Below are 115,343 nucleotides of genomic sequence, written 5' to 3'. Positions count from 1 at the left end.
ATGCCCAAAGGATTGATTCGCGCCGCTGGCGCCTTGCTGACCGCCCTTGCCCTGTACAGCTTGCTGGGCTTCCTGATTCTCCCCGGTATTGCCCTTCGCGTGGCCAACCAACAGTTGGCCAACTACGCCACGGTGCCGGCGCGTGTCGAGCGTATCGAGCTCAACCCGTTCAGCCTCGAACTGACCGTGTGGGGCCTGAATATCGGTGAGCCGGGCAAGGAGCAAGTGGCCTTTGAACGCCTCTATGCCAACCTGCAGATCGACAGCCTGTGGACCCGCGCCCTGCACCTGGCCGACGTACAACTCGACAAGCCCAAGACCGAGCTGCTGTTCGACAAATCCGGCCAGCTCAACCTGGCGCAGCTGTTCAAATTGCCAGCCAGCGAGCCAACGCCCACCGATCCCAACGCCAAGCCGTTTCCGCTGCGCATCGATAACATCAAGCTGGCAGCCGGCTATGTGCACTTCCAGGATTTGCGCCCGAGCGAACCGATCGAGTTTCTCTACGACAAGCTGGATTTCGAGCTGAAAAACCTCAGCACGCTGCCCGAAGACAACGCTGATATGACGCTGGTTGCCGCAGGCCCCGAAGGTGGGCAGATCGACTGGACCGGTAACTTCAGCCTCATCCCGATTGCCTCCGAGGGCAAACTCAAGGTTACCGACGGCAAGATGAAAGTCTGGTGGCCGTATGTGCGTGATGCGGTGCCGCTGGTTCTGGAAGACGGCATCCTCAACTTCAGCACCGACTACAAGATGAGCCTGGCCAAGGAAACCGAGCTGAACCTGACCAACGTCGCCCTGAGTGTCGCGCCGTTTGCGATCAAGGCACCGGATGGCCGGCCGCTCGCGCGCCTGCAGAAGCTGGACGTCAGCGAAACCACCGTGGACCTGGCCAAGCAGCAAGTGATCGTCGGCAAGATCCGCAGTAATAAACTCGAAACCTGGGCCGCCCTTGAAGCCGACGGCCAGTTGGACTGGCAGAAGCTGTTTGCCAGCCAACCGAGCAAACCTGCAACTGCACCCGCAGCAGAGCCAGCCACCGCACCCGCTACCGCCGACTCGCCAAAACCTGCGCCGGCAGCACCGAGCAAGCCTTGGCAAGTGCTGCTCAAGGACGTGCAACTGCGCGACTATCAAGTGCATCTGGCTGACCGCTCGGCCAAACCGGCAGTCGCCCTGGAAGTCGGGCCGCTGAACCTTGACCTGCAGGGTTTCGACAGCCTTAACCAGAGCCCTTTTACCCTCAAGCTCGATACCGGCGTAGGCAAACAAGGCAAGCTCGAGGCGACCGGCCAGGTCAACCTGAGCCCGGTCAGCGCCAAGCTGAAAGTGGATACCAAGGACATCGACCTGCGCGTCGCCCAGTCGTATATCAGCCCGTTTATCCGCCTGGAACTGCGTAGCGGCATGCTCGGCAGCAACCTCGACGTGAACCTGAAAAGCACCGAGCCTTTGGCGTTCCAGGTGACTGGCCGGGCACAGGTCGATCAATTGCACACCCTGGACACCATGAAGACCCGCGACTTCCTGAAGTGGCAGCGCCTGGTGCTGGAAGGCGTGAATTATCAACATGGCGACAGCCTGTCGATCGACAAGGTCAACCTGTTGCAGCCCTATGCGCGCTTCATGATCAACGATGACCGCACCACCAACATCGATGACCTGCTGATCCCGCAGCCGGCCAACAGCCCCGGCAAGTCCGCGGCGAAACCTGCGGCCAGCAAAGAGAAGCCCCTGGGCATTCATATTGGTCAAATTGCGATCAACGACGGCTCGGCCAACTTCGCCGACTTCAGCCTGACCCCGAACTTCGCCACGGCCATCCAGCAGCTCAACGGCCAGATCGGCACCATTGACAGTCGCCAGGCCAAACCGGCGAGCGTCGACGTCAAGGGCAAGGTTGACCGTTATGCACCGGTCACCATCAAGGGCAGTGTGAATCCGTTTGACCCGATGGCCGCACTGGATATCGCCACCAGCTTCAAACGCGTCGAACTGACCACCCTGACGCCATACTCGGGCAAGTTTGCCGGGTTCCGCATCCGCAAGGGTCGGCTCAACCTGGACCTGCATTACGTCATCACCAAGGGCCAGTTGAAGGCCGAAAACAAGGTGGTGGTCGAGCAACTGCAACTGGGTGAGAAGGTCGACAGCGCCGACGCCGTGGACCTGCCGATTCGCCTGGCGATAGCCCTGCTCAAGGACTCCGACGGCAAGATCTCGATCGAACTGCCGGTGACCGGCGACTTGAACAACCCGCAGTTCAGCGTCATGCCGATTGTCTGGCAGACCCTGCGCAACCTGGTAGTACGTGCGGCCACGGCGCCATTCAAGTTCATTGGCGGCCTGATCAGCGGTGGTGGTGCCCAAGACCTTGGCAACGTGTCGTTTGCGGCAGGCTCCAGCGAGCTGAGCAAGGACTCCCAGTCGGCCCTCGACAGCCTGGCCAAAGCCCTCAAGGAGCGCCCTGCGCTGCGCCTGGAGATCGAAGGCACCGCCGCTGCCAGCAGTGACGGCCCGCTTTTGGCCGCACAACGGCTGGAACGCGAATACCAGTACAACTACTACAAGATTCTCCAGCGCCGTGGCGACAAGGTGCCGGCCCAGGCGTCGCTGCTTGAAGTACCGGAAAAGGAAAAGGCGCCGCTGCTGGAAGGCATCTACCGCACCCGCCTGAAACAACAGCCTCCGGCCGAATGGAAAGACCTGAGCAATGACGAGCGCACCGCCAAGCTGCGGGACGGTGTGATCAAGTTCTGGAGTGGCAGTGACGTGTTGCTGCGCCAACTGGGCCAGGACCGCGCCAGCGCGATCAAGGACTACCTGGTAGACAAGGCGCAGCTGGAAGATGAGCGGGTTTACTTTATCGATGCAAACCTTGGGGAAGCAGAGAAAGATGGTCGGGTGGTAACACCGATGCATCTGGATGCCGAATAAACCGGCACCCGCTGAGCACCTGTGGCGAGGGGGCAAGCCCCCTCGCCACAAGAGCCTCGCTGACCTCCCCACTTTTCTACCCACAATAGAACAGGCCCCGACACAAGTGCCGGGGCCTGTAATGACCACATCCGTGTGGTCGGTCGCATGAACCTGTGAGGTGCATTGAGCGGATAACTAGACTCGCTCGTGGCCGCCTCCGCCTAGCTCAGGCGATTCGTTAAGCGTTACTCTGCTTTCAGGCCGTCGGCCGATACAGCTTTAACGCCTTTGATTTTCTTGGTGATGTTCACCGCGGTGGTTTTCTGCGCTTCAGTCACTGCGACGGTCGACGACAGGGAAACTACACCTTTGTTGGTTTCGACTTTGATGTCGGTGCCAGGAATACCTTTCTCGGTTACCAGGTCAGCTTTCACTTTGGTGGTGATCCAAGTGTCCGAGGTGGACTCTTTGGCACCAGCAGCTGCGCTTTTGGTTTTGTCGACGTTATCAGCCTTGGTAGCGCCGCCAGCCATCAGGCCGTCAGCCGAAACTGCGGTTACGCCTTTGATTTTCTTGGTGATCGCTACAGCAGTAGCTTTCTGAGCGTCAGAGATAGCAACTGTCGAGGACAGGGAAACCACACCTTTGTTGGTCTCAACCTTAATGTCCGAACCAGGAATACCTTTCTCGGTCAGCAGGTCAGCTTTGACTTTGGTGGTGATCCAGGTATCCGAAGTGGACTCTTTAGCCTTGGTGACTTCACCGGCCGCCAGCGTCATAGGGGCTTGGGAAGTCTGAGCAAAGGCTACGTTAGCACCCATGGCCAGGGTCAGAGCGGTAGCAGTAGCGAGAGCGAACTTCTTCATACGAGTAACTCCTGTTTTATTAAAAGTCTGCAGTACGTAAACCTTGATGCTGCAGCGTTAACAGGGATATTGCAGACAGTGTGCCAACTCGATGCGAACAATTAAATCCTTATAAAACAATACGTTATGAAAACAGGTGATTTTCGGAATCGTGCAACTTGCATGAAGACGAACGTGCCTGCATGCAAGTTGCGGCTTTTGGGGTATGGCTAAACGCCTGATTTCGCGACACTTTCCCGCAGGCATAAAAAAAGGACTCCGAAGAGTCCTTTTTCAGCTTGCAGCGACGGGGTGATTAAACGCCCGAAGCCTTGGCTGCTGCTACGTCCTTGATGGACAGCTTGATACGGCCGCGGTTGTCCACGTCCAGTACCAGCACTTCCACTTCCTGGCCTTCTTTCAGGATGTCGGTCACTTTCTCAACGCGAGCATCGCTCAGCATGGAGATGTGAACCAGACCGTCCTTGCCCGGCAGGATGTTGACGAATGCGCCGAAGTCGACGATGCGCTCAACCTTACCGACGTAGATCTTGCCGATCTCGGCTTCAGCAGTGATACCCAGGACGCGCTGACGTGCCGCTTCAGCCGCTTCCTTGGTTTCGCCGAAGATCTTGATCGAGCCGTCGTCTTCGATGTCGATCGAAGCCTTGGTCTCTTCACAGATCGCACGAATGGTCGCGCCGCCTTTACCGATAACATCACGGATTTTGTCGGTGTCGATTTTCATCGCGATCATGGTCGGAGCATTTTCCGACAGTTCGGTACGGGACTGGCCAATGATCTGGTTCATCTGACCGAGGATGTTCAGGCGCGCTTCCAGGGCTTGGCCCAGAGCGATTTCCATGATTTCTTCGGTGATGCCCTTGATCTTGATGTCCATCTGCAGCGCGGTAACACCTTTGGCGGTACCGGCTACTTTGAAGTCCATGTCGCCCAGGTGGTCTTCGTCGCCCAGGATGTCGGTCAGGATGGCGAACTTCTCGCCTTCTTTAACCAGGCCCATGGCGATACCGGCAACCGGTGCCTTCATCGGAACGCCGGCATCCATCAGAGCCAGGGAAGCGCCGCAGACCGAAGCCATGGAGCTGGAACCGTTGGACTCGGTGATTTCCGACACAACACGAATGGTGTACGGGAACACGTCGGCGGCAGGCAACATGGCTGCAATAGAACGACGGGCCAGACGGCCGTGACCGATTTCGCGACGACCAGCACCACCCATGCGACCACACTCACCTACCGAGAATGGAGGGAAGTTGTAGTGCAGCATGAACGGGTCTTTTTTCTCGCCTTCCAGGGTGTCCAGCAGCTGTGCGTCACGGGCAGTACCCAGTGTTGCAACAACCAGGGCCTGGGTTTCACCACGGGTGAACAGGGCCGAACCGTGGGTTTTTGGCAGAACGCCGACTTCGATGTTCAGCGGACGTACGGTGCGGGTGTCGCGGCCGTCGATACGTGGCTTGCCGTTAACGATGTTTTCGCGAACGGTGCGGTATTCGATTTCGCCGAAGGCTGCTTTGACTTCGCTGGAAGAAGGCTGGCCTTCTTCACCGGACAGCTTGGCAACAACCTGGTCCTTCAACTCACCCAGGCGAGCGTAACGGTCGGCCTTGATGGTGATGGTGTAGGCGTCGGAGATAGCGGTGCCGAACTCGGAGCGGATAGCGCCCAGCAGTGCGGTAGCTTCTGGCTGAGGAGCCCAGGTCCAGGTTGGCTTGGCAGCTTCAGCGGCCAGTTCCTTGACAGCGTTGATCACAACCTGGAACTCGTCGTGAGCAAACAGTACAGCGCCCAGCATCTGGTCTTCGGTCAGCTCTTTGGCTTCCGATTCAACCATCAACACGGCTTCCGAAGTACCGGCAACGACCATGTCCAGGCTCGAAGCTTTCTGTTGTTCGTAAGTCGGGTTCAGCAGGTAGCCGGTGCTTTCGTGGAATGCAACACGGGCAGCGCCGATCGGGCCATCGAAAGGAATACCGGAGATGGCCAGGGCCGCCGAGGTACCGATCATCGCAGCGATGTCCGGATCGGTCTTCTTGCTGGTGGAAACGACGGTGCAGACAACCTGCACTTCGTTCATGAAGCCTTCTGGGAACAGCGGACGGATCGGACGGTCGATCAGTCGGGAAGTCAGGGTTTCTTTCTCGGAAGGACGGCCTTCACGCTTGAAGAAACCACCAGGGATCTTACCTGCAGCGTAAGTCTTTTCCTGGTAGTGAACGGAAAGAGGGAAGAAGCCTTTGCTTGGGTCAGCGGTCTTGGCGCCTACAACGGTCACCAATACGGTGACGTCGTCGTCAACGGTAACCAGCACTGCGCCGGAGGCTTGACGGGCGATACGGCCTGTCTCGAGGGTAACGGTCGACTGACCGAACTGGAATTTTTTGATAACCGGGTTCACGGTGTCCTACCTTCTTTGTGGCTCTTGGGGAACTTGTCTTCTTGCGAAATTCTTGGGCAATGTCGGGAATCGGCCCAACGCCTGTCCAGGGTAAAACGTGTATCCAGATAAAACTTGAGGCTGGAAGCCTGCCATGGGCCAGCGGGAAACCCACTGACACACGACAGCCAACCAACCTCTAGCGCAATCGCTTATTAGCGACGCAGACCCAGGCGACCGATCAGAGTCTGATAACGACCCAGATCCTTGCCTTTCAGGTAGTCCAGCAGCTTACGGCGCTGGTTTACCATGCGGATCAGACCACGACGGGAGTGGTGATCTTTACCGTTGGCCTTGAAGTGACCTTGCAGCTTGTTGATGTTGTGGGTCAGCAGTGCAACTTGCACTTCTGGCGAACCAGTGTCACCAACAGCTTGCTGATAGTCAGCAACGATTTGTGCTTTTTCTTGAACGTCGAGAGCCATGAGGCAATCCTTTTTTCAGGAAACCACCCAAAGGGCAGTTTCAACAGGCCAGGGACAAATCCCTGTATCTAAAAATGAGTAGTGACCATGCCTGCTAACAGCCACCCTCGTTCCAGTTTGAGTAAAAGCTACTGCGCTTTTACCACAAACTGGTTTCGGTCATTCTGACCGAATCAGTCGACGCGGCGCGATGCGCCCGTCTTCGCTCACTTCACCGATACCGATAAAGCGACCGTTGTGATCTTGTACCCGCACCATGCCGAACTTCGGGGCATCCGGTGCACGTACCGGCTGGCCGTTAAGCCAGTAGAACGCGCTGTGCTCCGAGAAGTGCAGCAATGGCCAATCCAGTAAACCGCTGTCCGATGGCATCAGGAAGCGATCAACCGCTTCGTTGCCGCCTTCGGCATGCACTGCTTCCAGCTCTTCCAGCGTGACCGTCTGGGCCAGGGTGAAAGGGCCTGCCTGGGTGCGTCGCAGTTCTGCAACGTATGCGCCACAGCCTAGTTGCTCACCGATATCTTCCACGAGGGTACGGATATAGGTGCCTTTGCTGCAGTCCACCGCCAACCGGGCAGTGTCGCCTTCAGCGGCGAGCAATTCCAAGCGCGCAATAGTAACAGAACGCGGTTCGCGCTCCACCACTTCCCCTGCACGTGCCAGCTTGTATAGAGGCTGGCCATCACGCTTGAGAGCCGAGTACATCGGCGGTATCTGACTGATTTGCCCACGAAAAGCAGGTAAGGCAGCTTCGATATCAGCACGACCAACGGTCACCTCGCGAACCTGCAAAACATCACCTTCGGCGTCTGCCGTGGTGGTGGTCTTGCCCAGTTGCATCAGGGTCTCGTAGCCCTTGTCGGAATCGAGCAGGTATTGCGAAAACTTGGTGGCCTCGCCGAAGCACAACGGCAACACGCCGGTGGCCAAGGGGTCGAGGCTGCCGGTGTGCCCTGCCTTCTCGGCATTGAGCAGCCAGCGAACCTTCTGCAACGCCGCATTGGAGGTAAAACCAATGGGTTTGTCGAGCAGAATGATGCCGCTGACATTACGACGGATGCGTTTGACCTGAGCCACCGATTACTCCTTGGCGTCTTCAGGCGTGGCGGATTCCGGGTGCTGATTGTCTTCAGCCACGGCCCGCTCGATCAGTGCCGACAGGTGCGCGCCACGCACGACACTTTCGTCGTAGTGGAAGTGCAACTGAGGAACGCTGCGCAGCTTCATTTCACGGGCCAACTGCATACGCAGGAAACCTGCGGCGGAGTTGAGCACCTTGATGCTTTGCGCGATTTCTTCGCTGTTGTCCTGGCCCATCACGGTGATGAAGATCTTGGCGTGACCAACGTCACGGCTGACTTCAACGGCGGTGATGGTGACCAGGCCAACACGTGGGTCTTTTACTTCACGACGGATCAGCTGTGCCAACTCACGCTGCATCTGATCGCCGATACGTTGGGTGCGGCTGTATTCTTTTGCCATGTCTTGTTACCTGTTGCTGCCACACGGTGAAACCCGTGGGGTCTGAAAGCGGCAAACGCCCGGCCTGACAAAAGCCAGACCGGGCGTTGCGTTTAGAGTCCGGACACAGCGCCAGGCATTTGCATGCCCGGGCGCTGCGTGGCCCTTGAAGTACGCGAGTTAGAGGCTGCGAGCAACCTGGACCTTCTCGTAGACTTCGATCTTGTCACCCGCCTTGACGTCGTTGTAGCTCTTGACGCCAATACCGCATTCCATGCCGGCACGTACTTCGGAAGCGTCATCCTTGAAGCGGCGCAGGGATTCCAGCTCGCCTTCGAAGATAACGATGTCTTCACGCAGTACACGGATTGGACGGTTACGGTGCACAACACCTTCGATAACCATGCAACCGGCGATCGCGCCGAATTTCGGCGAGCGGAACACGTCACGCACCTCGGCCACACCCAGGATGTTCTCCCGGACGTCGCTGCCAAGCATGCCGGTGAGAGCTTTCTTGACGTCTTCGATGATGTCGTAGATGACGTTGTAGTAACGCATGTCCAGGCCTTCCTGCTCGACGATCTTCCGTGCGCCAGCATCGGCACGCACGTTGAAGCCGAACAGTACAGCGTTGGAAGCCAGTGCCAGGTTGGCGTCGGATTCGGTGATACCTCCGACACCGCCACCGACAACACGCACTTGCACTTCGTCGTTACCCAGGCCGTTCAAGGCGCCGTTCAACGCCTCGAGGGAACCACGAACGTCAGATTTGAGGACGATGTTAAGCGTCTTCTTCTCTGCCTGGCCCATGTTCTCGAAGATGTTTTCCAGCTTGCCGGCGTGAGCACGGGCCAGCTTGACTTCGCGGAACTTGCCTTGACGGAACAGAGCCACTTCACGGGCTTTCTTCTCGTCCGACAGCACGCTCATCTCGTCGCCAGCGTCCGGGGTACCGTCCAGGCCGAGGATCTCGACAGGGATGGAAGGACCGGCTTCCTTGATTGGCTTGCCGTTCTCGTCGAGCATGGCCCGTACACGGCCATAGTTCGAACCGACCAGGACCATGTCGCCTTGGCGCAGGGTACCGTCTTGAACCAGAACGGTTGCAACCGGACCACGACCCTTGTCGAGACGCGATTCAACCACAACACCACGACCCGGGGCCGATGGAGTTGCTTTCAGTTCGAGAACTTCGGCTTGCAGCAGGACAGCTTCGAGCAGTTCGTCTACACCGGTACCGACTTTCGCCGAAACCGAGACGAATGGCGTATCACCGCCCCACTCTTCGGAAGTCACGCCGTGAACCGACAGTTCGCTACGGATGCGATCGAGATCGGCGCCCGGCTTGTCGATTTTGTTCACTGCAACAACCAGAGGAACACCAGCGGCTTTAGCGTGCTGGACAGCTTCAATGGTCTGCGGCATTACGCCGTCGTCCGCTGCAACTACCAGGATCACGATGTCAGTCGCCTTGGCACCACGGGCACGCATGGCGGTAAACGCTGCGTGACCAGGGGTGTCGAGGAAGGTGACCATGCCGCGTTCGGTTTCAACGTGGTATGCACCGATGTGCTGGGTGATGCCGCCGGCTTCGCCTGCTGCTACCTTGGCACGACGGATATAGTCGAGCAGCGAGGTCTTACCATGGTCAACGTGGCCCATTACGGTCACGACTGGCGCACGGGAGAACGTCTCGCCTTCAAACTTCAGGGACTCGGCCAGGGAATCTTCCAGGGCGGTGTCGCTGACCAGGGTCACTTTGTGGCCCAGCTCTTCAGCAACCAGTTGGGCAGTTTCCTGGTCCAGTACCTGGTTGATGGTCGCTGGGGTACCCAGTTTGAACATGAACTTGATGATTTCAGCAGCCTTGACCGACATCTGATTGGCGAGGTCGCCAACAGTGATGGTCTCGCCGATCTGCACGTCACGCACGACAGGGCCGGTTGGGCTCTGGAAACCGTGGGCGTTGCGCTTCTTCAGCTTAGCCTTGCCGCGACCACCGCGACGGAAGCTGTCGCTTTCTTCGTCGGTAGTACGTGGGGCAACGCGTGGCGCTGGCGCCTTCTCTTTGACCGAAGCACGATGTGGAGCGTTTTTGCGCTCACCATCGCCACTGCCACGACGATTGTTATCGTCGGCACGTGGTTTGTCCGGGCGGCGAGGTTCTTCGCGTTTGCGAGCGTCGGCTGCAGGAGCTGGCGCGGCGGCAACCGGAGCGGCCTCACGAACAGCTTCAACAGGCGCGCTAGGCGCAGCAACGGCCTCAGTGTTAGCAGGTTGCGCAGCAGCAGGCTGGCGACGCGCTTCTTCTTCGGCGCGACGCTTGGCTTCTTCTTCAGCCTTCTGACGAGCAGCATTTTCTACTGCGCGACGTTCTTCCAGTTCGCGTTTGCGCTCGGCTTCGATTTCTTCCGGGCTGCGCTGTACGAAGACTTTCTTCTTGCGTACTTCAACGCTGATGCTCTTGCTGCCAGCAACACGCAGGGTGCTGGTGGTTTTGCGCTGCAATGTAATCTTGCGCGGTTCTTCCACTTTCGCCTTGTGGCTGCTCTTCAAGTGAGTCAGCAAAGACTGCTTCTCACTATCGCTCACACCTTCATCGGCGGCGGTGTGCGGCAGACCTGCCTCACGCATCTGCTGCAACAGGCGCTCTACCGGTGTTTTGACCTCATCGGCCAGTTGTTTCACCGTGACTTGCGTCATGCACTTCTCTCCTCAGGCCGCGCCTAATTACTCGAACCAATGGGCTCGGGCGGCCATGATCAACTTGCCGGCACGATCATCGTCAATGCCGTCGATGTCGAGCAGGTCGTCAATAGACTGCTCGGCCAGGTCTTCGCGGGTAATTACGCCGCGCACCGCCAGTTCCATCGCCAAATCCTTGTCCATACCCTCAAGCGAGAGCAGGTCTTCGGCCGGATGGGCGTCTGCCAGCTTTTCCTCAGTAGCGATGGCTTTAGTCAACAAACGATCCTTGGCCCGAGCGCGAAGCTCGTTGACGGTGTCTTCGTCAAAGCCGTCGATGTTGAGCATTTCTTCCAACGGTACGTAGGCAATCTCTTCCAGGCTGGTGAAGCCTTCATCTACCAGCACCTGTGCCAGGTCTTCGTCGACTTCCAGCTCGTCGATGAAGTTGCGCAGGATGTCACCGGTTTCTGCTTGCTGCTTAGCCTGGATGTCCGATTCGGTCATCACGTTCAGGGTCCAGCCGGTCAACTGGCTGGCCAAACGTACGTTCTGACCACCGCGACCGATGGCCTGAGCCAGATTGTCTGCGCCAACGGCGATGTCCATTGCATGGGCATCCTCGTCAACGATAATTGCCGCCACTTCAGCAGGCGACATTGCGTTGATCACGAACTGCGCCGGGTTATCGTCCCACAGGACGATGTCCACACGCTCACCGCCCAATTCGCCCGACACTGCCTGGACGCGCGAACCGCGCATACCAATGCAAGCGCCTTGCGGGTCGATGCGTTTGTCCTTGGAGCGGACCGCGATCTTGGCGCGTGAACCCGGATCGCGGGACGCAGCCATGACTTCGATCAGGCCTTCGGCAATTTCCGGCACTTCGATGCGGAACAGCTCGATCAGCATTTCCGGCGCGGTACGCGACAGGATCAACTGAGGGCCGCGGTTCTCGGTGCGGATTTCCTTGAGCAGCGCACGCAAGCGCACGCCAACCCGGAAAGTTTCGCGGGAAATGATGTCTTCGCGGGCCAGCAACGCTTCAGCGTTGTTACCCAGGTCGACGATCACGTTGTCGCGGGTGACTTTTTTCACGGTGCCGGAGATGATTTCCCCCAGGCGCTCGCGATAAGCGTCAACGACTTGAGCGCGCTCGGCTTCGCGGACCTTCTGCACGATGACTTGCTTGGCAGTCTGTGCAGCGATGCGGCCGAACTCGATGGATTCGATCTTTTCTTCGACGACATCACCGACCTGGGCGCCCGGATGCGTTTCAGCAACCTTGCTCGGCCAGGTTTCGATGGCCGGATCATCAAGATCGGCTTCTTCGACGACCGTCCAGCGACGGAAAGTCTCGTAGGCACCGGTGTGGCGGTTGATTTCCACACGCAGATCAACTTCGTCTTCAAAACGCTTTTTGGTAGCAGTGGCCAGGGCCAGCTCCAGCGCTTCAAAAATCACGTTTGCCGGTACGCCCTTTTCATTGGATACCGACTCAACAACCAGCAGTACTTCTTTGCTCATCGTACGCCTCGCCTTTCGCAAGCCATTGGATCCGCGGGATCCGCGTCTCAGTCAAAACTGGGAATAATGTTGGCCTTGTCGATCATATCGATCGGCAACAGGAACTCATGGTCTTCTACCTGCACCACGACGTCCTGCTCTTCTACACCGCGCAGAAGGCCCTGAAAGTTGCGTCGCCCTTCAAAGGGAGAGCGCAGCTTGATCTTCACTTGTTCACCGGCAAATTTTGCAAACTGATCAATAGTGAACAGTGGGCGTTCCATGCCAGGCGAGGAAACTTCGAGGGTGTATTCAACGGAGATCGGATCTTCAACATCCAGGACACCGCTGATCTGACGGCTGACAATGGCACAATCGTCCACCAGCACGCCGCCCTCTTTATCGATATAAACGCGCAACATTGAGTGGCGACCTTGAGCCGAAAACTCAATACCCCAGCATTCATAGCCTAGGGCCACGACCACCGGGGCCAACAAGGCCTGCAACTCTTCTAGCTTGCTCGACACCTGAACCCCCTCGTGCATGTATGTGCATGCTGTGCAAAATAAAAAAATGGGCGAAACGCCCATCCTTGAAACGCCGTCGAACAGCGGCGTTGAAAGTGTCCAGCTAACAAAAAGCCCCTTAAAAGGGGCTCCGCTAAAACTGGTTGCGGGGGCCGGATTTGAACCGACGACCTTCGGGTTATGAGCCCGACGAGCTACCAGACTGCTCCACCCCGCGACAAAGCTGGGGCGGAAGTATACGACCGATCCCTTACAGGGTCAATGTAACCTTCCACCTACAAGAAAGCCCGCAACAGCGGGCTCTCCTGATAATTGGTACCGAGAAGGGGACTCGAACCCCTACACCCTATGGGCACAACCACCTCAAGGTTGCGTGTCTACCAATTCCACCACCTCGGCAATACAGCGTTTACAACCTTCTTACTTCTGCTCTTGAGCTGGAGGTACGTCAGTCGCTGGAGTAGCCGACTTTTGCTCTTGAAGCACCGGGACATCATCAGAAGCCGGTTTTGCTTTTGGTACTTCCAACACTGCTGGGTTTGGGAGACCTACTTGAGTCAGCACATGAGCTTTCTCTTTAGCAAAGTAACCTAACCCCAAGCTGGTTATGAAGAAACCGGCGGCAAGTATAGCAGTAAACTTACTAAGAAAGGTAGAGGAACCTTGGCTTCCGAACACAGTATTTGAAGCACCTGCCCCGAAAGACGCACCAGCGTCCGCACCTTTACCCTGCTGCAGCAAAACCAGAGCAACTACGCCCAGTGCACCCAGCAGATGAAAAACAACGATGACTGTTTCCAGCATTTTTTCAGTTTCCCGCGGCGCGACAAATCGCACCGAACTCATCTGCATTCAGGGAAGCTCCACCAATGAGCCCCCCATCGATATCCGGCATGCCGAACAGTTCGACCGCATTGGCCGCCTTCACGCTGCCGCCGTATAGAAGCCGCACACCTCGTGCGACCTCAGAATTCTCTGCCGCCAACTGCGCGCGGATGGCTGCGTGCACATCCTGCGCCTGTTGCGGCGAAGCAGTCAGCCCGGTGCCAATGGCCCAGACCGGCTCGTAAGCAATTACTGCATTTGCAAAGGCACCGACTCCCAGCTCCTCGATGATGCTGCCCAGCTGACGCCCGACAACCTCAAGAGTTTTACCGGACTCACGCTGCTCAAGGGTCTCCCCTATGCACAACACCGGAACCAAGCCGCAAGCCTGTGCCGCCGCGAATTTGCGATTGAGTGTCCCATCACGCTCGCCCATGATCTGGCGGCGCTCGGAGTGCCCAACAAGCACCAGGGAACAACCCGCATCAACCAGCTGACTCGGTGCAATCTCACCGGTCAACGCACCTTGCATGGATTCCACCGCAGAGTTCTGCGCGCCGACCTGGATCGACTTGCCTTTCAAGCCATCAATCACTTGATTGATATACAAGCAAGGCGGGAATACCGCGACATCAACACCGCTAGGCAAGGCCAAATGACGAAGGCCATTGATCAGCTCAGCGACACTGGCGCGGGTACCGTGCATCTTCCAGTTACCAGCTACCATAGTGCGACGCATGCTGTACCTCGTCGGTCAAAGTGGGCGCAGATGTTACCCAACCACATCATCACTGGCAAGCCGAATTCAGGCGCAAACTTCAGTTACCAGTTTTGCCAGCTCTTCGGCATAGCCGCGAACCTGTGTTTCGTCCTCGCCCTCGACCATTACACGCACCAAAGGCTCGGTACCCGACTTGCGCAGCAAGACCCGGCCACGTCCCGCCATGGCGGCAGTCACGCGCTCACTGGCCTCTTTGACAGCCGGATGCTCGATAGGGTTGTCACCGCCTGCAAAGCGCACGTTGAGCAGCACTTGCGGGCACTTGCGCAACGCCTGCCGCGCCTGGGCCAGGCTTTCTTCACGGCGACGCAGCGCCAGCAGCACCTGCAGCGCCGCAATGATCGCATCCCCGGTAGTCGTGTGCTGGAAGCAGACGATATGACCGGAATTTTCGCCACCCACCTGCCAATTACGCTCCAGCAGGTCGGCAATCACGTAGCGGTCACCGACATTGGCGCGCACAAACGGGATCCCCAGATCTGCCAGGGCCAGCTCCAGGCCAAGATTGCTCATCAAGGTACCGACGACGCCGCCTTGCAGCTTGTTACGCTCATGCAGGTCACGGGCGATGATGAACAACAGGTCGTCGCCATCGACGATCGCGCCAGTGTGGTCGACCATCAATACGCGGTCGCCATCACCATCGAACGCGATGCCCAAGTCGGCATGCTCAGCCAGGACAGCCGCCTGCAACTGCCCCATGTGGGTTGAGCCGCAGTTGTCGTTGATGTTCAGGCCGTTCGGCTGCGCCGACAGTACAGTAACGTCTGCGCCAAGCTCCTTGAACACACTCGGTGCGACTTTGTACGTCGCGCCGTGGGCGCAGTCGATGACGACCTTCAACCCGGCAAAATTGGTGCTGCTAGGCACGCTGCTTTTGCAGAATTCGATGTAACGGCCGGAAGCGTCGTTAATCCGCGATACCTTGCCCAGCTTGCTCGATTCGACGACGGTCATCGGCGCATCCAGCAACTCTTCGATCATGTGCTCGATCTCATCCGGCAGCTTGGTGCCCTGGCCCGAGAAGAACTTGATGCCATTGTCATCGTGGGGATTGTGCGAAGCGCTGATCACGATACCGGCTTCAGCATGAAAGGTACGCGTCAGGTAAGCGATCGCCGGCGTAGGCATCGGCCCCAACAGCATCACATCAGCGCCGGCAGCAGACAGACCTGCCTCCAGCGCAGACTCAAACATATAACCCGAGATACGCGTGTCCTTACCCACCAGGATACGGCAGGCCCCCATGCTGCGGAACGCCATGCCGGCGGCCCAGCCCAGCTTGAGCATGAAATCGGGAGTAATCGGGAATTCGCCGACCCGACCGCGAATGCCATCGGTGCCAAAATACTTTTTAGTCATAAGTGCTCCATCATTCTTATTCGGCTGATTCAACCGCTGCGATCATCCGCACTACATCTATCGTCTCGGCCACGTCATGCACGCGCAAGATGCGCGCACCCTTGACCACGGCAAGTGCCGCAAGTGCCAGGCCGCCATGCAGCCGCTCACCCACGGGACGATTCAACGCCAGACCTATCATGCTCTTGCGCGAAACCCCGACCAACAAGGGGCGACCAAGGGCATGCAGGGATTCCATATGCTTGAACAGGCTTAAATTGTGCTGCAAGGTCTTGGCAAAGCCAAATCCCGGGTCGAGGATTATCCGCTCGGGAGCAATCCCCACCGCCGCGCATTGAGCCATGCGCTCGGCAAGAAAACCTTTCACTTCACCGACCAGATTGTCGTAATGCGGGTCGTCCTGCATCGTGCCCGGCTCGCCAAGCATATGCATCAGGCAAACCGGCAGCCCCGTCGCGGCGGCCGCATCCAGAGCGCCATCGCGCTGCAAAGAGCGCACATCGTTGATCAACCCTGCACCCAGCCGCGCAGTTTCGCGCATAACGGCAGGAGTCGAGGTGTCGACAGAGATGATGACGTCCAGCTCTTGATGGATGCGCTCGACAATCGGAGCAACCCGCTCCAGCTCCTCCAGGGGAGAAACTGCGCGCGCACCGGGCCGGGTTGATTCGCCACCGACGTCAATCAGAGTCGCACCGGCAGCCACCATCGCTTCCGCATGGCGCAACGCAGCATCAAGCTGACTGAAGCGACCACCATCGGAAAAGGAATCAGGGGTTACATTAAGAATGCCCATAACGTGTGTATGGGCCAAATCAAGAACCCGGCTGCCGCAAGGCAACCGGGTCGAGGACAACGCAGAAGTCATTTCAAACCTTAATGGTCAGCAGCCGGGCCGCCGATCGGGGCTTCAGGGCGTTCGTTCTGTACCACTGGCGGCGTGCCCGAAGTACCCGAACCACCTTCCCAATCGCGAGGCTCGCGAGGCGTACGACCAGCCATGATGTCGTCAATCTGCTCGGCATCAATGGTCTCGTACTTCATCAGGGCATCAGCCATGGCGTCGAGCTTGTCGCGGTTGTCGGTGAGGATCTGCTTGGCCGTGCCGTAGCACTGGTCAATGATGCTGCGCACCTCGGAGTCGATCAGCTTGGCTGTCTCGCCGGAGAAGCTGGCAGCTTGACCACCACCACCGCGACCCAGGAATACTTCGCCTTCTTCCTCGGCATACATCAAAGGACCGAGTTTCTCCGACAGACCCCACTTGGTCACCATGTTCCGTGCAATCTGGCTGGCACGCATGATGTCGTTGGAGGCACCGGTGGTAACACCATCGAAGCCCAGGGTCATCTCTTCGGCGATCCGGCCGCCATACAGCGAGCAGATCTGGCTGATCAAGGCACGCTTGGAGAGGCTGTAGCGATCCTCTTCCGGCAGGAACATGGTGACGCCCAGCGCCCGGCCACGAGGAATGATCGATACCTTGTAGACCGGGTCATGCTCAGGCACAACGCGACCAACAATGGCGTGACCGGCTTCATGATAAGCGGTGTTCTGCTTCTCTTTCTCGGACATGACCATGGATTTGCGCTCGGCGCCCATCATGATCTTGTCTTTCGCCAGCTCGAACTCCTTCATTTCAACGATGCGCTTGCCGGTACGGGCGGCAAACAGCGACGCCTCGTTCACCAGGTTGGCAAGGTCGGCACCGGAGAAGCCTGGAGTACCACGGGCAATCACGGCCGGAGCCACGTCGTCGCCCATTGGCACTTTGCGCATGTGCACTTTCAGGATCTGCTCACGACCACGGATGTCTGGCAACCCGACAACGACCTGACGGTCAAAACGGCCCGGACGCAGCAAAGCGGGGTCGAGTACGTCTGGACGGTTGGTTGCAGCGATCACGATGATGCCGTCGTTCATTTCAAAGCCGTCCATCTCAACCAGCAACTGGTTAAGCGTCTGCTCACGCTCATCATGACCGCCGCCCATGCCGGCGCCACGATGGCGACCAACGGCGTCGATTTCATCGATGAAGATGATGCACGGAGCGTGCTTCTTGGCCTGTTCGAACATATCGCGAACACGGCTGGCACCTACACCGACGAACATTTCGACGAAGTCGGAACCGGAAATGGTGAAGAAAGGTACTTTGGCTTCGCCGGCAATGGCCTTGGCCAACAGGGTTTTACCGGTACCTGGCGGGCCAACCATCAGCACACCGCGAGGAATACGGCCACCCAGGCGCTGGAACTTGCCCGGATCGCGCAGGAACTCAACCAGTTCGCCCACTTCTTCCTTGGCTTCGTCGCAGCCTGCAACGTCAGCCAGGGTGGTTTTCACCTGATCTTCGGAAAGCAGGCGTGCCTTGCTCTTGCCGAAGCTCATCGGCCCGCCCTTGCCTCCCGCACCACCTTGCATCTGGCGCATGAAGAACATGAACACGGCGATAATCACCAGTATCGGGAAGCTGGCCACCAGGAGCTGGGTCCAGATGCTCTGCTGCTCAGGCTGCTTGCCTTCGACAACCACGTGGTTATCCACCAGGTCGCCGATCAGGCCATTGTCCTGGATTGCCGGACGGATGGTCTTGAAGCTGTCGCCATCGTTGCGCTTGCCGGTAATCACGTAGCCATCAACTGCTACGCGCTCGACCTTGCCATCCTTAACTTGCTGGATGAAGTCGGAATAGTTGAGGGTCTGCGGCTCGTTAGGGCTGGAGAAGTTGTTCATCACCGTCACGAGGACAGCCGCGATGATCAACCACAGGATCAGATTCTTTGCCATATCGTTCAATTAACTACCCTCTGAAGCAAGCTCCGCTACTGGCGCGTGCTTCGCATGATATTCACCGGCCTAACTTACTACATTACCTACAACTCTGGCAGGCGCCGTCTGTAACCCTTTGTGAAACTTTGACTACACAATATTCGTAAAGCTTCGTGACGAAAGCGATATAAAAAAACCTATCGCCTCCGTCAAATTTCTCAAAAACGCTCTTCACTGGCAGCGCCTTCAATGCCACGGAAGCCGCGACCCAGCAAATACTGCTCGCGAGACCTGTCCCGGGAAGAGTCAGGCTTGCGTGTCTGTACCTTGTCGAACAGTTTGCGGATGTTCTTGTGATACTCGTCGAAGCCTTCACCCTGGAAGACCTTGACCAGGAAGTCACCACCCGGACGCAGTACCCGTCCTGCCAGGTCCAGTGCCAATTCGCACAAGAACATGGCTCGCGGCATATCAACAGCCGGTAATCCACTCATATTGGGGGCCATATCGGAAATCACAAGGTCTACCTGCGAATTTCCGACGGCCTCAAGGATCTGTGCCAGCACTTCGTCCTGGGTAAAATCGCCGTGAACAAAGGTCACGTCAGGGATGCTGTCCATTTCCAGGATGTCGGAAGCGATCAAACGACCTTGTCCACCAATCAGACGACTGGTCACCTGGGACCAGCCACCCGGGGCGGCACCCAGGTCGATAACGCTCATGCCAGGACGGATCAACTTGTCCTTTTCCTGGATCTCCAGCAGTTTGTAGCTGGCCCGGGAACGGTAGCCATCCTTTTGCGCCATTTTGACGTAAGGGTCGTTGAAATGCTCTTGCAGCCACTTAAGGCTAGTTTTGGAACGGGCCACGGGCCACCTCGAAAATAAAACGGGTCGTGATTAACTGGGCGGTCCCGGACTCGCTCGGGTAAACTGGCCGCCGCTTTTTACAAGATCAGACGCAGGGGTCAGATTATGCCGCTCACTCAAGAGCAGAAGAAACAGTACAAATCCATTGGCCACCATCTGAAACCAGTTTTGATTGTGGCTGACAACGGTTTGACTGAAGGTGTGTTAGCCGAACTTGAACGCGCATTGGGCGATCACGAGCTAATCAAGATCAAGGTCAGCATCCTTGATCGCGAGGCGCGCCTGGCAGCTATTGCAGAACTGTGCAAGGCTGGCAAAGCGGACCTGGTTCAGGTCATCGGCAAGATGGCGCTGCTGTATCGCAAGAACTTCAGCGCCAACAAGCAACTGTCGAACGTACACCGCTTCAAGTGAAACAAGGGTCACGGGCGTGCTTCGCACGCCCTGCCACTCCATCCTGGCGCCGGCTGTACAACCAGCACCAACCCGGAAAACCCTAGCACAAGATAGCTGAACAGCTGCCAGCGCAACGCCTCCGGCAGAAAGATGCGCACCACGCAAAACATTGCGCACGCATACAGCGCCATCAACAGCAGTTGCCCGCGAATATCCCGCCACAGACTCCCCAAGCCCTCGGCCTTGATCAGCACCAGCGCCTGAAGCGTCACGCACGCCGCTGCAAAACTTACCAGCAACGCGCTTAATAATCCGCTGACCTCATCGATCAGCAACGGTGCCAGGCCAATCAGGCCCAGCGCCGGCAGCACACCAATATGTAACAGCCATAGGCCGCCAACCCAAAGCATCTGGGCAAACTGCCAAAGCATGGCGCCCGCACGAAGCGGGCGCCGTCTTTCAGATGTGACGAACTTCGACAATCTCGTACTCGATCACGCCACCAGGCGTCTTGACGGCCACCACGTCACCCTCTTCCTTGGCAATCAAGGCGCGGGCCAGCGGCGAACCGACGGAGATCTTGCCGAGTTTGAAGTCGGCCTCGTCTTCACCCACGATGTGGTACACCACGCTTTCGTCAGTCTCGACGTTGGCGATTTCCACGGTGGTGCCGAAAATCACCTTGCCGGTATGCGGGATGGTCGTGACGTCGATAACCACCGAATTCTGCAAGCGGCCTTCGATGTCACGGATCCGCGCCTCGACCATACCTTGCTGCTCGCGGGCAGCATGGTATTCAGCGTTTTCCTTCAGGTCACCCAATTCCCGGGCCGTACCGATGTCCTGGCTCAGCTTCGGACGGACGACCTTGGTCAGGTGGGCGTGCTCTTCTTCCAGGGCTTTTGCGCCCTGGACGGTCATTGGGTATTTGATCATGCCTTCAATCCTGCGTGTAGATCCTGCAAGCGACGCACGGTTTTTTCAGGACCGAACTTCAGCGCTTCGCAGATAGCTTCGCCAGCAGCAATGGTGGTGGTGCAGTAGATCTTGTGCTGCAAGGCGTTACGACGAATGGAGTAGGAGTCCGCGATCGACTGGCGACCTTCGGTGGTGTTGATGATCAAGGTGACTTCGTCATTCTTGATCATGTCGACCACGTGTGGACGGCCTTCCGTCACCTTGTTCACGCGACGCACTTTCAGGCCGGCAGCCTCGATCAGCTTGGCGGTCCCGGCAGTGGCCACGACTTCGAAGCCCAAGTTGATCAGATCACGGGCCACACCTGCAACCAGCGGCTTGTCATCATCGCGCACGCTGATGAACGCAGTACCGCCGGTAGGCAGCACTTCGCTGGCGCCCATCTGGGCTTTGGCGAATGCTTCACCGAAGGTATCGCCCACGCCCATCACTTCACCGGTGGACTTCATCTCCGGGCCCAGGATCGGGTCCACACCAGGGAATTTGGCGAATGGGAACACCGCCTCTTTCACACTGTAGAAGTTCGGAATGATTTCCTTGGTGAAGCCGATTTCCTTCAAGGTCTTACCGGCCATCACACGGGCAGCAATCATTGCCAGGGAAACACCGATGCACTTGGAAACAAACGGCACGGTACGCGAGGCGCGCGGGTTGACTTCGATGACGTAGATGTCTTCGCCTTGCAGCGCCAACTGTACGTTCATCAGGCCGACCACGCCCAGCTCCAGGGCCATTTTCTTGACCTGTTCGCGCATCTCGTCCTGGATGTGTGCAGGCAGCGAGTATGGCGGCAGCGAGCAAGCGGAGTCACCGGAGTGAACGCCAGCCTGTTCGATGTGCTGCATGATCGCGCCGATCACCACGTCGGTGCCGTCGCAGACCGCATCCACGTCCATCTCGATGGCGCAGTTGAGGAAGTGGTCCAGCAGCACCGGGCTGTCGTTGGACACTTTCACCGCATCACGCAGGTAACGCTTGAGTTCGTCTTCTTCGTAGACGATTTCCATCGCCCGGCCACCCAGTACGTAGGACGGACGCACCACCAGCGGGTAACCAATCTTGCTGGCCGCGCGGATCGCTTCGTCTTCGCTGCGCACAGTGGCGTTTGGAGGCTGACGCAGGTTCAGGCGCTCAACCATCTGCTGGAAGCGCTCACGGTCTTCGGCACGGTCGATAGCGTCAGGGCTGGTACCGATGATCGGCACGCCAGCAGCTTCAAGTGCGCGAGCCAGTTTCAACGGGGTTTGGCCGCCGTACTGGACGATCACACCTTTTGGCTTCTCGACACGGCAGATTTCCAGTACGTCTTCCAGGGTTACCGGCTCGAAGTACAGACGGTCGGAAGTGTCGTAGTCAGTAGAAACAGTTTCCGGGTTGCAGTTGACCATGATGGTCTCGTACCCGTCTTCGCGCAGGGCGAGAGCGGCGTGTACGCAGCAATAATCGAACTCGATGCCTTGGCCGATACGGTTTGGACCGCCGCCCAGGATCATGATCTTGTCGCGGCCCGACGGCGCGGCTTCGCACTCTTCCTCGTAGGTGGAGTACATGTATGCGGTGTCGGTGGCGAACTCGGCCGCACAAGTATCAACGCGCTTGTAGACCGGGAAGATGTCCAGCTTGTGGCGATGGGTGCGCAGGTTCTTCTCGGTCACGCCCAGCAGCTTGGCCAGACGCATGTCGGAGAAACCTTTGCGCTTGAGGCGGAACATCAGGTCGCGGTCGATGGAGGACAGACCGAGGGTCTTGACCTTCTCTTCTTCCTTGATCAGATCTTCGATCTGCACCAGGAACCACGGGTCGATCATGTTCATGCCGAAGATGTCTTCGACGGTCATGCCGGCGCGGAAAGCATCGGCCACGTACCAGATACGCTCGGCACCCGGCACGGTCAGCTCGCGCTTGAGCACGCTCATGCTTTCCGGGTTGCTCAGGTCGAGCTTCTCGTCCAGGCCGCAAACGCCCACTTCCAGGCCGCGCAGGGCTTTCTGCAGGGACTCCTGGAAGGTCCGGCCGATGGCCATGACTTCACCGACCGACTTCATCTGAGTGGTCAGGCGGGCGTCGGCTTTCGGGAATTTCTCGAAAGCGAAGCGTGGCAGCTTGGTGACGACGTAATCGATCGACGGCTCGAAGGAAGCCGGTGTTGCGCCGCCGGTGATTTCGTTCTGCAGCTCGTCCAGGGTGTAACCGATCGCCAGCTTGGCGGCGATGCGCGCAATCGGGAAGCCGGTAGCTTTCGATGCCAGCGCCGAAGAACGCGATACACGCGGGTTCATCTCGATCACAACCATGCGGCCAGTGTCCGGGCAGATGCCGAACTGGACGTTGGAGCCACCGGTTTCCACACCGATCTCACGCAGCACCGCCAAAGAGGCGTTACGCATGATCTGGTATTCCTTGTCCGTCAGGGTCTGTGCCGGCGCAACGGTGATCGAGTCACCGGTGTGCACGCCCATCGGGTCGAAGTTTTCGATCGAGCAGACGATGATGCAGTTGTCCTTCTTATCGCGGACAACCTCCATCTCATATTCTTTCCAGCCGATCAGGGATTCGTCGATCAGCAGCTCTTTGGTCGGAGACAGGTCCAGGCCGCGGGCGCAGATTTCTTCGAACTCTTCACGGTTGTAAGCGATACCGCCGCCGGTGCCGCCCATGGTGAAGGACGGACGGATGATGCACGGGAAGCCCAGGCGCTCAAGGACCGCGTTGGCCTCTTCCATGCTGTGGGCGATACCGGAACGCGGGCAATCAAGGCCGATGGACTTCATGGCCTTGTCGAAACGCGAACGGTCTTCAGCCTTGTCGATGGTGTCGGCATTGGCGCCGATCATCTCTACGCCGAACTTCTCCAGGACGCCTTCGCGCTCCAGGTCCAGTGCGCAGTTCAGGGCGGTCTGGCCACCCATGGTTGGCAGCAGGGCGTCCGGACGCTCTTTCTCGATGATCTTGGCAACGGTCTGCCACTTGATCGGCTCGATGTAGGTGGCGTCGGCCATGTCCGGGTCGGTCATGATGGTGGCCGGGTTGGAGTTCACCAGGATGACGCGGTAGCCCTCTTCGCGCAGGGCCTTACAGGCCTGGGCGCCGGAGTAGTCGAATTCGCAGGCCTGGCCGATCACGATCGGGCCAGCGCCGAGAATCAGGATGCTTTTTATGTCTGTACGTTTTGGCATGGGTTTGTCACTCAAATCCGCAGGTCAGTCGGCAAGCCGTCTTGAACAATCTTTGAAGAGCCCGAGGGGGCCGCCGGTTTCCCGGGCCGCCCTCAGGCCGCTCAGTTAGCGTCGCTTGGCCATCTCATTGATGAAACGGTCGAACAGCGGCGCTACGTCGTTCGGGCCCGGGCTTGCTTCAGGGTGGCCCTGGAAGCTGAACGCGCTCTTGTCGGTGCGCTCGATACCTTGCAGGGAACCGTCGAACAGCGACTTGTGAATCGCCCGGACGTTGCCCGGCAGCGTCGCTTCATCCACCGCAAAACCGTGGTTCTGGCTGGTGATCATCACGACGCCGGTGTCCAGATCTTGCACCGGGTGGTTGGCACCGTGGTGGCCGTGACCCATTTTCAGGGTCTTGGCGCCGGAAGCCAGGGCCAGCAGTTGGTGGCCGAGGCAGATGCCGAACACCGGGATCTCGGTTTCCAGCACTTCCTTGATCGCCTTGATGGCGTAGTCGCAAGGCTCCGGGTCACCCGGGCCGTTGGACAGGAACACGCCGTCCGGCTGCAGGGCCAGTACGTCGTTGGCCGGGGTCTGCGCAGGCACCACGGTCACGCGGCAACCGCGCTCGACCAGCATGCGCAGGATGTTGTGCTTGATACCGTAGTCGTAGGCCACGACGTGGTACGGCAGTTCGGAAGCTTCGATGGTCGCGTGGCTGTCGGTCTTCAAGTCCCAGACGGTGGAGCGCCACTCGTACGTTTCCTTGGTGCTGACGACTTTCGCCAGATCCATGCCTTTCAGGCCAGGGAAACCTTGGGCCGCTGCAATCGCTGCTTCTTCGGAGATGTTGTCACCGGCCATGATGCAGCCGTTCTGCGAGCCTTTTTCACGCAGGATGCGTGTCAGGCGACGCGTATCGATACCGGCGATCGCCACAACGTTGTTGGCTTTCAGGTAATCGGACAGGGACATCGTGTTACGCCAGTTGCTCGCTACCAGTGGCAGGTCACGAATGACCAGGCCAGCCGACCAGACACGATCAGACTCGGCGTCTTCCGGTGTAGTACCGGTGTTGCCGATGTGCGGATAGGTCAGGGTAACGATCTGTTGGGCGTAGGAAGGATCAGTAAGGATTTCCTGATAGCCGGTCATGGCGGTGTTGAACACCACCTCTCCAACGGTCTGACCGTCGGCTCCAATGGCTTCGCCGCGAAAAATGCTGCCATCAGCAAGGGCGAGTATGGCTGGCTTAGTCAAGAAGACCTCCCGTAAATAAAGCCTGAAAGGGCGATCGCAGGTTGTAAAAAAGCGGAGTGACGTATGGACACGTCACCCCGCTTCTTCACTGAATTATTCTGCGCGCTTTTAGTGGACACACTAAAGCTGTAGCTTACAGAAAAAGGCTTTTTTGGTCCACCGCTAATGAGCCTTAAAGGCAGGGGAATGCGACAGGACGTCGCCTAGCGGGTAAAAACGGGGCCTCAGCATATTCCTGAGACCCCGTTTTAGCTACTTCTTAATGCAGGTCCAGCACGTCGCGCATGTCGTACAGGGCCGGCGCACGACCCTCAAGCCACAGCGCCGCACGTACAGCACCCTTGGCGAACGTCATGCGGCTAGACGCCTTGTGGGTGATCTCAAGACGCTCACCCTCGGTTGCGAACAGCACGGTGTGATCGCCCACCACATCACCGCCGCGAACGGTGGCAAAACCGATGGTGTCGTGGGCGCGGGCACCGGTATGGCCTTCACGACCATACACCGCCACCTTTGACAGGTCCCGCCCAAGGGCATCGGCAATCGCCTCGCCCATACGCAATGCCGTACCGGACGGCGCATCTATCTTGTGCCGGTGATGAGTCTCGATGATCTCGATGTCAGCCTCATCACCCATCACCCGCGCCGCCATGTCGAGCAGCTTCAGCGACAGATTGACGCCGACGCTGAAATTGGCCGCGAACACGATTGGAATATCCTTGCCCGCCTCCACCAGCAGCTGCTTTTGCTCGGCGCTCAGGCCCGTTGTGCCGATCACCATGGCCTTGCCCGCCTTGCGGCAGAACGCCAGGTTTTTCAGCATCACGTCCGGCAGGGTGAAATCGATCAGCACGTCGAACTCGTCGGCAACCTGCTCCAGATTGCCGGACAACGAAACGCCGATCCGCCCCAGGGACGCCAACTCACCGGCGTCCGCACCAATCAAGGTGCTGCCGGGACGAACAATCGCCGCCGTCAGCCCGGAGGCCGGCGAGCGCGCCTGCACGGCCTCGACCAGGGTCTTGCCCATGCGCCCGGCAGCGCCCATCACCGCGATACGTCGCATACTCACTTCCTTACAGGTCGCCGAAGAAGCGCTTCACGCCTTCGAACCAGCCGGTGGTTTTTGGCGAATGAGTGTCATCGCCGGCCAGGGAGCTGCGGAACTCTTCCAGCAGTTCGCGCTGACGACGCCCCAGGTTCACCGGCGTCTCTACCGCCACACGGCACATCAGGTCGCCAGCACCGCCACCGCGCACCGGCGCAACGCCTTTGCCACGGATACGGAACTGCTTGCCGGTCTGCGTACCCTCAGGGATCTTCAGCTTGACCCGACCGTCCAGCGTCGGAATCTCAAGCTCGCCACCCAAGGCCGCATCGACAAAGCTGATCGGCACTTCACAGAACAGATGCTTGCCGTCGCGCTGGAAGATCGAGTGCTCGCGCACATTGATCACCACATACAGGTCGCCCGTCGGACCGCCCTGAGTGCCCGCCTCGCCTTCGCCCGACAGACGAATGCGGTCGCCGGTATCAACACCCGCCGGCACTTTCACCGAGAGAGTCTTGTACTCTTCGACACGCCCTTCGCCGTGGCACGAGTCGCACGGATCGGAAATGATCTTGCCCTGGCCGTGGCAGCGCGGGCAGGTTTGCTGCACCGAGAAGAAGCCTTGCTGCATGCGTACCTGGCCGATACCGCCGCAAGTCGGGCAAGTGATCGGCGAAGAGCCTTTCTTGGCGCCCGAACCGTCGCACGGCTTGCAATTGACCAGCGTCGGAACACGGATATTGACGCTGGTGCCGCGCACCGCTTCTTCCAGGTTCAGCTCCAGGGTGTAGCGCAGGTCGCTGCCACGCTGGGCACCGCCACGCTGGCCACCGCGGCCGCCGCCAAAGAAGTCGCTGAACACGTCGCCGAAAATATCGGAGAAGTTCTGCCCGCCGAAACCGGCACCGCCGCCACCCATGCTTGGGTCGACACCGGCATGGCCATACTGGTCGTAAGCGGCGCGCTTGTTCGGATCACACAGGCATTCGTAGGCCTCATTGGCCTCTTTGAACAGCTCTTCGGATTCTTTGCTATCCGGATTACGGTCCGGGTGGTGCTTCATCGCCAGGCGACGGTAAGCCTTTTTCAGGTCCGCCTCGCTGGAGCCACGCTCCACACCCAACACTTCGTAATAGTCACGCTTTGCCATAAGTCTTTGCACTCTTAAGGACGTCCGGCAAAACCCTCCTGAGCCTTGCCAAACTCGTTGAGCCCCAATACAGGCCCGGACCCAACTCACGTCAATTCAACGATCCTGGTCGTTACTGCTTTCAGCCGGAAACCGGCCAAAAACGCGGTGACTGTCGTCCGGAAAGCAGGAGCATTCCCGATCACACCGCCAGCATCCGAGCGTTGTCGCATGCTGTAAAAATTCGCGTACCCCAGACACGCCAACGCGGGAGCAAGCTCCCGCGCGGCGACATCCTACCAGTCACCGCTTGTGAGCGGTCAACCGGGCGACCAAGTTACTTCTGGTCTTTGACTTCTTCGAACTCGGCATCGACAACGTCGTCGTGCTTGGCTTCAGGTTCTGCCTGGTGTGCAGCACCGTCAGCCGGCTGGCCTTGTTCGGCGTACATTTTCTGAGCGACTGGCGCAGAGACTTTCGACAGCTCTTCAACCTTGGCTTCGATAGCAGCCTTGTCGTCGCCTTTAACGGCGGCTTCCAGGGCAACTACTGCGGCTTCGATTGCAGTTTTCTCTTCGGCAGTCACTTTGTCGCCAGCGTCAGCGATCATTTTGCGAGTCGAGTGAACCAGTGCATCACCCTGGTTACGGGCAGCGGCCAGCTCTTCGAACTTGCGGTCTTCGTCAGCGTTGGCTTCAGCGTCACGGATCATCTGCTGGATTTCTTCCTCGGACAGACCCGAGTTAGCCTTGATCACGATCGACTGAGTCTTGCCGGTGGCCTTGTCTTTGGCGCCTACGTGCAGAATGCCGTTGGCGTCGATATCGAAGGTCACTTCAATTTGTGGCACGCCACGTGGTGCTGGTGGAATCTCGGCCAGGTCGAACTTGCCCAGGGACTTGTTCTGACCGGCTTGCTTACGCTCACCTTGCAGCACGTGAATGGTCACGGCACCCTGGTTGTCATCGGCAGTCGAGAACACTTGCGATTTCTTGGTAGGAATCGTGGTGTTTTTCTCGATCAGCGCAGTCATCACGCCGCCCATGGTTTCGATACCCAGGGTCAGCGGGCTTACGTCCAGCAGCAGAACGTCTTTCACGTCGCCGGCCAATACCGCGCCCTGGATGGCAGCACCCATGGCAACTGCTTCGTCCGGGTTCACGTCTTTACGCGCTTCTTTACCGAAGAACTCGGTAACCAGCTTCTGAACCAGTGGCATACGGGTCTGACCGCCCACCAGGATCACGTCGTTGATCGCGCCAACGTCGATACCCGAGTCTTTCAGCGCAATGCGGCAAGGCTCGATGGTGCGTTGAACCAGGTCTTCTACCAGCGCTTCCAGCTTGGCGCGGGAGATTTTCACGTTCAAGTGCTTAGGACCGGTAGCGTCTGCAGTGATGTACGGCAGGTTCACGTCGGTCGAATTGCTCGAAGACAGTTCGATCTTGGCTTTCTCAGCGGCTTCTTTCAGGCGCTGCATGGCCAGCGGGTCACCCTTGAGGTTCATGCCGCTTTCTTTCTTGAATTCGTCAACGAGGTAGTCGATCAGACGAATGTCAAAGTCTTCACCGCCCAGGAACGTGTCACCGTTGGTGGCCAACACTTCGAACTGGTGCTCGCCATCGACTTCAGCGATTTCGATCACGGAAACGTCGAAGGTACCGCCACCCAGGTCGTAAACGATCACAGTGTGGTCGCCCTTGGCCTTGTCCATACCGTAGGCCAGAGCGGCTGCGGTTGGTTCGTTGATGATACGTTTCACGTCCAGGCCAGCAATACGGCCGGCGTCTTTGGTCGCCTGGCGCTGGCTGTCGTTGAAGTAGGCCGGAACGGTGATCACCGCTTCAGTCACGGCTTCACCGAGGTAGTCTTCGGCGGTTTTCTTCATCTTTTTCAAGATTTCAGCCGAGATTTGTGGCGGCGACATTTTCTGGCCGTTCACTTCAACCCAGGCGTCACCGTTGTCAGCCTTGGCGATTTTGTACGGGACCATCTTGATGTCTTTCTGTACGACTTCTTCGTCGAACTTACGACCGATCAGACGCTTCACCGCGTACAGGGTGTTATGCGGATTGGTCACAGCTTGACGCTTGGCGGACTGGCCCACCAGGATTTCGCCGTCGTTGGCATAAGCCACGATGGACGGAGTGGTGCGTGCGCCTTCGGCGTTTTCAATAACTTTGGATACGCCGTTTTCCAGCACGGAGACGCAGGAGTTGGTAGTCCCCAGGTCGATACCGATAATTTTGCCCATGATTTACTCTCCCGAAACTTAGATTTTTTTGCCGCAGCAGTGGTGGCTAACTGCGGCAGTACTTAAACGCTTGACTTATAGATGGGGCCGTTACGACTTATTTCAAGCCTGCTCATCAATAGAAGGTGCAACCGGTGCAGGAGCCTTGCTCACCACAACCATTGCCGGGCGCAGCAAGCGACCGTTGAGCTGGTAACCCTTCTGGAACACCTTCAATACGCTGTTCGGCTCAAGATCAGCGTTTTCCTGCATCGCCATTGCCTGGTGATGCTCGGCATTGAACGGCTCGCCGCCTTGCGGATCGATAGCTTCCAGCTGATAACGCTTCAGGGTGTCCTGGAACATTTTCAGGGTCAGTTCGATCCCTTCGCGCATTGGGCGGATGTTTTCGTCGTCCGGGTTGGACAGCTCAAGGCCACGCTCCAGGCTGTCGATGATCGGCAACAGATCACCGGCAAATTTTTCCAGGGCGAATTTGTGAGCTTTTTCTACATCCTGCTCGGCGCGGCGGCGGACGTTCTGCAGATCGGCGGCAACACGCAACGATTGATCCTGTGCGCCTGCCAATTGCTCTTCGAGCACTTGCACACGAGCGGCCAGGTCTTCACCTGCGGCCTGGTTGGCGTCTGGATTTTGCGTATCCTGCGTCTGTTCGTCAGCCATAGATTTCTCCTTTCAAAATCATGCGCGAACTCGACTCGCGCTTCTGTTCCGGTATATGGGGCCACAATTTTCAGGTTCAAGGGTCGAGGCGTTACCAAAAGTCTTTCACTTGTCCTGGATCAATTCTTATCAATCATTCCCTGTTGCGCTTAAAAAGCCAGTTATTCAAGCAAATCGGACTAAGCATCAGGATTGTCACCTTCAAACAAAACACTGTATAAATAACCAGACCTAAAGCCTGGGAGCGGCCGTCATGCTGGTGCACCTGTCCGTACATAACTACGCCATCGTTGAACACCTGGATCTTGAACTGGATCGCGGGATGAGCGTAATCACAGGCGAAACCGGCGCCGGCAAGTCGATCATGCTCGACGCTCTGGGCCTGACCCTGGGTGATCGCGCCGACAGCGGGGTGGTACGCCCGGGCGCCGACAAGGCCGACATCCTCGCCACCTTTGACCTGGCCGATATCCCGGAAGCCGAGGCCTGGCTTGCCGAGCGCGACCTTAACAATGAAGGCCCGTGCATCCTGCGCCGGGTGATCACGGCCGAAGGGCGCTCCCGCGGCTATATAAATGGCACGCCCTGCCCGCTCGGCGATTTGAAAGCCCTGGGCGAACTGCTGATCGATATCCACAGCCAGCATGAACACCAGTCCCTGCTGAAAACCGACACCCATCGCCGACTCCTCGACGAATACGCCGGTGCCACCGATCTTGCGCGCCAGGTGCAATTGGCTGCGCAGCGCTGGCGCCAGACCCGCCAGGAGCTGGAGCGCCTTTCCAACTCCGGCGATGAGCAGCGTGCCCGCCACCAATTGCTCAGCTACCAACTGGAAGAGCTGGAAAGCCTGGGGCTCGGCGAAACGGAACTGGAGCAACTGGAACAGGAACACAAGAACCTCACCAACGCCGAAACCCTGCTGGGCATCTGCCGGCAAGTGGTGGAGCAGTGCAGCGAAAGTGATTCCGGCAATGTGCTCAACGCCCTGACTGCAAGCCTGAACCGACTATCCAGCGTGAATAACGCATCAGGCTCGCTGAACGAAGCCACCACTCTGCTGACCAGTGCGCAAATCCAGGTGGAAGAAGCCGTGGGCGAACTGAACCGCTTCCTCGATCACTTCGATGCCGACCCAGCCCGCCTGCAGGATATAGAAGAGCGCCTGGACACCATCTACACCCTGGCGCGCAAACACCGGATCCAGCCGACTGAAGTCGCAACCATGCAGCAAAAGCTGCTAGATGAAATTGAAACCCTGAACGCCAACGACGAATCCATCGAGCGACTGGGTGAAGAGCTGGCGTCCTTCGCTCGCCATTATCACGAGAAAGCCCGAGAACTCAGCGACCTGCGCCATCAGGCAGCGACCGGCCTGGCCAGTGCGGTAGAGCAGGAAATCCAGCGCCTGGGCATGCCCGGCGGGCGCTTCACCATCGAGTTGCACACCAACACCAGCAATGAACTGCTGCCCAACGGCCTTGAACAGGTAGAACTGCTGGTCAGCGCGAACCCGGGCCAGCCACTCAAGGCACTGGCAAAGGTAGCTTCCGGCGGCGAGCTGTCGCGGATCAGCCTGGCGATTCAGGTGATCACCGCCCAGACCTCTCGCGTGCCAACACTGGTATTCGATGAAGTGGACGTAGGGATCGGCGGCCCGACTGCCGAGATCGTGGGCCAGTTGCTGCGCCGGCTGGGCGATCGCGGCCAGGTACTGACCGTCACCCACTTGCCACAAGTAGCCGCCCAAGGGCATCAGCACTTGTTCGTGCACAAGGTGCGAGGCAGCGATGCGACCCATACCGCCGTGTCCAAGCTGAACAAGACCGAACGGGTAGAAGAAGTGGCGCGGATGCTCGGCGGCATCGACCTGACCAAGGAGTCCTTGGCTCACGCGAAGAAAATGGTGGTAACCGCGAAGGTCTGAAGCCTGGCTTACTGAGTATTTTCTTTCTATAGAAAGCACGAAGGCGACCCTAGGGTCGCCTTCGATCGTTTCGCAGAGCGAATCTGCGTAGCTTTCTTACTTTTTCTTACGTATGTAGAGAACCAGATTGTGGTCCACCAAATCGAATCCATGCTGCTCAGCGATCATGTGCTGGAGCTTCTCGATTTCCGGACTGGTGAACTCGATAACCTCATTGGTATCCAGGTCAACCATGTGGTCGTGATGACCGCCGTCGGCCAGTTCGAACACTGCATGACCGCCGTCGAAATTATGACGAACCACCAGTCCTGCTGCTTCAAACTGGGTCAGAACACGGTAAACCGTGGCCAGGCCGACGTCCTCGTTAGACTCCATCAGCGCCTTGTATACATCCTCGGCACTCATGTGGCGCTGCTCAGCAGAATCGAGCATTTGTAGAATCTTGACTCGTGGCAGAGTCACTTTAAGACCGGCTTTGCGTAGTTCGCTATTTTCAACCATGGTTAGCTTTCTCGCGGATGCTGCTTCGCAGCTTCTCTTAATACGGGTATGATCGGCGTTTACGTTGTCCCAGCCAAGATAGTGGAAGTCGCCCACCGATGCAAAACACCAAGCTCTTGCTAACCAGTTTCACCTTTGTGGGACTGCTCGCACTCGCCGGTTGTTCATTCCCCGGGGTTTACAAAATCGACATCCAGCAGGGCAATGTCGTCACGCAGGACATGATAGACCAGTTACGCCCGGGAATGACCCGACGGCAAGTACGGTTTATCATGGGCAATCCCCTGCTGACCGACACATTCCATGCCGATCGCTGGGATTATCTCTATAGCATCCAACCTGGTGGCGGTGAACGCCAGCAGGAGCGGGTCAGTGTCATCTTCAATGGCAATGACCAGCTCGTCAGCCTGTCGGGGGACTTCAAACCGGGCGTAAGCCGCGATGAAGCCTTGCTGGGCAAGGACAACGGCACCACCGCTCCTGCGCCCGCGCAGAACGAGGAGAAGCCCAAGTCCGAGGTACCGGCCAAGCCTGGCTCGTTGCTGGACGAGATCCAGAAAGGCGTCGACGGCGTGCAAACCGTTCCGGTGCCAACTCCAGAACCTCTGGATGCCAGCCCGCAGTAAGTTTGTAACGCTCGATAAAAAGCCCGGCATGCCGGGCTTTTTGTTGTCTACCGTTTCTCAAGCTATGAATTCTGCTGTTTTGCCTTGGCAGCCTTCGCCGCACGCAAGCGACGTATCTCCATCGGATCTGCCAGCAATGGCCGATAGATCTCGATTCGGTCTCCAGCCTGCACCACACGCACGTCAGCGTCCGCAACCACCTTGCCGAAAATCCCCAAGGGGCAATCCTGCAGATTCAGCTCCGGAAATTGCGCAGCCATTCCCGAGCCCAACACTGCGGCCCTGAGGGTTGAGCCCGGCGCTACTGCCAGGCTCATCAACACCTGGCGATCCACCGCGGCGTACACCACCTCGATTTCAACCAATGGCTCAGCCATGCATTTGCTTGGCGCGCTGGCAAAACGCGTCCACCAGAGTATTGGCCGCCTGATTGAACAGTGGCCCCAGGGTGGCACGCACGATAGGGCCGGCATAGTCGAACGACAGGTCCAGGCTGATCTTGCAGGCTTTCTCGTTCAACGCCTTGAACACCCACACACCGTGCAACTGAGTGAACGGACCTTCTTCGAGATTCATCTCGATGGACTGCCCGGGCACCAGCGTGTTGCGCGTGACAAAGTGCTGGCTCAAGCCGCCCTTTGCCACCCCCACGCTGGCAACCATGTGCTCATCACTGCTCTCCAACACCTCGGCAGTCGAACACCAAGGCAGGAACTCCGGGTAACGCGCCACGTCGTTGACCAGGTCATAGAGCGCCTGTGCCGGATAAGGCAGCAGGGCCGAACGTTGAATATGCGTCGTCATGTGAGCGTTATTTCCACAGCTGAGCGGCAAACATCGCGAAAGGACAACAGGATTCGCGAAAGAAAAAAATCAAAAACCAGCCTGCATTGTCCGGGATTCATTCAACACGCTCAAGCACGCAGGTTGACCGTAGCCGACGCGCTCGCAACTCCCTATAATGCCGCCCCTATGGCTAAACAAAAGAAACACCCAACAGGGACCATCGCGCAAAATAAAAAGGCGCGACACGATTACTTCATCGAACATCGTTTCGAGGCTGGTCTGGTCCTGGCCGGCTGGGAAGTAAAAAGTCTGCGTGCCAGCAAGCTGCAGCTGGTCGACAGTTATGTGCTGCTCAAAGACGGCGAGGCATGGCTGCTCGGCAGTCATATCACGCCGCTGATGACCGCGAGCACCCACGTGATCGCCGACCCGGTGCGCACGCGCAAGCTGTTGCTCAATGCCCGCGAGCTGGAAAAGCTCCACGCCGCCGTGCAGCAAAAGGGCTACGCCTGTGTCTGCCTGTCGTGGTACTGGAGCAAGCACCTGGTCAAGTGCGAGATCGCACTGGGCAAGGGCAAGAAGGAATACGACAAGCGTGATACCGAGCGCGAGCGCGATTCCAACCGGGAATTGCAGCGTGCCGTGCGCAACAAGGGCAAGGAAGACTGACTTTCTTGTGACTTGATGTGGATGACGGAGCCCGCTCCCTCATCCACAGCATTTGCTACATCCCTTTGCGCCGTTCCGCCCGGGCCATGCGCTGAACCTCCTGCCGCACTTCCTCCAGCACTTCCTGCACATACAGCAGGTGACGTGTTGAGACTTCCCGTGCCTGCTCGGCACGCCCCTCGATAATCGCCAGGTACAGGTCCCGATGCTGATTGATCAGCATGTCACGGGTCTCCGTACGCTGCTGGTACATGCCGCCAATATTGGTCACCACATTACGCTTGAGCAGGTCGAACAGGCCGCGAATGGTGTGCAGCAATACCGCGTTATGGCTGGCCTCGGCGATGGCCAGGTGAAACCTCGCATCCGCCGCGCCCTCTTCCGCCCGACTCACTTCATCCGACCGCGTGTAGCAATCCTGCAACTCCTCGAACGCCGCGGTCAGCCGCTCGCGGTCCACCTCAGTGGCACGCAACGCTGCGTAATACGCGCAAGAGGCCTCCAGGGTCTGACGAAACTCCAGAAGATCACGCTGAGCCTCCGGATTATTTTCCAGCAGATGCAGCAGCGGATCACTGAAGGTTGAACCCAGCGACTCCACCACATAATTGCCACCACCTTGGCGACTGATCAGCAAACCTTTTGCCACCAGCTTTTGGATCGCCTCACGCAACGACGGCCGCGACACCCCGAACTGCTCGGCCAGTGCGCGCTCGGCCGGCAAGCGCTCGCCCGACTTCAGCGTGCCCTCAAGGATCATGCCCTCAAGCTGCTCGACGATGTCGTCAGACAAACGGCGCTGACGCACCTGATCAAACCCCATAACTCACTCTCCACCATCCCGACCACTCGCCGGGGCCCCTATTCTGGCCTATCGCCGAGTATCCGGCACCTATCAGAACGCCCTCGTTTAAGCCAATCAGCCCCCACCAACCCCGACCTACGACCAAAGATTCACAAGCGGCAAATTGACACATCCCCCAGAAGGCTTTTAACCTAGCCAACGGTGATTGTAAATTGGTAATACCAATTACCCAAATCATCCAAGCAGTGCCTGACCAACAACAATTAGGGGCCACCCCATATGCAAACCTGGCAACAGCTCTACAGCCCGCTCGGCAGCCTCGGCCTGTCCGCACTGGCCGCCGTCATTCCCATCGTATTTTTCTTCCTGGCCCTGGCGGTGTTTCGCCTCAAAGGCCACGTTGCGGGCAGCATCACCCTGGCACTGTCGATCCTGGTGGCGATCTTTGCCTTCCAGATGCCGGTCGACATGGCGCTCGCCGCCGCCGGTTATGGCTTCGCCTACGGCCTATGGCCAATCGCCTGGATCATCGTCGCCGCCGTATTCCTGTACAAACTGACGGTCAAGAGCGGCCAGTTCGAAATCATCCGCAGCTCCGTGCTGTCGATTACCGACGACCAGCGCCTGCAAGTGCTGCTGATCGGCTTCTGCTTCGGCGCGTTCCTGGAAGGCGCCGCCGGTTTCGGCGCACCGGTGGCGATTACTGCCGCACTGCTGGTAGGCCTGGGTTTCAACCCGCTGTATGCCGCCGGCCTGTGCCTGATTGCCAATACCGCCCCCGTTGCGTTCGGCGCACTGGGGATTCCGATCATCGTGGCCGGGCAAGTGACCGGGATCGACGCGTTCAAGATCGGCGCCATGGCCGGTCGCCAGCTGCCGCTGCTGTCGCTGTTCGTGCCGTTCTGGCTGGTGTTCATGATGGACGGCCTGCGCGGCGTCAAGGAAACCTGGCCTGCCGCGCTGGTTGCGGGCCTGAGCTTCGCCGTAACCCAGTTCTTCACCTCGAACTTCATCGGCCCGGAACTGCCGGACATCACCTCGGCCCTGGCCAGCCTGATTTCTCTGACCCTGTTCCTGAAAGTCTGGCAGCCCAAGCGTAGTGCCGGCGCGCAAATCGTTGGCGCAACGTCCGGCACTGCCGTCACTGCCAGCGCCGGTGGCTTTGGCCTGCCTCGCAACACCCTGGCTTCGCCTTACAGCCTGGGGGAAATTTTCAAGGCCTGGTCGCCGTTCCTGATCCTGACCGTGCTGGTCACCATCTGGACCCTCAAGCCGTTCAAGGCGATGTTCGCCGCCGGCGGCGCGATGTACAGCTCGGTATTCAACTTTGCGATCCCGCACCTGGATCAACTGGTGATCAAGGTCGCGCCCATCGTTGCCACCCCGACAGCCATCCCGGCGGTATTCAAGCTTGATCCGATTTCCGCCACCGGCACGGCGATTTTCTTCTCCGCCCTGGTATCGATGCTGGTGCTGAAGATTGATTTCAAAACTGGTCTGACCACCTTGAAAGAAACTTTTTATGAGCTGCGCTGGCCGATCCTTTCCATCGGCATGGTGCTGGCCTTTGCCTTCGTCACCAACTATTCGGGCATGTCATCAACCATGGCCCTGGTGCTGGCGGCTACCGGCGCGGCATTCCCGTTCTTCTCGCCATTCCTTGGCTGGCTCGGGGTATTCCTGACGGGTTCTGATACTTCATCCAACGCACTGTTCAGCTCGCTGCAAGCCACCACCGCGCACCAGATCGGCGTCAACGACACCTTGCTGGTAGCGGCAAACACCAGCGGCGGCGTGACCGGCAAGATGATCTCGCCGCAGTCGATTGCCGTGGCATGCGCCGCCACTGGCCTGGTGGGCAAGGAATCCGACCTGTTCCGCTTTACCCTCAAGCACAGCCTGTTTTTCGCGACGATCGTCGGGCTGATCACCTTGGCCCAGGCTTACTGGTTCACCGGTATGCTGGTGCACTAAGACCTGCACGCGATAGGGTAAGAACCGACGCCGGGCAGCGATTCCGGCGTCTGCTATTTCTGGAGGACCGATGAGCCTGCCTGCTGCTTTTCTGAGCGACGCCGCACAACTGATCCCGAAAGATCGTCGTTTCGACGATCCACTCTCCACCCTCGCCTTCGGCACCGACGCCAGCTTTTACCGACTGATCCCACAACTGGTGATCCGTGTCGAGTCGGAAGATGAGGTGGTGGCGCTGCTGCAACTGGCCCAACGCGATCGCGTGCCGGTGACCTTTCGTGCGGCGGGCACCAGCCTTTCGGGACAGGCCATCAGCGACTCGGTACTGATCGTGCTGGGGGACAATTGGAACGGGCGCGAGATTCGCGGCCAGGGCACACAAATCCGCTTGCAGCCCGGCGTGATCGGGGCGCAAGCCAACGCCTGGCTGGCGCCATTCGGGCGCAAAATCGGTCCGGATCCGGCGTCGATCAATGCCTGCAAAATTGGCGGCATCGTCGCCAACAATGCCAGCGGCATGTGCTGCGGCACGGCCCAGAATACCTACCACACCCTGGCAGGAATTCGCTTGGTGCTGGCCGACGGCAGCCGCCTGGACACGGAAGATCCGGCCAGTGTTGCGGCCTTTCGCCAACGCCATGGCGAGCTGCTTGAACGCCTGGCGGCACTCGGTCGAGAAACCCGGGCAAACGCTGAACTGGCTGCAAAAATCCGCCACAAATACCGTCTGAAAAATACCACCGGGTTGTCACTCAACGCCCTGGTGGATTTCGACGAGCCACTGGATATCCTCAGCCATTTGCTGGTCGGCTCCGAAGGCACCCTGGGCTTTATCAGCGCAGTGACCTACGACACGGTGATCGACCACCCGAACAAAGCCTCGGCCCTGATCGTGTTCCCGGATGTGGAAACCTGCTGCAACGCGGTGACCGTACTCAAAACCCAACCTGTTTCAGCGGTTGAACTACTGGACCGGCGCAGCATGCGTTCGGTGCAGGACAAACCCGGCATGCCGGCTTTCGTACAGCAGCTATCGGAAAATGCCTGCGCCCTGCTGATCGAATCCCGCGCCGCCTCGCCCTCGCTGCTGCATGAGCAACTGGCGCTGATCATGGCTTCCCTGGCCAGCTTCCCGGTGGAGAAACAAGTCGACTTCACTGAAGACCCGGTGGAAAACGCCCGGCTGTGGGCGATCCGCAAAGACACCTTCCCCGCCGTAGGCGCCGTGCGTAAAACCGGCACCACCGTGATTATCGAAGACGTGACCTTCCCGGTGGAACAACTGGCCATTGGCGTTAATCGCCTGATCGAGCTGTTCGACAAACATCACTACGACGAAGCGATCCTTTTCGGACACGCCCTGGAAGGCAATCTGCACTTTGTGTTCACCCAAGGCTTCAACAGCGCGCAAGAAGTCGCACGCTACCAGGCGTTCATGGACGACGTCGCCCAGTTGGTGGCCGTGGAGTTTGGCGGCTCGCTGAAGGCCGAGCACGGTACCGGTCGCAACATGGCGCCCTTTGTCGAACTGGAATGGGGCAGCGATGCCTACCAATTGATGTGGCAGCTCAAGCGCCTGCTTGACCCCAACGGCATTCTCAACCCGGACGTGGTACTCAGTGAAGACCCGCAAATCCACCTCAAGCACCTCAAGCCGCTGCCGGCCGCGGACGAGCTTGTGGATAAGTGCATCGAGTGCGGCTTCTGCGAGCCGGTTTGCCCATCAAAGGGACTGACCCTGAGCCCGCGCCAGCGCATTGTGATCTGGCGTGATATCCAGGCCAGGAAACGCGCCGGTATCGACACCACTGAACTGGAAGCGGCCTATCAATACCAAGGCATCGACACCTGCGCGGCCACCGGGCTTTGCGCCCAACGCTGCCCGGTAGGCATCAATACCGGCGACCTGGTGAAAAAGCTGCGCAGCCGCGACGCCGACCGTACGAAAACCGCCGAATGGCTGTCGACGCACTTCGCCACGGCACTGCAAGGTGCGCGCTTCACCCTGCACGTGGCCAACGGTGCGCGCATGCTGCTGGGCGCGCCGCGACTGGCGAAGCTCTCGGCCACGGTAACCCGGCTGTCCAAGGGGCAAATCCCCCAATGGACCAACGCCATGCCGCAACCGGAAAAGGCCATTCGCTTCAGCCCCGCCGTGAGCGATGAGCGACCCCGCGTGGTGTACCTCGCCGCCTGCGTATCACGCGCGATGGGCCCGGCAGCCGGCGACCACGAACAGATGTCGCTGTACGACAAAACCCGTGGCCTGCTGGAAAAAGCCGGTTACCAGGTAGTCTTTCCCGACAATCAGGACAACCTCTGCTGCGGCCAACCATTCGCATCCAAGGGCTACGCCGAACAAGCCGAACACAAACGCCAGGAACTGATCGGCGCCCTGCTCCACGCCAGCCGTGGCGGCCTCGACCCGATTTACTGCGACACCAGCCCGTGCACCCTGCGCCTGGTCCAGGACCTGGCCGAAACCCGCCTCGACTTCTACGACCCCGTGCGTTTTATTCGCACCCACCTGATGGACCGCCTCGACTTCACCCCCCAGGAAGCCCCGATCGCCGTGCATGTCACCTGCAGCACCCAGCATTTAGGAGAAAGCCAGGCGCTGATCGACTTGGCCAGGCGTTGCAGCAAAAACGTGGTGATCCCTGAAGGCATTCATTGTTGTGGTTTTGCCGGCGACAAAGGCTTTACCACGCCCGAACTGAATGCCCACTCGCTACGCAGCCTGAAGGACGCGGTGCAGTATTGCAGCGAGGGCATCTCCACCAGCCGTACGTGTGAGATTGGCCTGACGCAACACGGTGGAATTGATTACCACGGCCTGGTGTACCTGGTGGATCGAGTAACCCAGGCGCGCGCCCACTAGGGCCGCCCTCTTTGGGTGCAAAACCTAATGATTTCGGGGTTTTTCGACTAATCCAGCGACAAAACAGAACCCCTGCGCGCCGGCGTAGTCATCTGCATAGGCCTCGACAAACGAGGCTCATCAGTGACCTCGCTGGCTGCACGGAAAACCGGCAGCATCGAGCCCTATTTGCACAAGGAGATACCCATGAAGCGTTCCGCTCTTGCTGGTTTGTTCATTACCGCTGCGATGCTGGCGTCCCCCGCGTTTGCGGCCGGAACAAAAGACGATCTGTGCCAAATCAACCTGGACAAAATCAACAACGGTAAAGCGTTGCTCGCCACCGACACCAGCGGCAAATCTGGCGAAATCGACACCGCCGTTTCCCAAGCCAAGGCAGCCCATGCGGCAGGCGATGACAAGAAATGCATCGAGATCACCTCCAAGGCCCTGCAAAGCCTGCAAGACACGGACAAAGGCGGCAATCAGTAACTCGCTGATTGCCCGAGGCCAACCTTCGGGTTGGCCTTCTGTGACCGATTGACGTACACTGCACAGGCTTGTCACTCACTAAGAAACAACGAGTTACAAGCACGGGGCCGTTTAGGATTCGACGCCGGTTGCGAAACTTTAGGTGCATGCCGAGTTGGTAACAGAACTCGTAAATCCACTGTTGCAACTTCTTATAGTTGCCAATGACGAAACCTACGGGGAATACGCTCTCGCTGCGTAAGCAGCCTTAGCCCTTCCCTCCTGGTACCTTCGGGTCCAGCAATCATCAGGGGATGTCTGTAAACCCAAAGTGATTGTCATATAGAACAGAATCGCCGTGCAGTACGTTGTGGACGAAGCGGCTAAAACTTACACAACTCGCCCAAAGCACCCTGCCCTTCGGGTCGCTGAGGGTTAACTTAATAGAAACGGCTACGCATGTAGTACCGACAGCGGAGTACTGGCGGACGGGGGTTCAAATCCCCCCGGCTCCACCAAATGATCAAAAAAAGACGTCCACGGACGTCTTTTTTTGTGCCTGCGACCCAGTAAATACGCGGCTTCCAGCGCTTTTGCGGTCTTTTGAGATTTTTTGAGTTCCAGCCGTTCGGGTATTCCAGACGGTATTCCAGCTCATCCGGTGCTAATCTTTGGAATACCGAATCAGTGCTTGAGGACAATCTCATGCCTGCTCAAAACCTTCGCCTCTCCGATCGACAGCTCAAGGGAGTCAAACCGGCGTCCAAGGATTACGTCCTTACTGACGGTGACGGTTTGCAGCTCCGCGTACGCAGCAACGGCTCGTTGCTGTGGAATTTCAACTACCGCGAACCGGTGACCAAAAAGCGCATCAACATCGGCTTTGGGACCTACCCCGAACTGTCACTGGCGAATGCACGAAAGATGGCAGTCGATGCGCGGGAGCTGCTCGCCCAGGGCATCGATCCGAAGGTGCAGCGCAACACGCTGAATGAAGCCAAGCGCGCAGAAACGGAACACACCTTCGAGAACGTGGCCACCGCCTGGTTCGAGCTCAAGAAAGACTCGGTCACCCCGGCCTACGCTGAGGACATTTGGCGGTCGCTCACGCTGCATGTGTTCCCCGACTTGAGGACGACACCACTCGTGAAAATCACCGCACCGATGGTGATCGGGTTACTTCGTCCAATCGAAGCGAAAGGCAGCCTGGAGACGGTCAAGCGTCTTAGCCAGCGGCTTAACGAGATCATGACCTATGGGGTGAACTCCGGTCTGATCTTCGCCAACCCACTCAGCGGTATCCGAGCGGTATTCAAGAAGCCCAAGAAAGAGAACATGGCTGCGCTTCCGCCCGAAGAGCTCCCCGAGCTCATGTTGGAAATCGCGAATGCCAGCATCAAACGCACTACCCGTTGCCTGATCGAATGGCAGTTGCACACCATGACTCGCCCCGCCGAGGCGGCAACTACTCGCTGGGCAGACATCGACTTTGAAAGGCGTGTCTGGACTATCCCTCCGGAGCGGATGAAGAAGCGCCGCCCACATAGCATCCCATTGAGTGATCACGCCGTCGCACTGTTGGAGTCACTGAAGACTCACAGCGGCCATCGCGAATACGTCTTTCCAGCAGACAGAAATCCACGCACCCACGCCAATAGCCAGACCGCCAACATGGCGTTGAAACGCATGGGGTTCCAGGATCGCTTGGTCAGCCACGGCATGCGCTCCATGGCCAGCACCATCTTGAATGAGCATGGGTGGGACCCAGAACTCATTGAGGTCGCACTGGCGCATATCGACAAGGATGAGGTGCGCAGCGCCTACAACCGAGCCGACTACATTGAACGCCGGCGCCCGATGATGGCCTGGTGGAGTGAGTACATCCAGAAAGCCGCCACCGGTAGTCTGCTCGCCTCAGCATACGGCCAAGTCAGAGACAAGAACGTGGTGCCGATCCGCTAGCGCTGTACAGGCGCAATAACGGCAGCAACAGCAACTGAGCGCTCAAGGTTCAGGGCAAGCAGTCTCGTTTATCCGCTTGTAAGCGCGGGTCCTTCCAAACAGGGCTGCAAAGCCGCCCTGTTTGGAAGGACCTCACTTTGAAAAGCTAAAAGCCACGACGTTGTCCGGGGCTTACCACGGAATTCCACAGGTGGATAACCGCCCTTAAAGTCCAAAGAAGTGGTGGGTTTCGACCCTTGACCGGGTTTATCCACAGGCGTAGAACTGGCCGTGCAAGCGCTGTCGATGACAGCACCCCAGGTGGCCCGAACCTTCAAGGTCACGCCGCTCCCGCGGTGGTTCTCCCTAAAGGCGATTCGCATCCGGCAGCTCGCCCGGTCACCTCCCCCGGTGATGGATGCTCTCTAATCTCATGGCCCTAGTGCGCCAGCTACACCGTACCTCGCTGTCCTGCAGCAACCTATCCGCTTGGCCGAATTTTGCGCCAACCTGCGCCCGTCTCTTTCTCCTGGAAAGAGACGGGCGCTCGTACCACTGCTGCAGCCCACCTCGTACAAGGCTTTGCGGCATTCCCCCTTGTGACAATTGGCGTGACAAACACCGAAGTCACCAGCAACAGCGATGCAGATGATGGTGCCGCAGCCCACGGAATGGACTGCACCTGACTGACAGTCAGGCATGCCCCGGTCATCGCTTCACTGCCTTCACCCGACTCAGGATCTCGCGGCATTGGTCTCGTCAGCCAGTGCAGCCTCCACCCGCCCACTTCTTCAGAGGTGTTCAGGAGGCCAGGTCATGAGATGCCCAAGCTCCCGGTCGTAAAGAGCCGCCAGTCTCGCGTTAGTGGACGACCCTCACAGGTCGCAGGGGCCTTGATCCCTGATAACACTCAACATTCGTGGCGGGATGACGTGGGGAAAGTTTCAAAGATTTGGCTTCGACAGGAGTTTGATCATGGCATTGGTAGGTAGAAGGGATGGGCGGAATTTTGGATATGGACGGCAACTGAGTTATGCCGGGCCACAGGCGTTGCGGGATCTGTTTGGCGGCGGGCATTACGGCACAGTCAAGGCGCACAGTGATCGCTGGCAGGCGTTTGTTCGTTGGTGTCGGTCGGAGGATGGGCCGGGGTTTAACGATGCGCGACAAATTGATCGGCAGACCTTGGTGGACTACGCCGAACATCTGCGACAGCAAGTTGAACATGGTGAGATTGCCATCGCGACTGCGCAAAACCGGTTGTCCAGCATGAACCGGACCCTCGCCGCACTGCGCGGTGATCAGTATGTGAAGGTATCGAGTCCGAGCAAGGCGCTGGGCATGCAGCGCACAACCATCCGCACAACAGCCCCGCAAGGCCTGGACCGCGAACAGGTAATGCGGATAGTCGACGCGCTCTGCGAACACCAAATGCCGCGTGCGGCGGCCATCGCACAGTTGGCGCGAGCCACCGGCATGCGCTTACGCGAGGCCATTTTGGCGGACCTACTGCGTTTAAAACGTGAGGCCGAACACTACGGCAAGATCAACATCCAGGATGGCACCAAAGGTGGCCGATCAGGTACGTCGGCACCTCGCTGGATCACGGTAAACGATCACATCCGCGGTTCACTGGCATCAGCCCTCCATGTCTCACCCGACGGTAGCCGCAACCTACTTGCACCGAACGAAAGCTACCTCGATTTCCAACGAGGAATCGTCCGTCCTGCACGGGACATCCTCCATCGGTACAGCCTCAAAGGCTTCCACGAGTTGCGGGCAGCCTATGCATGCGAACGCTATGAACAAATCACCCATCATCCCGCGCCCATTAAGGGTGGCCATTGTGATCAGCTCGACCGACAGCTAAATCAGGATGCCCGAATGCAAATCAGCTATGAGCTAGGGCACGGCCGTGTTGACGTGGTATCGGCTTACATCGGTGGTCGAGCATGAGCAAGCCATTCGATATCGAGTTGTTCTTATTAGGCGTATTGACCGGTTCAAATACCACGCGCCAGCGTCACCTTCGCCAAGCAAAGGTAATTCAGGGCGCAATCACTAAGCGCTGGCAGCAAGATAACCCATGGTGCTGGCAAAAAAAGCATTTAGTTTGGTTCCTAACTGCTACAAGAGAAGCACGTTCGGAAGCAACTAATTATTACTATTTGCTAACCATACAGTTAGTAGCGAAAAGACTCGGGAAGTCTTGGTTCATTCATAGTGGCAAAATCATAAAATAAAACTAATAAAACTAGACCATCATGCAATCACTGCATGTGGCCGACGCACGAGCACAAAGCCTACGTCCTCTTCCGACCAAACGTTTACAACTTCGAAACCTAATGGCACGAGAAGATCCACAACCGCATCGTTCGTCATGACGCCATAATAAGTGTAACCCAGGCGCCCTTTATAAATATAGCCATACATGTGACGACGCCCGGATTCAAATTTGGAGAAAGACGAACATCTAAATTGATTAACAAAAAGAGCTTCGCCGCCTCCCTCTAAGGCAGAGTAAATAATACATAATGCACTCTCCAAATAGTCAACACAAGGGATTGCGGATAGCACATTTGAACAATTTATAAAATCAAAACAACTATGAACGCCTTGAGCCACTGCACTCTCAAAGGATAAAGTCTGCGCATGGGCGTAGTGCATTGATACGTATTCAGCTACGCTAGTAGATAACCCTCTCACCATTTGATTACGTGAAAGCTGCAAATCAGAATCCAAGAAAACGACTTGTTTACTTATTGATACAATTTCATCTGAATATCGAAGTTTCCCACAACCAAAATCCATTACTCTATTACTGCTAGGTCGCGCTCTAAGGTAGTTGCTAACGAACTTAGATTTCTGCTTATACGATTTAGCAGCGTTTTCTGATCTAATTATCTCACCTTCAATCAAATATCTCATACACTATTTAACCCCACGAAAATACTGAGATAATTTCAATTTATCTATTTGATAAACCTGAGAATATGATTTTTTAAGCGTAATAAAAAACAGATGAAAAAGCAGAAGCAGCAGTAAGCCTAACAGATAGAAAAAAAGCGCCATATCAACTTTGTCATTATTAAAAATCAACAAGTAAACTATAGTCAGCAATACGACAAAGAAATGTTCGAATATCGCCCAAAAAGACAACGTATAGCGCCAAAACAACTGAACATAGTGCTGATTTATTAGAGCCACCTCCTTATAATACATATCGCGCATGAAGCTCTTTATTAAATCACGCGTGGCTTTTCTTTCTACCTGAGAGTAGCGCAATGCCTTTTTTGTAATAGCGCGATCCCAATATAATCTTAGACCCAGAACTTTTGCCAAAATATTATGAGCTTCCAAGGAAAAACTTGCCAGGAAAGCAATTGACGCCAATGTGATTGGGACCAGGCCAAAAGAAACCACCCACTTCAACAAAACACCTTGGTCTTCCGTTGTAGGAAGCAAGTCAGGACTTATTTTTATAACTGGCAAATATCCAAACAAACTCATAAACACGAAAAAAATAAAACTACTGCAGAATGTTATCTTATTCAACTGCTCTAGAAGATCATTATAACTAGCGGGAGACTTTAAGCTTATCATCGATCACCAATAAAAATTATTTAGGCGACTATTACACACCATGGCCCCACGAAAGCTAACGCTCCCGCAGCGCATAAAACCACACTTTTATAATCGACCTCGCTTCAAGAACATATTTTGCTTAGACCCTGGAAATTTAGGCTCCCAATCTTTATCCCTAGCATCCCCAATATAATGATATTCAGTTCCGGATATAATAATCTGAACACCTGTCGCGCGTGAAAATACTTTAAGCGCATCAACATAGCGCCCCAGATCGACCCCATGCATCTCATGTTGTTTTGGAGTATCAAAAACAATAAACGACACTTTCCTTCTTTTAAAAAACTCAAAACACTCAAGAAGCGCTGCATGATAAGCAAGAATCACACGGAGCCTAGTACTCCCACCTAACTGAGCTAATCTCTCGCTACCTAAAATTGGAACAAAATCCCCCTCAAATTTTATATCGCTAGAAACATTATTTGTATCGAGGATATCCATCCACTTAATCATATTCTCTCTGAGCACACTTCTGAATCTAATAATGAGAGGATTACCTTGCCCAGTTTTTTCTAGTTCTTCCCTTCGATTAATAGCTTCATCTTGAGCTGATAAAGCTCTAACATATCGAGCCGAAATATCTTCGATCGAATCTAAAGACTTTTTATCCTGCTCTAGACCAAATATCCTTGATGTAATTTGGGTAATCGCTTCAACCAGAGCTTTAATATCTGAAGTATTGACCAAGGAATTTCGTCGTTCAGTAAGGCTTTGAGTTTGAGCTACCAACTCACCCCGACGAAGACTTAATTGTTCACTCCTCCCACGCCCAATCTCAACATTGCGCTCCAGATCCTTTAACTGGTCCTTTAAATAAAGTAAATTCTTACCATAGGAGTCAGAGCTGAATGAAAACAATTGACAGCCTGGGGAGTTACATATTTCGTCAAAAGAAGAAAAAACTCTTTTCGCTTCTTCATTCAGGCTCAGTGTATTGATTTCGGTTTGAATCTCTGCATGAATTCTTTGAAAGCTACGGTCGCGCTTGGAGATGTCTCCTAGCTCCCGATCTAAAGATCGGATATTTTCGTTATTCGATCCAATGAGTTCATCAATAGCGTCTGTGGAAGCAGTTTTATCTGCCGTACCACTTTTCAGCTCTTCAAGTCTCTGGTACAAAGACTTGAGTTCCACATCTATTCCAACTGGATCTATAGATCCGTAGACATCTTTGGCTGACTCATATTCTTTTTTTAGTGCATATACTTGCTTATCGCGCTGTTCGAGCTCACGCTTAGCGTCAATAAGTTTCTTTTTCGCATCAAATGCGTTCTTCGGCGCCACGCCTAAAACAATCCGAATCGACTCCGAAAGCTGATCCTTTATAAAGGAAGTGCTAGGACTATAATACTTACGATACCCTTCCTCTTGATCTAAATAATAGATAGGGAGCAAAGCAGAAAAGTACGCCTGCGCCGCCTTTTTTTCATCGCTAGAGACCAATGTAGGTATATCAAACCCTAACAACTCAAAAAGATACCTCGAGTAGTCGAGCTCATTTGAAAACTCGTGCTTAACTCCTGACAAGACGGTTAGAACAACATCTAGTCCCGATTTAAAATTACGACGAGCAACATAATTAACATTATTGACTTCAAATTCCAACTCAGCACACAGGCAGTTCTCGAGAATGTCATCTCGAAATTTACTTGGATAGCCAAGACAAAAAACTATAGACTTAATTAGCGGTGATTTGCCACAGCCATTAGGGCCGAAGAGTTGAGTGATATCTTGGCCAAATACCAACGGCTCTGAGCTCCATCCATTATCGCCCTTCGGGAAAATTTGAAGTCTGATAAGCCTCATACAAGCTCCAGGTCCATCTGCTTATTCACACAGATATTTCTATAAGATCGTTGAATCAACGAAAGGTTATAGGACAAATCATCATCATTAGACAAAGCTCTATCAATGACCTTTAGTCCTAGGGTTGTAGCGAGCATTCTATTGTCGTTTTTTCGGATTTCAATCATGCCGGATCGTTCTAGAAAGCTAATGGCTTTTACCGTCCGTATCCTTAAGATTGCAGACCAACCTAAATGATTGGAAGACCCTTTGAACCCGACTAATGAGGCTTCGATGGACTCTCCCACCATCTGCCCAATTTCAGTCACAATTGGCTTACGCCGGTCCTTAGCCAATAGAAGTACGATCATTGAGATGAGAGGTAACTGAAATAATGCCTCATTACTTAGCTGATAGTTTTTTTGAACATCTTTTTCTAAAACAACAATTGAAATTTCGCGCCTGGTTACACTCTCAAAGAATTCGTCATAGTTCATGATTTACACCTAACCAGGGCAGAAATAAATCCACCGAACAAAAGTGGTGGTGTTAAGTCGTATGCCAACCCCAAACTATCCAGATCCACCATCAACTGCTTCAGTTTTGGATGCAGTGCACCTAGCCTAAAAGATTTGGTGCCATCAAGTGTATCGGCAAGTAACGTGTCAATTTTCGAAGCTATAGCAAGGAGATCAAAATCGGAAAGCTTATTTCTATTATCTCGAAGCCAAACATCCCACTCAGTTTTACATCTCGACGAATATTCAATCTCCTCGTTGCTAGCTCCAGAAGCAAACATCGTGCGTTGGATTACTGACGCCGATTTAATTGCTCTAACATCACCTCCTTGAATCAGAGAATGATACGCTTCTCTAGATATACTTAATAAATCAAGCAAGTCATTTATATCAACACTTGCCTTATTATTAATAGAGGCCTCATCAAAAACAGAAATCACCCCTGAAGTTTTTTTCGACATCAACTCCAACAGATTCACTAGTATCTGCCTTGCCTCATTAAACTCTAGATCGATTTCACTAAACTGGTATATCTTGGTCCGAGCATCGGACTCGAAGCTATTGTTTTTATCTTTTATAAACGAAACGTCAGACTCAAATCTAAGTTTAGAAAGTTTCTCAAGTATTTGGGCCTCTGAAAGTTTTGGCTCGGTCAACACGAAGCAATCATTAAAATTATCGACAATAAATCTCAAATATTTATTGGCAACATCATTACGCTCTAGGCTTACAGACATTGCCTCGAGAGTTTCATCCAGATGAGCATTAGTCATAAATACAATTTTTGCACACACGTCCGGAAAGGTTACCGTGTGCTGCAATAATTTTCCGGCGAAACTAGCCTTCACATTTTCTGCGGAGTGGCTCGCATTTTTTTGGGTTTTAAGTCCAAATACCTCGTTAAGCGTCCAGTTCTTACTGGTTTTAGCGCGAGTTTTAACTTGAAAAAACTCGTATTGCTGCCTACCAGAAACCTTCTTTCCAATCACGAAATCGTCATGATAATCGCAAAAAACTCTATCAACTTCGCCACCTTCCAAAATCTCTAAGGCGGCTAGTGCGGCAGCTCGTATCTGAGCCCTATACCTTAAGAAGGTATCTCTACCTACTTGTTCGCGAGGCTTTGTTGAGTAAAAATCTTCAGTACTATTCATGAAGTATCTACGAGTCCCTTCTCAGCTGAAATATCTTTCTCAACTTTAGCTAGCACATTCCATCAGCCAGTTACATATCTTTTGATGACTCCGATATGCGAGCAATAATACTGACCAGTAAGCTGAAATTTTTACTAGATGAGCTGCACCTTCTTCGGCTCCAGCCACAAAGCACCGCCTACTGATTAGCTCACCGGTAGCGCTGAAAAGTTATCATTATGCCATTACACCTGTCTACCGTAAGGGTTCAACCCGGCCCAACAGCATGCGCATACCCTGAGCTTGTCAATCTGCGTTCGAGATAGGATTCAAGGACTCCAATCACAAGAAGGAACTCCCGAGTTCGATTCCCCTTAAGTCCATAACTAGCTGATTCATTTATGGTTACGGATTGGGGTATGCCAAATTTTCCATCGAATTCCCATCCTCGCAGAAAACCTAGCTTCGCCCCTAGCTACCGTTCGTCTGGTGTAGATCCATCACGAGTTTTCCTTGGGGTGGGTAATAGCTCTACCGAAACATTAGCAAGCAGATGTTGTGTTCAAAGCTAGCACCACTGCGCGCAGACACCCCATTTTTAATCAGGAAAATAGATCCGTCGCCTTTCCTCCGGGGCAAGGTCGTATCGACGTGGTATCGGCTTACATTGGTGGTCGCGCATGAGCAAGCCATTCGATATGTAGCTGTTCAAGGCAGCTGTTTTGACCGGGTCGCATTCCATGCACCAGCGTCACCTACCAGGCAAAGACAATTCCAGCGGCAATCTGTGATCCTTGGAACCGAAATAGCCCATGTGGCTGGCAGCGAAAGCATTTCGTATGGATTCTAAATCACTACGTGCGCCACCACGCTGGATCGACGTGCTATGACTATCTGCTGACCGTGCGCTTGCTCACGACTCGCTTAGGAAAATCTCGGCAGTTCAACGACTAGGCGACGGTCAGCAACCGGCCCAAGCTGGGTGAAAACGAACGTCTGCAAGCCGGACTACGAGCTTAGAGGATCAGATATGTATGTAAAACACGTCTCGCTTAGAAACTTTGGTCCCTTTTCCAAGGCAGATTTCGAATTTTCGGGGGCTGCCATCAACATGGTAGTGGGGGTCAACGCAACTGGGAAGACTCAGCTTCGTGGTGCCATTATTGCTGCGATCGTGGGGCGGCCTGCTGTCCAGATTCGCGAAGGTGCCACTGGACCGTCAGAGGTATCAGTCACACTGATTGAAGGTTTTTTTACTGAGAAGGCGACGCTTTTTGTCATAGAGAACTCGCCTGGGAGGGTCTCCGTTTCACAGGAGCCATGTCCATTGGCGATTCAAATCTTAGCTACAATGAGTGACCCTAACGGGGCGCGCCTAGTTCTAGCGGAAGGAGGCGAATCGCACGATCTGATAAATGACGATCTGAAAGTAATCGAAAGCGAGTTACCGGAAAGTATTAAGTATCACGAGCGATGGTTACAGATACGTAACAACTGGTCATCCAATCAATATATCGGGTCACGAGGTGAGCACGACTTAGCTCTCGTTGTGCGAGAACTAGCTATACGAAAAAAGACAAAATCAAGCCTGCCGCTTTTGATAGATGGTCTCGGGATGCATTGGGATCAGCCAACTCGGGTCTTTGCGGTTGAGGTTCTAAATGAAATAGCAAAACTTTCCCAAGTAGTGGTTTTCACAAACCGGGAAGACTTTTTCATAAATGGCAAAACCATCGAAATATTTCAACCTGAGAGGAGGTCAGATGCGTTGGCGGGTTACAACAACCGTCTCTTCGCGCCACAAAGCACTGGGCGCAAACGGGGGCAAACTCCAGCGTGGATAAAAGGGGCTAAATTCCCGAACCAAGAGAGCCGCATTTGCGAACTGAAGGAGATAAAAGGAAATAATCCAATAGGATCAATAAAATCACTTGTCGATCAGTATGCGGTGGCTTTCATGAATGCTGGAGTTTCGCAAAATGGCTCAATATATTGGGGTGTTCGCGACGAAGACTTATCTATTATTGGTGTGTCTTTGTCAGAGCGAGAATGTGATGAGCTTCGGCGAGTCGTCACAGAGAAGCTCCATAAAATTGCGCCAGCGATAGCACCGACTGCTTATCAGATAGAATTGCACCCCGTAAGTGACGGTATGAAAATTATTGACGGTCTATATCTCGTCGAGGTGAGAATCCCAGCAGTTCGCCGGACCCTGCTATTCGCAACGGGGAGTCAAGAAGTTTACGTTAAAACTGACGCAGGAAAACGACGATTGTCCGCAGTAGAAATTCAATGTGAGTTACTGAGGCGAGTGGGTGTCGAGCCATCTTTCTAAAATTTCTCTGAACACTGTAATATTGAACTTGGTGTCAGCGCAGCGCGCTTTAATTTAGCGACACGAATTCAAAAAATCTTACACGCCGGCAATGCGAGGACACTTTTTAAATGCCGGTTTCGATTCCACTGAACGCCATGACGAGTCGATTTGTTTATAGTTACTATTAGGGGTACACCAAATTTTCCACCGAATTCCAGACCCGCAGAAAACCTAGCTCCGCCGGCCACTACCGTTCGTCTGGTGCCGCACCATACATCAAAGCCCCGCAATGCGGGGCTGAACGTGCATAAAGTTCTATATGATCTAGTAGACGTGGTTGAGAAAACTAACACCATGCTTGCTGAGCACAAGCATGGTGTTACCACTCTTCCTGACAACGCGGCGGAGTTCTCATCAAACTCGGCAATTACCGCTAGCCTTTATCAACAGATGCTGCCTATTACTGAGAAAGACCCCTAGATAGGATTTCCAACATTCTACCGTAATCCCCTTTCCGCCTAATAATATGAAGGTTTTCCAATCCGGCGGAAACACACTTCAACAACTTGCACTTGCCTATGGCATCGTCTGAGGCTAGCAAGAGATTTGCTGAAATTTTGCTTTCAGAATGTGCTATATCCTTATCGGTTGGGAATGGGACAATCAGTGGGCGCTGGTCTTTGATTGCTGCCCGGGATGCATGCAAGCTTCCACCTACCAAGTCCGACTGGATCATTATCACTCCGCGAGAAAGGGCGGACTGGGTTTTGTCCCTGATCACAAAGTTGGTTGGAACTGGCTTTATGTCAAAACCAAACTCCGACACCAATGCTCCATCGCTGGATAGTATTGATGTCGCCAGGTCTTTATTCCGCGACGGTGAAATGGTTTGCAAGCCATGAGCCATAACAGCTACTGTTTTGCCTCCCGACTCGATTGCCTGCTTATGTGCAATGCTATCGCAACCCAATGCGAGACCACTTACGATCGCCCACCCCTGTTGAACCATCCAATCCGTTATTCGCTTTGTTATTTCTTCACCATGGGAAGTAGGCTCTCTTGTTCCAATTACAGCGACTGAGGGGATATTCAGCGCGTCTACATTTCCTTTGACATAAAGAACCACAAGACGGACCCCGGAGGCCACCAAGGCTTTTGGAAACTCAGCATCCAATAGGCTGATAACCCTCGTGTCGTTCTTGGATGCCATATCCACCTGAAAGTCGGCATACCTCCGAGCCTCATCGAACTGCTCAACAGTCAAGGAGTTTTTACGCAGTTCGTAGGCGTACTCACAAAGCTCAAGAGTCGTCTTGAGTGGATAGGAAGAAAGCCCCAGCACCTTTTCAATCGTGCTAGGCCCAACTCCCTTTAACCCACTCAGGATCAAAGCATTGTAAGCGTCATCGCTCGTCATTTTATTTCTCTAGCCGCTGAGATTGTGTGCGCCAAGCTAATGCAAAACACCTCTTGCGCGCCATTCTCCCTACTGTATTTGTCCATATAGTAGAGAGTCGCCCCTGTGGTGACAACATCATCGATCAAGAAAACTAATTTATCTTCGAACTCGGCGTCACCTACCGACAAGCAGTCACGGACATTTTCAAACCGCTGAATTTGGGACAAGTGTTCACCATGATGGGATCTCGCCTCTTCAGAGAACTCAAATGCTTCAGGGGCGATTTCAACCGAGCTGTTAGACAGTGGGTTCTCATCGCATGATGACCCGATCAGTTCAAGAAAGTTTTCCATCCGAGGCGGCCTGTCGGCTTTTGTGGGTGCAACTGTGATTAGCACGTTGTACCGTTTAAACATGTGGCTCGGGCCTTTTCTTTTTCTGTATTGCTTAATTTGGTCATCAATTGCATCTCGGACGCACTCCGCCCATTCTGACGGGAAATTATCAGTATCTTTGAACTTCACAATCTCATCAGTAAGAGCATGCCATTGCCGTCTTTCTTTAAGCGCCTTATGCTCTGTGAACAATCTACCTAAGGAAATAACCTGGAGCGGGTGTCTCGTTTCCGCTATCGACTTTGGCGGAAAGTGTCCAATCCGGCACACTCTCCCAAAGTAAGTGCTATTTGAGTCGCCGCCTTCTACTAATCGCTCGAGGACTGGCAATTTCTGCTTTATGTCAACAATCGCTTCGTATACTGTTTTTTCCTTGACAACTGACGCGTCAGGTATTCGCTTTCTCGCTTCATAGTTCTTTTGGTCTTCGAGTTCGGCCAATACCACGCGAATTCCTGCGCTGTAAGCCGCTTCGACATCCCCGAGGTCGTCCCCCACTAGCAAAACTGCTTTACCTTGAGTGATACCACAGTCCTCTGCAGCCAAATAAATCCCTTCCGGATCCGGCTTCGTGTGTTTCACGTCTTCGAATGCTACGACGGAGTCCCAATCGATTTCTGGGTAAACCTCGTCCAATACAATATTGGCGTATTCCTTAGGTGACTTGGTGAAAACTGCCAGCTTGATGTCTGGATTGTTATCTCGCAGATCCTCAAAGAATTGTGTCGATAACAATCGACGTTTCTGCTCTTCGATCTTCGCAACGAGCCGGTCTTTGTAATTTTGATTTTGCTCGCCTAAATGTGCGCGTCCGCGAAATTCTTCCAAATCATTAGTTGAAGCCAAGGTGTTATCTAAATCAAAAATCACCAAATCAAACATCTCAAATTCCCTTTGTTCAGTCAAAAGGAATACATTGATGCTTAATAGCCATTAATGTCAATATGGCACTAGTGGGTTCGGTCGACCTAGCCTTTGACTGTGAACAACTCCGCCATGCAGGTCGTGTACCGCTGACTAAGCAGATCCCGCTTCATCCTCCAATCCGGCGCGACAGCACAGTCGCCACCTTCAACGTCCCGCCCCCCTACGCCCATTGATCTGGTCCAGCACCGGCATAACCTTTCCGAAGCCTCCGGCTGCGCCGCCGAAAACAGGTCATCGGTAATTCACCAGACTGTCGCAGGTCCAGAAATAAATGCTTTGTCACCACCGCATTAGCGGCAATAACCGCGCCGGTGCCCACGTTTACGCCCTCAAAAACCATCGCACCTTAGCCAATGCAAACGTCGGGGCCAACGTGCTGCGCCCTTCGATTTCGTATCGAAGCTGAGTGTCGGTGTATTGAAAAGGATGACTGCTTATCCAGTTCGTTGAGGGCTCATTACGCCAAATTTTCCACCGACTTCCAGACCCGCAGAAAACCTAGCCCCCCCGAAACATACCGTTCGTCTGGTGCCGGAGGCGCGCTCAGGGCTGTTGCCGCTGACCAGTTCGGGGAGAAGTGTCTAGCCCCCGCGGCAATAATCCGTTCGTCTGGTGCCGATTGCCATCACCTGCTAACCAGAATCGGTCCAGTCTGAAAACCAACGAACAGAGCGAGAAAAGGCCGCTAGTCCGTGGGCATGGGGTCGTCGCGACCTACTTGGCCACGCTCAAAGTACCTAGCGAACACTGGCAAGCAATGCGGCCTGCAGAGAGCGTGTGAGAAAAACACAAAAAAGCTGCGCAAGCAGCGAAAACTCTTACAATCTTAGGCCAGATTTTCTACACATTTTTTGCCCCCCCACCCGATACTCAAGAGATAGCCCCGTGAGTGACTCAGACAGCTCATCAGCGCCACTGGTTGACGTAATGAAGCTCGCCGCATCCCTTCAGCGTTTCGCAGATGATCGCGACTGGCGGCAGTTCCACTCCCCAAAAAATCTCATCTTGGCGCTCACTGGCGAGGTAGGAGAGTTGTGCGAGATTTTCCAATGGATGAGCGATGCCGATTCGATCTCCGCCGCAACAGATCCCGAAATCGGCCAAGCCGTCAAGGACGAACTGGCGGACGTACTGATGTACCTGGTTCGCCTGAGCAGCGTACTCGGCATCGACCTCAACGAGGCGGTGACACGGAAACTCGCCTCGAACGGCCAGAAGTACCCCGTGGATAAAGCCAAAAGCAGCAGCAAAAAGTACGACCGACTCTGAACAACTCGAATCTAAGGACAGCCCGTGATCGTCTACGCTGCGACCAAACAGCAATTTCTTAAAGACAACGATAACGATGACATTGAGGAGGTGATCCTCAGGCATTACAAGGAAGCTACCGGCAAGAACGTTGGCACCTCGGAAATCAGGTCGTGGCAAGGATCTCTAACGTATATGGCCAAGGTCCTTAGGGATGAAGGCCTGCCGAGCGACGCGGGCCTGGCCATTGAGCTGCACATTCCGCAGTCGTCGAAGCGCATCGATTTTCTGCTCACCGGTCGCGACGCAAATCAGGCAAAAAAAGCCGTCTTGATCGAATTAAAGCAATGGAGCAAGGCCAGCGCCACTACCAAGGATGCCATCGTCAAAACGGCATTGGGTGGTGGCCTCGTTGAAACCATTCACCCGTCCTATCAAGTATGGTCATACGCCGCGCTGCTGGAGGGCTTCAACGAGGCGGTGTATGACAAAAGCATCGAGATCCGTCCGTGTGCCTACCTTCATAACTACGTCAGCGACGGCATCATCGACTCAGCTCACTACGAGCCCCACATCAGCAAAGCCCCACTGTTCTTGAAAGGGCCGGAGGAACTCACCAAACTCAGAAGCTTCCTGAAAAAGCATATTGCTCACGGCGACAACAAGGAGGTTCTCTACGAACTGTCCGATGGGAAAATCCGTCCGTCCAAAGCGCTAGCCGAGGCCCTCGAAGGGCTGATGACAGGCAAGCCAGAGTTCGTATTGATTGACGATCAAAAAGCAATTTTTGAATCAGCGCTTGCGGCAGCAAGCGAAGCCTCGGACCAGGCACCAAAGGTGCTGATCATTGAGGGGGGGCCGGGCACCGGAAAAACTGTTCTGGCTATCAATTTACTGGTGAGGCTCACAGAATTGAGGTTGTTAAGCAAATATGTCTCGAAGAATGCCGCCCCACGCAAGGTCTACGAAAGCAAACTGGTTGGCACCATCAAACGCAGCCATTTCTCGAATTTCTTTTCAGGCTCTGGAGCGTTCATCGACACTGAGCCCAACACATTCGATGCGCTTATCGTGGACGAAGCCCACCGCCTGAATGAGAAAAGCGGGCTTTATGGGAACCTTGGCGAAAACCAGATCAAGGAGCTGATCGAATCAGCGAAATGCTCAATTTTCTTCATCGATGAAGATCAGCGTGTGACCCTGAGCGACATAGGCAGCAAGAAGGCAATACGCGCCTTTGCCGAAGCCAAGGGTGCTGTTGTCGAGGAATATGTGCTGTCTTCACAGTTTCGTTGCAGTGGTTCTGACGGCTACATGGCATGGCTGGATGACGTGCTTGGCATTCGCTCGACAGCAAATCCGACGCTCAACATCTCGGAGTACGAGTTCAAGGTATTCGACTCACCTCAGGCGCTGCATGACGCCATTGACGAGAAAAACCATGGAAACAAGGCTCGTGTGGTCGCGGGCTATTGCTGGCCTTGGCTCAGCAAGAAAGACTCCAAGGCCACTGACATCGTTATCGGCAATGACTACGCACGCCAATGGAATCTGGATCAGGATGGCAGCTTGTGGATCATCGCTGAGAATTCCATTGAACAGGTCGGTTGTATCCACACCTGCCAAGGGCTGGAAGTTGATTATATTGGAGTGATCATCGGATCAGATCTAGTCGTGCGTGATGGGCAGGTGGTAACGTCGCCGAATGAGCGAGATAAGAACGACAAATCGATTCGTGGCTGGAAGAAGTTGATGAAGGAGCAACCTGCTCTGGCACAGCAAGAAACAGACCTGATAATCAAAAACACGTATCGAACATTGATGACTCGGGGGATGAAAGGCTGCTACCTATACTGTACTGATCAGGAGACCGCGCAATACTTTGAGAGCCGACTTGCCAGGCACAGTAACGGCTGATGGGCCCTCCGGTAGGATGTCACTATCCAGGATTCAGCCTCACAAAAAAGGTAGGTTGAACACAGTAGAAAACTAAGGCTCGATTACCCATCGCCCGCGCAACATTCCTTTCAGCTCATCAACGCTCAGAGTCATATGCCGCTTGCGATGGACCACCGCGTGACAGTTCGCGCACAACGTGACGAGGTCAGTCTCAGGATTCACGGCTTTCTCACCACCAAAGTCCGAAATCGGCACTATATGGTGAACGTGAATGAACCCCTTCGCGTGCTCGCCGTACGCCTGTTCGAAATCAAAGCCACATGCCTTGCAGTCAAGGCCGTGGATAGCAATGGCCTTCACCCTCAGATCTTTCCGGCGCTCGTAGCGGGTTCCAAAGTAACTTAATTTGCTGCCTTCATTGGCCGATTCAAAGGTCAATGGATCGCCTTCGAAATTTGGTGCGACCTGTTCAGCCTGGGAAGACAGGAGCTTCGCATGACTTAGGATTGCATCGTAATCCAGTTGGGAAATGGACCGAACCCCGTCACGCCAATAGTTGTTCACTCGAGTAGCGGGGATCGTCTCTAGGTACACTCCGTTAATTTTCGAGGGGATAGCGCCTTCAAACGGAGTGAAGTTTTCGATCAAAGCAAAAAGGTCACCCTTATCACTCCTCCGGTCTGCGTAGACCTTGCCGATGCGTGCCATACCAAAATAATGCGGATCGGCGCTGAGACGGACAGAAGCAAAGGTTTTGTCCTTGATGCGTCCTTTGTAATAGATCACTTCGGTTCCTTCAGCAAACCAGGCTTGGTACCGCTTGGGGAAGTGATAGACAGCACCGGTTTCGTCTTGCCATTGCGATGTGTCGTTTTCAACGATGACTGCGGGCATTCCATTTCCTCTAGACTGATGGCAAAAGCCTACCAAAAATGAGGAAGTTTCCTACAAGATATTTAAGATTTACATGCTTGCTTAACGTCATCTCCGCTCTGATGAACTCATACCACCGATCGTGGTGAGTATTGCCCGGTAGAGCGGTATTCCAATTGGTATTCCAGCAAAAATTTAATATTATTATTCTTTATATAAATTAATAAGATGAGAAAGCTTTTCAGCTTCCCCCGGCCCAACCCGCCTTGTGCGGGTTTTGTTGTTTCTGTGCTCCTGGAAACACACAGCAGATTAGCCCTTCGGATTTTTCCCGCAAGACATCGAGCCCTTGATGAACTGGTGCTCATCAATCGACACGACTAGCCTTGAAACGTCGCTGCAAAATCAGCGACCGGGTTTAGCAGCTCGGTTAATATCAAGGCATGCAATGCCACCATCCGTTCAAGCGAAGCATCCGCGTTCGCTAGTCCGCGTTATGGCGGCTGTGCGTGGGGCACTTTCGAGTGCGCTGGGTTCCTTGATTCCTGGTCTGCTAACCCGCGTACAGTCGCCACCCTTTTCGTTTAGCAGCGATGTCTGGCGACTCCACCAATCAAGGAGTTGCAGTCATGAAAAAGCACAGCCCCAATCCTCCATGCCCGAGCCAATCCGGCGCGGATATCTTCTGTATTGCCCAAAACATCGACCCCGAAACCCTGCTCGTACAGGCCTGCGAAACCCTCGCCTCACTGAACGCGCTCACTACCGACCTGGCTTTCGAGTTCGATGGCGCCTTTCGCCATAAACTCCTGGCCACCCAGCAATTGAGCGTCCTCGGTGAGTTGCTGGTGAAGCGCGCACTGGACATTCTTGTGCCAACGGCAGATTCAGAAGCTACGGGAAGGTCCGTTTCCTGACAGGAAACATGACGATCCGTTTGAGCGCCCCAAAAGTAAGAAAAGGTGAGGGTCTATTTTCTTTTAAGATAAACCCCACCTTTGTTGAAACATAAGGATGTGTGCCGCAGTGAACAAGAATTCCTACGCCTACCTGATACCTGTCGTGCTGGGCGTACAGCTTCTGTTGGCCGTGCTGTTTATATGGCAGTTCAGCATCTCACCGGCCATCCACTTCAAACCGGTCGCGGAGAAAGCCTGTTTATCCGTATCTCTCGTCCTGACCCTGGCTGCGTCCGTGATTGTCTGGCGGGTAAGAAAACCTCAGCTGCGGCTCGAAAAAAAATGGACCCTGCTTAAGGCGTTTGCCGGGATGTTCATCCTATGCACGCTGTTCTCGGTGACGCTGTTTTCATTGGCCATTTTATGTTCGGGCGGCACCCGCAGCAGCTATACGGCTCACTACGAATATTCGTCAGGCGGCAGTAAAAGCTGCAGCGGAATCACGGTCTTCGATGCTGAGCTGAATAATACGATTAAAATCTGCCGCCCCACGTGGATCGGTTATCGCGATGAGGTGAGGGTGGTGAAAGTCAGTAATGACCTGGGGATCGTTGTAAAAGAGGCCGTTATCCTTTGAGCGAGAAAGCCCTCCAGACCCTGATCAGCAGCGATGCCCAACGCTGGCACCTACTGGACATCGTCCGCTCCCTCGCCCTCCCCGACTGCTGGATCGGCGCCGGCTTCGTACGCAACGCGGTATGGGATCACCTCCACGGTCGCCCCCTATCACCACTGACCGGTGACGTCGACGTACTGTGGTTCGACGCCACCTGCACCAGCCCCGACGAAGACCGCCGCCTCGAAGCCCTCTTACACGCAGCCGAACCCTCCATCGACTGGTCCGTCAAAAACCAGGCCCGCATGCACCTGCGAAACGGCGATGCACCTTACCGCAACGCCAGCGACGCCATGCGCTTCTGGCCCGAAACCGCCACCGCAGTAGCCGTCAGAAGAACCGCAGTGGACGTATGCGAAGTTTCAGCCCCTCTCGGCCTGGCGGACCTGTTCAATCTCCAACTCAAACCCACGCCCCGCTTCACCCAGGAAAAACACGCCATCTACCAACAACGCATCACCTCCAAACGCTGGCTAACCCACTGGCCATTGCTGAAACAATCCTGACCCTACAAAAACCTCACATTCATTCACGAATTATTAAGAATCGCCCTCGTATACTCACCGATCGCCCGGGCCGTTCCCCCGAACGGCCCCCTGCCCCGGTAGCCAGAATCCATGACGCGTTCCGCTCCTCTGCTGCTCCTGCTCGCTGCGCTGTTGTTTTTCTTTGCCCTCGGCAATCACGAGCTGCAAGGCTCGACCGAGGCCCGTGTGGCCGGGATCGCCATGGCGATGCACCTGGATAACGATTGGGTGGTGCCGCGATTGTTTCGTGAACCGTTCCTGGAGAAACCGCCGCTGAGCCTGTGGCTCGACGCCGGTGCGATTCGCCTGTTTGGCGGTACCACTTGGGCAGTGCGTCTGGCGTCGGCGTTTGCCGGGCTGTTCAGTGTGATGCTGCTGTACGGGATGCTGCGCAAGTTTGGCCGGCCCAAGACGCTGGCGTTTGTCGCGGCGCTGATGCTGGCGACCATGGCCAGTTACTGGAGCAATGTGCGCGGTGTGGGTGAAGATTCGCTGCTCACCCTCGGGGTCACCATGGCCCTGCTGGCGTTCTATCAGGCCAACCGCCCCGAGTCGGAGCGCGACCGTTCCAACCTGGGCACCTGGTTGCTGTTCACCTTGGGGATGGTCATCGCCACGCTGAGTAAAGGGGTTCTGGGCCTGGCCATGCCGGGCGTGGTGATCTTCGTCTATCTGGCCAGCACCAGCCTGATGGATAAACGCTTCAAGCTCGGCGATTGGGTCAAGCCCGGGCTGTTCACGCTGCTGGCGCTGGTGCCGCTGATGATCTGGCTGGGTTTCCTGTACCAGCGCGACGGGTTGCAGGGGGTACGTGAAGTGCTGCTGACCAACAGCGTCGGGCGCTTCAGCGGTTCGTTTGTCGAAGCCGGTCACTACGAGCCGTTCTATTACTACATCGTCAAACTGCCCGAAGCCTTTTTGCCCTGGAATATCCTGGTGTACCTGGGGCTGTGGCACTTCCGCAAAAGCCTGGTGCGCAACCGCTACCGGCTGTTTTTCAGCGTATGGCTGGTAGCACAGTTCACCCTGCTGACGTTCGCCTCCAGCAAGCGCACGGTTTATCTGATGGCCTTGACGCCCGCCGCGGCAGTGTTGGCCGCCGAGTACGGCGGCGTCTTGCTGGGCTGGCTGAAAAGTCGCGGACAGGTTTCACACATTGCCGAACACGTTTATGAAAACCGACGGGGTCTGGTAGGTGGCTTCTTCACCGTGGTGGTGGCCTGCTACCTGATTGCGGCTTTCTGGTTCGCGCCCAAGGCCGATGTGCGCCAGTCGTTTGTGCCGGTAATCAGCCAGATCCAGGCAATGCAGGCGCAGGGCAAAGAGGTGGTGTTGTATCAGGCCAACGAGCGGATCGCCGGCGCCGGGGTGTTCTACATGCAGGGTTACTTGACGATCCTGCAGACGCCGGAGGAGCTCAAAAGTTACCTCGCGGCCAAGCCCGGCAACGTGGCCCTGGTGGACAATACTGACCGGCTGAACGTCCCGGTGAGGGTGGTCAAGGAGATGGCGATCAACCGTCAGCCGTACTATTTCGTCGAGCAGTAGGGCCTGTCACCACAGCGCCAGGTCGTACGTGAGGTAGACCCGGTAGTTGTCACGATCGCTCGCATAGGTCGAGCGATACGTGGCCTTGCGCAACTCGATGCCTACGCCTTTGAAGGTGCTGTCCTGGATCACGTAGCGCAGGTTGGTGTCCGACTCCCACTCACGGGCTTCGCGGCCCTTGAAGTCACCGTTCTGGCCCTTGTAGTAACGGGTCATGAAGGTCAGGCCCGGCAGCACAGCGACCAAGTCGTAGTCATAACGCAGCATCCAGGTTTGCTCACCAGCCTGGATGAATTTGCCGACACCTGCGTTGCTGAAGGAATACACCGTCGACACGCTGGCGTAGGGCAACGCGGTATCACCGGTGACTTTCTGATAACCCACGCCCAGCGCCTGCGGCCCTAGCCGGTAGGTGAACAACCCGCTGAACATGTCGCTGTCGACCTTGCCGTTGCGTGCCTCGCCCGCTTCGTTGCTGATGAAGTAACGCAAGTCACTGGTCAGGCTGCCGGCACCCACTGGCTGTTTATGCACCAGGCCAAAGAACTGCTGGCGATAGAATTCACGCATTTCGCCGTAGTACCAGGTACCGCTTAGCTTGGGCGTGAAGGCATAGGTGGCGCCGGCGAAATCAAAGTCGCTGCCCTTTTTGCCGCTGTAACCCTGGGGATAAATGTCCACGCTGTCGGTCGAGTTTCGCAGCTTGAACTTGTCCAGGTGCCCGGCGTGCACGTACAGGTTACGGACGCCGCTGTACTCGACCTGAGTGCCCTGGAATGTTTGCGGCAGCAGCCGGCCATCGTTGTACACCAGCACTGGAATCTTCGGCAGCAGCGTGCCGGTTTTCACCACGGCTTCACCGATGCGCATCTTCGCGGTCACGCCCAGGCTTGAGAATTCGCTGGCCGCGCGGCCATCGTCGTGCACCGGCAACAGCCCGGTGCCAGCATGGGCGCGGCTGGAGTCGAGCCGGATCCCCGACAACCCCAGCGCATCGAGGCCGAAACCCACCGTGCCTTCGGTATAACCCGATTGCAGGTTGAGCAAAAAGCCCTGGGCCCACTCCTTGCGGTCCTCGCCGCCGTCGCGGTAACCGTCGTTGAAATAGTAATTGCGCAAGGTCAATTTGCCGTGGGAATCCTCCCAGAAACCCTGGGCCATCAATGCCGGTGACAGGCTCGCCAGCAAGCCCGTGCACACCACTCCTCCCCTCGTGAAAAGCTCACGCATAACCGTCTCCCGAATGCCGTATTGTGATTTTTTATGGGCAGTTGCTGCCTGCGATACGCTGGACGGCGCCTCGCATTGCGGCGGACACTAACGGCTCCTCGAACGCCCGGCAACGTTATGCGAGAAGCGCATCAGGCTATGCGCAAAGCCCTCAAACCACAGGAAAATCACGGTGAATCTCAAGCAGCTCGAAGCCTTCAAGGCGATCATGTCCACCGGTTCGACCATCGGTGCGGCGACCCGCATGGGCCTGTCGCAATCCGCGGTCAGCCGGTTGTTGAGCCAGCTGGAAGAGGCATTGGGTTTCGCGTTGTTCCTGCGCAAAAAGGGCCGCTTGATGGCGACCCCGGAGGCTGAAGAACTGCTCGCCGAAGTGGCCGGCCTGGTCGACGGCATGCAGCGTATCCAGCGCCTGGCAGATGAGATGCGCGTGGGCCGTTCGCGCAAGAGCCTGATCAAGGTCGGGGTGCCCACCAGCATGACCCAGGAGCTGCTGCCGCGGATCGTCGCCGAGTTTCTCAAGGGCCGGGAAGACATCGTCGTCGAGCTGCTGACCGGTTCCTACGACATGATCGAACGGGCCGTGCTCGACCGTTCCGCCGACCTCGGTTTTGTGCGCTTGCCTACCGAGATTCCCGACTTCGAGATTGAACCGGTGCTGGAAACCGAAGGCGTGTGCGTGATGCCCGCTGACCATCCGCTGACCCGCCACGCCTGCATCGAAGTGCAACACCTGCGGGACGTGCCGCTGGTAATGCTGGGCCGGCAACGGGCCCTGCGGGCGGAGTTGAACCAGGTGTTTCGCGCAGCCAACCTGACGCCACAGGTGCGGGTGGAAGTGCACTCGGTGGGCGCCGCGTGCAGCTTTGTCGCCGAGGGGTTGGGGGTGTCGATCGTCAATGGTTTGCTGGCCAGCCACTTCATGCATTTGCCGATTGTGGTCCGCCCGTTTCGACCGGCATTGCCCTATGCATTCGGCCTGGCGTTTCGCGCGGATGAACCCAGGTCCAAGGTGGTGACGGCGTTTGCCGAGCACCTCAAGCACCGCCTGGCCGCACAAAACGCATAGCCCAACCCAGCCCGCGCATAACGTTGTCGCCGTTAAAACTTTGCCCTAGTGTCCGCTCCACAAGTGTCACCCGACACAACAATAACAGCGCACACCGGGGCAGCCAGCATGACCGAACCGCAGATCGTCCGTACCCACTCGCCCACTGAAACGCCGGTGGAAAAACCCGCGCAGCGCAAGCAGATCAACCCGGCCATCATTCTGTTGAGCATCGTGCTGCTGGCTGTCGCCTTCACCTACGCGGTGAACTCGGGCAAGTTCCAGCGCCAGAACGGCCTGGTGGTTCCGGGCTCCTATCAGGTGCTGGAAAAGCACGACTCCCTGGGCCAACTGTTCTCCCTCGAACCGCGCAAGGCCAGCGATACGGTCGCTCGGCCGGTATCGTTGGTCGAGGGCTTCATGGCCATTCCCCAAGGCATCGAAAAACGCGCTGCGCTGATTTTCATGGTGCTGTTCATCGGTGGGATGTTCGGCGTGTTGAACAAGGCCGGTGTGATTGATGCCGGTCTTGAACGCCTGCTGGGGCTGACCCGGGGCAATATCTACGTGCTGGTGCCCAGCCTGATGCTGGTGTTTTCCGCCGGCAGCACCTTCATGGGCCTGGCCAAGGAATTCATCCTGATCGTGCCGTTGATGGTGGCCATGGCCAACCGCCTGGGGCTGTCGAACCTGATCGGCCTGGCCATCGTGGCCATCTCGGTGAAGATCGGCTACCTGGCCTCCATCTCCAACCCGGTGGCGCTGTCCGTGGCGCAGCCGATGGTGGGGCTGCCGATTTTCAGCGGCCTGAGCATGCGCGTCCTGGCCTACTGCACGTTCCTGCTGGTGGGCATCGCGTTCGTACTGTGGAGTATCCGCAAGCACGGGTTTGATGCCAGCGCGCAGATCACCTTCGAACGCAAGCCGCTGCCCCTGCGCCACCTGCTGAACCTGATCGTGCTGGGGGCCGGCATTGGTTTCCTGGTGTACGCCTCGAACCGCTGGGAGTGGAAATACCACGAGCTGTCGGCGTTCTACCTGCTGCTAACCGTGGCCTTCACGGTGATCGCCGGGCTTGGCGCCAGCACCGCCGCCAGCGCCTTTGTCGACGGCATGAAAAAGGTGCTGATCGCCGGTGTGTTGATCGGCCTGGCGACCGCCGTGGAAATCATCCTCAGCACCGGCCAGGTGCTCGACACCATCGTCAACAGCCTCGCCAATCTGGTGGGCGATCATGGCCCGGTGGTCTCGGCCTACGGCATGTTCTTCGCACAACTGGGGCTGGATGTACTGATCCCGTCCACCTCGGGGCAGGCGGCGGTGACCATGCCGATCTTCGGGCCGCTGGGACAGCTCTCCGGCGTCAGCCCGCAAACCACGGTGTTCGCGTTTTTGATGGGCAACGGCCTGACCAACATGATCACCCCGACCTCCAGCGGCCTGTTGGTATTGCTGGCCACGGCCAACGTCGGCTGGGGCCAGTGGGCACGCTACATACTGCCGCTGTTTCTGATCTATGCGGTGCTGGCGATGGTGTTGTTGGCCATTGCCGTAGGCACCGGGTACTGACCCCATGAGTGTTTTTCCCATGCAGACGCTGCACAACCAGATGATCGCCATGCGCGACGGCATCCACCTGGCCACCGATATCTACTTGCCCCACGGTCCAGGCCCTTTTCCGGTGGTGATCGAACGCACCCCGTACGACAAGAGCAAACCATCGCGCTCGGAAATCCAGCTCGACGGCCAGCATATTTCCCGCGAGCAGATGGCCGCGCGGCTCACGGCCCAGGGCTTTGTCGCGATCTTCCAGGATTGCCGCGGGCGCTATGCCTCCGAAGGCGTGTTCACCAAATACACCGCCGAGGGCGAAGACGGTTGCGACACCCTGGCCTGGATCGTCGAGCAGCCGTGGTGCAACGGCAAGATTGGCAGCATGGGCCTGTCCTACGCCGCCCACACGCAACTGGCGATGGCCTGCCTGCATCCGCCGGGCCTCGCCAGCATGGTGCTGGACAGCGGCGGCTTCGCCAACGCCTACCAATGCGGGATTCGCCAGGGCGGCGCGCTGGAGCTCAAGCAGGCCACCTGGGCGTTTCGCCAGGCCAAGGAAAGCCCGGCGGCCCTGGCGGATCCGAAGATCCTCGAAGCCCTCGAACAGGAAGACATCCACCAGTGGTTCAAGCGCATGCCGTGGCACGCCGGGCAATCGCCCCTGCGGCATGTGCCGGAGTACGAAGCCTATCTGCTGGAGCAGTGGGCCCAGGGCGACTTCGGCCCGTACTGGCAAGCACCGGGCATCTACGCCGAAGGGCATTACCACGATCTGCCGGATATCCCGGTGCTGTTCATGTCCAGTTGGTACGACGCCTATGTCAGTTCGACCCTCGCCAACTACGCGGCGTTTTGCGCCGGCAGTACGGCGCAGCATCAGTTGATCATGGGCCCCTGGCTGCATGGTGATCGCAATATCACTCACAGTGGCGATGCGCAATTTGGTGCACCAGCGGCTTTCGACGGGCAGGTGGCGAAAGACTGGTTGAGCTGCCGCCTGGACTGGTTTGAACGCACCCTCAAGGGTTCGCCGCTGCCTGCACCCGCGGCGGTGAAGGTGTTCTTGATGGGCGGTGGCACCGGTGAGCGCGATCAACAGGGGCGCTTGCAACATGGCGGGCACTGGATCGACAGTCATCAATGGCCGCTACCGGATAGCCGGCAACTCACCCTGCACCTCACCGCACAACGCCAACTGCAACCTGAACCGCCGACCACCGAGGGCCAGCTCAGCTACTGCGCCGACCCGGCCGATCCGGTGCCGACCATCGGTGGCGCCCTGACCTCCGGCGCGCCGATTTTTGTCGGCGGCGCTTTCGACCAACGCGAGCGGGCGGACTTCTTCGGTACCCGTGGCGACCAGCGCCCCCTGGCCGAGCGCAGCGATGTCTTAAGCTTCCAGACCGAGCCACTCAGCCACGACCTGATCGTCGCAGGCCCGCTGCGCGTGGAACTGTGGATCGACAGCGATGCGCCCGACACCGACTTCACCGCCAAACTGGTCGACGTCTACCCGGACGGCTACGCCATGAACATCACCGACGGCATCCTGCGGGCCCGCTACCGAAACACCTGGGAGCACCCCACCCTGCTGACCCCGGGGGAGCGGGTCAAGGTGGTGATCGAACCCTTCGCCACCTGCAATCTGTTCCAGCGCGGCCACCGGTTGCGCCTCGACATCGCCAGCAGCAACTTCCCGCGCTTTGACGTCAACCCCAACAGCGGCGAAGCACCCGGCCAGGCAGAACATCCCAGGGTGGCGCGCAACACGCTACACCTGAGTACCGATTGCCCGTCACGCCTGATACTGACCGTGGTCGAGGCCTTGAGTAACTAACTACCGCCATCCACACGCCGAGACTGCGCACCCTCAGGGACCATTGACTCCCTGAGGACCGGCCATGCCCGCCCAGCCCCCGAACACATCACCACTTACCCCGGAACAACTGAACGGCTACCTGCTGCAAATCGGTCATCGTCTACAGATTTTCCCCAACGGCCACGCACCGGCAGCACAATCCTCTGCCGAGTTGCTGGAGATGCAGGCGCTGCACGCCGCCCTGGCAGAAGAAAGCCGCTGGTGCCTGCAGAACGCACAAGTGCATTACACCGTCCCCGGCGACTGGGTGATCCAGGGCGAACCCGGCCGGTTGAACCGCACGCGCATCAGCCAGGCATTGCACAAGAAGCTGGCGGCCCTGGAAATCGAACGGCGGCCCAACGGCCATCTACGCAAGAACTGGATACTCGACAGCCACCAGCCGATGCTGGAGGCCGAGGCCAGGCTGAAGGTCAAGGATCGCCTGCTCAGCCCCGCCGACCAACTGCTGGTGACGAATATCGTCAGCGGCCCCGAGCTGCGCCCGGGTATCCATCGCCTGACGTTTCGCTACCGCCAGCAGACCATCGAGTTCGCCGGGGTGTTCGTCCTCACGCGCAGCCAGACACCGGCCACCCACCTGGAGATCGAGGACGGTGATGTGTTGCTGTTCACCCCTTCCCGAGGCCTGGAGGCTTTCACCTCGCTCAAACACCTGGACCGCACGCTGCAAGAGCGCCTGAAGCAGTCGGCCTGGCGTCAGGAACTGCTGCAACACTTGCCGCGCCGTTACCAGCACTTGCGCGCGGCAAGTATCTGGCCGCTGGTGCCAGAGCCTATCGACAGCCTCCCGCTGAACGAACACACCTACAATGCCCTGCAGGACAAACAACATCAGGACATCGCGTTTGCCCTTGGCCTGGACGGCCACCCCGCGCCGACAGACGTCGCCAGAATGACCCTCGAACTGGACCAGGCGCTGCGCTGCTCGCCTTGGGACTTGTCCTCGCGCCTGGAACTGCGCGCGCAACAGTTACTGGAAAAGCTGCTCCACGAATCCGCTCCCGACTGGTACCGCAGCGCCAATGAGGCCCAGCGCAAAACCCTCGCCGAGCACCTGCGCACCTATGAACACCTCAGCCTGCAAGTGCTGGCGCTGCTCGGCCCCGCGGCCTCGCCGGAGGCCATGGCGCGCCTGCAATTGCTTGAGCACCTGGACGACGACCTGGATATCCAGGGCCTGATCCCCGAGCAACTGCAGATCAGCACCGAGCGCACCCTGAAGTCAGGCAACTCGTACAACCAGCACAACAACCTGGTGCAACTGGCGGTACGTGGCTTGCACCGTGGCGATGAACACGCCGGTTCCGAGTTTCTCGAGCACACCCAACTGACCTACGCCCAGCAGCCATTGCCGCCCGAGTTCCAGGACGTCACCCCGGCTTACCTCGCCGAGCTGCTGGCCAAGGTTCAACCAAGCCTGACCTTCGCCGAAGAACAAAAGCGCGCCCACAGTTTGCCCGCCGTACAGGAAGCCATGCAGCAGATGCTCGACAGCCGCCTGCTCGCGCTGGCCTACAGTGCATCGTTGCAAAACCATATCAGCGCGGACGACTACGCACTGCTGCAAACCCTGAGTGAAGGCCCCTCGCCCACACTCACTGCCTGCTGCCTGTTCCTGCACAAGGCTCCGCTCAAGGACCTGTGGGTGCTGCGCCAGACCGATGCAACGGGCGCGGTCAAACGCTTGCTGCTGTGCACGCCTCACGCGCCACGCGCCGAACAGTTCCAGGCCTTTGGCAGCGAGCGGGAATTGCAGGCGCATATCCTCGGCTGGAGCCAGGAGATAGCGTCCGCTCCAGGTTCGCGCAGCATGAAAGACTACCTGCTTGAACAGTTGGTCAGCCGGATCCGGCCCAAATACAGCGCGATGCTTTCCGCCCTGGGTTTTACCCCGGCCAGCCTTGAGTATTTGATGATCAGTTTCGGCGCGCCCTCCACCTACGAGGCCTGCCTGGTGGAAATGAGCACCACGACGCTGGCCATGCAGGCCGATGAATACCTGTATCAGATGCCCAAGTGGCTGAGCCAGGCATCGGCAGCCGACCGACAGAAACTCGCCGATCTCAAGGAACAGGCACTGGGCGCGGCACAGGCCTACGCCGCAAGCCCGGGTAGCCCACAACAGTTTCCCGACTTCGACAGTTACTTGCACAAGGCGGCAAAAGCCGCCCTCAACCAACTGCTCGGCAACCCGATCCCGGCGGTAGACCCAAACCTCGTGGGCGTGATCACCCCGCGCGAACGCGTCAGCTACACCACGCTGTACCGCAACGGCTACGACGCCAGCCTGGGCTTTATCAACCCCGACGCCAGTACCACCGCGCAGTTCAAGGGACCGCCCGGCGTCGACCTGAGTCGACTCACCGCGCAAACGGTGAGCAACTCGGTCAGAGGCACCTGGATCGGTGATCGCTATGTCGCCGAGGTAGAGAAAACCCTGCTGGACCCGCAAGGCCCCCACTATGCATGGCGCCGCAACATGGCCCTGGAGGTTGCCCAACTGCACATGCACGTCGCCGCGCTTGAGTGCTGCCTGCAAGGCTGCCTGGCAACAAGCGACCTGGCCTGGCTGGAAAAAAGCATCGACAGCCTGGCCGATAACAGCGATGCCGTGCGCAATCGGTATCGGCTCTATCCCCTGCACATCAGCGGGCAAGTGATCGATGGCTGCTACCTGTTCCACCACGCCAACGACCTGCCCCTGCTCTACACCCCGCACGCACCGGATGGCATCGCCTTCAGGCCGCAACGGGAATTCAACGAACGCCTGAAAAACCTTGAAGGCATGGACACCTACTACATCAGCCGGGTCGCCAGCGTTGAGCGCGCGGCGTTCGAGCCGAGGTTGCATGCGTTGGTGGCCGGCCTGCCGGCACAGCTCAAGGGGCTGTATTCCAAGCCGGTGTTCGACGAAGTGCCTCGCACCGCACTGCCGCTCAAGAACCTGCATTACCACACCTACGACAAAAAGCTGCGTCACCGTATCGACGAAGTCAAAAGCACCACCACCGGGCGCTTGCAGATGATCATGGAACTGGTCAGCGTCATCGGCGAAATCACCATTGCCGTGCTGACCGCGCCCTTCCCGGCACTGAGCATGGCCTTGGGCGGCTTGCTGGTGTTCAAGGATTCGATGCTCGCCCTGCATGCCTACAGCCGCAACGACACCGCCGCCGCGCTGGGACACTATCTGGGTGCGCTGCTCAATGCCGGCGGGACGTTGTTGACCGACCTGCGGCCCCTGCTGTTCGCCCCCGTCAAGCTCGCCCGTCCGCCGTTACGCCATATTGCCCGGGTGACCAAGGACCAACAGGCCATGACCTTGATCAAGCAACTGCAACCGCAGCCCCCATTGCCCCAGGGCATGCAGCCTGTGCTGTTTGCCGGCGACAGCCTGTGGGCCTCGCACACCCCGGACAGCCTGGGGCGATTCCTGTTGTTTCGCTACGACAACACCAGCGGGCAATTGCGCTCCACCGGCAAGCTGGTGAACCAGACGGTGGACGGCCAGTGGCAGCGCTCCGGTGTCATCGGTGGCATGCCTGGCCCTGAAAGACTCGGCCAGCCCTATGAGTTGTCGGAAAAGTTTCGTCGCGACGTATCGGCTGTCATCGCCCCCGAGGACCGGTCGGCGCTGTTCCTGCAAATCGCCTACCTGGATCGAGACCTCAATACCCACAGCATCTGGATCTCGCGTCGGCAACTCGCCCCGGCACTCAAACAGCACCTGGACAACGTCAGGGCCCTGACGGATGACGCCGACGCTTTTTTTGCACGGTTGCCCGCCGTGGTTCCCCGGGCCGAAACCCTGAACCCTGCGCCAGACATTGCCCTGCGTGACTTGCTCAAGCTGCTGATCGATGACGCGCACAACCTGGTGGTAGGCGAGGCACCGTTTTCCACCGCGGCTAAACAGGTGCTGATCGAAAACATGCAGTACCTGCGCGAACTGAACGTGACGGTTCTCTATATCGAGCCGCTGTGGCGCGACATTCATCACCTGAAAACCCACTCACGGTTTTCCAGTGGTTTCTCCAAACGGGCCGAGGGCCAGCTCAAATCCATCGACAAGGAAAATTACCGCGACCCCGACGGGTTGCACGGCCACTGGATGCTGGTAAACACCGCGCAACAGCACGGGATTGAGGTTCGGCCGTTGAACGCCTCAAGCTCCTACGACCTGGAAAACACCCTGTGCCTGTTTGATTCACGCCCGGCCCCGATTCGGTCCAACCGGCTGACCAACTTTTACTCCCACACCCTCATCAACGACGACCAGGCGAAAAAACCGGGCGAACGCTGGATAGCGTTGGTTGATCAAAAACGCATGAGCACCTATCGCGGCACGCCGGGCCTGGCCGACCTGCAAAAGAGCATTGCCCTGCGGGTCGACGACGCCTTCGACCAACCCACCCGAGTCATCGCGGATGTGGCCGGCGGCATTCCCGGCGATGCCCTGGCCAAGGGCGACCTGAAGCTGTCGCTGCACACGGCACGCCAACCGGCGCCGCACCCGGGGCCCTCGGTGGAGCGCTCACACGCGCTACGGCCAACGCGCCCTCTGCCTGTTGAGGCGCCGCGCCACTTCAGCACCTTTGACCTGCCCCATGAACACCTGGGCCTGATCAGCGAGGAAGTCACCTTGCCGATAGGCACGCGTGAAGCGCTCTTCGCCACCGCCTACAGGGAGACCGCCAGCAGCCGTCGCGCGGCGCAAACCACCTTCGACCAGACCCGCAAAAAACTTCAGGATCAGGCCCAGGCGTTTTTTACCGAACACACACCGCCTGCTCGGGGAGCACTGCCTGCGGTCGACCCGGCCCTGGATGAGGCGAAGTTTATCGACCAACTGCTGGACACCGCCGATGGCCTGGTAGTCGGCGAAGCCCACGCCGGTACGTCGAGCAAAGGCTTCCTCAGCCGGCACATGGAATACCTGAAGGGCCCGCGAGAAGTAAAAACCCTGTACATGGAGCAACTCACCACCGAGCTGCATCAGGCCGACCTGGATATCGTCCACAGCCTGGGCTTTATGCCAGATGAACTGTGGAGCTACCTCAACGCATTGGACAAAGGCCACGGCGTACCGGCCGACAGCCCCTACGGTTTTGTCAGCCTGGTGCAGGTGGCGATGAAGCATAACGTGCGGATCCGCGCGCTCGACTGTGTCGCCAGCTTGCGGGTGGACGGCATGCCCGCCTCCAGGACATCAATGTTCAACTACTTTGCGACCCAGGTGATCCGCGCCGATCAGCTTCAACAGGGGCCGCACAAGTGGGTCGCACTGGTGGGCGAAACGCACGCCAATACCCATCGCGGCGTGCCGGGCATTGCCGAGCTCAACAACGGCATCAGTTTGCTGTTGGACGATGTGCCTCCCGGCTCGGCCACCGGCTTTGTGCGTGAGCCCGCCAGCGTCCAGGCGCTGCCGCGCGAGCAGCAATGGCCATTGGTGCGCTACGACTTCAAGAAAAACGTCGAAGTCGCCGGTGCGCCATTGCCGCTACCTGCCACGCCCGCACCACCCCTCAGCCTCGAACAACGCCTGCGGCGCAAAGGCGACTACCTGCTTCAGCGCACCCTGGACGACGGGTTGGAGATGGTCCATAAAAACCGCGACGGCGTACTGGTCCACACCGCGTTGCAGCAGGATGCCAGGGGGCACTTCGTCAATCGCTGGAACCTGGATGACCGCCGTTTCAGCAGCAGGGAAGCGTTGATCGACATCATCACCACCAGCAAAAGAATGCGCCAAGTCCACTGATCCTCGCACCGCCCTCTGCATGAGGGCGGTGCGACCGCTCGTCGCTCACGTTCCATAAATCCTGCCCTCACGAAAAAACCGTTTCAGCTCTCGCCAGGGCTGCCGATACCTCCTGACTACCCATCGGCTGGTCGCTACTTCCAGCAACCGGATGTACCCGCAAATCTGTTCCTGGAGGAATGCGATGAATAGTTGGTTCGGCAACATCAGCGTCAACATGAAACTGGGCCTGGGCTTCGGCCTGGTACTGGTCCTCACCTCGATCCTCGCGCTCACCGGCTGGACCAGCCTGGGCGGCCTGATCGACCGCAGCAACTGGATGAGCGACATCACCCAGCTCAACGCTTCACTGACCAAACTGCGCATCGTGCGCCTGCAATACATGTTGGCCAACGGCGACGAAGCCGTGGCGCAAAACGTGCAGACCAACCTCGACAGTTTTGTGGCCCAGCAACAGAAGCTGCTGGACAGCTTCAAGAGCCCGGACAACCTCAAGCTGCTCAATGAGCAAAAAGCGATCATCACCGCTTACCAGCAGTCCTTGAACAAAATGCGCGAGGCCTACCGCAACGGTAACGCCGCGCGCCAGGTCATGGGCGACAAGGCTGACATCGCCAATGCGCAGATCAGTGCCCTGGACGCCAGCGTGCGGCAGATGCCCGATAGCGCCGAGCGCTTTGCCCAGTTCGAGGCCGTGACCAGCGCCAAGGAACAGTTCCAGTTGGCCCGCTACGAAGTGCGCGGCTACACCGGTAACGTCAACGCCGAGACTGAAGCCCGCGCCGCCGCGCAGATCGAGAAAGCCATCGACGGTCTGAAAGGCCTGCACGCAGCGTTTGGCGCCAGCCAACAGCCTGCACTGACCGCCCTGGAAACCGCCCTCGGCGCCTATCGCAGCGCGGTGCAGAACTACAAGGCGGCCAACGCCAACATCGTCTCGGCCCGGGCAGAAATGACCACCCAGGGCACCGACATTGTCACCATCAGCGACAAGCTGTACGACATCCAGCTGCAACGCCGCGACGCCGAAAGCGCCCAGGCCCGCAGCCTGCAACTGATCAGCACATTGCTGGCCTTGCTGGTGGGCATCGTGGCTGCGGTGATCATCACCCGCCAGATCACTCGCCCACTGCGCGAGACCCTTGCCGTGGTGGAGCGCATCGCTTCCGGTGACCTGAGCCACAACATCCAGGTGACCCGCCGCGACGAACTCGGCGTGTTGCAACAGGGCATCCAGCGCATGGGCACCACCCTGCGTGAACTGATCAGCGGCATCCGTGACGGCGTGACCCAGATCGCCAGCGCCGCCGAAGAGCTGTCGGCCGTGACCGAACAGACCAGTGCCGGGGTCAACAGCCAGAAGATCGAGACCGATCAAGTGGCCACCGCCATGCACGAAATGACTGCCACCGTGCAGGAAGTCGCACGCAACGCCGAACAAGCGTCCCAGGCTGCCTCGGCCGCCGACGGTGAAGCCCGTGCCGGTGACAAGGTGGTGGCCGAAGCCATCGCCCAGATCGAACGTCTGGCTGCCGAAGTGGCACGCTCCACCGACGCCATGACGCACCTGCAACAAGAGAGCAACAAGATCGGCAGCGTGATGGACGTGATCAAGGCCGTGGCCGAGCAGACCAACCTGCTGGCGCTCAACGCCGCCATCGAAGCAGCGCGTGCCGGTGAAGCGGGTCGGGGTTTTGCGGTGGTCGCCGATGAGGTGCGCGGCCTGGCCCAGCGCACCCAGAAATCCACCGAAGAAATCGAAGGCCTGGTGGCCGGTTTGCAGAACGGCACCCAGCAAGTGGCCGCCGTGATGAACAACAGCCGCAGCCTCACCGACAGCAGCGTCGAACTGACGCGCAAGGCCGGTGTGTCGCTGGAAAACATCACCCGTACGGTGTCGAATATCCAGTCGATGAACCAGCAGATCGCCGCAGCCGCCGAGCAGCAGAGTGCCGTGGCGGAAGAGATCAGCCGCAGTATCGTGAATGTGCGGGACGTGTCGGAGCAGACTGCAGCGGCCAGTGACGAGACGGCCAAGTCAAGTGTGGAACTGGCGCGTTTGGGCGGGCAGTTGCAGCAGATGGTCAGCCATTTCCGGGTGTAAATCCCAGGTACAAAAAAGCCGCCCCGGTCGAAACCGGGGCGGCCCACTTCTCAGACCTTAACGGTCATCAAAGCTGTCCCGCAGGAATTTCCACACGTGATAAACACGCAGGGAGTTCACTACGAGGTCCCACGTACGTCGTGCAAACTTGGACATACTCGGCCCTCCATCAGTTGGGCCTACCTCCAGCGCACTTACCGGAACACGTGAGCCTTCGGACGCAGGTCAATGCTTCCAGTGAGGCGGCCGGGCTTTGGGTCCTCCCGCATGAATCCGGCACGGATTACTAGCCCGTGGCGTTCGGTCCATAAATTCGCGCGCGTACCCAGCCCACCTACAAACGACATACACAGAACGGGGGCGATACTAACGAACATCCCGCTCAAAGGTGTGACCTGGGAGAACTAATCCACCGGTAACGCTCCAAGAATTTATTGCCAGTTTTTGCAGTCGTCCTTAAATAGCGTAGATCTCAAAGAACTGAAAACACCGAGTGTCACCAGGCCTTGCGTGATGCCTGAACCGACAGTAGTATCCGGTCAGCAGGTCAATGCTTCCGGTGAGGCGCAACCCCAGCCGCGAACTGGGATTGCAATAAAAAACCGCCCTACTAAGGCGGTTTTTTATTGCCTGCGATTTATGCGCGCAGCCTCAGCTGCTGACTTCTTCAACAAACACCAACCGGTTCCCAGACGGGTCGCTGATGCTCATCTCGCGGCTGCCCCACGGCGTGTCTTCAATACCTGGCTTGGCGTTGCGGTAATTCCTGGCCAGCAATTGTTGCTGGTACGCTTCCAACCCTTGAGCCTGAATCCGCACCGCCGCACCTGGCGTGCAATCGCCATGGTGCTCGGACAAGTGCAGCACGCAGTCCCCCAGCGACACCTGCAGGTACAGCGGAAAGTTGTCTTCAAACCGGTGCTGCCAATCGACCTTGAACCCCAGGAAATCGACGTAGAACTCCAGGGTCTTGGCCTCGTCGAAACTGCGCAAGATGGGGGTGACTTTTCCTAAGTGCATGGCGATTGCTCCGTATTTGAGAGCGGCCACTATACGGCCGCAAATCCCTTTCGCAAATCCCCACTGCGCGCCAGGAATCGTCCGGACCGCTGCCCATTGGCCTGCCCGTCGCTGTAGCTGAGCACGCCATTGACCCACACACCGTCAATCCCTTCCGCCGCGCGCTGCGGCTCTTTGAAGTCCGCCACATCCCGCACCCGCAACGGATCAAACAGCACCAGATCGGCCCAGTGTCCTTCACGGATTTCACCGCGCTCGGCCAAGCCAAAGCGCGCTGCCGACAAGCCAGTCATCTTGTGCACGGCGGTGTGCAGCGGGAACAAGCCAAGGTCCCGGCTGAAGTGCCCCAGTACCCGGGGAAACGCGCCCCACAGACGTGGATGAGGAAACGGATCTTCCGGCAAACCATCCGAGCCAATCATCGACAGCGGATGCGCGAGGATGCGCTGCACGTCGGTCTCGTCCATCCCGTAATACACCGCCCCGGCGGGTTGCAGGCGGCGTGCGGCGTCCATCAGCGGCACCGCCCACTCGGCGGCGATATCCTGCAGATCCCGCCCGCCCATTTCCGGATGCGGCGCAGACCAGGTGATGGTGATGCGAAACGCATCGGTGACTTGCTTGAGGTCCAGGGTCGAAGAGCTGGCCGCATACGGGTAGCAATCGCAGCCCACCGGATGGGTCTTCGCCGCGTGTTCCAGCGAGGCCAACAACTGCGGACTGCGCCCCCAGTTACCGGCGCCCGCGCACTTGAGGTGGGAAATGATCACCGGCGCCTTGGCATGCCGGCCGATCAGAAAAGCCTCGTCCATCGCCTCCAGCACCGGTTCGAATTCGCTGCGCAAATGGGTGGTGTACACCGCGCCATACGCCGTCAGTTCTTCACTCAACTGCAGCACTTCATCGGTCTCGGCGTTGAAGGCGCTCGCGTATGCAAGCCCGGTGGATAAACCCAGGGCACCGTCCGCCAGACTCTCCTGCAACTGCACGCGCATCGCGGTGATTTCACCCGGCGTGGCGGTACGGTGCAGGTCGTCCATATGGTTGCTGCGCAGCGCGGTGTGGCCGATCAGCGCCGCCACATTGACGGCCGGGTGGGCGTTTTCCACCGCCGCGCGGTAATCGCTGAACCGTGGGTAGGCAAAGGCCTCGGCGGTGCCCAGCAGGTTCATCGGGTCCGGCGGATCAGCCTGCAAGCTCACGGGCGAGGCGCTGATGCCGCAGTTGCCGACAATCACCGTGGTCACGCCCTGGCTCAGCTTGGGCAGCATCTGCGGGTGACGGATCACCACCGTGTCGTCGTGGGTGTGCACGTCGATAAACCCCGGCGCCAATACGCGCCCGGCAGCGTCGATTTCATGCTCGGCGCTGTCCCGGGACAGGTCGCCGATCTTCTCGATACGGCCCTCGTGCACTGCCACATCGGCGACATAGCCGGGGGTGTTGCTGCCATCAATGATCAGCGCCTGGCGGATCAGCGTGTGGTACTTCATCTCAATCTCCAAGCGGCAGGCTGTCAGGGCCGCCGCGATAATCGTCCAGGGCCAGCTTGATCCGTCGCAGGCGTTCCTGGTTGTCGTCCGGCATGGCCAAGGCCAGCTCGGTAGCGAGCACATCGATGGCCAACAGCATTCCGTAGCGCGCCGCCGTTGGCTTGTAGATAAAACTGGTTTCGGCCGGTTGCAGCGGCAGCAGCACGTCGGCCAACTGCGCCAGCGGTGAATCCGGCAGGGTGATGGCGATGATTTTTGCGCCGTAGTTGCGTGCCAGCGCCACCACGCCCAATACCTCCGGGGTGATGCCGGTCAGCGAGCAGACGATCAGCGCATGCTCCGGGCCCAGGGTGGCGGCGGTCACGCGCATCATCACCGGGTCGTGGCAGGCGTTGATCGCGTAGCCCAGGCGCACCAGGCGCACTTGCAACTCGTCGCTGCACAGGCTCGACGGCCCGCCCATGCCGAACGCGTGGATCATCCGCGCATTGCCCAGCAGGCTCACGGCGTCGACAAAACTGCGCTGGTTGAAACCGGACAGGTGCCGGCGCAACGTCGCCTCGATATCGCTGAGAATCTGCCGGTGAAACGCCGACTGCTCCGGCAGGCCCGCCGGGTCGAGGAAACGGCTGCCGACACCGCTGGCCTGGGCCAGTTGCAGGCGCAGGTCACGCAGGTCGCGGCAGCCGACGCTGCGGGCAAAACGCGACAAGGTGGCGGTGCTGACCTCGGCCCGTTGGGACAATTCTTCCAGGCTGGCGGACGCTGCAAAGCCGACATCATCGAGCATCAGCTTGGCGATACGCCCTTCGCCGGCGCTGAAGGAATCCTGGCGGGCGCGGATCTGGTAGAGGATGTCCATCGGTTCGGCTCCGGGTTACAAGATGCAGGACAAACCATAAGTCAGACCGAAGGCGACCACCGAAATCAGGGTCTCCAGCACGGTCCAGGTCTTGAAGGTCTGGATCACCGTCATATTGAAGTATTCCTTGATCAGCCAGAAGCCGCCGTCGTTTACGTGGGAAAAGATTACCGAACCCGCGCCGGTGGCAAGCACCAGCAATTCCGGGTGTGGATAACCCAGGCCCATCGCAACCGGTGCGACCACGCCTGAGGCCGTGGTCATGGCCACGGTGGCCGAGCCGGTGGCGATGCGCATCAGCGCGGCGAACAGCCAGCCCATCACCAAAGGCGACAGGTTGAAGGCGTGGGCCAGGCCGAGGATCTCATTGGTGACGCCGGCGTCCACCAGAATCCGGTTCAAACCACCGCCCGCGCCCACCAGCAAGGTGATGCTGGCGGTCGGTGCCAGGCATTCGTTGGTGAACTTGAGGATCGATTCGCGGTTGAAACCCTGGGCTAGGCCGAGGGTCCAGAAGCTCACCAGGGTCGCCACCAGCAGCGCAATCACCGAGTTACCGATAAACAACAGGAACTGGTTAAAGGCGGTGCCCGGTGTGGAAATCAGGTTGGCCCAGCCGCCGATCATCATCAGCACCACCGGTAACAGGATGGTGCCCATGGTCAGGGCGAAACTCGGCAGGCGGGTGCGCGGCGCGCGGTCGATGAACTGGCGTTCCAGCGGGTTTTCCGCTGGCAGGTGAATGTGCGGCACGATAAATTTGGCGTACAGCGGGCCGGCAATGATCGCGGTGGGTATGCCGATCAAAATCGCATACAGCACCGTCTGCCCGACCGAGGCGTTATAGGCCAGCACCGCCATCATCGCCGCCGGATGCGGCGGCACCAGCGCATGCACCACCGACAAGCCGGCCACCATCGGCAGGCCGACCATCAGGATCGACACGCCCACCCGCCGCGCCACGGTAAACGCGATCGGCACCAGCAACACAAAACCGACCTCGAAAAACAGCGGCAGCCCCACCAGGAACGCGATACACACCATTGCCCAGTGCGCGTTACGCTCGCCGAACCGGTTGATCAGCGTGCGCGCCACCTGCTCGGCGCCACCGGACTCGGCCATCATCTTGCCGAGCATGGTGCCCAGCGCGACCACCAGCGCAATATGCCCCAGCGTCTTGCCGACGCCGGCCTCGTAGGAGCCCATGATCGTATCCGCCGGCATTCCGGCCAACAGCGCCAGGCCGATAGACACCAGGGTGATGACGATAAACGGGTTGAGCCGGTAACGCGCGATCAATACGATCAATGCAATGATGGCGATGGCGGCGTAGATCAACAGCCAATACCCCGGTGATGCGGCCATGCGGTACTCCTCGGAAAGGGTCACGTCGAATAGGTTGTGAAAGTCATAAATCATTACCGAGGTGCATTTTCAATTTTTATGAAAGTAATTTTCGCCCACAGACAAGCCCTGTCGCGCAGGGATATGCCCAGGGTCAGTGGATGAAAATTCGGGGGGCGTTCTTACATGAAGATCGCCGGGGCTGGAAACTCAACTGCGCAGGCCGAGTCTTAGACTGCACACCGACTCATGACCAGGAAAACCCAGAATGAATCGTAACCCCCTGCTTGTTCCTTTCGCCGCCGGCGCACTGTTGCTGGCCTTGTGCGGCACGGCCTCGGCCGATGAGAACCCGGCACTGAAAAAATGCATGGACGGCGCCAACACCACCGCCGACATGGTCGATTGCAACGCCAAGGAAACCAAGGTGCAGGACGCGCGCCTGAACACCGCCTACAAAACCGCGATGACGGCGATGGAAGGCAACCGCAAGCAGCAGCTGCAGGACGTACAACGCCAGTGGCTCAAGTTTCGCGATGCCAATTGCGGCTTCATCGGCTCGGCCACCGGCGGCACTATTGATCAGGTCAACGGCTCCGGCTGCGTGCTGGACATGACCCAGACCCGCGCCCAGGAACTGGAAAACCTGGTCGGGCCATGATCGTTCCCACGCTCTGCGTGGGAATGCATCCTGTGACGCTCCGCGTCACGATTTTAAGAGCGGACGCGGAGCGTCCAAAGCGGCGTTCCCACGCAGAGCGTGGGAACGATCATCGCACTTCAACAACGGTCAGTCGTGCTGCACCCGGGCGCGCTTGAGCAGTTTGCGGCAGCGCTCGGACAGGTGCAGCACCCGCAGATGCTTGCCGGCCTTGGTGTAGCGCTCGCGCAGGGTCATCAATGCAGCAATCGCCGAATAGTCGACGAAGCTCAAGTGACGGCAATCCAGCGTCACCTGGGCCGGGTCGTTGGCCGGATCGAAGCGATTCAAAAACGGCGTGGTCGAGGCAAAAAACAGCGTGCCGTGCACCCGATAGAGTTTGCTGCCGTCCGCTTCCATATGTTCATCCGCGTACAGCTCGCGCGCTTGCTGCCAGGCGAAGTTCAGCGCCGCAATCACAATCCCGCACAGCACCGCCGTCGCCAGGTCGGTGAACACGGTAATCACCGTCACCGCCATGATCACCAGCACGTCGTTGAGCGGCACCTTGTTGATCACCCGCAGGGACGCCCAGGCAAAGGTCTGCTGGGACACCACAAACATCACCCCCACCAGCGCCGCCAGCGGAATGCGCTCGATCAGCGGTGACAGAAACAGAATGAACAGCAGGATCATCACCCCGGCAAATACCCCGGAGAAGCGCCCTCGCCCGCCGGAGCTGAGGTTGATCACGGTTTGTCCGATCATCGCGCAGCCGCCCATGCCGCCGAACAGGCCCGAGACCATGTTGGCGGCACCCAAGGCCACGCTTTCGCGGTCCGGGTAGCCGCGGGTTTCGGTGATTTCGTCGGTGAGGTTGAGGGTCAGCAGGGTTTCCAGCAGGCCGACCATGGCCATCAGGATCGCGTAGGGCGCGATGATGTGCAGGGTTTCGAGGGTCCAGGGAATCTGTGGCAGCGCGAAGGTCGGCAGGCCGCCGGCGATGTGGGCCATGTCGCCCAGGGTGCGGGTCGGCAGGCCGAGCAGGTACACCGCCAGACCTACGCCGAGGATCGCCACCAGGGCTGGCGGTACGGCGCGGGTCAGGCGCGGCAGCAGGTAGACGATGGCCATGGTTGCCGCGACCAGCCCGGTCATCACGTACAGCGGCGTGCCGCTGAGCCAGGTGTCACCGCTTTTGAAATGCTCCAGCTGCGCCAGGGCAATGATGATCGCCAGGCCGTTGACGAACCCGAGCATCACCGGGTGCGGCACCATGCGCACCAGCTTGCCCAGGCGCAACAGGCCGAAGGCGACCATGATCAACCCGCCCAGTAATACCGTGGCCAACAGATACTGCACGCCGTGCTGCACCACCAGCGCGACGATCACCACCGCCATCGAGCCGGCGGCCCCGGAGACCATGCCAGGCCGGCCGCCGAACAGCGCGGTGAGGGTGCAGATGATGAATGCGCCGTAAAGGCCCATCAGCGGGTTGAGATGAGCCACCAGGGCAAAGGCGATGCATTCGGGCAGCAAGGCAAAAGACGTGGTGAGTCCGGCCAGGGCGTCGGCGCGCAGACGGGTGAGGTTCATTGAAGTACCGGGGAGTTGCGGGGGATAAGGCTGGGGATGGTACGGAATTGGGCGGGGTGGGGCTAGTGTTGGGTAAGACCGTTGGACCGTGTCGCCCCTTTCGCGAGCAAGCCCGCTCCCACATTTGACCGCATTCCAAAGTTGGAACTCGGTCAAATGTGGGAGCGGGCTTGCTCGCGAAAGGGCTAGCCTCGGTCTCAAGCGAACATCAAACCATCTCGTTGCGAATCCACTCAACTACGGAGGTCCGCTTCGGCGCCCACCCCAGCAATTCCCGCGCATGCTTGCCGCGCACCCGGCTGTTGGAGCCCAGGCCATAGTTGGCCATTTCATAACCCCACTCGGCCTCGGCATCCGCCAATGGCCAATCCTGTGGTTTACCCAGCTTCAGCGCTTCGGCAATCGCGGTGGTCATGTCGACAAACGCCGCTTCGCCACTCTCCACAAAGTAGAAAGTGCCCGGCACATTCTTTTCCAGCGCCAGCAGGTACAACGCAACCACGTCTTCAATGTGCACGTTGGACCAGATGTTCTGCCCGGTGCTCACATGCCGCACTACACCGCTTTTGCGTGCCTGCTTGAGCAAGCGTGGCAACTGCACGCTGTCGCGCTTGACGCCCAGGCTGTGACCGTAGATCAGGGTGTTGCAGATCACTGCCGAGTTCACGCCATCTTTGGCGGCAGCCAGGATCAGGTTGTCGATGGCCACGCGAGCAGCCTTGTCGACAGTCGGAGCCGGCAGGTTGTCTTCAAAGTAGATGACATCGCTGGACTTACCGCCCGACGCATCGCCGACGATGCTCGAACCGCTGGTGTGCAGGAAGGTTTTGTTGGAGCCGCGCAACGCGGCCAGCAAGGTTTCCACGGCGCCGCGATGGTCACTGCTGGCGGCGTTGATCACCGCGTCAGCTTTCTTCGCCTGCTCGGTCAACAGCGCGCTGTCATCCAGCGTACCGATTACCGGCGTGATGCCCAGTGCAGTCATTTCCGCAGCCTGTTCGGTGCTGCGCACCAGGCCGGTGACGTTATGGCCGGCCTTGACCAGGCCAGTAGCGATGGAACCGCCGATAAAACCGGCAGCGCCGGTGATGAATACGTTCATGGAGGTGTCTCCCTGCGTGAGTAATTGATGGCGTCAGTATTGCGGACCTATCCATTCCGAATAAGTCCGCATTGCCCAATTCACTCTTGCGCAGGGGTCACGAATCAACGGGCGTAGCTGGACAGCTTGCCTTGGATAAAGTCCAGGAAGCACTGGATGCGCAAGGCCAATTGCGAGTTGCGGTAGTACACGGCATTGATCGGCTGGCGATAGCCGCTGTTGAACTCTGCCAGCACCGGTATCAGGCGCCCGCTTTTGATGTCCTGGGCGGTCATGAAGTCCGAGAGACAGGTGATGCCCTGCCCTTCCAGCGCCAGTTGGCGCAAGGTTTCACCGCTGGAGGCGGCGACGCCCGGCTGGATCTGCCAGCGATCGCCGTGCACATGGCGCAGCGGCCAGTGGTTCAGGGTTTCGGTCTGGGTGAAACCGAGCAAGGTGTGTTCGGCCAGTTCGGCAACGGTGCTGGGCGTACCGTGCTGTTCCAGATACGCCGGGCTGGCGAGGATATGCAGCGGGCTGCATCCCAGTGAGCGGGCGTGAAGGGTCGAGTCGGCCAGGGCACCGATGCGAATCGCGATGTCGGTGCTTTGCTCCAGCAGGTCGATGATCAGGTCGTTGCTGTTCAGCTCCAGCTGGATGTCCGGGTACAGGCCACGAAACTCGGCGATGTACGGCACGATCGCATGCAGCATGAACGGCGACGCCGCGTTGATCCGCAGGCGCCCCGACGGAGTTTGCTGGCGCGACGACAGGCGTTCTTCCAGGTCGTCCATCTGCTCGAGGATCACCTTGGCCCGCTCAAAGAAATACTTGCCCTCTTCGGTCAGGTCCATGCGCCGGGTGGTGCGGTTGATCAGGGTGGTGTCGAGCTTGGCTTCCAGGCGCGACAAGGTGCGGCTGACCGCCGACGGCGTCTGCCCGACCTGTTCGGCTGCGGCGGAAATCGACCCGCATTCAATCACGCAGACGAAGATCTGTAGCTCATCGGATCGGGCTTTCAACGTGAATCCTCTTTATAGCGGCTGCACGGATACTAGCCGCATTACAGACTCAGGTTAAACACCTGTGCCAGATGCTGTTCATAACGCGCCACGTCGGCTTCGATGGCCGGGCGTTTCATCACGTCCACACAGAGGAAGGTCGGCAGGCCGATCATGCCGAGGAACTCGTTGGCCTTGTGGAACGGGAAATACACCGCGTCCACGCCCTTGGCTTCGAAGAAGTCGGTGGGGTCGTCGAACGCTTGCTGAGGAGCGTTCCAGGTCAGGGACAGCATGTATTGCTTGCCCTGGATCAGGCCACCGCTGCCGTATTTCTGCGACGAGTCGGAGCGGGTGCGGCCGTCGCTGGCGTACAGGCTGCCATGGCCTTCGGTGAAGACTTCATCGATGTACTTCTTGACGATCCACGGAGCGCCCATCCACCAGCCGGGCATCTGGTAGATGATCACGTCGGCCCAGAGGAATTTGGCGACTTCTTCGGCCACGTCGTAGCCGGCGTCGATGTGGGTTTCCTTGACGTCGATGCCGCCACGGTCCAGTACCGCCAGGGCGGCTTCATGCAGGGTGCTGTTGTAGCGACCGTCGGAATGGGCGAATTTCTTACCGCCGTTGAGCAGGAGTACTTTTTTCATAGGGGGTGCCTAAAGATTAAAAATGTCTGAAGGCAGGGTAACGGGGTCGGTGCTTTGGAATAAGCGTCCCGGCGGCAAAATACATTTGACCAAGGCGCACGAATCAACGGCATATTGTTAACCACTGATCAGCAGATGACCTCCCAGCGCGGCCATGCCGATAAAGAACACCCGCTTGAACAGCACGGCACTGATGCGCTGGCGCAGGGCCTGGCCCAGCCACATCCCGAGCAGCGCGGGAACCAGCGCCAGCAACGAGGCGTTCAATTCGCCGCCGCCCAGGCTGCCACGCCAGAACAGCCCGGCTGCCAGCGCCAGGGTCGACACGGTGAACGATAGCCCCAACGCTTGCACCAGCTGATCGCGGTTCAAGCCCAACGCTTGCAGATACGGCACCGCCGGTATCACGAACACCCCAGTGGCCGAGGTGATGACCCCGGTCAGCACGCCGCACAGCGGGCCCAGCCAACGCTCGGTGGCCGGGCTTACCTTGAACGTCGGCAGCAACAGCCCGCTCAAGGCATACACCAGCAGCGCGCCGCCCAACGCCCGCACCACCCAATGCCCGCCATCCATGCCCAGCCACACCGAGCCCAGCCCGGTGCCGAGGAAAATCAGCAGGAGCATCGGCCACAGGCGTTTGATCAACGCGCTCAGGTGACCGCCGAAGGCCAGTTGCCAGAGGTTGGTGACGGTGGACGGGATGATCAGCAACGCCGCAGCCTGCGCCGGTAACATAGCCAGGCCGAGCATGCCCATGGCGACGGTGGGCAGGCCCAGGCCGATGACGCCCTTGACCGTACCGGCCAGCAGGAAGGTGCCGACCACCAGCAATGTCAGGGCCGGGCCGAGGTTTTGGTAGAACGCGAGTAAGGTATTCATGGGTCGATTTTGCAGGTTTGGGTGATGTCTGAAAATTCGCCATATACTGAGGCAGCCTCTTGTTTTGCATGAGGCAGATGGCCTCTTCGCGAGCAAGCCCGCTCCCACATTTTGAAAGGGTTCACAGATCTAAATGTGGGAGCGGGCTTGCTCGCGAAGAGGCCCGTACAGACACTGAGATCCCCAGCACATGCACTTTGACCTGATCGACCTGCGCCTGTACCTGCACATCCTCGACACCGGCAATATCACCGCCGGCGCCGGCCGCAGCCATTTGTCCCTGGCGGCGGCGAGTGCGCGGATCCGGGCGATGGAGGCCTCGCTGGGTATCGAGTTCCTGGAACGTGGCCGCCGTGGCGTCACCCCGACTGCTGCGGGCAAAGCCCTCGCCCGTCACGCCCGCCTGCTGTTGCAGCAAGCCGATCACCTGCAGCAAGACCTCGCGGGATACGCCAACGGCGTCAAAGGCCAGGTGCGCCTGCTGTGCAACACCACCGCCCTGAGCGAATACCTGCCGGAACTGTTGGCGGACTTTCTGCACGAGCACCCCAACCTCGACATCGACCTGCAGGAACTGCCAAGCCTGCGCATCACCCACGCCTTGCGCCAGGGCGCGGCAGACCTGGGGATTATTTCCGACGCAGTAGATACCCACGGCCTGCAAACCCTGCCCTTTCGCGACGACCCGCTGGTGCTGATCATGCCGCTGGATCACCCGCTGGCCGGGCGCACCGTGAGTTTTATCGACAGCTTGCAGTATGACTACGTGGGCCTGGCCGCCGACAGCGCGCTGGCGGTGTACCTGGAGGAACAGGCATTGCACGCAGGCTTTCGCTTGCAGACACGCATCCGTGCAGATGGGTTTGACGGGCTGATTCGCATGGTCGCCCGGGGCGCCGGGCTGGGGATCGTGCCCCTGGCGGCGCTGGAACGCTGGCCGTTGGAGCGGCGCTTCAAGGCCCAACCCCTGAGCGAGGATTGGGCCTGTCGCAAACTGCTGTTATGCGCCCGCGAGTTCGAGCAATTGCCCGGTTACGCCGCCCAACTGCTAAACGCCCTCTCCCCCTGTAGGAGCGAGCTTGCTCGCGAAGCACGTCAACGATAACGCGGGCTTTCTGATTTAACCCGGCGCCCTCGGGTTTTTCGCGAGCAAGCTCGCTCCTACAAGGTTTTGGCGACCCTTGCGGAAGAACACGTAGTACACCGCCGACAGAATCAGCAGGAACGGCACCCCGAACACCAGCGTCATCTTGAACGCATCGGTGAAAAACGTGGTGATCATCACCGCGCCCATCAGCACCAGGCCCAGCAGCGTGCTGTAGGGAAACAGCGCCAGCTGGAACGACAGCTTCGCCCCGCCGTGACGCTTGCGGTAGCGGCGGAAAAACAGGTGCGTGAGGAAGATCATGAACCAGGTGAAGATCGCGCCAAACATCGAGATCGCCATCATCAGGGTGAACGAGCTTTCCGGGTACACCACGTTCAGCAGGGTCGCCAGGGCAATGCCCGAGCTGGACAGCAACAAGGCGTTCAACGGGATCCCGCTCTTGCTCAAGGCGCCCATGGACTTGGGCGCAAAACCGGCGCGCGACAGGCTGAACATCATGCGGGTGGTGATGTAGAGCTGGCTGTTCATCGCCGACAGCGCAGCGATCAGGATCACGAAGTTCATCACCCCGGTGGCGCCGGGAATGCCGATGGTCTGCATCACCGTGACGAACGGGCTCTGGGCGTGGCCAGCCTGGTTCCACGGCACGATGGCCAACATCAGCGCCAGGGTCAGCAGGTAGAACACCACCAGCCGTACGATGGTCGCGCGGAAGGCTTTTTTCACCGCCTGCTCCGGGTCGGCCGCTTCACCGGCGGCCACCGCGATCATTTCCACGCTCAGGTAACTGAAGATCGAGACGATCACCGCAATCCACATGCCGCTCAACCCGTTCGGGAAAAAGCCGCCGTGGGCCGCGTAGTTCTGCACACCGTAATCCGGATTGCCGGAGCCGAACACCACGTACACCGCGAGGATGATGAAGCCAACGATGGCGCTGATCTTGATCGTGGAGAACCAGTACTCAAAGTTGCCGAAGGTCTTGACGCTGATGGCGTTGAGTACGATCAGCACGCTGGAAAACGAGACAATCCACACCCATTCCGGCACGTTGGCAAACCAGTACTTCATGTACATCGCCACCGCCGTGACCTCGGCGCCCACCGCCAGCACAATCGCCGCCCAGTACGCATAGCGCACCAGGAAACCGGCCAGCGGGCTGACGTAAAATTCGGCATACGCGCCGAAGGAGCCCGAGGTGGAATGCGCCACGGTCATCTCCGCCAGGCAGCCCATCAACAGCAAAGTGATCAGCGCACCGATGGCATAGCTCACCAGCACGCTGGGCCCGGCATAGCCGATGGCGTAGGCGCTGCCCATGAACAGCCCGGTGCCGATGGCGCCACCGATGGCGATCATGCTCATCTGGCCGGAAGTGAGCTGGCGCCTGAGGCCCAGTTCGCGATTGGTGATTTCGGCAAAGCCTTGGTCTGGCGTGGTCACGTGGCGTGCCCCTTTATTATTGTGATTGCACTGCTTTTCTGGATGAAACACTGTCCCCTGTGGGAGCGGGCTTGCTCGCGAATGCGGTGTGCCAGTCAATACATCAGGGACTGATGGACCGCATTCGCGAGCAAGCCCGCTCCCACATTTTTTGCTCTGCGTTTACTCAGGTGACGCTGTGGCGAACCTTGAACTGCGGCTGGTCCCAGGTTCTCTGATCGAGAATCTCACCCAGGATTTCCACCGCATCCCACACTTCAGCAAAGCTGGTGTACAGCGGGGTAAACCCGAACCGCATGATCCGCGGCTCACGATAATCACCAATCACGCCACGAGCGATCAAGGCCTGGATAACCGCATAGCCTTCCGGGTGTTCGAAGCTGACATGGCTACCCCGTCGGGCATGCTCACGCGGGGTGATCAGGGTCAGGTCGTGGGCGGCGCAACGGCTTTCCACCAACTCGATAAACAGGTCGGTCAACGCCAGGGATTTAGAGCGCAAGCTGGCCATATCGGTCTGGGCGAAAATATCCAGGCCACACTCCACCATCGCCAGCGAGGTAATCGGCTGGGTGCCGCACAGGTAGCGGGCGATGCCCTGGCTCGGGGCATAACGCGATTCCATGGCGAACTGTCGGGTATGCCCGAACCAGCCCGACAGCGGCTGCGTAACCACATCCACCAGCGCCGGGTTGACCCACACAAACGCCTGGGAGCCGGGCCCGCCGTTGAGGTATTTGTAAGTGCAACCAATCGCATAATCGGCACCGGCCTGATGCAGGTCGATCGGCACCGCGCCCGCCGAATGCGCCAGGTCCCAGATCGCCAGCGCGCCACATTCATGGCTCAAGGCAGTCTGGGCCTGCATGTCGTACATGTAGCCGGTCTTGTAGTTGACGTGGGTGAGCATCACCACGGCCGTGTCCTGGTCGATGGCTTTCGGCAGTTCGTCCGGGCTGTTGACCAGGCGCAGGGAGTAGCCCTGTTGCAGCAGTTCGGTGAGGCCTTCGGCGATGTACAGGTCGGTGGGGAAATTGCTCGCTTCGCTGACGATCACCTTGCGGCTTGGCGCGCGTTCGCGTTGCACGGTCAGCGCGGCGCTGAGCACTTTGAACAGGTTGATGGAGGTGGTATCGGTGATCACCACTTCACCGTCGCGGGCACCGATCAGCGGTGCCAGGCGATTGCCCAGGCGCTGGGACAGGTCGGCCCAGCCGGCACTGTTCCAACTGCGAATCAGCCCATTGCCCCACTCCTCGGCGATCACCGCTTGCGCCCGTTCCAGTGCCGCTACCGGGCGCGCACCGAGGGAGTTGCCGTCGAGGTAGATGACCCCGGCCGGCAAGGCGAATTGGTTGCGCAATGGCGCCAGCGGATCCTGGGCGTCGAGGGTCAGGCAATGGGTGCGGGTGGTCATGGTCAGTCCTGTTGTTGTAGTAACAATGAGCCAAATAATGAACGAAGCTTTAGAGAATTTTCGTGCAAAGTGGTGGGCAACAGGCTAATTAAGCTGTAGGAAATTCGAATTTAACCCCCAAACACGCGGATTTATTCTAACCATGATTCTCGACGCCACCGACCTGCGCCTTCTGCATTTCCTGCAACAGGATGGCCGTATCAGTAACCAGGAACTGGCGGAGAAAGTCGCCCTGTCGCCGTCGGCCTGCCTGCGGCGTTTGCGCCTGCTGGAAAGCGAGGGAATCATCAGTGGTTATCGGGCGGTGTTGAACGCCGAGCAGTTGGGGATTGAGCTGGAGGCCATCGTCCACCTGTCGTTACGCCAGGATGTGGAGGATTGGCACGAGACGTTTATCAAGAAGGTACAGGGGTGGCCGGAGGTGGCCAGTGCGTACGTGATTACCGGGGCGAGCAATTATGTGCTGCGGGTGCAGGCGCGCAACCTCAAGCACTTTTCGGATTTCATTGTGAACCACCTGAACCGCACGGCGGGGGTGATGGATATTCGCTCGGAGATCGTGTTGCAGAAGATCAAGGATCGGGATGATCTGCTCGACCTGGTTGTTCGCAAATAGGCCAAACGATACAGAGCCAATGTGGGAGCGGGCTTGCTCGCGAAGGCGGAGTGTCAGTCACCGGAAATATTGACTGATCCACCGCATTCGCGAGCAAGCCCGCTCCCACATTTTTTTACCGCGTTCAGTCTTCGAGGGCGCGCACTCGCTGCATGCGCTTCTGCTCTACCGGCGCCGCCGCAGGCTGCAACTCAAAGTCAAAATCAATCTGCGCAAACTGCCCTTCCACACCAAATTCCTTCGCCAGGTTTGCGTCCTCGCTGAAGCGAATTTCGGCGATCAACTCATCCCGCGTCGCATAGGCAAAATCATCATGCAGGTACGGGTCATCCGACAGGTTGATCTGGGTGGTCAGGTGCCGATGGCCCGGCGCCGAGATGAAGAAGTGGATATGCGCCGGCCGCTGGCCATGGCGCCCCAACTGGTCCAGCAACTGCTGGGTCGGGCCGGTCGGCGGGCAGCCATATCCCGACGGCACGATGCTGCGAAAACGGTAGTTGCCCTGGGCATCGGTCTCGATTCGCCGACGCAGGTTGAACTCCGACTGCGTGCTGTCAAACCACGAATACGTACCACCGGTATTGGCCTGCCATACATCGACAATCGCCCCCGCCAACGGTTTGCCATTGGTGTCGCGCACCTGGCCCTGCATGAACAGCGGCACGCCCGGGTCCTGCCCGTCGTCCAGCCGCGCCTCGAACTTGGACAGCGGCGCACCGGCCACATACAGCGGGCCTTCGATGGTGCGCGGGGTGCCGCCGGATTTGCCGGCTTCCTCGTCCGCCGCGTCCATCAGCATGTCCAGGTAATGCTCCAGGCCCAACCCTGCCGCGAGCAAGCCGGCTTCCTGGTTCTTGCCCAGTTCGTTGAGGTAGTTGACCGCCTTCCAGAACTCTTCCGGGGTCACTTCCAGGTCTTCGATGATGTTCACCGTGTCCCGCAGGATCCGGTAGATCAGCGCCTTGGCCCGTGGGTTGCCGCCGTCGTTAAGGTTGCCGCTGGCTTCTTCGAGAAACTGTTGGGCGTGAGCAGTCTGAGAAAGTCGGATGGACATGGTGCAATCCTCATCTTGTAATTATTAGGTGAAAAAACAGACTCAGCGATCATCCTCACGGATCGACGATGGATGCCGGCACAGGGCATTCACTTCGATGGCCATGTAAGGATAAAGCGGCAGTTGCATCAACAGGTCATGCAGTTCCTGCACGCTGTCGACATCGAACACGCTGTAGTTGGCGTACAGCCCGGCGATGCGCCACAGGTGGCGCCATTTGCCTTGCTCCTGCAGCCGCTGGGAGAAGGCTTTTTCTTCAGCCTTGAGGCCGGCAGCGCGCTCGGGGTTCATGTCGACGGGCAGGTTCACGGTCATTTTTACGTGGAACAACATCGCAGGTGTCCTCTTGTTAGTTATCGCGACGGAAGAACGCCAGGCGCTCTTCATCGATGGCCAGGCCCAGGCCCGGAGCGGTGGAGACATGCAGGTGGAAATCGCGGTACACCAGCGGCTCGGCGAGGATGTCTTCGGTGAGCAGCAGCGGGCCGAACAGCTCGGTGTCCCACGCCAGTTTGTTCAAGGTGAGAAAGGCATGGGCCGAGGCCAGGGTGCCGATACCGCCTTCAAGCATGGTGCCGCCGTACAGGCCGATACCCGCCGCTTCGGCAATCGCTGCGGTGCGCAATACCGCACGCGGCCCGCCGTTTTTGGCGATCTTCAGGGCGAACACCGAGGCCGCGCCTTCGCGGGCCAGGTTGAAGGCATCTTCCACGCATTCGATGGACTCGTCGGCCATGATCGGCGCCGGGCTCGACAGGTTGAGCCGCACCATGCCGCCGCGGTTGTTGCGCGAGATCGGTTGTTCGATCAGGTCGATACCGTTGTCCCCCAGCACCTTGCAGGCGCGCAGGGCCACGGCTTCGTCCCAGGCCTGGTTGACGTCGACCCGCACACTGGCGCGGTCGCCCAGGGCTTTTTTGATCGCGATGACGTGGGCCAGGTCCTGGCTGACTTCACCGGCGCCGATCTTCAATTTGAAAATGCGGTGGCGGCGCAGGTCGAGCATCTTCTCGGCCTCGGCGATGTCTTTTTCGGTGTTGCCGCTGGCCAGGGTCCAGGCCACCGGCAAGGCGTCCCGCACGCGGCCGCCGAGCAATTCGCTGACCGGCAGGTTCAGGCGTTTGCCGAGGGCATCGAGCAAGGCGCTTTCGATACCCGACTTGGCAAAGGTGTTGCCCCGGATGCTGCGCTCCAGGCGCAACATGGCGGCATTGATGTTGCTCGCGTCCTGGCCGAGCAGCAGCGGCGCGAAGTGCCGGTCGATGTTGATCTTGATGCTGTCGGGGCTTTCATTGCCGTAGCTCAGGCCACCGATGGTGGTGGATTCACCAATGCCTTCGATACCGTCGGCGCAGCGCACGCGGATGATCACCAGGGTCTGGTTCTGCATCGTGTGCATCGCCAGTTTGTGCGGGCGGATGGTAGGGAGATCGACGATGATGGTCTCGATCGACTCGATGGCGCAAATCGGCATGGCAATACCCGTTGGGTTCTTTATAGATTTGGCCTGATTCTGTTCCGGATCTCTGCTGGCTTCCAATATAGAATGAGTCTCGAACAATACCCTTAAGGTATGAATGGAGTCTTTATGGAACTGCGCCATCTGCGTTACTTCCAGGTGCTGGGGGAAACCCTCAACTTCACCCGCGCCGCCGAACGCCTGCACATTGCCCAGCCGCCGCTGAGCCGGCAGATCCAGCAATTGGAGGACGAACTGGGTGTGGTGCTGCTGGAGCGCGGGCGCCCGTTGCGCCTGACCGAAGCCGGGCGGTTTTTCTATGAGCACGCCAATGTGCTGCTGGAGCAACTGGGCAAGGTGTGTGACAACACCCGGCGCATCGGCCTTGGGCAGAAAACCTGGCTGGGCATCGGTTTTGCGCCGTCGACGCTGTACGGCGTGCTGCCGGAGTTGATTCGCCGGCTGCGCAGCCACGATGGCCTGGAGCTGGAGTTGGGCCTGTCGGAGATGACCACGCTGCAACAGGTTGAAGCTCTCAAGGCCGGGCGGATTGACGTGGGCTTCGGGCGGATTCGCATCGACGACCCGGCCATTGTGCAGCGGGTGTTGGTGGAGGACCGGTTGGTGGCGGTGTTGCCCGCCGGACATCCCCTGCTGGGTGCCCCGGCCACCCTGGCGCAATTGGCCGCTGAACCCTTCGTGCTGTATCCCGGCAACCCGCGGCCGAGCTACGCCGACCATGTGATCGCGCTGTTCGATGCCCATGGCTTGAGCCTGAAGGTTTCGCAGTGGACCAACGAATTGCAGACCGCCATTGGTCTGGTCGGCGCAGGCATGGGCGTGACCCTGGTACCCGCCTCGGTGCAGGTGCTGCACCGCGCAGACATTGGCTACACGCCGGTGGTGGAGGCCACCGCCACTTCGCCGATCATTCTCAGCCGGCGGATCAATGACCAGTCGCCGGGGCTCAGTCATTGCCTGCAACTGGTGGAAGAGTTGATTTAAAAGAACACCACACATCCAATGTGGGACCGGGCTTGCTCGCGAATGCGCAGTGTCAGTCACCGAATGAGTTGGCTGATGCACCGCATTCGCGAGCAAGCCCGCTCCCACAGTTGATCTCCGTTGTTTTTGCGTAAGGTGTTCATCCACGCATACGCCGGGCGTCGTTGCGTTGCAGGGTCTGGCTGGGGGATTCGTCGAACAGCTTGCGGTATTCGGCCGAGAATCGCCCCAGATGAGTAAAGCCCCAGCCCAGGGCGATTTCGGAGATGGTGCGCGTGGAGCCATGTTCGAGGATTTGCTGGCGCACGGCACCCAGGCGGTATTTCTTCAGATAGGCCATGGGTGACAGGGCGAAGTATTTGCGAAAGGCATCGAACAGCTTGAAGCGCGACACGCCCGCCGCCGCCTCCAGATCCTCCAGGTGCACCGCTTCCCGGGCGTTGTCGTGGATGTACTGTCGGGCACGAATCAAATAGTGCGGCAGCTTCACCCCCAGCACGTCCCGCAGCTCTTCGGAATAGTTGTTCGGCTGGGCCAGGATCAGGCCCTTGATCAGCGAGCTTTCCAGGTCCCGGGTAAACGCCACCTGGTCATACAGCTCGCTGCTGCGCTCCAGTTCGGCGATGAAATACCGCGCCATGCGCCACCACGACGCGGAAGCGCCGTCCACCGCGTCCATCGCCGACTCGAAGCGCAGCGGCGCTTCAATCGGCCGCTGCAGCAGGCCCTCCAGGGATTCGCTCATCGCCGCGCGGGTGATCACCACCTGCAACTTGCGGCAGTCGCCGGAGATCTCCAGCACCTGATGTTCGTTGGGCGAGATGATCACGCCCTGGTCACGGTTGGAGCTGAGCCGCACGCCGTTCTTGCTCAGTTCCTGCTCGCCCACCAGCGGCAGGGTCAGGCTGTAGCTGCTGAAGTGCTCGGCGTCTTCGATGTCGATGGTGACGTCGGTGCCGTATTCGATAATCCCCAGCGTCGTGGCGCGGGACTTGAACACATTGGCGCTGTGGTGAAAGCGGATGCGCTCCGGCGTCGCGGTTTGCAGGCGGTGCGGCCCGCAAATGCCGGACATCCAGCTGCAGGCGCCTTCAAGGTCGAAGCGCTCGATACGTATATCGCGTGTATTGCTACTCATCACGGGGCACCCACGGCAATTGTGGCCGGCGCGCTCTGACGGCGCGTCCTGGTAGATCGACAGCAAGTTTTGCGCCACGCCAGCGGGATCGCCACTGGGTGGATAGCAACCGTCGACTAAGTGGATAACAAGCAGACTTTTCCGACAATCGCCTTGCAAGACAGTAGCGCATTCCGCCACCGCCCTGCACCGCCGTGGGTATTTCGTGCCCAACTAAGTGGCCCACCTTCCCCCATTAACCGGATAGCCCGGTGCCCCGCCGCAGCCTCTTAATGGCTTACCCGTTTAGCCATTATCAAAAAAGGTGCCTCCCATGAGTGGTGCAAGAAGCGTCGAGCAGTGGAAAAGCTTTATCGAAGGCTGCCTGGACTTCCGTCCGGTGGATGAGGTGTTCCGCATCGCCCGGGACATGTTCACCGAGCCGGAGTTGTTCGAGCTGGAAATGGAGCTGATCTTCGAAAAAAACTGGATCTATGCCTGTCACGAGAGCGAACTGGCCAACAAGCACGACTTCGTGACGATGCGCGCCGGGCGCCAGCCGATGATCATCACCCGCGACGGCGAAGGCCAGCTCAACGCGCTGATCAACGCCTGCCAGCACCGGGGCACCACCCTGACCCGAGTCGGCAAGGGCAACCAGTCCACCTTCACCTGCCCGTTCCATGCCTGGTGCTACAAGAGCGATGGCCGGCTGGTGAAGGTCAAGGCGCCGGGGGAATACCCGGAAGGCTTCGACAAGGCCACTCGCGGCCTGAAAAAAGCGCGGATCGAGAGCTACAAGGGCTTCGTCTTCATCAGCCTCGACGTGAACGGCACCAACAGCCTGGAAGACTTCCTCGGCGACGCCAAAGTGTTCTTCGACATGATGGTCGCCCAATCGGCCACCGGTGAGCTGGAAGTGCTGCCGGGCAAGTCCGCCTACACCTACGACGGTAACTGGAAACTGCAAAACGAGAACGGCCTGGACGGTTATCACGTCAGCACCGTGCACTACAACTACGTGGCCACGGTGCAGCATCGCCAGCAGGTCAATACGGAAAACGGCACCGGCTCGGGCACGACACTGGACTACAGCAAACTCGGCGCCGGCGACGCGAACACCGATGACGGCTGGTTCGCCTTCAACAATGGCCACAGCCTGTTGTTCAGCGACATGCCCAACCCCACCGTGCGTTCGGGCTACGCCACCATCATGCCGCGCCTGATCGAAGAACACGGCCAGCAAAAAGCCGAATGGATGATGCACCGCCTGCGCAACCTGAACATCTACCCGAGCCTGTTCTTCCTCGACCAGATCAGCTCGCAGCTGCGGATCATCCGCCCTATCGCATGGAACAAGACCGAAATCATCAGCCAGTGCCTGGGGGTGAAGAACGAGTCTGACGCCGACCGTGAAAACCGTATTCGCCAGTTCGAGGATTTCTTCAACGTCTCGGGCATGGGCACGCCGGATGACCTGGTGGAGTTCCGCGAAGCCCAGCGCGGCTTCCAGGGCCGCCTGGAACGCTGGAGCGATATCTCCCGCGGCAGCCATCGCTGGGAAACCGGGCCGACCCCCAATAGCGAATCCATCGGTATCCAGCCGGCGATGACCGGCACCGAATTCACCCACGAAGGGCTGTACGTCAACCAGCACCGCAACTGGCAGAAATTCCTGCTGGACGGGCTCGACCAGCAAGCCCTGAAACTGCGGGAGGTGGAATGATGAATGCGCAATTGCAGTACCGGATCGAGCAGTTTTTTTACCGTAAATCCGAGCTGTGCGATGCCCAGGACTGGGACGCCTACGTGCAGTTGTTCGACCCGCAGAGCGAGTTTCACCTGCCACAGTGGGATTCGGAACATGTCTACACCCGCGACCCGAAGCGCGAAATGTCGTTGATCTACTACGCCAACCGCTCGGGGCTGGAGGATCGGGTGTTTCGCCTGCGTACGGGCAAGGCTGCGTCGGCCACGCCGATGCCAAGGACGCTGCATTTGATCAACAACGTGCGGATTGCCGAGCAACCGGACGGGCTGCTGGAGGTGAAGTTGAACTGGCATACGTTGTTCTATCGGCTGGCGACGTCGGAGCAGTTCTACGGCAGCGCCACTTACAGCCTCAAGCCCGATGGCGACAGTTGGTTGATCACCCGCAAGCATGCGCTGCTGCTCAACGACACCATCAACTCGGTGCTGGATTTCTATCACCTGTGACCTGATGCATTTCACCTGTGGCGAGGAAGCTTGCTCCCGCTGGACCGGGTTGGCGCTCCAGTGCGTAGCGCTCCCGGCTTTTTGGGGCTGCTGCGCAGCCCAGCGGGAGCAAGCTCCCTCGCCACAGGTAAATCGCAGGCATAGAAAATCAAACTCGCGGAGTTCTGCGAATGAATCACAAAGTGGCCTTCAGTTTTGCCGACGGCAAGACCCTGTTTTTCCCGGTGGGCGCCAATGAGATCCTGTTGGATGCAGCCCTGCGCAATGGCATCAAGATCCCGCTCGACTGCCGCGAAGGCGTATGCGGCACCTGCCAGGGCCGCTGCGAGTCCGGCGATTTCACCCAGGATTACGTGGACGAGGAAGCCCTCTCCAGCCTTGACCTGCAACAACGCAAAATGCTCAGCTGCCAGACCCGGGTCCAATCCGATGCGGCGTTCTACTTCGATTTTGATTCCAGCCTGTGCAACGCGCCGGGGCCGGTCCAGATCCGCAGCACGGTGAGCAATGTGCAGCAGGTGTCGCCCAGCACGGCGATCCTGCACCTGCAGCTTGAAGCACCATTGGACTTTTTGCCGGGCCAATATGCCCGCCTGTCGATTCCCGGCACCGACAGTTGGCGCTCCTACTCTTTCGCCAACCGCCCGGGCAATCAGTTGCAGTTCCTGATCCGCCTGCTGCCCGATGGCGTGATGAGCAACTACATTCGCGAACGCTGCCAGGTCGGTGATGAGTTGCTGCTGGAAGCGCCATTGGGTGCCTTCTACCTTCGGCATGTCACCCGACCGCTGGTGTTGGTGGCCGGTGGCACTGGTTTATCGGCGCTGCTGGGCATGCTTGACGACCTGGCCGCCAGCACCTGCCAACAGCCGGTGCACCTGTATTACGGCGTGCGGGGTGCGGCCGATTTATGCGAGGCAACACGCATAAAAGCCTACGCCGATACGATCCCGGGGTTTCGCTACACCGAGGTACTCAGCAACCCATCTTCGGACTGGGCCGGCAAACGCGGCTACCTCACCGAGCATTTCGACCTGGCCGAATTGCGGGATCAATCGGCAGATATATACGTCTGCGGCCCCCCTCCGATGGTCGAATCCATCAAACAATGGCTGCTGGATCAGGCACTTGATGGCGTTCAGCTGTATTACGAAAAGTTTACCGAGAGTAATATCTGACCCCTCAGCGGTTTGAGGGGCTGGTTCGGTGTGCGATCAACCCTGAAAAAAACAAGTAGAAGGGAATGTTAATGGCGGATGACATGGTTAACCCGGTGGGCCTCAAGCGTGGCCTGAAGAACCGGCATATTCAGCTGATTGCCTTGGGAGGGGCGATCGGGACCGGGCTGTTCCTCGGCTCGGCGGGCGTGCTCAAGTCGGCGGGGCCGTCGATGATCCTGGGCTATGCGGTAGCCGGGTTCATCGCGTTCCTGATCATGCGCCAGCTGGGCGAAATGATCGTCGAGGAACCGGTGGCCGGCTCCTTCAGCCACTTCGCCCACAAGTACTGGGGCGGTTACGCAGGCTTCCTCGCCGGCTGGAACTACTGGGTACTCTACGTGCTGGTGGGCATGGCCGAGCTGACAGCGGTGGGCAAGTACATCCAGTTCTGGTGGCCGGAAATTCCGACCTGGGTCAGTGCGGTGGTGTTCTTTGTGCTGGTCAACCTGATCAACACCCTCAACGTGAAGTTCTTCGGTGAGACCGAGTTCTGGTTCGCGATCATCAAGGTGGTGGCGATTGTCGGCATGATCGTGCTCGGCTGCTACCTGCTGTTCAGCGGCACCGGCGGCCCGCAGGCCTCGGTGAGCAACCTGTGGAGCCACGGCGGGTTCTTCCCGAATGGCGGCATGGGGCTGTTGATGTCCATGGCGTTCATCATGTTCTCGTTCGGCGGCCTGGAGCTGGTGGGTATTACCGCCGCCGAAGCCAGCGAACCCCGCAAGGTGATCCCGAAGGCGATCAACCAGGTGGTGTACCGGATCCTGATTTTCTACGTCGGCGCCCTTACCGTGCTGCTGTCGTTGTACCCATGGGACCAACTGCTGCAAACCCTCGGCGCGTCGGGCGATGCCTACAGCGGCAGTCCGTTCGTGCAGATCTTTTCCTTGATCGGTAACGACACCGCCGCCCACATCCTCAACTTCGTGGTCCTGACCGCGGCACTGTCGGTGTACAACAGCGGCGTGTACTGCAACAGCCGCATGCTGTTCGGCCTGGCCGAGCAAGGCGACGCGCCGAAAGCGCTGATGAAGTTGAACAAGCAAGGCGTGCCGCTGCGTGCCCTGGGCATCTCGGCCCTGGTGACGCTGCTGTGTGTGGTGATCAACTACGTCGCGCCGCATGACGCACTGGAGCTGTTGTTTGCGCTGGTGGTTGCCTCGTTGATGATCAACTGGGCGCTGATCAGCCTGACCCACATCAAGTTCCGCAAGGCCATGGGTGAGCAAGGCGTGGTGCCGTCGTTCAAGACCTTCTGGTTCCCGTTCAGCAACTACCTGTGCCTGGCGTTCATGCTGATGATCATCTGCGTGATGCTGGCGATTCCGGGTGTACGGGCGTCGGTGTATGCGATTCCGGTCTGGGTCGGGATCATCTATGTGGCGTACCGGTTGCGGTTGAATAACGCGAAGGCAGTAACAGCGCAATAACCCATGTGGGAGCGGGCTTGTGTGGGAGCGGGCTTGCTCGCGAAGGCGTCGTGTCAGTCACCTGATGTATTGACTGACACACCGCTTTCGCGAGCAAGCCCGCTCCCACATTTGGATCGTATTTCAAATGAAAAGCCCCGGTACTGATGAGTACCGGGGCTTTTTGTTGGGCCTTGATTACAGCGTGGAACGCACTCGCCACAGCTCGGGGAACAATACGGTGTCGAGCATCTTGCGCAGGTAACCCACGCCTTCGGTGCCGCCCGTACCAGGCTGGAAGCCGATGATCCGCTCCACCGTGGTGACATGGCGGAAGCGCCATTGGCGGAACGAATCCTCCAGGTCGATAAACTTTTCGGCCAATTGGTACAGGTCCCAATACCGGCTCGGATCGCGATAAACCTCGCGCCACGCCGCCTCCACGGAATCATCGTGAACCGTTGGCGCCGTCGGGTCGCGTTCGGCGCGCTTGGGGTCGATCGCCAGCCCGGCCTTGGTCATCAGGTTGATCGCTTCGTCATACAGCGACGGCGTGGCAATCGCCACCTGCAGCTCCTTCAACAACTCCGGCCGGTGGGCGTGAGGCCGCAACAGCGCCGCGCTTTTGTTGCCGAGGATGAATTCGATTTCCCGGTACTGGAACGACTGGAAACCTGACGACTGCCCCAGGTACGGGCGGATCGCCTTGTACTCCGACGGCGTCATGGTCGCCAGTACCGCCCAGGCGTGCACCAACTGGTCAAAGATCCGCGACACCCGCGCCAGCATCTTGAACGCCGGCGGCAGCTCACCCAGGCGCACGTGTTCGCGGGCGGCCTTGAGTTCGTGGAGCATCAACTTCATCCACAGTTCCGAGGTCTGGTGCTGGATGATGAACAGCATCTCGTTGTGGTCCGGCGACAGCGGGTGCTGGGCGCTGAGCACTTTGCCCAGGTCCAGGTAGTCGCCGTAGCTCATGGACTCGGAAAAATTCAGCTCGGCGTTATGCCATTCTTCCGGCGGCTGGTAGTCAGGGGAGAAAGGACACTGGCTCATCGCGTGGGCTCCTTGAGCGGGCGGAGAATGGCTCGTACCGGGCTGGCATCGAGGTTGGCAAAACGCAGCGGCAGCGCGATCAACTCGTAATCGCCCTCCGGCACGTCGTCGAGGACGATGCCTTCGAGAATCGCCATGCCATGCCGGGCGACGGCGTTGTGGGAGTCCATGGTCTTGGACTGCTGCGGGTCCAGGGACGGCGTGTCGATGCCGATCAGGCGCACACCGAGGCTGAACAGCAACTCGACCGTTTGCGGGGCGACGGCGGTGAAATTCGAATCCCAGGCATCCAGCGGCGCCTGTTGATAAGTGCGCAACAGTACACGCTCCGGCAGGTTTTCCAGGCGGCCTTCCAACTGATGCGGCTGCACCAGCGCGCCGCTGCCCAGGCAATGCAGCACCCGGCACGGGCCCATGTACACATCCAGAGACACTTCGCCAATCGGCGCGCCGTCCGCGCTGTAGTGCAACGGCGCGTCCACATGGGCGCCGGTGTGGGGCGACAGGGTGATGCGTCCGACATTCACCGGGCACTCGGGGCCGAACTGCCAGACCCGCTCTTCCTGAAACGGCGTATCACCCGGCCAGGTCGGGGTCGCGGTGCTCAAGGGCGGGCTGATGTCCCACCACGTTTTTATTGGATTCATTTCAAGGCTCTCGGTCGTTACTGGGGTGAATGATACGAGGGCCGGCTGTAAATATTCTTGCGAATTCCAGCGCAAAGCGGGAAATCTTTCGCACTTACTGCGAGGAAATGGCTGATTGGCGCACAGATATTTCGTACCGACTCAATCCTTCAAACAACAAATATCCCCTGTGGGAGCCGGGCTTGCCCGCGATGAGGTCGGCACAGCTTGCCCTTCCATCGCCTGACACTCCGCCATCGCGGGCAAGCCCGGCTCCCACAGGGGTTGGCAGTGACTCACGGCTGTGCAAATGACTGCGCTTCTGGGCATCCCGATGTCGAGTCCAGACCACTGGCGGGCCGCCCAAGGCGATAGGGTTCGGACTTCCCTTCCACTGCCTCGGAATCATCATGTCCAAGCCAATCACCGTACTGCGCGACACCCATCCACTGCCGGTGCTGGACGCCTGCAAATGGGAAAAACTCGAAGGCGACCCGCACACCGTCAACCTCAACGCCTACACCAGCGAAGACGGCAGCAAGATCATGGGCACCTGGATCTGCACCCCCGGCAAATGGCGAGTGGAGTATGTGAAGTGGGAATACTGTCACTTCCAGGAAGGCTACTGCGTGATCACCCCGGACGGCCTGGAGCCGATCCATTTGCGGGCTGGGGATATCTTTGTGGTGGAGCCGGGGATGAAGGGGACGTGGGAAGTGGTCGAGACGGTGCGTAAGTATTTTGTGTTTGCCTGATCCCACCTCCTGGAAAGGGGTCGCCCTGGCCCCTTTTACCTCAACGACGACCGTCGCGCCCTTCTGATAAAAGTAGCACCTCCCTGCCCCTCTTCAAATAACAATCGCTGTTATTCGTGACAGCAACCCTTGATATTCGAAAACAATCAATTAGTATTTTGTGACAGAATATTGTGAGCACCAAGTTCTTGAAAAAATCTCATGACGTAATGCGCAAAATACATAATCAAACTCACCAAACAGTACAACCACTACTTTAGTTATAGATAAGATTGACTTTTGACACCCCCTACACTTTGAGATAGCTTTCTTGCAACCGGTCTATACTCGAATCTCATAGCATTATAACCCGATGATAATAAGAGGTACGGAGAAGGTGCAGAACTTCACATAATCGCAACCTTCACTGCACATTGATGGAAAACGCGCAGCGATTTGAATTAGACTCCAATGAATCAGTTGATTACCCCATTGGTTTGTTCTAAGGACTCCACACGTCTTCCAGCACTTACTGCACGCGGCAGTCGAGACCGCGCTTTTGTAAAAGGATCAAGAAAATGCCTGAAAAAACAACACGTCTGACCATTCTCATCGACTTCCCGACCAAGCAGCGTCTGGAGTCGCTGTCCGAGGAAGTTGACCTTACTATTTCTCAGGTTATTCGCAAGCTGATTCGTGACCATCTCCAGCAATACGAGAGCCAAGTCCCGCCCTCCGTGCTGGAGCCGGAGAAAGAGGATTCATCGCTCTGCTCTTGATATATAAGCCTGGTTAATTTGCCTTTATAAAACTGTGCGGCATAACTTTCTGCTTATTTATCAGCTGGCGCGCAGTTTAATCATGAACACTGCGCGCCACCCCTCTCCAAGTTAAAAACTGGTGATGAACTATGCCTGTGAAACAGCAATGGCTTGCTTGTTATGCTCATCTAAGCAAAGAAATGAATGGGCCTGCTGTATCATCAGACACCGCGCAGCCCTGTACCTTGTTTTTCTCCATGAGCGACGGCACCCAGCGCGCGCATGTTTTTCATATCACGGCAGATAACTTCGAAGCCGCCTGGCAAACCGGTGTGCAGCGCTTGCAGGGAGCCTACGAACGAGACCGTGCGCAGTCAGGCAACATCGTCGAACGTTCATGGATACGCGTCGAATGCGCGATCAACGTAACCGCCATCACCTGGGCCGAACTCAATGCGCGCTTCAAGCGCCACAAGCGTAATTACTTCCGGCGCGGCATCGCCTTCGATGCGGCGCTGCACATCGCGATCACCGAACAGGAACTGAACGCCAACGCGATCCTGTATGGCGGCAACGCTATCAATCACGCGAGCTTCAATGCCGGCAATTTTTCGGTGTACGCCAGGCGCCGTTTTACCGGGCTCAATACAGCCGACCTGATCGCCACACTTGAACCCGAGACCCCCGTGTTCCTGTTCGACACCAAGGGCGTTTTTTGTGCCGAAGACGGCGTGCCCCACCCGCTGAACCCTGGCCCGACAGAAACCGGCTGGCGCACCCTCGCAGCGCTGGAGCCCGGCATGGTAAAGGCGAGCATCATCAGCGCCGCAAGCTACCTGAGCACTCAGGTGCAGGGCGGCGGCCAGTTCGTCTACGGCTACTTCCCGTGCTTTGACCGGGCGATAAAAAACTACAACACCCTGCGCCACGCCAGTACCACCTATTCGATGATCGAGGCCTGGGCACTGACCGGCGACGAGGCGCTTAAATCCGCCATCGACCGCTCGCTGGCCTACCTTACCCAGGAACTGATCAAGTCCTACGCGCTGCCCGACGGCAGTGTGGCGGCGTATCTGCTGGACACCGGTGACGAGATCAAACTGGGCGGCAATGCCGTGTGTTTGTTGGCGCTGGTCAAATACAGCGAAATCACCGGCACCCGCCACTATCTACCCGTGCTGGAAGCCCTGGCCAATGGCATGGCCTGGATGCAGGACGCGACCACCGGCGCCTTCGTGCACGTCTTGCATGGCCGTGACCTTACCGTCAAAGAGGCGTTCCGGATCATCTACTATGACGGCGAGGCCGCGTTCGGGTTGATCCGCCTCTACGGCCTCACCGGCGATGAGCGCTGGTTAACCGTGGTGGAAAAAGCCTTCGACTACTTCATCGAAAAACAGCACTGGCGCGAGCACGATCACTGGCTCAGCTATTGCGTGAACGAACTGACCCGCTACCGACCTGACGAAAAGTATTTCCGCTTCGGCCTGAATAACGTCGCCGGTTATCTGGGGTTCGTGCAACAGCGCATCACCACCTTTCCGACGCTACTGGAATTGATGATGGCTGCGCAGCAGATGCTCGAACGCATCGCCCAGCAAGCGCAATTGCGCCACCTGCTCACCGAGATCGACCTGCACGCGTTTTACCGCGCCCTGCATCATCGTGCGCGCTATCTGTTCAACGGGTATTTCTGGCCGGAAACGGCGATGTATTTCGCCAATCCTGCGCGCATTGCCGGTTCGTTTTTTATCCGTCACCACGCGTTCAGGGTGCGCATCGACGACGTGGAGCATTACCTCTCGGGGCTGATTGCCTACCACCGCTACCTGCTCGACGGCGCGCCGCAAGTGAGCCTGGCCCAGGACGCAGCGCCCCTCGGCTGGGTCTGGGACGCCAACACCCTGGCTCGGGTGACACACGGCACCTGGGCCAAACAGCCGCCGCCCGGTTGGTACACGTCGGGTTTGACGCCGTCCATGCAGTTTTTCAAACCCCAGCGCATGCTCAATCGGCACCCCAGCAAGGTGGGACCGAACGAAGTGCAGTCGGCGCTGCGCTGGGCCCAGGCCAGTCCTGAGCGGCGCCCCTCGGCGTTCTTGTGTGTAGACCCGACGCCCTACCTGGACAGCGGCCTGCCGGTGTTACAGGTCGCCGATACCAGCGAGGCCATGCTGCAAATGGGTCGATACGCCAGGCAGCAATTCACTGGCCAGGTGTTCGGCGTCACCGGCAGCTTCGGTAAAACCACCGTGGTCGCCATGCTCGGCCACGCCCTGAAACACTGGGGCGAAGTGGGCCACACCGAGGCCAACGCCAACCTGCCCCATGGGATCGCCTGGAACCTGGCGAGCATGCCCCGGCCGGCCAAATTCTGGGTACTGGAAATGGCCGTGGGCCGCATGCCGATTAACTCGGAGCTGGTGCGCCCACACATTGCTATCGTGACCGGGCTGGCTCCGGCGCACCTGGAATACCATGGCACCCTGGAAAACCTGGCGCGTAAAAAGAGCGCGATCTTCCGCTCGATGGCACCGGGTGGGCACGCGGTGCTGTGCCGCGATATGCCGCACTACGAGGTGTTCGCCCAGGCCGCCGAAGTCGCGCGCTTGCACGTGACCAGCTATGGCGAACACGCTGATGCCGATGTGCGCCTGCTCGACGTGTGCAGCGAGGCCGACCGGGTCTACGTCACCGCGCAACGTGACACGCAACGGCTGGATTTCAGCCTGAGTGCTCGCGGCCGACACATGGTGCTCAACGCACTGGGGGTGCTGGCGTCGCTGTTCGCCGCCGGGCTTGACGCCGACCAGGCACTGGAAGTGCTGACCGGCTTCCAACCGGTGGAAGGTCGCGGCAATATCCGCTCGATCAAATGCACCGACGGGCATTTCCAGCTGATCAACGATGCGTACAACGCCAACCCGGGCTCGATGGCTGCGGCCTTGCGCTCGATGGCCGACCTGCCCGTGGCCTCGCGGCACCGGGTAGTAGTGTTGGGCGACATGCTGGAGCTGGGCCCCGACGCCCAGCGCTACCACCTGGAACTGGCTGACTCGCTGCGCGCGGCGGCGCCCCGGCATTTGGTGCTGTGCGGGCCGCTGATGCGTGAGGTGTACCGGGTGCTGCGCAGTGAGCTGTCAGTGCAGTGGTTCGAGGATGCCACGGCATTAGGCCAGGCGTTGGCGCGCCACCCCGGCCAGTGGTTCCAGGCGGGGGATTGGGTACTGGTGAAAAGCTCCGGTGGTACCGGGTTGTCGCAGATCTGTGATTGGCTGAACACGACCGAACAGGCGGTGCCGGCGGGTTAGCCCGCGCAGCCCGCTGCTGTCTTCAGGCCAATGTCATTGCGCAGTTGGTGAAACATCGCAGGCACAGCCTGCGCCTTGACCAACTGCGCCTGATGCCCGGCGCGAATCAACGCCTGGTAAAAACGCTCCTGCAACACAAATGGGGTTACCTGGTCGTCCACGCTGCCAATCACGAACAACTGCCGCGCAGGCGCAACGGCAATGCCGGCCAGGTGCTCCAGGGGATCGTAGGGGTGCAATAAACCATTGGTGTCGCGTCCCGGACGCGAAGGCAGGCCTTTGCTTTGACGCAACATCTGCGCGCGCTGCACCAGGGCAAACGCGCCGGAAGTCATCACCGCACACTTCACATCGGTACGCCCCAAGGTCAACAACGCCGCGGCCACCGTGGCGCCGCCGCTGTGCCCCAGCAACACAAACTGCCCGATGCCGTAACGCTTGCGCAGCTCGTTGAGCGCAGCGTCCAGCACAATGAATTCCCGCGCCTGGCGCCGCTGCCCATGGTTGCCGCTGGAACCGTAGGTGCCAGGTCGCGCCACAATCACCACCGGTACGCCCGCACGCCGGCTCAGGGCCTTGGCCTGCCTGGCCTTGGCGGCCAGGGTATTGCCAAGGATCGACTCGGGCGAGCGGTGCATTTCCACGTTGCGGTCGCCATGAAACATCACAATCACCACGGGCGCACGGCTCAGCACCGCCCCGGAAAAATAGCGAATGCACTCATCGCCCCCGGCCAACTCGACCCAGAGTGCAGAGTCGACCTGGTTGCAGGTCGACTGGTCGGCCGGGGTGTTCCAAAGCAACGGTGTCGCCCCCTCACTCAGGGCCCACGCGCCCGGCACGCCGGCCCACAACAGCATCCACCACAACGCAAACCTGGCCACAGCCACCTCGCCTAACGCTCGCGCAAGGCCTCCCGCGCACGGTTCATGGGCTTGATCAAATAGTCGAGCACGGTTTTCTGGCCGGTCTTGATATCCACCGAGGCAATCATCCCAGGCACAATCGAAAACGACTTGCCGGCCTTGTTTTTCAAGGTGTCAGCGTCGGTGCGGATGAACACTCGGTAGTAAAAAACTTCTGGCTTGACCTCGTCCTGGATAGTGTCCGGAGAAATGGTCACGACCTTGCCGTCCATGCCGCCATAAATGGCGTAGTCGTAGGCGGTGATCTTGACCTTGGCCACCTGGTCGGGATGGATAAAGGCGATGTCTCGCGGGGAGATACGCGCCTCGATCAACAACTGCTCATCCAGGGGCACAATCTGCATCAAGCGCCCGTTGGGCGGGATAACCCCGCCGATGGTGGTGACCTCGATCCCCTTGACGATACCGCGCACCGGCGAGCGCAGGGTCAGGCGGGTCACCGAGTCGGAGCGCCCGCGCATGACTGACGACAGCGTCTCGACGTCGGCATTGACCTTCGCCAGGTCCTCACCGGCCCGCACCATATACTCGGAGCGGGCCTGGGTCAGTTTCAACTCCAGCTCGGCCTTTTGGCGCTTGAGGCGCAACACCTCAACGTTACTGGCGGCGCCGACCTTGGCCAGGTTTTCGGTGATTTCCAGCTCGCTACGCACCAGCCCGAGCGACGATCGCACGCCGGCCAACGATTCTTCGAGGCCCTTGCGCCGAGTGTTGAACAGGTCGGTTTCGGCGCGCACCAGTGCGGGGTAACGCTCAAGCTCCGGGGGGAACAGTAACGGTTTACCGTCTACCTCGGCCTGCAAACGCGCGACGCTGGCCAGCGACGCCCGGTACTTGGCGGCACTTTCATCAAAGTTGGATTCGGTCTTGGTCGGGTCAAGCCTGGCCAACGTCTGGCCATGTTTGACGATATCGCCCTCCCCCACATTCAATTCCGTGACGATGCCGCCTTCCAGCGACTGGATGATTTGCTCACGCGAGGTCGGGATGACTTTGCCGCTGCCCGTCGAGACTTCGTCCACTTCAAAAAAGTAGGCCCAGGCACCAAACGCAATCAGCATGACAAACACCCAGCCCACCACGCGCGTGGCGCGCACCACGGTGCGTTCATCCACGCCGTCGTGGGTATGCCGGGCGCCTTCGTCTTCGGTGGCGAGCAGGGGTATGGTTTTCGACGCAGGGCTTTTCACTGGGTTTTCCCCTTCGGTTTGGACAGGCGCGCAATCGCGTTGGCTTTGCTGTCATCGACGATGATCTGGCCGTTGTCGACCACGATCACCCGATTCACCAGGCTCAATACACTCATGCGGTGCGTGGCGATAATCAGCGTGCGATGGGCCGCCCAGCGGTCGAGGTTGTGGATCAACTGGCGCTCGGTCGCTTCATCCAGGGACGCGGTGGGCTCGTCGAGCAACACGATATGCGGCTGGCGAATCATCAGCCGCGACAGCAGCAGCGACTGACGCTGCCCGCCCGACAGGCCCAGGCCACCTTCCAGGATCATGTGGTCCAGGCCGTCGGCGAACTTGCCGATGAAGTCGCCCGCACCGGTCAGCGCCAGGGCCTGGAGGATTTCCTGATCGCTGGCATGCGGCGCCCCCATGATCAGGTTGTCGCGCAGCGTGCCGTGAAACAGCCGCGAGTTTTGTGTCATCAGCCCCACGTCGCGGCGCACGTCGGCGGGGTCGATGTGGCTGAGGGCAACGCTATCCAGGCTGATGGTGCCGGCCTTGAGGTCGAGCATCCCGGCCAATGCCTGCAACAGCGTGGATTTACCCGCGCCGTTACGCCCCAGAATCGCGATGCGCTCGCCCGGCTGGATCTTCAGGTCGGCCACACGCAGCGCCGGCACGGGGGCATCGTCGGAATACTGGAATGTGGCCTGGCTCAGCGCGTATTGGCCTTTGATCACCGGCAGGTGCACGCGCTTGCTGCCCTCGGGATGGTCCACCGGCAATTCCATGATCCGGTTCAGGCCTTGCAGCGCAACCTTGGCCTGCTGCCAGCGCGTCAGCACCTGGGTGATCTGGGACATCGGCGCCATCATCCGCGACGCCAGGATCGACGCCGCGACAAGGCTACCGGTGGTCATGTCGCTGGCCATGACCATGGGCGCACCGAACACCACCACCACGGCAAACACCGAGCCCTGCACATTGTTGCTCCAGGCCACCAGTTTGTTGGTGAGCATGCGCAGGCGCAGGCTGGCGTCGCCGCAGGTGGCGTTGTAGTGATTCCATTGTTGCTGGAAGCGCTGTTCGGCCTGCAACGCCTTGATGTCGTCCAGGCCTTGTATGGTCTCCACCAGCATGGCGCTGCGCAACGAGCTTTCACGCATCGACTCATTCGCCAGTGCCGCGAGTTTTTTCTGCGCCAACAGCCCGGGCACTATCAGGAACAGCACAGCCACCATTGGCACCGCCACCAGCGGGCCGGCGATCAACCAGTAGATCACCAGAAACAGCAGGAAGAACGGCAGATCGGCCAGCGCCGTGGCGGTGCTGGAGGTGATCAGCTCACGCAGTTGCTCCAGCTCCTTGAGCTGCGAAATGAACGAGCCGGTGGACTTCGGCCGGGCGCTGTTACGCAAGCGAATGGCATGCCCGAACACCAGGTCGGAAACGCGCAGATCCGCGCGTTTGCCGAGCATGTCGGTGATGCGCACACGGGTGATGCGCATGATGAAATCAAACACCAGCGCCAGCATCACCCCGCCAAACAGCACATACAGGGTGGGCATGGATTCGGCCGGGATCACCCGGTCGTACACCTGCATCGAAAACAGTACCCCGGCCAACCCCAGCACGCTGGTGACCAGCGAAGCGAGCATCACATAGCCATAGGGCCGCAGGTCGCGCAGCACGATGTTTTTGAACCACGCCTTCTCATAAGGCTTGATGTAGTCGTCGACACGCCGGTCACGCACTGCCGCCATGGGTCGCAGAATCACGCTCTTGCGCGCTTGCTCCAACAGGTCCTGGCGGGTGAGCCGGCTTTGCAGGCCGCCGTCGCCGCTGTAGGCGATGCCCAGGTTGTCGCCGTCGCCGAGGGTTTCGAGCACACCCACCTGGCCGTCGGCAAATTGCAGCACCACCGGTAATTGGCGCTGCATCAGCGTGGTTTCGCTGAAGTCGGCAATCACGCAGTTCAACCCCGCCTGGCGGGCCATCTGCCGTACCACCTCTTCCACCGAAGCGCCTTCGGTCCATTGTGCGGCGATGCGCACGCTTTGGGCCGAGCATTCCAGGCGGTAATGCCGGGCCACGCTCAGGACGGCCTCCAGCCACACGTCATAATCCACTGCGGGCGCCGGGTTCAGCGGTGTTTGTACTGCGTTGGTTTCGTCCGCAAGCATCACAGCATCATTCATGGCCGAATCTCCACACCTTGCAGGGTGCTGTTGTCCAGGTGGAACGCCGTGCGCAGTGCGCCCGTGTTGTAGAGGCAATCGATTTTCAGGCGGCGCAGGTCAGCGGCGGTGTTTTCCCGGTCCATGCGTGCCTGGTGAATTTCCTGCTCTGCATTCAGCAGGTCGAGCAACGGCCGTGTGCCCAGTTCGAGGTACTGCTGGCGATACAGGTCGCGGGTTTCGGAGATGCTGCGCTCACGAAAATCCAGGGTGGATAACCGCTGGCTGAGGCTTGAGATTTGATCCCGCGCTTCCAGCAACCCCTGGCGAACCGCAAGGCGCGCGGCGTCGTTGGCGGCATCGGCGGAACGCAGGGCCTGTTGCGCGGCGGATTTGCGGGCGGTGATTGCGCCACCCTGGTACAGCGGCATTTTCACGTTGAGAAATACGCCATAACGGGTACGGTCGCGGCCGCCGGGGACGTTGCTGTCGTCGTTGTTGTCCAGGTAGTGCGTGATGGACGGGTCCAGCGACACGGTCGGCAACGCCTCGGCACGGGCTTGTGCAATCAGCGCCAGCGCATCGACACGCTGCGCCTGGGCGATCAGCAGGGTCGGCGTGACTGCCGTATCGGGTACCACGCCCACGCAGGATTGCTCCAGGCTTGCCGGAAAACCATTCGCCACGCTCACTGGCGCCTGCGACCCAAGCAGGCTGCTCAACGTGCTGCGCCAGCGATTGAATTGCGCGGTGAATTGCAGTTGCGTCGCCACCGAGGCCTCGACCCGCGAGCGGGCCTGGATCAGGTCCGAACGGGTGCTGGCGCCCATGTCGCTGCGCTTTTTGGCCAGCTCTGCAATCGCCGAAATGCCGTCGATTTGCTCGCGAGCCAGTTGCACCAGCAACTGCGAGCGCTGCAGTTCGATCACGGCGAACGAGGTATCGCGCGCCACCTGATCGATCGACAGCAATACCGACGCCTGGCTGGCACTGACCCGTGCCAGCGCACTGTCGACAGAACTTGAGACCTTGCCGAAGTCATAGAGCATCTGCGACGCCGACAACGAAAACGCACGGCTCTGGCCGTTGCCCCTCAGGCCGCTGTCGTAGCCGGAGTTGAAGCCACCGCTGACTTGCGGGTAATAACCGGAACGGGCGATGTTCACGTTCTCGTTTTGTTGGTACAACTGGCCGATCGCCTCGGAAATTGCCGGGTGCCATTCCACCGCCAGTTGAATGGCGCGTGTCAGGTCAAGGTTGCTCGGTATGACGTGCTCGGGTGCCATCGGTGCGCTGACGCCCGTTGGCCCGCCGGGTAAATGTGTGCCCAGGTTGCTCGGGCTGATGATGTTGACGCGTTCTTCATCGTCGATATACGACGCTGCCATGACCGGCGCACGCTCGGGCGCGATCATTGCGACTGCCAGAATTACGGCAGACAGCTGCTTGGCCAAACTCTTTTGCCTCACTGCTAGTCACCTGACTGTTGTCAAACCTGATGAGTACAACAACGGACCGTGACTGACGTCACGGCCCATCGCTGCATTACCGTTGGTAGGGAAAACCGGGCCTTGCGGCCCGGCCGGCAGGGGTGGCGTTACACCACGCTGATGCCGCTCTGTACCCAGAGCTGATGGGTTTCATCTTCCGGACTGGTGTAGATCACGTACTCAAGACCGTTCTCTACCTGGGTCGCACCGGCGCTCCAGTCACCTGTCAGGTGCACGCTGTCCTGATCGTCGCCCTGGATCATCAAGCGATCCGACTCAGGCCCGGTGATGGACACCAGGTCTTCGAGGCTCAGGGTCAGGTCGACGGCGCTGACATCGTTCAGGTCGATGCTGTGCACCCCGCTGACTGTGCCAATCAGGTCGGTGAGGTTGATGGCTGCATCGCCGCCTTCCCACAACAACCCGTCTGCACCCGCGCCAGCATCGACATGGGTGAAGTCGGTGTCATCGGCCACCACGGCATCGTGGTGATCGCCGTCAACGTTGGCGCCGTCATCCGCCGCCTGGTCCACCGCACTGTGGGCAGCGGCAATGCCGGCACCTTCAGTGGCTGGCGCACCCGGGTTGGCGTCGTCCCAGACCAGGTCGCGATCCGGCGAGTCGATGCGCACGTAGAGGTCGGCGGTGTCTTCCTGGCCGGTTGGCGTGGTGAGCTTGTAGGTGAATTTATCCACCTGGCCAATCTCGTCCAGCGTCAGCCCGGCATGCGGGGTGTAGACGTACTTACCATCGGCAAACACGGTCAATGTGCCGTGGTCACCGTTGATTTTCGTCCCCGTTTGCCCAGGAATCACATAGACCCCGTTGACCAGCACACTGAGTACCGTCAGCGGCGAACCGAGGACATCCGGCCCGGACAAGCTGTCGGACAGCAGGTTGCCAGTCGCATTGCTCATTGCACCGGTCACGAACTCCGTGAGGGAGGTGGTAGTGAGCTTCTGCGCAATGTGCAGCGCACTCAGCGACAGCACGGCACCGGTCGTCCCGGTCACGCGATAGGTCCCGGCATCCAACCCTTGGAACGTGTGGTTCGCCTGGGTAGTGGTCTGCTGCGTGACCCATTCGTTACCGATGAACTTCTGCAGATTGACGGTCGTGCCTGGCAACAACGCAATGCCGGTGACGGTGACGTTGATCGCAAGCTCTGCGGTCGTGCCCGTGGCAACGTTGATCGCTGCACCCGTACCCGTACTGCTGCCGAGCAGTGCCAGGTTGTAGCTCAGGGTCGCCAGGTCGGCCTGGGTGACCAGGTTGACGATGTCGATCTGCGCCGAACCCAGGTCATCATTGGCAACCGTGTTGATCACGCCGGGCGCAGATGGATCGGTAGCGCTCCAGTCCACGTTGACACTCGGGCTGTCGATACGCACATACAAGGTTGCCGAGGCCGAAGCACCGGCACCATTGACCAGGTGATACTCGAAGGCATCCACCTTGCCGATGCTGGCGACATCGCCGTTCGGGGTGTACTTGTACTCGCCGTTGGCGAAGATGGTCAGCTGACCATATTGGCCCTGCAGCACCGTGCCGGTGGTGGCGTCGGCATCGACGAATTCGCCGTTGACCTCGACCTGCACCTTCACTGGCCCGCCGATTCCCGGTTCATCCGGTTTACCGCCAATGCCCGGGTCGGTGATGACGTTGCCGGTGACATCCGGCCCTGCTTCCCCGGTGAAGTCGGTGAGGCTGTCATTGGTGACGCTCAACTTGGCCGTGGCCCCTGCACCAACGCTGACCAGGTTGGGGTCGAGCTTGAGGGTAAAGCGATACTGCCCGGCTTCCAGGCCTTCGATTTTGGCGCTGGAGCTTTGTCCGAACAGCCCCAACAGGTCGAGCAAGCCCGAACCGTTGCTGCCTTGTTGCACCGGCAACCATCCACCGGCACCGTCGCTCACTTCCAGCGTGGCAGTGAAGCCACCGCCCAACAGCGAGACCAGGTCGGCCTGGGCAAACTGCAGGTTCAGCGTTCCGCTGGAACCCTCGGCAACCGAGAACTCCTGCTGCTTGGTGTGATCGCCCAGAATGATGCCGCCGACACCCAACAGGGTGAACACGCGCATATCGGCCAGGCCGGTGTTGGATGTTACGGGTTTGATGGTTACTTCGCCGGTGGCGAGGTCGTCGAAGGCTTCGAGGTCGGCGTCGGCGTCGGCGTCGGCATCGGCATCGGCATC

At 58.3% G+C, this 115,343-nt stretch carries 92 protein-coding genes, 2 tRNA genes, 1 other RNA gene and 1 pseudogene; 36 read left to right on the top strand and 60 right to left on the bottom strand.

Going from position 1 to position 115,343, the window contains the following annotated elements; translation table 11 throughout:
• A complete protein-coding gene (locus HX815_RS13245) occupies nucleotides 1-2,940 on the top strand; it encodes a DUF748 domain-containing protein (protein WP_177028386.1) in 2,940 nt (979 codons plus the stop codon).
• Nucleotides 2,941-3,167: 227 nt separating this feature from the next.
• On the opposite strand, the gene HX815_RS13240 is transcribed toward HX815_RS13245, so the two are convergent.
• The 16 genes from HX815_RS13240 to rlmE all read right to left on the bottom strand — a co-directional run bounded on the left by HX815_RS13240 (nucleotide 3,168) and on the right by rlmE (nucleotide 19,438).
• On the bottom strand, nucleotides 3,168-3,788 hold the full coding sequence (locus HX815_RS13240) for a BON domain-containing protein (RefSeq protein ID WP_003212178.1): 621 nt from the start codon (nucleotides 3,786-3,788) through the stop codon (nucleotides 3,168-3,170).
• A gap of 295 nt (nucleotides 3,789-4,083) precedes the next feature.
• Nucleotides 4,084-6,189, bottom strand: a complete 2,106-nt coding sequence (pnp, locus tag HX815_RS13235) for a polyribonucleotide nucleotidyltransferase (RefSeq protein ID WP_003212180.1) — start codon at nucleotides 6,187-6,189, stop codon at nucleotides 4,084-4,086.
• A gap of 194 nt (nucleotides 6,190-6,383) precedes the next feature.
• The gene (gene rpsO / locus HX815_RS13230) at nucleotides 6,384-6,653 is read right to left on the bottom strand and encodes a 30S ribosomal protein S15 (RefSeq protein ID WP_003177875.1); all 270 of its coding nucleotides are present in this window, start codon (nucleotides 6,651-6,653) and stop codon (nucleotides 6,384-6,386) included.
• A gap of 159 nt (nucleotides 6,654-6,812) precedes the next feature.
• Entirely contained in the window at nucleotides 6,813-7,730 is a 918-nt protein-coding gene (gene truB, locus HX815_RS13225; RefSeq protein WP_003212182.1) for a tRNA pseudouridine(55) synthase TruB, read from the bottom strand.
• A 3-nt stretch (nucleotides 7,731-7,733) separates the two neighbouring features.
• A complete protein-coding gene (gene rbfA, locus HX815_RS13220; protein ID WP_003212184.1) occupies nucleotides 7,734-8,135 on the bottom strand; it encodes a 30S ribosome-binding factor RbfA in 402 nt (133 codons plus the stop codon).
• Nucleotides 8,136-8,294: 159 nt separating this feature from the next.
• On the bottom strand, nucleotides 8,295-10,817 hold the full coding sequence (gene infB / locus HX815_RS13215) for a translation initiation factor IF-2 (RefSeq protein WP_003212186.1): 2,523 nt from the start codon (nucleotides 10,815-10,817) through the stop codon (nucleotides 8,295-8,297).
• Between the two features lie 27 nt (nucleotides 10,818-10,844).
• A complete protein-coding gene (gene nusA, locus HX815_RS13210) occupies nucleotides 10,845-12,326 on the bottom strand; it encodes a transcription termination factor NusA (protein ID WP_003212187.1) in 1,482 nt (493 codons plus the stop codon).
• 47 nt (nucleotides 12,327-12,373) lie between these two features.
• A complete protein-coding gene (rimP, locus tag HX815_RS13205; protein ID WP_003235029.1) occupies nucleotides 12,374-12,832 on the bottom strand; it encodes a ribosome maturation factor RimP in 459 nt (152 codons plus the stop codon).
• A 140-nt stretch (nucleotides 12,833-12,972) separates the two neighbouring features.
• A tRNA-Met gene (locus tag HX815_RS13200) sits at nucleotides 12,973-13,049 on the bottom strand.
• Between the two features lie 96 nt (nucleotides 13,050-13,145).
• Nucleotides 13,146-13,231, bottom strand: a tRNA-Leu gene (locus tag HX815_RS13195).
• A gap of 21 nt (nucleotides 13,232-13,252) precedes the next feature.
• On the bottom strand, nucleotides 13,253-13,636 hold the full coding sequence (gene secG / locus HX815_RS13190) for a preprotein translocase subunit SecG (RefSeq protein WP_026078118.1): 384 nt from the start codon (nucleotides 13,634-13,636) through the stop codon (nucleotides 13,253-13,255).
• Nucleotides 13,637-13,640: 4 nt separating this feature from the next.
• The gene (gene tpiA / locus HX815_RS13185) at nucleotides 13,641-14,396 is read right to left on the bottom strand and encodes a triose-phosphate isomerase (RefSeq protein WP_003212194.1); all 756 of its coding nucleotides are present in this window, start codon (nucleotides 14,394-14,396) and stop codon (nucleotides 13,641-13,643) included.
• 66 nt (nucleotides 14,397-14,462) lie between these two features.
• A complete protein-coding gene (gene glmM, locus HX815_RS13180) occupies nucleotides 14,463-15,800 on the bottom strand; it encodes a phosphoglucosamine mutase (protein ID WP_003212196.1) in 1,338 nt (445 codons plus the stop codon).
• A 16-nt stretch (nucleotides 15,801-15,816) separates the two neighbouring features.
• Complete coding sequence (folP, locus tag HX815_RS13175; RefSeq protein ID WP_087693399.1) at nucleotides 15,817-16,668, bottom strand: dihydropteroate synthase; 852 nt, start codon at nucleotides 16,666-16,668, stop codon at nucleotides 15,817-15,819.
• Nucleotides 16,669-16,676: 8 nt separating this feature from the next.
• Nucleotides 16,677-18,587, bottom strand: a complete 1,911-nt coding sequence (ftsH, locus tag HX815_RS13170; protein ID WP_008436840.1) for an ATP-dependent zinc metalloprotease FtsH — start codon at nucleotides 18,585-18,587, stop codon at nucleotides 16,677-16,679.
• Nucleotides 18,588-18,787: 200 nt separating this feature from the next.
• Complete coding sequence (gene rlmE / locus HX815_RS13165; protein ID WP_003212203.1) at nucleotides 18,788-19,438, bottom strand: 23S rRNA (uridine(2552)-2'-O)-methyltransferase RlmE; 651 nt, start codon at nucleotides 19,436-19,438, stop codon at nucleotides 18,788-18,790.
• Between the two features lie 105 nt (nucleotides 19,439-19,543).
• Here rlmE and yhbY point away from each other — a divergent pair, with 105 nt between their 5' ends.
• Nucleotides 19,544-19,852, top strand: a complete 309-nt coding sequence (gene yhbY, locus HX815_RS13160; protein ID WP_003212205.1) for a ribosome assembly RNA-binding protein YhbY — start codon at nucleotides 19,544-19,546, stop codon at nucleotides 19,850-19,852.
• Nucleotides 19,853-19,860: 8 nt separating this feature from the next.
• On the opposite strand, the gene HX815_RS13155 is transcribed toward yhbY, so the two are convergent.
• The 8 genes from HX815_RS13155 to grpE all read right to left on the bottom strand — a co-directional run bounded on the left by HX815_RS13155 (nucleotide 19,861) and on the right by grpE (nucleotide 30,327).
• Nucleotides 19,861-20,265 (bottom strand): MFS transporter, encoded by a 405-nt coding sequence (locus HX815_RS13155; RefSeq protein ID WP_177028395.1) that lies wholly within the window; start codon nucleotides 20,263-20,265, stop codon nucleotides 19,861-19,863.
• 28 nt (nucleotides 20,266-20,293) lie between these two features.
• Nucleotides 20,294-20,770, bottom strand: coding sequence for a transcription elongation factor GreA (greA, locus tag HX815_RS13150; protein ID WP_003212209.1), 477 nt, complete (start codon nucleotides 20,768-20,770; stop codon nucleotides 20,294-20,296).
• Complete coding sequence (gene carB / locus HX815_RS13145) at nucleotides 20,767-23,988, bottom strand: carbamoyl-phosphate synthase large subunit (RefSeq protein WP_003212212.1); 3,222 nt, start codon at nucleotides 23,986-23,988, stop codon at nucleotides 20,767-20,769. The genes greA and carB overlap by 4 nt, the downstream gene beginning before the upstream one ends.
• A gap of 105 nt (nucleotides 23,989-24,093) precedes the next feature.
• A complete protein-coding gene (gene carA, locus HX815_RS13140) occupies nucleotides 24,094-25,230 on the bottom strand; it encodes a glutamine-hydrolyzing carbamoyl-phosphate synthase small subunit (RefSeq protein ID WP_003212214.1) in 1,137 nt (378 codons plus the stop codon).
• Nucleotides 25,231-25,489: 259 nt separating this feature from the next.
• Complete coding sequence (gene dapB / locus HX815_RS13135; protein WP_003212216.1) at nucleotides 25,490-26,296, bottom strand: 4-hydroxy-tetrahydrodipicolinate reductase; 807 nt, start codon at nucleotides 26,294-26,296, stop codon at nucleotides 25,490-25,492.
• Nucleotides 26,297-26,306: 10 nt separating this feature from the next.
• Nucleotides 26,307-27,431, bottom strand: coding sequence for a molecular chaperone DnaJ (gene dnaJ / locus HX815_RS13130; protein ID WP_003212219.1), 1,125 nt, complete (start codon nucleotides 27,429-27,431; stop codon nucleotides 26,307-26,309).
• A gap of 316 nt (nucleotides 27,432-27,747) precedes the next feature.
• A complete protein-coding gene (gene dnaK / locus HX815_RS13125) occupies nucleotides 27,748-29,664 on the bottom strand; it encodes a molecular chaperone DnaK (protein ID WP_003212222.1) in 1,917 nt (638 codons plus the stop codon).
• Between the two features lie 102 nt (nucleotides 29,665-29,766).
• Nucleotides 29,767-30,327, bottom strand: coding sequence for a nucleotide exchange factor GrpE (grpE, locus tag HX815_RS13120; RefSeq protein WP_003212224.1), 561 nt, complete (start codon nucleotides 30,325-30,327; stop codon nucleotides 29,767-29,769).
• Nucleotides 30,328-30,580: 253 nt separating this feature from the next.
• Here grpE and recN point away from each other — a divergent pair, with 253 nt between their 5' ends.
• Nucleotides 30,581-32,254 carry a DNA repair protein RecN gene (recN, locus tag HX815_RS13115; protein WP_087693402.1) on the top strand — a complete coding sequence of 558 codons (1,674 nt, stop codon included), beginning with the start codon at nucleotides 30,581-30,583 and terminating at the stop codon, nucleotides 32,252-32,254.
• A 96-nt stretch (nucleotides 32,255-32,350) separates the two neighbouring features.
• On the opposite strand, the gene fur is transcribed toward recN, so the two are convergent.
• A complete protein-coding gene (fur, locus tag HX815_RS13110) occupies nucleotides 32,351-32,755 on the bottom strand; it encodes a ferric iron uptake transcriptional regulator (RefSeq protein ID WP_003212228.1) in 405 nt (134 codons plus the stop codon).
• A gap of 98 nt (nucleotides 32,756-32,853) precedes the next feature.
• Here fur and HX815_RS13105 point away from each other — a divergent pair, with 98 nt between their 5' ends.
• Nucleotides 32,854-33,381 (top strand): outer membrane protein assembly factor BamE, encoded by a 528-nt coding sequence (locus HX815_RS13105; protein WP_003212232.1) that lies wholly within the window; start codon nucleotides 32,854-32,856, stop codon nucleotides 33,379-33,381.
• Nucleotides 33,382-33,443: 62 nt separating this feature from the next.
• Here HX815_RS13105 and HX815_RS13100 read toward each other — a convergent pair whose 3' ends face one another.
• Both HX815_RS13100 and HX815_RS13095 read right to left on the bottom strand, forming a co-directional pair.
• Nucleotides 33,444-33,758: an RnfH family protein gene (locus HX815_RS13100; protein ID WP_177009217.1), complete on the bottom strand. Its 315-nt coding sequence runs from the start codon at nucleotides 33,756-33,758 to the stop codon at nucleotides 33,444-33,446.
• A complete protein-coding gene (locus HX815_RS13095) occupies nucleotides 33,751-34,185 on the bottom strand; it encodes a type II toxin-antitoxin system RatA family toxin (RefSeq protein WP_003212236.1) in 435 nt (144 codons plus the stop codon). The genes HX815_RS13100 and HX815_RS13095 overlap by 8 nt, the downstream gene beginning before the upstream one ends.
• Before the next feature lie 168 nt (nucleotides 34,186-34,353).
• Here HX815_RS13095 and smpB point away from each other — a divergent pair, with 168 nt between their 5' ends.
• Entirely contained in the window at nucleotides 34,354-34,836 is a 483-nt protein-coding gene (smpB, locus tag HX815_RS13090; protein WP_003212238.1) for an SsrA-binding protein SmpB, read from the top strand.
• A 55-nt stretch (nucleotides 34,837-34,891) separates the two neighbouring features.
• Here smpB and HX815_RS13085 read toward each other — a convergent pair whose 3' ends face one another.
• The gene (locus HX815_RS13085) at nucleotides 34,892-35,659 is read right to left on the bottom strand and encodes an FCD domain-containing protein (protein WP_003212240.1); all 768 of its coding nucleotides are present in this window, start codon (nucleotides 35,657-35,659) and stop codon (nucleotides 34,892-34,894) included.
• Nucleotides 35,660-35,920: 261 nt separating this feature from the next.
• Between HX815_RS13085 and HX815_RS13080 the strand changes: the two genes are divergently transcribed.
• The 7 genes from HX815_RS13080 (at nucleotide 35,921) to HX815_RS13050 (ending at nucleotide 45,130) form a co-directional block, all read left to right on the top strand.
• A complete protein-coding gene (locus tag HX815_RS13080) occupies nucleotides 35,921-37,615 on the top strand; it encodes a lactate permease LctP family transporter (protein WP_134325713.1) in 1,695 nt (564 codons plus the stop codon).
• Between the two features lie 70 nt (nucleotides 37,616-37,685).
• Entirely contained in the window at nucleotides 37,686-40,496 is a 2,811-nt protein-coding gene (locus tag HX815_RS13075) for an FAD-binding and (Fe-S)-binding domain-containing protein (protein WP_177028385.1), read from the top strand.
• Nucleotides 40,497-40,682: 186 nt separating this feature from the next.
• Nucleotides 40,683-40,967 carry a hypothetical protein gene (locus HX815_RS13070; protein WP_003212250.1) on the top strand — a complete coding sequence of 95 codons (285 nt, stop codon included), beginning with the start codon at nucleotides 40,683-40,685 and terminating at the stop codon, nucleotides 40,965-40,967.
• 103 nt (nucleotides 40,968-41,070) lie between these two features.
• Nucleotides 41,071-41,464: a transfer-messenger RNA gene (gene ssrA, locus HX815_RS13065) on the top strand.
• Between the two features lie 187 nt (nucleotides 41,465-41,651).
• Nucleotides 41,652-42,908, top strand: a complete 1,257-nt coding sequence (locus HX815_RS13060; RefSeq protein ID WP_177028384.1) for an integrase domain-containing protein — start codon at nucleotides 41,652-41,654, stop codon at nucleotides 42,906-42,908.
• A 954-nt stretch (nucleotides 42,909-43,862) separates the two neighbouring features.
• On the top strand, nucleotides 43,863-44,843 hold the full coding sequence (locus HX815_RS13055; RefSeq protein ID WP_177028383.1) for an integrase domain-containing protein: 981 nt from the start codon (nucleotides 43,863-43,865) through the stop codon (nucleotides 44,841-44,843).
• Entirely contained in the window at nucleotides 44,840-45,130 is a 291-nt protein-coding gene (locus HX815_RS13050; RefSeq protein WP_177028382.1) for a hypothetical protein, read from the top strand. Before HX815_RS13055 ends, HX815_RS13050 begins: the two co-directional genes overlap by 4 nt.
• A gap of 19 nt (nucleotides 45,131-45,149) precedes the next feature.
• Here HX815_RS13050 and HX815_RS13045 read toward each other — a convergent pair whose 3' ends face one another.
• From HX815_RS13045 to HX815_RS13025, 5 genes are all read right to left on the bottom strand, one after another.
• Entirely contained in the window at nucleotides 45,150-45,815 is a 666-nt protein-coding gene (locus tag HX815_RS13045; RefSeq protein ID WP_177028381.1) for a methyltransferase domain-containing protein, read from the bottom strand.
• Nucleotides 45,816-45,818: 3 nt separating this feature from the next.
• The gene (locus HX815_RS13040; RefSeq protein WP_177028380.1) at nucleotides 45,819-46,490 is read right to left on the bottom strand and encodes a hypothetical protein; all 672 of its coding nucleotides are present in this window, start codon (nucleotides 46,488-46,490) and stop codon (nucleotides 45,819-45,821) included.
• Between the two features lie 87 nt (nucleotides 46,491-46,577).
• Complete coding sequence (locus HX815_RS13035) at nucleotides 46,578-48,338, bottom strand: AAA family ATPase (protein WP_177028379.1); 1,761 nt, start codon at nucleotides 48,336-48,338, stop codon at nucleotides 46,578-46,580.
• Nucleotides 48,335-48,814, bottom strand: a complete 480-nt coding sequence (locus HX815_RS13030; protein WP_177028378.1) for a hypothetical protein — start codon at nucleotides 48,812-48,814, stop codon at nucleotides 48,335-48,337. The genes HX815_RS13035 and HX815_RS13030 overlap by 4 nt, the downstream gene beginning before the upstream one ends.
• Nucleotides 48,811-49,989: a dsDNA nuclease domain-containing protein gene (locus HX815_RS13025; RefSeq protein WP_177028377.1), complete on the bottom strand. Its 1,179-nt coding sequence runs from the start codon at nucleotides 49,987-49,989 to the stop codon at nucleotides 48,811-48,813. The genes HX815_RS13030 and HX815_RS13025 overlap by 4 nt, the downstream gene beginning before the upstream one ends.
• A gap of 1,009 nt (nucleotides 49,990-50,998) precedes the next feature.
• On the opposite strand from HX815_RS13025, the gene HX815_RS13020 reads away from it, so the two are divergent.
• Nucleotides 50,999-52,303: an ATP-binding protein gene (locus tag HX815_RS13020; RefSeq protein WP_177028376.1), complete on the top strand. Its 1,305-nt coding sequence runs from the start codon at nucleotides 50,999-51,001 to the stop codon at nucleotides 52,301-52,303.
• A gap of 442 nt (nucleotides 52,304-52,745) precedes the next feature.
• On the opposite strand, the gene HX815_RS13015 is transcribed toward HX815_RS13020, so the two are convergent.
• The 3 genes from HX815_RS13015 to HX815_RS31910 form a co-directional block, all read right to left on the bottom strand.
• Nucleotides 52,746-53,702, bottom strand: a complete 957-nt coding sequence (locus HX815_RS13015; RefSeq protein WP_177028375.1) for a DNA-processing protein DprA — start codon at nucleotides 53,700-53,702, stop codon at nucleotides 52,746-52,748.
• Nucleotides 53,699-54,961, bottom strand: a complete 1,263-nt coding sequence (locus HX815_RS13010; protein ID WP_177028374.1) for an HAD-IA family hydrolase — start codon at nucleotides 54,959-54,961, stop codon at nucleotides 53,699-53,701. Before HX815_RS13010 ends, HX815_RS13015 begins: the two co-directional genes overlap by 4 nt.
• 86 nt (nucleotides 54,962-55,047) lie before the next feature.
• Nucleotides 55,048-55,176 (bottom strand): DUF4113 domain-containing protein, encoded by a 129-nt coding sequence (locus HX815_RS31910; RefSeq protein WP_177028373.1) that lies wholly within the window; start codon nucleotides 55,174-55,176, stop codon nucleotides 55,048-55,050.
• A 715-nt stretch (nucleotides 55,177-55,891) separates the two neighbouring features.
• Between HX815_RS31910 and HX815_RS13000 the strand changes: the two genes are divergently transcribed.
• The gene (locus tag HX815_RS13000) at nucleotides 55,892-56,275 is read left to right on the top strand and encodes a nucleotide pyrophosphohydrolase (RefSeq protein WP_177028372.1); all 384 of its coding nucleotides are present in this window, start codon (nucleotides 55,892-55,894) and stop codon (nucleotides 56,273-56,275) included.
• Nucleotides 56,276-56,299: 24 nt separating this feature from the next.
• Nucleotides 56,300-58,171 carry a DUF2075 domain-containing protein gene (locus HX815_RS12995; protein ID WP_177028371.1) on the top strand — a complete coding sequence of 624 codons (1,872 nt, stop codon included), beginning with the start codon at nucleotides 56,300-56,302 and terminating at the stop codon, nucleotides 58,169-58,171.
• 72 nt (nucleotides 58,172-58,243) lie between these two features.
• Here the strand turns inward: HX815_RS12995 and HX815_RS12990 are convergent, their stop codons facing one another.
• Nucleotides 58,244-59,047 (bottom strand): HNH endonuclease, encoded by an 804-nt coding sequence (locus HX815_RS12990; RefSeq protein ID WP_177028370.1) that lies wholly within the window; start codon nucleotides 59,045-59,047, stop codon nucleotides 58,244-58,246.
• A gap of 608 nt (nucleotides 59,048-59,655) precedes the next feature.
• On the opposite strand from HX815_RS12990, the gene HX815_RS12985 reads away from it, so the two are divergent.
• The 4 genes from HX815_RS12985 (at nucleotide 59,656) to HX815_RS12970 (ending at nucleotide 62,676) form a co-directional block, all read left to right on the top strand.
• Nucleotides 59,656-59,943 carry a DUF6124 family protein gene (locus HX815_RS12985; RefSeq protein ID WP_177028369.1) on the top strand — a complete coding sequence of 96 codons (288 nt, stop codon included), beginning with the start codon at nucleotides 59,656-59,658 and terminating at the stop codon, nucleotides 59,941-59,943.
• Between the two features lie 109 nt (nucleotides 59,944-60,052).
• Nucleotides 60,053-60,562, top strand: coding sequence for a hypothetical protein (locus tag HX815_RS12980; protein ID WP_102370220.1), 510 nt, complete (start codon nucleotides 60,053-60,055; stop codon nucleotides 60,560-60,562).
• Complete coding sequence (locus HX815_RS12975; protein ID WP_177028368.1) at nucleotides 60,559-61,107, top strand: nucleotidyltransferase family protein; 549 nt, start codon at nucleotides 60,559-60,561, stop codon at nucleotides 61,105-61,107. The genes HX815_RS12980 and HX815_RS12975 overlap by 4 nt, the downstream gene beginning before the upstream one ends.
• Before the next feature lie 111 nt (nucleotides 61,108-61,218).
• Nucleotides 61,219-62,676, top strand: a complete 1,458-nt coding sequence (locus tag HX815_RS12970) for a glycosyltransferase family 39 protein (protein WP_177028367.1) — start codon at nucleotides 61,219-61,221, stop codon at nucleotides 62,674-62,676.
• 6 nt (nucleotides 62,677-62,682) lie between these two features.
• Here the strand turns inward: HX815_RS12970 and HX815_RS12965 are convergent, their stop codons facing one another.
• Nucleotides 62,683-63,906, bottom strand: a complete 1,224-nt coding sequence (locus tag HX815_RS12965; RefSeq protein ID WP_177028366.1) for an OprD family porin — start codon at nucleotides 63,904-63,906, stop codon at nucleotides 62,683-62,685.
• Nucleotides 63,907-64,078: 172 nt separating this feature from the next.
• Here HX815_RS12965 and HX815_RS12960 point away from each other — a divergent pair, with 172 nt between their 5' ends.
• The 6 genes and pseudogenes from HX815_RS12960 (at nucleotide 64,079) to HX815_RS31900 (ending at nucleotide 76,258) form a co-directional block, all read left to right on the top strand.
• Complete coding sequence (locus HX815_RS12960; RefSeq protein ID WP_003212270.1) at nucleotides 64,079-64,975, top strand: LysR family transcriptional regulator; 897 nt, start codon at nucleotides 64,079-64,081, stop codon at nucleotides 64,973-64,975.
• A 108-nt stretch (nucleotides 64,976-65,083) separates the two neighbouring features.
• Nucleotides 65,084-66,523, top strand: a complete 1,440-nt coding sequence (locus tag HX815_RS12955; RefSeq protein ID WP_177028365.1) for a YfcC family protein — start codon at nucleotides 65,084-65,086, stop codon at nucleotides 66,521-66,523.
• A 19-nt stretch (nucleotides 66,524-66,542) separates the two neighbouring features.
• Nucleotides 66,543-68,345, top strand: a complete 1,803-nt coding sequence (locus HX815_RS12950) for a CocE/NonD family hydrolase (protein ID WP_177028394.1) — start codon at nucleotides 66,543-66,545, stop codon at nucleotides 68,343-68,345.
• 64 nt (nucleotides 68,346-68,409) lie between these two features.
• Complete coding sequence (locus HX815_RS12945) at nucleotides 68,410-74,154, top strand: membrane-targeted effector domain-containing toxin (protein WP_177028364.1); 5,745 nt, start codon at nucleotides 68,410-68,412, stop codon at nucleotides 74,152-74,154.
• A 151-nt stretch (nucleotides 74,155-74,305) separates the two neighbouring features.
• Nucleotides 74,306-75,403, top strand: a pseudogene (locus tag HX815_RS31905) (methyl-accepting chemotaxis protein); the annotation flags it as partial.
• On the top strand, nucleotides 75,395-76,258 hold the full coding sequence (locus HX815_RS31900) for a methyl-accepting chemotaxis protein (RefSeq protein ID WP_371132985.1): 864 nt from the start codon (nucleotides 75,395-75,397) through the stop codon (nucleotides 76,256-76,258). The pseudogene HX815_RS31905 and the gene HX815_RS31900, both read left to right, overlap by 9 nt.
• A gap of 651 nt (nucleotides 76,259-76,909) precedes the next feature.
• Here HX815_RS31900 and HX815_RS12935 read toward each other — a convergent pair.
• Genes HX815_RS12935 through HX815_RS12920 form a run of 4 tightly spaced genes read right to left on the bottom strand, consistent with a single transcriptional unit; the run spans nucleotide 76,910 to nucleotide 81,052 of the window.
• Nucleotides 76,910-77,278 carry a glyoxalase superfamily protein gene (locus HX815_RS12935; RefSeq protein WP_177021603.1) on the bottom strand — a complete coding sequence of 123 codons (369 nt, stop codon included), beginning with the start codon at nucleotides 77,276-77,278 and terminating at the stop codon, nucleotides 76,910-76,912.
• 29 nt (nucleotides 77,279-77,307) lie between these two features.
• Nucleotides 77,308-78,771, bottom strand: coding sequence for an amidohydrolase family protein (locus HX815_RS12930; RefSeq protein WP_177028362.1), 1,464 nt, complete (start codon nucleotides 78,769-78,771; stop codon nucleotides 77,308-77,310).
• A gap of 1 nt (nucleotide 78,772) precedes the next feature.
• Complete coding sequence (locus tag HX815_RS12925) at nucleotides 78,773-79,633, bottom strand: MurR/RpiR family transcriptional regulator (protein WP_003212283.1); 861 nt, start codon at nucleotides 79,631-79,633, stop codon at nucleotides 78,773-78,775.
• A 15-nt stretch (nucleotides 79,634-79,648) separates the two neighbouring features.
• Nucleotides 79,649-81,052: a gluconate:H+ symporter gene (locus HX815_RS12920; RefSeq protein ID WP_177028361.1), complete on the bottom strand. Its 1,404-nt coding sequence runs from the start codon at nucleotides 81,050-81,052 to the stop codon at nucleotides 79,649-79,651.
• A 193-nt stretch (nucleotides 81,053-81,245) separates the two neighbouring features.
• Between HX815_RS12920 and HX815_RS12915 the strand changes: the two genes are divergently transcribed.
• Nucleotides 81,246-81,638 (top strand): lysozyme inhibitor LprI family protein, encoded by a 393-nt coding sequence (locus tag HX815_RS12915; RefSeq protein ID WP_003212286.1) that lies wholly within the window; start codon nucleotides 81,246-81,248, stop codon nucleotides 81,636-81,638.
• A gap of 129 nt (nucleotides 81,639-81,767) precedes the next feature.
• Here the strand turns inward: HX815_RS12915 and HX815_RS12910 are convergent, their stop codons facing one another.
• The 5 genes from HX815_RS12910 to HX815_RS12890 all read right to left on the bottom strand — a co-directional run bounded on the left by HX815_RS12910 (nucleotide 81,768) and on the right by HX815_RS12890 (nucleotide 86,830).
• Nucleotides 81,768-83,213 (bottom strand): SulP family inorganic anion transporter, encoded by a 1,446-nt coding sequence (locus HX815_RS12910; protein ID WP_087693438.1) that lies wholly within the window; start codon nucleotides 83,211-83,213, stop codon nucleotides 81,768-81,770.
• A gap of 208 nt (nucleotides 83,214-83,421) precedes the next feature.
• Nucleotides 83,422-84,315 (bottom strand): NAD-dependent epimerase/dehydratase family protein, encoded by an 894-nt coding sequence (locus HX815_RS12905; RefSeq protein WP_177028360.1) that lies wholly within the window; start codon nucleotides 84,313-84,315, stop codon nucleotides 83,422-83,424.
• A gap of 104 nt (nucleotides 84,316-84,419) precedes the next feature.
• Nucleotides 84,420-85,316, bottom strand: coding sequence for a LysR family transcriptional regulator (locus HX815_RS12900; protein WP_008436694.1), 897 nt, complete (start codon nucleotides 85,314-85,316; stop codon nucleotides 84,420-84,422).
• Nucleotides 85,317-85,357: 41 nt separating this feature from the next.
• Nucleotides 85,358-85,948 carry an NAD(P)H-dependent oxidoreductase gene (locus HX815_RS12895; protein WP_177028359.1) on the bottom strand — a complete coding sequence of 197 codons (591 nt, stop codon included), beginning with the start codon at nucleotides 85,946-85,948 and terminating at the stop codon, nucleotides 85,358-85,360.
• A 117-nt stretch (nucleotides 85,949-86,065) separates the two neighbouring features.
• The gene (locus HX815_RS12890; protein ID WP_177009239.1) at nucleotides 86,066-86,830 is read right to left on the bottom strand and encodes a sulfite exporter TauE/SafE family protein; all 765 of its coding nucleotides are present in this window, start codon (nucleotides 86,828-86,830) and stop codon (nucleotides 86,066-86,068) included.
• 190 nt (nucleotides 86,831-87,020) lie between these two features.
• Between HX815_RS12890 and HX815_RS12885 the strand changes: the two genes are divergently transcribed.
• Nucleotides 87,021-87,935: a LysR substrate-binding domain-containing protein gene (locus HX815_RS12885; protein ID WP_177028358.1), complete on the top strand. Its 915-nt coding sequence runs from the start codon at nucleotides 87,021-87,023 to the stop codon at nucleotides 87,933-87,935.
• Between the two features lie 15 nt (nucleotides 87,936-87,950).
• Here the strand turns inward: HX815_RS12885 and HX815_RS12880 are convergent, their stop codons facing one another.
• Nucleotides 87,951-89,381 carry an amino acid permease gene (locus HX815_RS12880; RefSeq protein ID WP_134325690.1) on the bottom strand — a complete coding sequence of 477 codons (1,431 nt, stop codon included), beginning with the start codon at nucleotides 89,379-89,381 and terminating at the stop codon, nucleotides 87,951-87,953.
• 166 nt (nucleotides 89,382-89,547) lie between these two features.
• Nucleotides 89,548-90,798, bottom strand: coding sequence for a kynureninase (gene kynU / locus HX815_RS12875; protein WP_003212302.1), 1,251 nt, complete (start codon nucleotides 90,796-90,798; stop codon nucleotides 89,548-89,550).
• Nucleotides 90,799-90,940: 142 nt separating this feature from the next.
• Here kynU and HX815_RS12870 point away from each other — a divergent pair, with 142 nt between their 5' ends.
• Nucleotides 90,941-91,414 carry an Lrp/AsnC family transcriptional regulator gene (locus tag HX815_RS12870; protein ID WP_003212305.1) on the top strand — a complete coding sequence of 158 codons (474 nt, stop codon included), beginning with the start codon at nucleotides 90,941-90,943 and terminating at the stop codon, nucleotides 91,412-91,414.
• A gap of 124 nt (nucleotides 91,415-91,538) precedes the next feature.
• On the opposite strand, the gene catA is transcribed toward HX815_RS12870, so the two are convergent.
• Genes catA through HX815_RS12855 form a run of 3 tightly spaced genes read right to left on the bottom strand, consistent with a single transcriptional unit; the run spans nucleotide 91,539 to nucleotide 93,942 of the window.
• Nucleotides 91,539-92,468 (bottom strand): catechol 1,2-dioxygenase, encoded by a 930-nt coding sequence (gene catA / locus HX815_RS12865; protein WP_003212307.1) that lies wholly within the window; start codon nucleotides 92,466-92,468, stop codon nucleotides 91,539-91,541.
• Between the two features lie 42 nt (nucleotides 92,469-92,510).
• Nucleotides 92,511-92,801, bottom strand: a complete 291-nt coding sequence (gene catC, locus HX815_RS12860) for a muconolactone Delta-isomerase (RefSeq protein ID WP_003212310.1) — start codon at nucleotides 92,799-92,801, stop codon at nucleotides 92,511-92,513.
• 16 nt (nucleotides 92,802-92,817) lie between these two features.
• Nucleotides 92,818-93,942, bottom strand: a complete 1,125-nt coding sequence (locus HX815_RS12855) for a muconate cycloisomerase family protein (RefSeq protein WP_003212312.1) — start codon at nucleotides 93,940-93,942, stop codon at nucleotides 92,818-92,820.
• Nucleotides 93,943-94,056: 114 nt separating this feature from the next.
• Between HX815_RS12855 and HX815_RS12850 the strand changes: the two genes are divergently transcribed.
• On the top strand, nucleotides 94,057-94,932 hold the full coding sequence (locus HX815_RS12850) for a LysR family transcriptional regulator (RefSeq protein ID WP_003212314.1): 876 nt from the start codon (nucleotides 94,057-94,059) through the stop codon (nucleotides 94,930-94,932).
• Nucleotides 94,933-95,071: 139 nt separating this feature from the next.
• On the opposite strand, the gene HX815_RS12845 is transcribed toward HX815_RS12850, so the two are convergent.
• Nucleotides 95,072-96,070: a helix-turn-helix domain-containing protein gene (locus HX815_RS12845; protein ID WP_008436676.1), complete on the bottom strand. Its 999-nt coding sequence runs from the start codon at nucleotides 96,068-96,070 to the stop codon at nucleotides 95,072-95,074.
• 313 nt (nucleotides 96,071-96,383) lie between these two features.
• Between HX815_RS12845 and antA the strand changes: the two genes are divergently transcribed.
• The 4 genes from antA (at nucleotide 96,384) to HX815_RS12825 (ending at nucleotide 100,916) form a co-directional block, all read left to right on the top strand.
• The gene (gene antA, locus HX815_RS12840) at nucleotides 96,384-97,775 is read left to right on the top strand and encodes an anthranilate 1,2-dioxygenase large subunit (RefSeq protein WP_003212318.1); all 1,392 of its coding nucleotides are present in this window, start codon (nucleotides 96,384-96,386) and stop codon (nucleotides 97,773-97,775) included.
• A complete protein-coding gene (gene antB, locus HX815_RS12835; RefSeq protein WP_003212320.1) occupies nucleotides 97,775-98,266 on the top strand; it encodes an anthranilate 1,2-dioxygenase small subunit in 492 nt (163 codons plus the stop codon). Before antA ends, antB begins: the two co-directional genes overlap by 1 nt.
• A 170-nt stretch (nucleotides 98,267-98,436) precedes the next feature.
• Complete coding sequence (gene antC, locus HX815_RS12830; RefSeq protein ID WP_177028357.1) at nucleotides 98,437-99,444, top strand: anthranilate 1,2-dioxygenase electron transfer component AntC; 1,008 nt, start codon at nucleotides 98,437-98,439, stop codon at nucleotides 99,442-99,444.
• Between the two features lie 71 nt (nucleotides 99,445-99,515).
• Nucleotides 99,516-100,916 (top strand): amino acid permease, encoded by a 1,401-nt coding sequence (locus HX815_RS12825; RefSeq protein ID WP_003212324.1) that lies wholly within the window; start codon nucleotides 99,516-99,518, stop codon nucleotides 100,914-100,916.
• A gap of 177 nt (nucleotides 100,917-101,093) precedes the next feature.
• Here the strand turns inward: HX815_RS12825 and kynA are convergent, their stop codons facing one another.
• Both kynA and kynB read right to left on the bottom strand, forming a co-directional pair.
• Nucleotides 101,094-101,951 carry a tryptophan 2,3-dioxygenase gene (gene kynA / locus HX815_RS12820; RefSeq protein WP_003212327.1) on the bottom strand — a complete coding sequence of 286 codons (858 nt, stop codon included), beginning with the start codon at nucleotides 101,949-101,951 and terminating at the stop codon, nucleotides 101,094-101,096.
• A complete protein-coding gene (gene kynB / locus HX815_RS12815; protein WP_087693454.1) occupies nucleotides 101,948-102,598 on the bottom strand; it encodes an arylformamidase in 651 nt (216 codons plus the stop codon). Before kynB ends, kynA begins: the two co-directional genes overlap by 4 nt.
• A gap of 389 nt (nucleotides 102,599-102,987) precedes the next feature.
• On the opposite strand from kynB, the gene HX815_RS12810 reads away from it, so the two are divergent.
• The 3 genes from HX815_RS12810 to HX815_RS12800 all read left to right on the top strand — a co-directional run bounded on the left by HX815_RS12810 (nucleotide 102,988) and on the right by HX815_RS12800 (nucleotide 107,383).
• A complete protein-coding gene (locus HX815_RS12810) occupies nucleotides 102,988-103,332 on the top strand; it encodes a cupin domain-containing protein (protein WP_003212331.1) in 345 nt (114 codons plus the stop codon).
• Between the two features lie 557 nt (nucleotides 103,333-103,889).
• A complete protein-coding gene (locus HX815_RS12805) occupies nucleotides 103,890-104,090 on the top strand; it encodes a hypothetical protein (RefSeq protein WP_003212332.1) in 201 nt (66 codons plus the stop codon).
• A 239-nt stretch (nucleotides 104,091-104,329) separates the two neighbouring features.
• On the top strand, nucleotides 104,330-107,383 hold the full coding sequence (locus tag HX815_RS12800) for a UDP-N-acetylmuramoyl-tripeptide--D-alanyl-D-alanine ligase (RefSeq protein WP_177019311.1): 3,054 nt from the start codon (nucleotides 104,330-104,332) through the stop codon (nucleotides 107,381-107,383).
• Here the strand turns inward: HX815_RS12800 and HX815_RS12795 are convergent.
• The 5 genes from HX815_RS12795 to HX815_RS12775 all read right to left on the bottom strand — a co-directional run.
• Complete coding sequence (locus tag HX815_RS12795; RefSeq protein ID WP_177028393.1) at nucleotides 107,380-108,243, bottom strand: S9 family peptidase; 864 nt, start codon at nucleotides 108,241-108,243, stop codon at nucleotides 107,380-107,382. The genes HX815_RS12800 and HX815_RS12795 overlap by 4 nt on opposite strands.
• 35 nt (nucleotides 108,244-108,278) lie before the next feature.
• Nucleotides 108,279-109,469 carry an HlyD family efflux transporter periplasmic adaptor subunit gene (locus HX815_RS12790; RefSeq protein ID WP_177028392.1) on the bottom strand — a complete coding sequence of 397 codons (1,191 nt, stop codon included), beginning with the start codon at nucleotides 109,467-109,469 and terminating at the stop codon, nucleotides 108,279-108,281.
• Between the two features lie 26 nt (nucleotides 109,470-109,495).
• Nucleotides 109,496-111,679: a type I secretion system permease/ATPase gene (locus tag HX815_RS12785; RefSeq protein WP_177028356.1), complete on the bottom strand. Its 2,184-nt coding sequence runs from the start codon at nucleotides 111,677-111,679 to the stop codon at nucleotides 109,496-109,498.
• A complete protein-coding gene (locus tag HX815_RS12780) occupies nucleotides 111,676-113,073 on the bottom strand; it encodes a TolC family outer membrane protein (RefSeq protein ID WP_177028355.1) in 1,398 nt (465 codons plus the stop codon). The genes HX815_RS12785 and HX815_RS12780 overlap by 4 nt, the downstream gene beginning before the upstream one ends.
• Nucleotides 113,074-113,255: 182 nt before the next feature.
• On the bottom strand, nucleotides 113,256-115,343 hold a 2,088-nt coding region (locus HX815_RS12775), incomplete at its 5' end, for a BapA/Bap/LapF family large adhesin (protein ID WP_256351094.1).

It is taken from the genome of Pseudomonas sp. E6002, assembly GCF_013385565.1.
Lineage (GTDB): Bacteria > Pseudomonadota > Gammaproteobacteria > Pseudomonadales > Pseudomonadaceae > Aquipseudomonas.
This window is presented reverse-complemented; position numbering and strand designations above follow the sequence as displayed.

Coding starts and splice junctions, on each gene's coding strand:
- HX815_RS13060 (WP_177028384.1), top strand. CDS start 41,652: ATGCCTGCTCAAAACCTTCGCCTCTCCGATCGACAGCTCAAGGGAGTC.
- tpiA (WP_003212194.1), bottom strand. CDS start 14,396: ATGCGTCGCACTATGGTAGCTGGTAACTGGAAGATGCACGGTACCCGC.
- HX815_RS12905 (WP_177028360.1), bottom strand. CDS start 84,315: ATGAACGTATTCATCACCGGCGCTGCCGGTTTTATCGGCGGTTCCATC.
- HX815_RS12965 (WP_177028366.1), bottom strand. CDS start 63,906: ATGCGTGAGCTTTTCACGAGGGGAGGAGTGGTGTGCACGGGCTTGCTG.
- HX815_RS12870 (WP_003212305.1), top strand. CDS start 90,941: ATGATTCTCGACGCCACCGACCTGCGCCTTCTGCATTTCCTGCAACAG.
- infB (WP_003212186.1), bottom strand. CDS start 10,817: ATGACGCAAGTCACGGTGAAACAACTGGCCGATGAGGTCAAAACACCG.
- HX815_RS12970 (WP_177028367.1), top strand. CDS start 61,219: ATGACGCGTTCCGCTCCTCTGCTGCTCCTGCTCGCTGCGCTGTTGTTT.
- HX815_RS13040 (WP_177028380.1), bottom strand. CDS start 46,490: ATGATAAGCTTAAAGTCTCCCGCTAGTTATAATGATCTTCTAGAGCAG.
- HX815_RS13100 (WP_177009217.1), bottom strand. CDS start 33,758: ATGGCTGAGCCATTGGTTGAAATCGAGGTGGTGTACGCCGCGGTGGAT.
- HX815_RS12950 (WP_177028394.1), top strand. CDS start 66,543: ATGCAGACGCTGCACAACCAGATGATCGCCATGCGCGACGGCATCCAC.
- HX815_RS13030 (WP_177028378.1), bottom strand. CDS start 48,814: ATGAACTATGACGAATTCTTTGAGAGTGTAACCAGGCGCGAAATTTCA.
- HX815_RS31900 (WP_371132985.1), top strand. CDS start 75,395: ATGGGCACCACCCTGCGTGAACTGATCAGCGGCATCCGTGACGGCGTG.
- HX815_RS12910 (WP_087693438.1), bottom strand. CDS start 83,213: ATGAACCTCACCCGTCTGCGCGCCGACGCCCTGGCCGGACTCACCACG.
- HX815_RS13080 (WP_134325713.1), top strand. CDS start 35,921: ATGCAAACCTGGCAACAGCTCTACAGCCCGCTCGGCAGCCTCGGCCTG.
- HX815_RS13075 (WP_177028385.1), top strand. CDS start 37,686: ATGAGCCTGCCTGCTGCTTTTCTGAGCGACGCCGCACAACTGATCCCG.
- antA (WP_003212318.1), top strand. CDS start 96,384: ATGAGTGGTGCAAGAAGCGTCGAGCAGTGGAAAAGCTTTATCGAAGGC.
- HX815_RS12920 (WP_177028361.1), bottom strand. CDS start 81,052: ATGATTTATGACTTTCACAACCTATTCGACGTGACCCTTTCCGAGGAG.
- HX815_RS12895 (WP_177028359.1), bottom strand. CDS start 85,948: ATGAAAAAAGTACTCCTGCTCAACGGCGGTAAGAAATTCGCCCATTCC.
- yhbY (WP_003212205.1), top strand. CDS start 19,544: ATGCCGCTCACTCAAGAGCAGAAGAAACAGTACAAATCCATTGGCCAC.
- HX815_RS12845 (WP_008436676.1), bottom strand. CDS start 96,070: ATGAGTAGCAATACACGCGATATACGTATCGAGCGCTTCGACCTTGAA.
- HX815_RS13245 (WP_177028386.1), top strand. CDS start 1: ATGCCCAAAGGATTGATTCGCGCCGCTGGCGCCTTGCTGACCGCCCTT.
- folP (WP_087693399.1), bottom strand. CDS start 16,668: ATGACTTCTGCGTTGTCCTCGACCCGGTTGCCTTGCGGCAGCCGGGTT.
- HX815_RS13045 (WP_177028381.1), bottom strand. CDS start 45,815: ATGAGATATTTGATTGAAGGTGAGATAATTAGATCAGAAAACGCTGCT.
- grpE (WP_003212224.1), bottom strand. CDS start 30,327: ATGGCTGACGAACAGACGCAGGATACGCAAAATCCAGACGCCAACCAG.
- glmM (WP_003212196.1), bottom strand. CDS start 15,800: ATGACTAAAAAGTATTTTGGCACCGATGGCATTCGCGGTCGGGTCGGC.
- HX815_RS12885 (WP_177028358.1), top strand. CDS start 87,021: ATGCACTTTGACCTGATCGACCTGCGCCTGTACCTGCACATCCTCGAC.
- HX815_RS13095 (WP_003212236.1), bottom strand. CDS start 34,185: ATGACGACGCATATTCAACGTTCGGCCCTGCTGCCTTATCCGGCACAG.
- HX815_RS13070 (WP_003212250.1), top strand. CDS start 40,683: ATGAAGCGTTCCGCTCTTGCTGGTTTGTTCATTACCGCTGCGATGCTG.
- HX815_RS12930 (WP_177028362.1), bottom strand. CDS start 78,771: ATGAAGTACCACACGCTGATCCGCCAGGCGCTGATCATTGATGGCAGC.
- greA (WP_003212209.1), bottom strand. CDS start 20,770: ATGATCAAATACCCAATGACCGTCCAGGGCGCAAAAGCCCTGGAAGAA.
- HX815_RS12915 (WP_003212286.1), top strand. CDS start 81,246: ATGAATCGTAACCCCCTGCTTGTTCCTTTCGCCGCCGGCGCACTGTTG.
- HX815_RS12850 (WP_003212314.1), top strand. CDS start 94,057: ATGGAACTGCGCCATCTGCGTTACTTCCAGGTGCTGGGGGAAACCCTC.
- kynA (WP_003212327.1), bottom strand. CDS start 101,951: ATGAGCCAGTGTCCTTTCTCCCCTGACTACCAGCCGCCGGAAGAATGG.
- HX815_RS12955 (WP_177028365.1), top strand. CDS start 65,084: ATGACCGAACCGCAGATCGTCCGTACCCACTCGCCCACTGAAACGCCG.
- HX815_RS13050 (WP_177028382.1), top strand. CDS start 44,840: ATGAGCAAGCCATTCGATATCGAGTTGTTCTTATTAGGCGTATTGACC.
- HX815_RS13085 (WP_003212240.1), bottom strand. CDS start 35,659: ATGGGGTTTGATCAGGTGCGTCAGCGCCGTTTGTCTGACGACATCGTC.
- secG (WP_026078118.1), bottom strand. CDS start 13,636: ATGCTGGAAACAGTCATCGTTGTTTTTCATCTGCTGGGTGCACTGGGC.
- kynU (WP_003212302.1), bottom strand. CDS start 90,798: ATGACCACCCGCACCCATTGCCTGACCCTCGACGCCCAGGATCCGCTG.
- HX815_RS13155 (WP_177028395.1), bottom strand. CDS start 20,265: ATGCTTTGGCAGTTTGCCCAGATGCTTTGGGTTGGCGGCCTATGGCTG.
- HX815_RS12990 (WP_177028370.1), bottom strand. CDS start 59,047: ATGCCCGCAGTCATCGTTGAAAACGACACATCGCAATGGCAAGACGAA.
- dapB (WP_003212216.1), bottom strand. CDS start 26,296: ATGCGACGTATCGCGGTGATGGGCGCTGCCGGGCGCATGGGCAAGACC.
- antC (WP_177028357.1), top strand. CDS start 98,437: ATGAATCACAAAGTGGCCTTCAGTTTTGCCGACGGCAAGACCCTGTTT.
- HX815_RS12825 (WP_003212324.1), top strand. CDS start 99,516: ATGGCGGATGACATGGTTAACCCGGTGGGCCTCAAGCGTGGCCTGAAG.
- dnaK (WP_003212222.1), bottom strand. CDS start 29,664: ATGGGCAAAATTATCGGTATCGACCTGGGGACTACCAACTCCTGCGTC.
- HX815_RS13015 (WP_177028375.1), bottom strand. CDS start 53,702: ATGACGAGCGATGACGCTTACAATGCTTTGATCCTGAGTGGGTTAAAG.
- dnaJ (WP_003212219.1), bottom strand. CDS start 27,431: ATGGCAAAGCGTGACTATTACGAAGTGTTGGGTGTGGAGCGTGGCTCC.
- HX815_RS12890 (WP_177009239.1), bottom strand. CDS start 86,830: ATGAATACCTTACTCGCGTTCTACCAAAACCTCGGCCCGGCCCTGACA.
- HX815_RS13010 (WP_177028374.1), bottom strand. CDS start 54,961: ATGTTTGATTTGGTGATTTTTGATTTAGATAACACCTTGGCTTCAACT.
- catC (WP_003212310.1), bottom strand. CDS start 92,801: ATGTTGTTCCACGTAAAAATGACCGTGAACCTGCCCGTCGACATGAAC.
- HX815_RS12925 (WP_003212283.1), bottom strand. CDS start 79,633: ATGGACATCCTCTACCAGATCCGCGCCCGCCAGGATTCCTTCAGCGCC.
- HX815_RS13105 (WP_003212232.1), top strand. CDS start 32,854: ATGCAAAACACCAAGCTCTTGCTAACCAGTTTCACCTTTGTGGGACTG.
- antB (WP_003212320.1), top strand. CDS start 97,775: ATGAATGCGCAATTGCAGTACCGGATCGAGCAGTTTTTTTACCGTAAA.
- HX815_RS13035 (WP_177028379.1), bottom strand. CDS start 48,338: ATGAGGCTTATCAGACTTCAAATTTTCCCGAAGGGCGATAATGGATGG.
- HX815_RS13025 (WP_177028377.1), bottom strand. CDS start 49,989: ATGAATAGTACTGAAGATTTTTACTCAACAAAGCCTCGCGAACAAGTA.
- ftsH (WP_008436840.1), bottom strand. CDS start 18,587: ATGGCAAAGAATCTGATCCTGTGGTTGATCATCGCGGCTGTCCTCGTG.
- HX815_RS12945 (WP_177028364.1), top strand. CDS start 68,410: ATGCCCGCCCAGCCCCCGAACACATCACCACTTACCCCGGAACAACTG.
- fur (WP_003212228.1), bottom strand. CDS start 32,755: ATGGTTGAAAATAGCGAACTACGCAAAGCCGGTCTTAAAGTGACTCTG.
- HX815_RS12810 (WP_003212331.1), top strand. CDS start 102,988: ATGTCCAAGCCAATCACCGTACTGCGCGACACCCATCCACTGCCGGTG.
- HX815_RS13055 (WP_177028383.1), top strand. CDS start 43,863: ATGGCATTGGTAGGTAGAAGGGATGGGCGGAATTTTGGATATGGACGG.
- HX815_RS12935 (WP_177021603.1), bottom strand. CDS start 77,278: ATGCACTTAGGAAAAGTCACCCCCATCTTGCGCAGTTTCGACGAGGCC.
- recN (WP_087693402.1), top strand. CDS start 30,581: ATGCTGGTGCACCTGTCCGTACATAACTACGCCATCGTTGAACACCTG.
- HX815_RS31910 (WP_177028373.1), bottom strand. CDS start 55,176: ATGGGCGTAGGGGGGCGGGACGTTGAAGGTGGCGACTGTGCTGTCGCG.
- kynB (WP_087693454.1), bottom strand. CDS start 102,598: ATGAATCCAATAAAAACGTGGTGGGACATCAGCCCGCCCTTGAGCACC.
- HX815_RS12805 (WP_003212332.1), top strand. CDS start 103,890: ATGCCTGAAAAAACAACACGTCTGACCATTCTCATCGACTTCCCGACC.
- HX815_RS13020 (WP_177028376.1), top strand. CDS start 50,999: ATGTATGTAAAACACGTCTCGCTTAGAAACTTTGGTCCCTTTTCCAAG.
- HX815_RS12785 (WP_177028356.1), bottom strand. CDS start 111,679: ATGAATGATGCTGTGATGCTTGCGGACGAAACCAACGCAGTACAAACA.
- rpsO (WP_003177875.1), bottom strand. CDS start 6,653: ATGGCTCTCGACGTTCAAGAAAAAGCACAAATCGTTGCTGACTATCAG.
- rbfA (WP_003212184.1), bottom strand. CDS start 8,135: ATGGCAAAAGAATACAGCCGCACCCAACGTATCGGCGATCAGATGCAG.
- HX815_RS13240 (WP_003212178.1), bottom strand. CDS start 3,788: ATGAAGAAGTTCGCTCTCGCTACTGCTACCGCTCTGACCCTGGCCATG.
- nusA (WP_003212187.1), bottom strand. CDS start 12,326: ATGAGCAAAGAAGTACTGCTGGTTGTTGAGTCGGTATCCAATGAAAAG.
- HX815_RS12800 (WP_177019311.1), top strand. CDS start 104,330: ATGAGCGACGGCACCCAGCGCGCGCATGTTTTTCATATCACGGCAGAT.
- HX815_RS12855 (WP_003212312.1), bottom strand. CDS start 93,942: ATGCCGATTTGCGCCATCGAGTCGATCGAGACCATCATCGTCGATCTC.
- catA (WP_003212307.1), bottom strand. CDS start 92,468: ATGTCCATCCGACTTTCTCAGACTGCTCACGCCCAACAGTTTCTCGAA.
- smpB (WP_003212238.1), top strand. CDS start 34,354: ATGGCTAAACAAAAGAAACACCCAACAGGGACCATCGCGCAAAATAAA.
- HX815_RS12985 (WP_177028369.1), top strand. CDS start 59,656: ATGAAAAAGCACAGCCCCAATCCTCCATGCCCGAGCCAATCCGGCGCG.
- HX815_RS12795 (WP_177028393.1), bottom strand. CDS start 108,243: ATGCTGTTGTGGGCCGGCGTGCCGGGCGCGTGGGCCCTGAGTGAGGGG.
- HX815_RS12780 (WP_177028355.1), bottom strand. CDS start 113,073: ATGATCGCGCCCGAGCGTGCGCCGGTCATGGCAGCGTCGTATATCGAC.
- carB (WP_003212212.1), bottom strand. CDS start 23,988: ATGCCAAAACGTACAGACATAAAAAGCATCCTGATTCTCGGCGCTGGC.